The following is a 115,343-nucleotide window of genomic DNA, read 5'->3' as shown; positions in this document are numbered from 1 at the left end:
CAAGGACAATTAAATGGTGTTGTTAAAATGATGGAAGAAGAAAAACATTGTAAAGATGTGGTTACTCAATTAAGTGCATCTAAAGGTTCCATTCAACGTTTAATGGGCATTATTATTAGTGAGAATTTAATCGAATGTGTGAAATTAGCTGACGAGAACAATGAAAGTTCAGAAGAAATGATAAATGAAGCAGTAGAATTATTAGTGAAAAGTAAGTAATGGACACCATGAATATTGTGATTATGCTGCTCATTGGTGTGTTCGGTGGTTTCATCTCAGGTTTAGTTGGTATCGGCGGAGCGATTATTATATATCCGACCATTTTATTATTACCACCTTTATTTGGTGTTCCGGCATATAGTGCATATATTGCATCTGGTCTTACATCTAGCCAAGTATTTTTCAGTACTTTAAGCGGATCTTTAAAAGCAATTAAGCAACCTGAGTTTAATCTAAGTTTAGTCCTTAACATGGGTGGCGGCATGGTTGCCGGAAGTATATTAGGTGCAAGTGCTACAAATTTATTCGATGCGACATTTGTTAATCACGTTTACGTCATTGTTGCAATACTGGCATTAATATCAATGTTCATTAAAATTAAGCCCTCACCACAAAGGGCAAAATTCAATAAAAGTGTACTCATCATTCTTGGATTTATAATTGGTATCATTTCAGGAATTGTTGGTGCAGGTGGAACATTTATCATCATTCCACTATTGTTAATACTATTCAAATTACCAATCAAGACAGTCATAGCAAATAGTATCGTTATCGCATTTCTATCTTCAATTGGTGCATTTGCCATCAAACTCATGCAAGGTTACATTCCAATTGAAGATGCACTGTTTTTAATCATAGGCAGCATCATCTTTGCGCCAATAGGGATGAAAGTAGGCAATAACATACCCAATGCCGTACAAAAATGGATAATCAGCCTCTTTATTTTCATTGCGATTATACAGTTGGTATTTTAGTAATACGCATCACAATGAATTTTGAAGTTTTATGTTATCTTCTATAAAAGTGAAGTAAACGGGATAGTTTTCAAAAACTATCCCGTTATCCATGTTCAATGTTGCTAGTCAGCCCTCACTTGCAATGTTCAGAGCCTCAATGTTGCTTGTCGACCCTCACTTGCAATGTTCAGAGCCTCAATGTTGCTTGTCGACCTCCATTTGCAATGTTCAGCGTCCCAATGTTGCTTGTCGAGCTCCACTTGCAATGTTCAGCGTCCCAATGTTGCTTGTCATCCCTCACTTGCAATGTTCATTATATATGACCTATATTCATACTCTTTTTATTTCTAAAAGCTTCTATTAAACCATTTGAGATTTCTTCATGTGTTAGCCATCGATTTTCCATAGTATTAAATCCTAATTTGATAAGGTGAATATTGTGCTTATTGATGATTTCTTCATCTAAAGGATTGGCGCTACTTCCTTGGCATAAATATATGGATAGTGTTTTTGAAGTTTTGATATTCTCTAGTAAGCTATAAAAATATTTATAATAACCGCTATGGATCCAAATGATTATATTTTCGACTTCAATTTTGTTTTTATTGATGTCATCTTCTAATTTTTTAAAGTCATTTTCTTTTGAAAAGTCGAATTCTAAAAATCTAGCATTGCTATTGTTACTCAAAATATCATGGTATTTTCGTTCATCTCTGCTACATAGTATGGCTTGATTCACTTCTTTACTAATTGCTTTCGTAGCTTCTAATAACATGCCTGATCCGCCAATGATAATTGTAGTCATTATAAATTCTCCTTTTATGAAACTCTTTCTTCTCATGTTAATCTAATATAAAAAGGATTGAAATAACAATTTGATTATTCTCTTCTTCAGCTAGTCAATATTCCTTTGTATAAATTGAATACTTGTGGTAATATCATCATGGATAAAAAGACGAGATATTAATAGAAAAGAAGGTTTAAATATATTATGAAAGAAAATTTTTGGAGTGAATTACCACGTCCATTTTTTGTTTTGGCACCTATGGAAGACGTTACAGATATCGTCTTTCGTCATGTTGTCAGTGAAGCAGCGAGACCTGACGTATTTTTCACTGAATTTACAAATACAGAAAGCTTTTGCCACCCGGAAGGTATACACAGTGTTCGCGGACGCTTAACTTTTAGTGAAGATGAACAGCCAATGGTCGCACATATTTGGGGCGATAAGCCAGAGCATTTCCGTGAAATGAGTATCGGTCTTGCTGAGATGGGCTTTAAAGGTATCGATTTGAATATGGGTTGTCCTGTCGCTAACGTTGCAAAAAAAGGTAAAGGATCTGGTTTGATACTACGACCTGAAACTGCAGCTGAAATTATTCAAGCAGCTAAAGCAGGCGGTCTACCGGTCAGTGTTAAAACTCGCCTTGGTTATTATGAAATAGATGAGTGGAAAGATTGGTTAAAGCATGTCTTCGAACAAGACATTGCGAACTTATCCATCCATCTACGTACACGTAAAGAGATGAGTAACGCAGATGCACATTGGGAATTAATCGAAGCAATCAAAACGATGCGTGATGAAATCGCACCAAATACATTACTAACGATTAACGGTGATATCCCTGACAGAAAAACCGGTCTTGAACTTGCTACAAAATATGGCATTGATGGTGTGATGATCGGTAGAGGCATCTTCCATAATCCCTTTGCTTTTGAAAAAGAACCACGTGAACATACAAGTAAAGAACTGTTAGATTTATTAAGATTACATCTATCATTGGTCGATAAGTATTCTAGTACTGAAACGCGACAATTCAAAAGTTTACGCAGATTCTTCAAAATCTACGTACGCGGTATGAGAGGCGCGAGCGAACTACGTCATCAATTGATGAGCACAGAATCAACAGATGAAGTCCGTACGTTACTTGATGAATTCGAAGCACAAATGGATGAAGAAATAGAAGAATAAGATAGGCATAATAAACGCCCCCTGTTAACAATGTTAGCAGGGGGCTTTGTTTGGTTATTCATTTTTCTTTAATCTAAATACTTTTAACAAATATATTCTTATAAAAATACATAAAGATCAACAACATGCATATGGTTAATGAAATAAATAATGTTTTCACACCAAAATAATTATGAATTAAAGAAAATATCGGTAATGTTACGATGGTAGCAATTTTAGGTAGTATTCCCATAACATTACTAACACGGCCAATCACATCAGTATCAATATTTTCTTGTATGATATTTGTAGATTTGATATCAAATAATGTATTTCCTATTCCATAAATAAACATAAGAACAATTGCCATGACAATATTATTCACAAAAATTGAATATACACCAAAGGACAGGAATATAAGGGTAACACTAAGGTTCATCACATTATACTCATGTTTAAATCTCGATAAAATATAAGAAAAGCTGACTGATCCAACAAATAAACCAAACATCTCAACCGATTTAATGACACTGTATATTTCACTATTTGCCCGAAGTATTTCACTAACAAAAAATATTTGAAAAGAAGTTATAGCCGTTTGCAATACTGAAATAAAAGTATTAAACAAAACAATGCTATTTAACTTACTGTTTGATTTTATAGTTTTTATTGAACATACGATATCATCGTAGAAGTTAATTTTGTTCTGTACACTAGTTGTATAATCTTGATTGAAATATATAATCATCGTAAATATTCCGCATAATACAAATGTACTTGCATCAATGATAAACGGCCAATAATAGTCTGTTTTCACTATTATTAAACCACTTAAGTATGTTCCTATTATGGAACCTAACCAAAACACAATGCTGAATCTCTGATTAACAAAAGTATGACCTAACCTATCCGAATAATACTTAAGTACTACTCTTAAAGCTGTTCCATAAAATGAACCAAGCGCACCGTGTATAAATATTAGAAAATATAATATGCTAAAGTTGTTCAAGTTCATTATAAAGATGATTACAAGAATTGCTCGAATAAAATCTAAAACTACCATCGTTTTCTTCGCATTCAACCTATCAACTATTGATCCACCAAATAGAAGTAACAATAAGGAAGAAGTCGTCCGAACTATATATATCAAAGCTACTTGTAAGGCATCCTCTGTTTTATCATATATGTATATAGCAGAAGAAGTCATAAATATTAAGTCACCTATATATGTAAGTAGTAGACCAATCGTTAGTATATAATATTTTCTTTTCATATCTTCTCCCCAATACAGTTAATAATGTAGTTAACTACAAGGTTTTGTTCTTAGTATGTTAGTTCAATATAAAAGGAATTGAAAAACAGCTATTTATGATGACTTTGTGACTATCGATTGGTGATGTCGTTTTAAGAAATTAGTTATCCTTCCATTTACTAACTTAAGGTTTTTGAATTTCAATATAATATATTTTTATATTGAAAATTTATTAATTATTCTTTCCAAAGTTAAAATCAACTCATCATAACTGTATATATCTAAAATATTTTTATATGCATTTTTAATTAGTCTATAGTCTTGAAGTTGCTCTTGATTGAAATCTTTTGTTCTTCCTAAAATCACTATCCCCTTGGGACTTCTTACATTTATTTCGACATCTAAATTTTCTCTTTCTTTTACTGCCTTTTTTAATTTTTCACTTACATTATGGCTATCTGTGTTTATATAATGTAAATATTTTTCCACTTGCATTAGGGCACTACTCAAATCTTTAGTAGGTGGATAATTCCCTCTAGACTTTGTTGAATTTAAAATATTAACACCATTTGCTTTTTTTATCTCTATAATATCAATATTATTATTATTATCTAGCAAAATAAAATCCACTCTTTTTGCCTTATCATTGTATCTCAATATTTCATATTCGCTAAAAACCTTCATGTATTTTGGAAATATTAAAGTGATTATATCAATTATTTCATTTTGCCAATGCCTTTCTAAAGTTGATTCATTTTCTAGCAAATATTTTAGCCTTCTCAAAATCAAAGAATATTTTTCTTTCTCATAATTAGATAAAACTTTATTGAATAACAAACTATCTTCATCTATAGGAATTTTACTTATTTCATTCTTTTTCCTTATGTATTCTTCATAAACTCCTGTATAGTCCTCTTTAACCTCAAAATATTCTGATACGATTTGGTTAATTTTAAAATTGCTATATTTCGTTAATTCCGTACTTTTTGGAAAATTTTTAATTAAGTTGTCATATTCTGCTGCATTCATACAACACATTCCGTTTTTGCATTCATCACTAGATAAGTCACTATTAACTATAAAATCCTCATTTATTATATTATCGATTTTTTTTAGAATAGAGATATTTCTTTCAGCTACAAAATGTTTTTTTTCAAATTTAAAGGTATTGTGAAAATAGAATTTATATTCTAATTCAAAAATTTCAGAATCTAATAAATAATAACCATCTATTAAATCACCTATTTTAAAGCATATACATTCTTCATCATCACTTTCAATAATAGAATTTAAAGTAATACTAAAGGTATTTTTCAATTTGTATTTTTTATTTCTTTCCAATCCTCTAAATATAACATCTCCCATATCAGGGAAATTATAACTATAGTACTCTACTAATAACATATCATCTTGTTTTTTTATTTTCAGTGTTTCACTCAATGTTAGCTCTCCTTAAGATACCCTACTTTATAAATCAACTAGATCAAATAATTGAACAACATACAGTAAAATCATATAGAAATGGTATCTTTACTGATAATGTTCCAAAACTAAGTCAATCAGATAATTTTATAAATGATAAATTATCATTTTCTATCCATAGTCAAAGTAGAATAGATATTAAATACTTATTATAAGAAATCATTGCAGAATCAACTCCAACATTAGAAATTTCTATTTTCTATATAAATTCTTTTATTCCAAATCCCACTCACTTATGATAACTTTCAGCGTATCGGTTAATCCTGAGGTTCCAAAATGTTCAATTAACCTCATTACTTGTGATACGCTGCAGTGTATCATTTAAAAGTGCAATTAACTCATATTAAAGATAAAAGACCTGCTAAAAGGACATGTCTTTCGCCTAATCTCCGTGGTTAGGTGCAGCAAGGTAGTACTCTCTTATTACTTGTCCATTATAATAATAGAAAAGCAAATTTCTCACAAGTAATTGTTCAAAGATGTATTGTATACCTCATTAGAAATCCAGTTAAATATGTACCAAGCAAAGACTATAAAACTTTTACTACTTCTCTGAAATCATGTATACAGCACACGCTGTTGAAAGTATCCATTCTAATTAACGAAAGGTAACAAAAAGGCGCATTCCCAAATGAGAATGCGCTCTTAAAACTTCGCTTCATAAGAACAAAAGAACTTGAAAAATTGGTTAACTGGTTTCATTCCAAACTGGTCTATGGTCTTGCATCAGCTTCCTTTACATAATCAAATTAAGGATAGCGTTATAAAATATCTTGAATAACTTACACACTTAATTTGACAAACTCTTCTAAATAATTATTCCGGCTTAAATACAACCTTAATATTATTATCACGCTTTTTATCAAAAACTTTATAAGCTTCATCCGCTTTTTCTAGTGGGAAAGTATGCGTGATAATTTCAGTCGGATCAAATACTTCATCTTTAATCATTTCATATAATTTAGGCATTAAATGAATGACTGGTGCTTGACCAGTAGTTAAACGAACATTGCGATTAAATATTAAGTCAATCGGGAAATTATCAGCCGGAGTACCATAAATTCCTGTAAGTTGAATCGTACCAAATTTACGAACTGATTCAGCAGCAGTAATAATTGGACTAATTGTTCCTCTCTGTTGAGATTTTTTTGAAAGTTTTGGTTCTGGGCTTGATTGCGATCCATCAAATCCAACACAATCGATAACCACATCGGCACCGCCACTTGTTTGTTCTTTTAATAGCTTTCCTATTTCTTTTTCTTTATCGAAATTATAAACTTCCGCACCATTATATTTTTTGGCATGCTCTAGTCGATGTTCGACATTATCTATTGCTATAACACGAGTGGCACCTTTTATCTTTACAAATTTTTGTGCCATTAATCCAATAGGACCGCACCCTAATACAATAACAGTATCCCCTGCTTTCACACCTGCATGTTCGACACTCCAATAAGCAGTAGGCACTACATCAGATAAAAATAATACTTGTTCATCTTTTAAATCACTATCCGGCACAACAAATGAAGAAAAATCAGCATGAGGAACTCTTAAATATTCTGCTTGTCCACCCCAGAAATTTCCGTGCATCTCCCCAAAACCAAATAATGCACCGTTATCCATCTTCCAGTTGGCAGGTTCTTCATTCGATTGATCACATTGCGATTCCATTTGATTATTACAGTAGAAACAATCACCACAACCTATATTAAACGGAATGACTACACGATCACCTTTTTTTAGTTTTTTAACATCTTTACCGACTTCTTCAACAATTCCCATCGGTTCATGCCCGATAACAAAATCTTTATCCATAAACATATCGCCTTGATGATATAAATGTAAGTCCGATCCACATATACCTGAAGCGGTAATCTTAATAATTGCATCAGTTGGCTCAATTATCTTTGGATCTGGAACTTTTTTCATTTTCATTTTCTTCTTGCCTTGAAATGTCACTGCCTTCATATACAACACTCCCCTTTATATGATACTTGCATGTAATTTATACCCTTACTTAGCGTTATAAAAACCTCTTAACTTTGATGTCCCTTTAAAATAAATATCCATATAGCGGTTGAGTAATTTGTAATTCTTATTGATTTAACCTTTCTTATTTTGAAGCTGCAGCAATCGTATTAAATACTAGAGAAGACTTTCCAGCCGCCTAGCATCCTGTAAAGACAGTGAACTAATGTTTCGGTATCTCTAGTGATATATCTTTTAAATTATTCTGTTTTGCTCCAATAATCTTTATCGTTTTCATCGAATCACCTCATAATAATTTATAGTTCATATAATCTGATTATTGGGTTTTATTAACGTTTGTTTTTAGCTATACTATAGGCTCAGATTTTAATTTCTATTAGCACTTTATATCACTCTTATATTTCATTTGCATTTGAACCATTATCACTATTAATTATTTCTAAAAACTCATCCCCCCAATTGCAAATTGAAGAAACAACATTATCAAGTTTTAATCCTATTTCTGTCAATTTGTAATCTACCTTAGGTGGCACTACTGGGTACACTGTTCTTTCAATGATTTTGTCTTGTTCCAGCTCGCGAAGTTGTCTGATTAACATACGTTGATTGATGTCCGGCAATTTGTTTTGAAATTCACTTAATCTTAATCTATCATCATGTAAAAGATGATAGATGATTGCGATTTTCCACCTACCACCAATTACAGATAGCGCCAAATCTTTCGATGTATAAAATTCTTTATTATTATATTCAATTAACAATTTAAACCCTCCACTTATTTATAGTGACTAAAATGTCAGTATTGTTTTTTTATTTAAATAATACCATAATGGGAACATAAAAGATAGAGAGGGGAAATTATTATGAAATTACAATTAGCAATCGATTTATTAGATCAAATAGAGGCAGCAAAGTTAGCTCAAGAAGTAGAAGAATTTATTGATATCGTAGAAATTGGAACACCTATCGTTATAAACGAAGGGCTATCTGCCGTTGAACATATGAGTAAATCAGTTAATAACACACAAGTATTAGCAGACTTGAAAATTATGGATGCTGCTGGATATGAAGTAAGCCAAGCTATAAAGTTTGGTGCTGATATCGTAACAATCTTAGGAGTGGCTGAAGATGCTTCAATTAAAAGCGCTATTGAAGAAGCACACAAACACGGTAAAGAACTATTAGTTGATATGATTGCAGTTCAAAATTTAGAACAGCGTGCAGCTGAATTAGATAAAATGGGTGCTGATTATATCGCAGTTCACACTGGATATGATTTACAGGCTGAAGGAGTATCACCTTTAGAAAGTTTACGTACTGTGAAATCAGTGATTTCACGTTCTAAGGTAGCGGTAGCTGGAGGTATTAAACCTGATACAATCGAAACAGTAGCAGCCGAAAAACCCGACTTAATTATCGTAGGCGGCGGTATCGCAAATGCTGATGATCCAAAAGCTGCTGCTAAAAAATGTCGTGAAATCGTTGATGCACATGCTTAATCATTTTGAATTAATTTTAAATGAAATAAAGCAGACATTATCACATGTTGATGTAGCAGAATTAGAGAAATTTTCAACAGATCTTATGGATGCATCATCCATATTTGTTGCCGGTAAAGGTCGTTCTGGTCTCGTTATTAAGAGCTTCGCCATGAGATTAAATCAATTAGGCAAAAAGGCTTATGTCGTGGGTGAAACAAATACACCATCAATTCAGAAAAATGATGTCTTTGTTATAGCATCAGGTTCAGGCTCTACAGCTCATTTAAAATTGCTCGCACAAACAGCGAAAGATAATGAAGCATATGTATTATTATTATCAACAAAAGACGAATCACCAATTGCTGATATTGCAGACCTAACCATCGTATTACCTGCTGGTACAAAATACGATGCAGAAGGTTCAAAACAACCTTTAGGCAGTCTCTTTGAGCAGAGCAGTCAAATCTATTTAGACAGTGTCGTGTTAACGATTCAAGAAGCACTAAATGTTGATGAAGAAACAATGCAGAATAATCATGCGAATTTAGAGTGATAAGAATCAGAAAATAGACAAAGAGACCTCCCTATAATTATAGAGAGGTCTCTTATCATGTGTATGTAATAATAAAAACCGCATCACTTGTGGTAAGCTTCCCCTTATCAGTGATTTTGCTAAAATTTTTATATCGCTTAAAAAATAGGCAAGTTAGTATTTAAATAACTCGCCTATATGTTTGCAGAAATATCATTTAATTCAAAAATTATGTTATTTAAATTCTAAACTAATATTAAATGATAGGTTTCTGTTTACAATAGATTTATCAGCACCTTGCTTGGTCCCTCTATTTTTATGGGATGCTTTATATTCCTGAGACTCTTGCCAATGTTTATAAGCTGCTTCGTCTTGCCAAAACGTAATGATAACATGATGTTCATGTGTACTATGTGGCTTTAGAAATAATAGATTTTCAAACCCTTTAGTATTCTCTAGATGTTTATCTCTATTTAAGAACACACGCTCGAAGTCTGCCTCTAAACCAGGATTAGCATATAAATGGTTTAAAACTGCATAACCATATTGTGGCAAATCATTAATTTGTTCTAATATAGTATAGTGACATGTCACATTAAATCTATTAATAGTTATCTCATTATTATTTTTGTCTAAATAAATACGATGTATTTCATTTTTCAACAAATGAATCACTCCTTTTTATTGGATGATATGTCAAAATTGCTTAAATTTATCCATAACATAATCTCTACTATTTTTATGATTCACGATAGTCTGTGGATAATCTTTTCCAATTTCAATATGATAAATTTCTTGTAACTTGTCTTTATATTTAGTTGGATCATGAATGTATTTACTGCTCACATCATTAAATATTTCTAGCTGTGTTTTAATAAAATACCCTTGCGCATCAAAACGCTCACTTTGACGTATAGGATTAAACATTCTGAAATAAGGCACTGCATCTGTTCCAGTTGATGCTGACCACTGCCATCCATGTACATTAGATGCATTATCATAATCTATCAAATACTGTCTAAAGTACTCCTCCCCCCAAGTCCAATCAATAAATAAATTTTTCGTTAAAAATTGTGATACGACCATTCGTAAGCGATTATGCATATAGCCTGTACGATTCAGCTTCTTCATTGCAGCATCAACGATTGGGTAACCAGTTTGACCTTTTTTCCATACTTCAAAATGTGTTTTATTATACGACCATTGCATGTTTCGATATTTTTCAGAAAAAGATTTAGTTGCCGTTTCTGAATACTGTGTCATTAACACATAATAAAATTCACGGAATAGAACCTCTCTTATAAAAGCTTCAAAATTTTTTTCATCGCTCTCATAATCTTCAAGTAAATCATTTATAATTTCACGAATATCGAGTAGTCCATATGCTAAATATTTACCTAATCCACTTACAAAATCCTGCGACACATCGTCAGTCAATTTATCATAATGAGCTATGTCACCATTTAAAAAATCATCCCAAGCTTTACGCGCTAACTTTTCTATATCTTTATTATTTTCAAATTTTAAGTCACTTTGATTTGAACCCTTTTCCGCAATTTGAGACAACTGCTTAAATTGATAACTTTTTTTAGGGGTGTGTACTAAGTCCTGACGATTTGCTTTATAAAAACTAGTAAATACTTTATAAGGCTGTTGCTGTTTATTAAAAGTCTTTGTTGGCTCAAAATAATGATTCACGCGCTGTCCAATTACTGTAACTTGGTGATTTTCAAAAGCCTTTTTTACATGAGGATAGTCATATATTTCTTTGTGATAACTCATAATATCTTTTGCTACTAATACGTGAGATAACGCCAATGTTTCTGCTAATTCACCTAGCTTTTCGTATGTGACAATATAAGGTTGTAAATCATGCTTATCTAAAGCATTTACAAATCCTTTTACAACTTTATAGTAATAGTCACGTTTTACTTCTGATGCGTCAGTTAAATCTTCTAAAGGTAAGATAAAATACAATTTATTTATCTCATTTTGATGCTTCACTATATATTGAAAAAGTGGATTATCTTTCGTTCTAAAAACTCTGTTAAGTATGACTCCTAAATGCATTTTATTGCCTCCCAGCTTGTTTCATACAAATTCACTTTATAATTGTCCTTTAACTTAAGATTGTGTTTTCAATCATATACCCGTTTTAACTTTTGTATAATTCACTAAAAAATAAAATAAATTTTAATACCTTACATATTATAGGCAACTTCAGGGTATATTATTATCAGAGGTGATTAAATTATGAATAACAAACAATTACAAAATGAAATTGAAAATATATTAAATACATCAAAAATAGGTGTCCTATCTACTGCACATAACAATACACCTAATAGTAGATACATGGTATTTTATAATGATGGACACACACTTTATACTAAGACAAGCATTGAGTCTAAAAAAATTGCTGAATTTAAAGATAATCCCAAAGCTCACGTACTTATAGGTTACGATGAAACGAATAATCGTAGTTTTCTAGAAATTGATGCTAATGTTGAAATACTGAAAGATCAAGAGACTATTGATTGGATTTGGAACAAACAAGATAAGTCCTTTTTTGACTCTAAGGATGATCCAAACTTGTGTGTAATTAAAGTAATACCAAAATCCATAAAAATTATGAACGATAAAAAATTAGACGCACCACAAACCATTACGTTCGATTAGTTAAAAAGGCGAGCCTAGGACATAAATAGATGTCTCAGGCTCGTTTTCAATTTGGCAGTAGGTGACTGAATTGAAAATGCGATTATATCAAGCTTTTTTCAATCCTAGTCACCCTTGCCGGGGTGGGACTACGAAATCTATATTAGAAAATTTGATTTCTGTCCCACTCCCGTTTTTTATATACCATTATTAATATCTTCTAACATAGCATCAACTGTAATTTTAGCACTCGTCAGTACAATTGGCACTCCTGCCCCTGGATGAACACTAGCTCCAGCAAAATACAAATTTTTGTAATCTCTGCTCACATTAGGCGGTCTGTAATAGTTACTTTGCGCTAAAGTAGGCATTAAACCAAAGGCTGCTCCAAATTTAGCATTATAATCTCCTTCAAAATCCTTAGGCGTATAAATAATTTCTGTCACAACTTGCTTTTTCAAATCTTTTAACGCTTTAATCGTAGAAAGCTTATTGTAAATAATATCTTTCACTTGTATGATTGTTGACTCATCAGACCAATCCGTATCACCTGTTTTCAATTCTGAAACGGGCATCAGCACATAAATACCTGTTTGACCTTCTGGCGCTAACGACTGATCTTCCACACTAGGAGCGTATACATATATTGATGGATCTTGGGATATTTCCCCGGAAAATATTTCATTGATATTATTATCAAAATCCTTTGAAAATATAACATTATGTAACAAGATATCTTCAGATAAATCTTTATCAACCCCTATGTACATTAAAAAGGCTGAGCAAGAATAGTCCATATTATCAATTTTCTGTGTCGTATACTTCTTAGGATGATGTTCATTTTTAATTAAAGATGAAGTAGCATATGGAAAATCAGCAGTACAAATTATTTTGTCATACTTTTCTATACGTCCATTTACTTTTAGACCTTCCGCACGCTTATACCTGCTATCAATGATTATTTCTTCAACATTTGCATTTGTATAAATTTGAGTACTCAATTCTTCATTTAGTGTTTGAAGTGCTTTAACAAAGCTATACATACCACCTTTTATAAAATGAACACCAAACATCAACTCTATCATAGGTATAATTGAATACAATGAGGGACTTCGTTTAGGATCGATACCTATATATAATGTTTGAAATGCTAAGATTTTTTGAATTTTTTCATTATCAACATATTTTTCAATTAAATTATCTGCTTTATCAAAAGTTTTAAGTTTTATACCTTGATATATTGTAAAAGGATTATAAAAGTCTGTAGGCTTCCTAAACGTACGTTCTAGAAAATATTTTCGTGCTATTTCGTACCTTTCGTATATATCTGTTAAAAAGGACATAAAACCATGTGTAGAGTTAGGTTCAATACTTTCGAGCATTTCTCTTAATTGAGCAAGATCTGTAGGAACGCGAATTTGATCTGTTTCACTAAAATAAACATCATATATATGTGCTAATTGTTTAATTTCTAAGTAATCATTCATATTTTTTTTTGCATAATTAAAAACATCTCGATAAATCTCAGGCATCATTACAATAGTTGGTCCCATATCAAATGTAAAACCATCTTGCTTAATTTGATTCATCCTGCCGCCTATCTGTTGGTTTTTTTCATATAAATCTACTTGGTGACCGTTTGCTGCTAATCTTGAAGCTGCAGCTAACCCTGAAACACCGCCGCCTATAACCGCAATTTTCATAAAGGTTCACTCCTATTATATTTCTCACTGATTTCACGATAAATTTTCATTTTTTTCAATTTACTCACATATACTTTCTTATGCAAGCTATAGTTTGATTTTCTAACTTCCTCAAGTATTTCAAGATAGGCAGTCGCAGCTAGTTCGATAATGTAACGTACCTCTGTATCAAAATAATTTATACCATTTAATGCAATATCATATAAACTAACTGCCTTTAAAGCATAACTTTCCCATAGTTGAATATAATTTGACGTAATGCCTTCATGATATACAGATTGCAAATCAACTTGATATTCAACTAACTTTTCTGCACTAAGGTAAATTCTTCCATTTTGAAAATCTTCACCAACATCTCTTAAAATATTAGTTATTTGCAGTGCCTTACCTAAAGCAATCGCAGCTTCTTTAGCTTGCTCAAAACTATTTTTATTTGATGAAGCTAATATAGGAGTTAACAATTCACCGACAGTACCTGCAACACCATAGCAATAATCGTATAAATCTGAATCAGTTTGGATTACTTTTAAATCTAAATCTTCTTTCACATATTGAATAAGAGATTCAAAAGGCTTTTTAGGTATTGTATATGTATCCAAAGTGTTACTTAAAGCATTCATAATAGCTTTATCACTATGATACGCTTGAATATAATCATAATCACTATAAATCATATCTAAATCTCTAGCTATGCTGTCTAGTTGCTCAAGGTCTTTGTATTTATCAATACTGTCATCAATAATTCTACAAACTGCATAAATTGCCCAAATTGCTTTTTTCCTTTTTATATCCAAAAAATCAAAGGCATATGAAAACGTTTTCGAATGTGTTTTCATTATATTATGACAGTGGTTATAATCTCTCTCTAGTTGATTCATTTATTGGCCTCCTCAATATGTCTAGAACTGCTTGGGACTAATATAAAAAACTTAAGTTATAAATCTATTCTACGGCCTTTCCAATGTATACGTTTAAATACATTTATATCTAGCCATGATTTAAAAAATATTACGACAAAGCATGTAAAAAGCAATGGATGACATAAACTCGCAACGAGATTAAAATTTCCTGTTCTTCGAATAAATATATGAAACTGTATAGCATAAATAAAATATAAAGTAATAGCTAATAATATATATAATAAACTTAAATTAATTGAAAAAAGCACTGCTAAAATTGATTCAAGTGAACCAAATAACCATAAAAATACAAACATAAGTGTAGATGTTTTAGTTATTTGAGAGCCAAGTGCAAAGTGTTTACTCCACCCTTCTAATAGAGCTTTATATCCTTGAGGATACATTCTAAAATTGACCACACCTTGACCTTCATGCAAATTCACTGGCAAATCATATTCATGATATGCCTTACTTATTGCAAAACCTTCAATGATATGGTTTTTAGCTTTCAAATGTCCTTGTGTCAATTTATAATCTTGCTTATTTGTCACAAGGACGGGTCCAAACGTGCCTTGCTCATTATTTGCTGATTTCGTGATTGAAAATTGATTCATACCTACGATTGTCATTAAATTAAAAATCGCCGATATATTTTCATATAGCTTTTTTATCTTGTGATAAGGTTGTATTGATAACAAACCTTTACCACCTTGTAAATCATATTGATTGGCTATATTTTGAATACTATCATCACAAGTAAACTGAACATCAGCATCAACAAACATCAATAAATCATGCGTTGCATATTTGCTACCTTGCCAACAAGCATGTGACTTACCTTGCCATGTAGTATCATTTTCAACAGTATATACGCTCGCACCATAATATCTAGCAACAACTTGTGTCTCATCAGTTGAACCATCATCCATAACAATTACTTCTATTTCTTGCTCTTTACTTATACTGTTAAGTAATTTAGGTAAGTTCTCCGCTTCATTTCTAGCAGGTACAATAACACTGACGGCTGTCTGACCTCTTTCTTTTCCGGAGTTATTTATAATCGCTCGACGCGCATACATACACATTCCACTTATTAGTGATAGTATCGTCAATACTATTGCTATTATATAAAGTATCATTCAGCCTCAACTACTTTCTCCATTAATAATAGCTTCTGCTACTTGCATACCACTCAAAGTGACCATAGGCATACCAGGGCCAGGATTTACAGAACCACCTACAAAGTACAAATTTTTGAAGTACTGACTTTTTTTAGGAAACTTGAAACCTTTATTTTTCTTCTTATTAGAAACTACGCCATATATAGCTCCTTTATTAGAATTGTATGTATTTTCAATGTCATGTGGCGTCCATATATCTTCATATACAATGTGCCTTCTCAAATCTTTTAAGCCCATAGACTCTAATTTATTCAATATACGTTCTCGGAATTGCAGATATTCTGCTTCACTAAATGACTTATTCTGAATGTATGGTATGTGTGGCAATATTTTTATATTCTCGTGTCCTTCTGGCGCCTGTGTCTTATCTGTTTTATTTGTATTCACTACATAAATAGTCGGATCTTCAGGCAAAACATACTGGTGAAAAACTTGATCATAATTAACTTTAGAATTACTTGAAAAGAAAAAGTTATGATGTTGAAGCTCTGGGTAACTTTTGTCCACACCAAGATGCATGACATAACCTGAACTAGCTGGCTCAAATTTACGTTCCAATTTGTTTATTTGATTTGCATCAAAATTCAATAAATATTTATAAACAGGGATTACTTCCATATTAGATATAATGTAATCTGCATATATTTCCTCATTACTTTCTATTGTAATCCCTGTCACCTTATTTTGACTATTATAATTGATACGTTTTACAGGGGTGTTAAAATGTATGCCCACACCTAATTTTCTTGCTAATTGTTCCATCGCTTCCGCTAAATTATGAATGCCACCATCTACGTACCACAAACCTTCCTCATGTTGCATTTGAGGTAATAAACTCAATACAGCCGGAGCATCATAAGATGAGGAGCCTACATATTTTATGAAATAACCTAGCATTTCTCTTAAATATGGGTTATCCACCCTTTTATTAATGGCTTGTTGCATTGTATGAAAATAATCGAATTGCTTTAAAGCTGAAAACGTACCATGATAACGAATAATGGCAAACATCGTATCTAATCCCTTATCAAAGTAACTTTTTTCAGCAACTTGATGTATCTTTTGTGCGTAACTAAAAAACGAAGAAAGTTGCTCTATATCTTTATTTGTTAACGATTCATTATTTGTTAATATATCTTCCATGGATTCATATAAATCTAAAATTTGGCCATCTGGATAAACGTTTCTAATCTGTAAACTTAACTTACGAATACTAACATAATCTTCTAGCCTTTCATCACATCGTTGAAATAAGCGTTGAAATACTTTAGGCATGGTTAAAATTGATGGACCGAGATCAAATCCATAGTCATCTATGTCCAACCTATTTACCTTTCCACCGATATGCTTATTTTGTTCATATAAATCCACTTGATAGCCTGCTTGAGCCATACAAATTGCGCTAGCAATCCCTCCCAAGCCACCTCCTATGACAACCACTTTCTTATTTCCCATTTAATCACCTTTTCTTTTTTGTAATTTATTATAAATACGTATTAACTTAGGGCGATTATAGCGCTGAACAATCATACAAGGCACATTAGCTATAATGACATATACGAAATTAATAATTTTAACGCTTTTTGACGCTTTAAAAAACGCAATAACAGGAAATATGGATAGCAAATGAACCATCTCTGCACGTCTAGTTTCTAATATAAAACGCTGTATATCATTCATATTTTTAGATATATCGAAAGTCGCTTTACTACTGATATTAGGGTTAAGATTTTGACCGTCTGGCAAATGATCTTTCCAATATTGCACTTTAACTAATTGTTGCCATAATTGACCCTCTTGTTCAAAATTCCAACTTCGAAAATACTTATTATCTTTTTCTAAGAACTTATAACTAATACGAATACCAAGTTGAGCTATAATCATTTGAACTATAAACCAATATAGCGCAATATATATAATCTTTTTCATCAATTTAATTCTCAGATTTCTCTGTATAGCTTGGGTTATCTTTATTTAAATACCAATTACCAGCTGTTAAATAAGTAGCAAAAGCGCTCCAAAGCATATATGGAACTAGTAAAATGCCAGCAACTTTTTTTACATTGAAAAATTTCACAGTTGTTGTAACTACTGCGCCCAGTAATACAACACTCTCTATCAACGCACTAAAGCGTAATTTATATTTGAAGTATAATATCGACCATAGATAATTCAGGCTTAATTGCGTGTAATAAGCACCTTTCAAATCCTTACTAGTAGATTTATTAGTCACTAATGCATAAGCTACGCCCATCGTTGTATAAAATATTGGCCACACAATTGGAAAGACATAGCCGGGGGGTGAAAAAGGTGGTCTAACATTATTTTTATAATCTTTTCTCGCGTTTTTCACTGCAAATTTACCTATAAATTTACCACCGATAATTGGTGTTATCACTTTTATGATTGTTTTTATTGTTTCAATTACATTCATATTTATTCTCCTTTTTTAGAGTAACTTGCTTTTATCTCTAGAGGTTGCACATCTCTATTAGTCATGTTATTTTTCTATCAAAAACATTTTCAATATATAATTTAAAGTCTATTTCCATTTAAATATTAATATAGTATTTTATGTAAAAAATAGGCTGATTTTATTTAAATTTATCTTTTTTTGATATATAATATATTTAGATTGAATGTTTTATATCTTTTATCTATTCAACACATATTTAGAAAATCCTTTTCACCTCACTGATTAGTGGGGTGTTATTTTATTGAAAACTGTTTTTTTAAATTAAAACACTTTAAATAGATTTTTTATATTAAAGTCCGCTAAATAAGTAATTTTCATTTATTTAGTTTTATAAAAAGCGAGCAAGGAATTAATCCTTCAACTCGCTTTCACTTAATATGACAAGAGCTCTAGTCTCTTAATCCTATATTACCCTTTAATAACAACTTTAAACATAGTATTAGGTTAATTTTTTTTATATTTAATCAAAACGTAAGATACTATTCCGCATATAGTCCAATAAATTTTTAAAAATTGTTTTATAAAAAACCTTAAAATTTTTAAGAATGTAATATAGATTTTCATGTATATCCCCCCTTGAATATTCACTATGATTCAAAGATATTAAATCTTATCTAAATTCAATTTATTAACTTTATATTCTATTGATTTTAGATGTATATTGTATAAAGTCATAACGTATAAGTGTATTCTTGCTTGCGTTAGTTTATAAATAATCCATGGAAGTGTAGGTTCATATTCATGAATAGCTACTATACATTCATTTTTATTTAGTACTCTACGAAACTCCATTCTCGCTCTACCTTTATTTTTATTTTTTGAAAATCCTCCCCCAGTTATATAGAGAAGTTGCCTATTTACATCTGAACGGGAGTCCGACTTTTCTAATATTAATATAGGGTTCTTTATAGGAAAAAGTGAAATCATGTATCTACCGTTAATGTATTTAGTAGAGATTATTTTATTATTAAGATTATTTAACCATTCCATATAATCATTTGCTATATCTTCTATAGTCATATGAGTAGGTATTCGAAACCTTTGAACAGATTTCACATTTTTTATCGTTTTACTTTTGTTTTTCTTTTTCTTACTCGATGATTCATTTTTTAATGCTAATTTAACACTTTCTTTAAATGTAGTTTTCCCATCGGATATTCCTTCTATATAATTTTTATTATCCATTCTCATATTATGAACTAAACTGTCCATAAGAGGATACACAATTTCTTTCTTTTCACCGCTAATAAGTCTTATCCAGTATTTAGAGAGAATCAAAGGTATAATCGGCAAATTAAACATTGGCATTTTTTTATTTAAAACACTAGCCGTTTGCTTAAATAAATCCTTATATGTCAACTCATCTGGACCACCAACATCAATTGATTCATTTAGTTTAGGCCTTCTTGATACGACTTTAGTAATTGAATTTATGACATCATCAATATAGATAGGATGTGTAATATTATTTGCCCATTTAGGTAACAACAATAATGGTAATCGTTGTGTCAATTTTTTTAAAATTGGATATGAAGAGCCGTTCGATCCAACTATTAAACCTGCTCTAAGTGTACTGACTGGCACTCCATATGAACCAAGTACTTTTTCACATTCTAATCGACTCTCTAAATGTCGAGAAAGATTATCCTCTTTTGGTATTAGACCACTCATATAAATAATGTGCTTAACACCTTCTTTTTTAGCAGCTCTTCCAAAATTATCAGCTAATAAAAAATCCATATCTTCAAATTTAGCTTGTGTAAGCTTAGAATTCGGCATCATTGAATGGACTAAGTAAATAGCAATATCAATATCTTTCATAACATTTTCAACATCAATTAATGAAAATATATCTGCTTTCTTCCAAGTTACATTTTTCTCATCTACTTTATTTTCTATATTTCTTGAAATAGCAATTATTTCATTTTCAACTTTTAATTTTTTCATCAAATTACTTCCAATGTATCCAGAAGCACCTGTTAATAATATACGCGCCATAACATTCATTCCTTTCAACTTTTAAATTATAGTTCTTACTTTAAATAGTTTGGGTTATTCTTATTAAATCATTGATTTTCTACATATTTATTTTTTTCTCTTTTTCATACTATAGAGTAAATACCCTTTTTAAATATTCGCTAACAAATATTTAGGTAATAGCATTTAACCTTATAAATTAATTAAAACGATTCCATTTTTTAACTTAATGTCAGTTTCAGCCTTACTCAAACAAATAAAATTTATAATGATTCGTTAGAGCTAAGAGATTTTCACTATTACTGCACATAGTGATTGGAATAGTATCTAATTTAATCATTATTTTTTAAATTAACTTTATAATACCTGAGAAATGTTATGCTTATCATTAACTAACTTTATGCGTTTTTTCTAATTTCAAATAATCATATTATTTTATTTTTTTATAATAAATTTATTATGTATCTATTTGTGTTCAGCCATATCTTCGGATACAAGATTTTCTTGAATATATTATGGAACTCTTTTTATATTTCTTTAGTTATCTCATTTTCAAACTCTATTTAGCCACTAGAATATATTACATAGGCAAAAGTCAATATAGATGATAGTCTATGTAATGTCTAGGAGGTATATTTATGTCTTATAAAGAACTATCATCAATATTCAAAATTTTCTCTGATCCAAGTAGATTGGAAATACTAGATTTATTATCTTGTGGTGAGTTATGTGCTTGTGAGTTGTTAGAACACTTTCAATTCTCACAACCTACCCTCAGTCATCACATGAAGTCATTAATAGATAACAATTTAGTTACTACTCGAAAAAATGGTAATAAACACATGTATCAACTTAATCACGCTATTTTAGATGATATTACTCAAAATTTAAAAGTTATTAATACATCTAATCAACGTTGCCTGTGTAAAAGTATGAAATCAGGTGAATGTTAATGACAATTTTTGCTATTGCTATTTTTCTTTTAACTTTAACCTTTGTAATTTGGCAACCAAAAGGTTTAGATATTGGTATTACAGCTTTAATTGGAGCTGTCGTTGCGATTATTATAGGGGTCGTAAGTTTTTCAGATGTAATAGAAGTAACAGGCATTGTTTGGAATGCTACTTTAACCTTTGTAGCTGTTATTCTTATTTCATTAATATTAGATGAAATTGGATTTTTTGAATGGTCCGCGATACATATGGTCAAAGCGTCAAACGGTAACGGCTTAAAAATGTTTGTTTTTATTATGTTATTAGGGTCAGTTGTAGCAGCATTTTTCGCCAATGATGGTGCAGCTTTAATCTTAACGCCCATTGTATTAGCGATGGTAAGGAATCTAGGATTTAATAAAAAAATGATTTTCCCCTTTTGCACTAACCCCAGGATGTGGGAGTAAAATAAAAACACTTTCGTTGAATTCATATTAAAATGAATTTATACGGAGGTGTTTTTTCTATGAAAAGAGTGGCATATTCAGTTGAAACAAAATATAAAGTAGTAGAAATGAAACTTAAAGGATATAGCGCAAGAGAAATAATGGATGCTTTAAATATTAAAAATGAATCTCAAGTTAAAGTGTGGTGGAAATGGTATAGAAATGGGGAAACACATAGATTCAATCAACAAGTAGGTAAACAATATTCCTATGGAAAAGGAAATGAAGAATTTAGCACTGTTGAAACACTAAAAATTGAATTAAAGCGCAAAGAAGTAGAAAATGAAATTTTAAAAAAGTACAAGGAATTGGAAAGGAAGTGGTCCCAGAAGTAGTTGTTGAATTAGTAAATGAATTGAAATCTAAATATACAGTGAAAGTCATTTTAGAAGCTTTAGATATTCCAAAATCAAATTATTACAGATGGAAAAACAAAGATTTCAGTATATCTGAGGATGAACGAGAAATTATAGAACTATGTAAGAAACATCGTTTTACATATGGTTATAGAAAAATAACTGCCTTGTTAAATAGAAAAAATAATAAAAAAATTAATCACAAGAAAGTACAAAGGATTATGCAAAAACATAAATTAAATTGTAAAGTACGCGTGAAGAAATCGAAAAGACCAGGAAACCCATATTATAAGACACATAATCTATTGAATAGAAATTTCAAAGCAGAGAAACCTTTAGAAGTACTTTTAACAGATATCACTTATTTACCCTTCGGGAATACAATGTTGTATCTTTCATCTATCATGGATGCTTACAATGGTGAAATTGTGGCATATAAAATTGGTAAAAACCAAAATCAAGAATTAGTAAATGAGACATTAAAACAACTTCAATTGGAACCAGGAGCTATATTACATAGTGATCAAGGAAGTGTGTATACTTCTTATGAATACTATGCCCTATGTACAGAAAAAGGCATTACCAGAAGCATGTCCCGTAAGGGAACGCCAGCTGATAATGCCCCAATAGAATGTTTTCATGCCTCTCTAAAGTGTGAAACATTCTACTTAAACAGTGAGCTTAGAAGCTCTAATACTATTGTAATAGATATTGTCGAAAATTACATTGAAAACTATAATAAAGTTAGAATTCAACAAAAACTAGGCTACTTATCCCCTATAGAATATAGGAAATTAGCAGCCTAGAAAATAGTGTTTTTATTGAGCTCCCTTAGTAAGGGTGCAGTGCCCTCAAGCTGAAACCATGGTTTTCTTCATGCCCACCATATATTATCTAATGATTCGTTTATATTCACTGTTTGTAAATTATGTGCTGCTTTTTGGAATCCTTCTTCTACTGACATGATTGGGTCTTCATGTTCTATACTCACGACATAATCATATCCATTGATTCTCAACGCACTAATAATATCTCCCCATACTTGTGGGCTATGTCCATAACCAACTGTTCTGAATGTCCAAGCTCTTGATTGAACTGAACTATACGGTTGCATATCTGTTAATCCGTACATATTGACATTTTCTTGGTCGATATAAGTATCTTTTGCATGAAAATGATGAATCGCACCAGCTTTACCTAATATTTTAATGGCTGCTATCGGGTCAATGCCTTGCCACCATAAATGACTTGGATCTAAGTTCGCACCAATCGCATCGTTTGTCGCTTCTCTAAGTTTTAAAAGTGTATGTGGTGTATGTACTGAGAATCCAGCGTGTAGTTCAATCCCTATTTTAACGTTATGATCTTTAGCAAACTGCGCCGCTTCTTTCCAATAAGGTATTAACTTCTTCTCCCATTGCCACTCTAATATTTCTGAGTAAGCTGTTGGCCACGGTGTTACTGGCCAGTTTGGATGTTTAGCATCTTCATCTGAACCTGGTATACCTGAAAATGTATTAACAACTGGGACACCTAGAATCGAAGCTAATTTCACCGATTTAATAAATGTTTCATGTGCTTGTTTAGCATGTTCTTTATCTGGTGAAACAGGATTGTCATGACAACTGAATGCACTGATTTCTAATCCACGTTTCTTGATAGCATCCATAAATGCTTGTCTTTTACTTTCATCTTCTAACAATTCATCTACATTACAAAAATGGTTACCCGGATTCCCACCTGTACCGATTTCGACCATTTTCAATCCAGATTCTGCAACATGATCTAACATTTCTTCAAACGTTTTATCTTGAAAAAGTACTGTAAATACACCAATTTTCATATGTAACACCCCTTATTTTATTTTAACACTCGTTCCTTGTTCACTACTTTCATAAATTGCATCTATTAATGCACTCACGCGTCTAGCTTCTTCAGGTTTCACGACCAACGACTCTAGTCCTAAGCAACTGTTCACAAAGTTTAAAGTCTGACGTTCTGCAGCAATATTTTCATTATGTTCAGCATATGCTTGTTCGTTGAAAAATGTACCAAATCGAGGTTGATAAATTTCAAATGGATAAAGGTTAATGCCACCATCTACACCAGACATACTTAAGTGAATTTTATCTTCTTTAATATTCGCAGACCATGAGCATTCAAACTGCATCGTTGAACCGTCTTCAAATGTTATAAATGAAGATACATGGTCATCTACTTCAAACGTTTCATGATCAAACGTTCCCCAATCATTGATTTGATTAGGTGTCTGACTTAAACGGTTGTATGTCTTACCTAATAATTCGACTGGTTTCGCATCAGTTTGTAACCATTAAGCAAGGTCTAATAAATGGCATCCGTAATCAATTAGACTGCCTCCACCTTGAAGTTGTTTATTTGTAAACACACCCCAACCTGGCACTTTTCTCCGACGCAATGCTTGTACTCTCGTTACAAGTGCATCACCTACAACACCTTCATCAATTGCACGACGAGCTGTTATTGCGGCATCTGTAAAGCGATAATGATAGCCTATTGCGAGCACTTTACCAGATTGATTTGCCGCTTCAATCATTGCATCACATTCTTTGCGATTCATAGCCATTGGTTTCTCACAAAATACATGTACACCTGCATTTAACGCTGCAACTGTTATTTCTGCATGAAATTTATTTGGTGTACATATGACGACTGCATCTACACTTTTAAACATCTCCTCATATTCTGAAAAGACATTTGGAATTTGAAATTGTGATGATACTTTTTTAGCGAGTTCTTGATTAATATCTTGTACACCCACAATTTCAGCTAAGTGATTTAATTTTTGTAAAGCTGGTATATGTCTGTTTTGTGCGATACCGCCGACACCTATAACACCTAGTTTAAGTTTATCCATAAATATAATCTCCTATTTTATTTCTTACTAATTTCTTCTAAAGGTTGTGCATTACCATATTGATGTTTTGGTGTGCGATCATTTTTCGCCCACTTAACAGCATTTTTAATAACTTGTTGAATTTCTTCATTATAATAAGTAGGGTAACTTTCGTGTCCCGGTCTAAAATAAAAAATCTTTCCGTTTCCGCGCTTAAATGTTGCACCACTTCTAAACACTTCTCCACCTTCAAACCAACTGATAAATACTGTTTCATCTGGTGCCGGTATATCAAAGTGTTCGCCGTACATTTCTTCTTTTTCTAATTCAATATATTGCCCTAATCCATCCGTAATTGGATGAGTTGGATCAACTACCCAAAGTCGCTCTCTATCATCTGCTTCGCGCCATTTTAAATCACATGTCGTACCCATCAAACTTTTGAATATTTTAGAGAAATGTCCAGAATGTAACACGATAAGACCCATACCATCTAGTACACATGCTTTTACTTTTTCGACGATTTCATCTTTCACTTCATCATGTGCTTTATGACCCCACCATAACAAGACATCAGTCTCAGCTAATACTTCATCCGTTAATCCGTGTTCTGCTTCATCTAATGTTGCTGTTTTAACCTCATGTTCTTCGCCTAAGAATTCAGCAATAACATTGTGAATGCCATTAGGATAAACTGCTTTTATTTCTTCACTTTCTACTTCGTGTCTATATTCATTCCATACTGTTATGTTCATTAATAAAACCCCTTTTTAGTCAAAATATACTGCTTTACCAGTCTTAGCTGATTCATAAAGTGCTTCTAATATTTGTGTAATTACAATTGCTTGTTCTGGTTTCACGACAGGATCTGTATCATTAAGAATACTGTCAATCCAACTACGTGCCTCTACTTCAGCTTCATCTACTTTTTCACCTTCATAAAAGTCAACGCCTTTATTTTCAAGTTCTACTTGCGTTGTATATAAAGAACCAAAGTCTTCTCCGTGGATTCTTAACCCATCTTTCATATCGGCACCACCTTCAGTACCAGATAATGAACATTTTGCTTCATTTACTTCTAAAGAGTTTAACGCCCAACTTGATTCAAGCATGATTGTCGCACCATTTTTCATCTTAATAAAACCGAAAGCTGAGTCCTCTACTTTGAACTTTTCAGGTTCCCATGGTCCCCATGCATTAGCTGCATTTTCTTTCTTACCTAACTTATGGAAAGTTGAACCCATTACTGATTCTGGTTCGTAATTATCCATCATCCATAATGTTAAATCGAGTGCATGTGTCCCAATATCAATTAAAGGACCGCCACCTTGTTGTTCTTCGTCTAAGAAGACACCCCAAGTCGGCACTGCTCTACGACGAATAGCATGTGCTTTCCCAAAATAAATATCCCCTAAATCACCACGCTCTGTCGCTTTATGTAAATATTGACTGTCAGGTCTAAATCTATTTTGATAACCAATCGTAAGTTTCTTACCATTACCTTTAGCCGCTTCAATCATTTCTTGAGCCTCTTCTGTCGTCTTAGCCATAGGTTTTTCACACATAACATGTTTACCTGCATCTAATGACGCAACCGTTAATTCCTTATGAGAACTGTTCGGTGTACATACATGAATGACATCAATAGCATCATCCTTTAAGAGTGATTGGTAATCTTCATAAACTTTCGCATTCTCCGTACCATATTCCTTAGCTGCCACTTGTGCTTTTTCAATATCGATATCACAAAAAGCAACAATGTTCACTTCATTTATTTTTTGTAAACTCGGTAAATGCTTGCCATTCGCAATACCACCACAACCAATAATTCCTACATTCAAACTCATATGTACAACCCCTTTTATGTATTTATGCGACAGTTAATAACATTAAGCAATCGCTTACATTTTTGTTTATATAACTATGTTAAAATAAAAAACAATAAACACCAACGAATAACACTTGTAAAGACACTTATATTTTACATCTGAATATATTTTCATAACTTAAAAATATTTTCAGTATGATAAATAGAAAAACAACTAAATTATTTAAAATAAAAGGCCAAGACCAAAATCGCAGATTATAAAAATACCACCTCATTTATACCTGATTAAATCAGCGAAATGAGGTGGTACTTATTTATATTTTCACTTCAGTTGTTTGTGTGTATGAATGTTCTCCGAGGTTAATCATGGATTCTGATATATTTCGTGAGTGGTAACCAATTCTTTCAAGGATTGATATCATGTCGATATATACAAGGCTACCTTCTGGTGAACATTCTCCAGAGCTTAATCTCTTGATATGTTTTTTACGTAAGTCATGCTCTAGTACATATGAATCTTGGCTTCGTTTAACAACTTCGTCTTTTTTCAGATTGTCATAAACATCAAATACTTCAAACGTTTTTTCATATGAAATTTTTACATGATCATATAATCGTTCAATGCTTTCTTCTGCTTTTGATGAAATTTGAATATCAGCTGATTGTTTTTTCTGCAATTCTTCTAAGTATGATTCTGTTAAGGTTGATACTTTCAATATTGTTCTATTAACATCATATAAAACAGATAGCCTTTCAGCATCTTTAGCTGATAGTTTTTTCTCAGATAATTTATTTAAATATTGACGAACATTATCATACATATTATCTACTGCAAGGTGTTTATCTTTATGCTTTTTAATTGCTTTTTAATTGCTTTTTCATCAATATTTTCAACATTATTCAACATTGAAACAGTCATTTTACCGATATTTTGAATTTCATCTTGAGCTTCTTGAAGTGCGATACTAGGCGCTCGATTAATTAAATTATTATCAAGATATTTCGGTTTATATTTTTCATTTACATCTTCACTAGGAATGATTTTCGTTACAATCCAAGCTAGTGCGAAGATGAATGGTAACTGTATAAGTGTATTTGTTACATTGAATGTTCCGTGTGCAAATGCTATAACCATTTTTGGATTTAAATTCATAGCGTGTTGAATCCATTCCATTGTCATTTCGTAGAATGGTAATATTAATAGAAATACTGCTGCACCGATAACATTAAACATAACATGCGCCATCGCAACACGCTTAGCAGCGATAGAGCCAGCTAAACTTGCTAATACAGCTGTAATTGTCGTTCCAATATTGTCTCCTAATAAGATTGGTAATGCACCATGCAATGAAACTAAATCATTGGCATAGAATCCTTGTAAAATGCCAATCGTTGCACTTGAACTTTGAACGATTAACGTCACAAATGTACCTGCAAGTACACCTAATATCGGAGTAGAAGACATATCTAACATAATTTGTTTAAAGCCTTCTAAATTAGCAAGTGGTTTTACCGCACCACTCATTAATTCTAGACCATAGAATAGTGATCCAAATCCGAAGAAAATCATACCGATATTTTTAACTTTTCTTTTTTGAATGAAGAAAATTAAAAATGCACCTAATGCTAGTATTGGTAAAGCATATTCACCAATGTTAATCCCAATAATAAATGCTGTGATAGTCGTACCGATATTGGCACCCATGACAACACCTATTGCTTGTCGCATCGTCATAAATCCAGCACTTACGAGTCCAATTGTGATAACCGTTGTTCCTGAGCTACTTTGTATTAAAATTGTCACAATCATACCTGCAAGTACACCCATAATAGGATTACTTGTAAATCTATTTAATATACCTCTTAATCTATCTCCTGCTGCTGCTTGTAATCCATCTCCCATTTGTTTAATCCCGTATAGGAAGATACCTAATCCACCGATGAATGTAAAAATCATTTGTAAAGCCGAGAGTTCCATAACACACCTCTTTAAAGTTATTGTAACCATTGTGAATAATAAACTATAATTGTTAAGCTAATGTAAATTTTTAATTAACTTTTATTAAAATTATGATTATTCTTTGCTACTTAATTTTAAAAGGTTTTCATTATAGATATCTGGCAATTATTTATTAAATTGTTCTTCTATATTATGATGCATTTTAAAAATCATCATACGTTCACCTGTTCGTGAACTTAAATCTGTATGGAAACTTTTGACGTCTTGTTGTGTAATTTCAAATATCATTTGATATAAATAATCCATATCTGATTCTACTAATTTTGAACGTGTACGTTTTATACTCAGTAAACCTTCTTGCGTTTTACAAACGCTATACTCTGCAGGTGTAAGCACACCTTGTAAATCAACAATAATCATATCTCTAATAATATCTGTCTTTACAGATAGAGATCCTCTACCTAAATATTCTTTTTCCCATTGTGTAATGGCTTTACTAATTTTTGATTCACATGCTCCTTTTGTCATTTCCATATTTGTCTCTCCTTAATGCTTATTTTGCTTTATGTTAAATGTTCAGCAATAGTTTCAATATTGCTTTGATTAATGGTCATACCGTTTATTGTAATACCAGGTGGTATAAGTGGATGATTAGAAACTTGATCAATACTTTGTTTAATACTTTGGTGAATATTACTTTCACCATTTAACCATTCATGAATATTGTCACTACTAAACTCAGGCTTACAGTTATTAAACAAGTAATCGAGTGTTTTAATTTTTTCTGTATGACTTTGGATACTTTCAGGTAATGCGATAACCTGTTTATCGTCTGACTTTCTAATGATATAAATATTCTCTATATCATATTCATAAATCGCGATAATAATTGACCGCATCACATCACCATATGCATGCGAAATTTCTGCTTGATAGCTTTGTATCGACATAACATGATTAGGGTTGAAATTTAAAGATTCAACAAGTTGGCTTTCTAGATGTGAATTTAGATCAGATAGTATGAGTATATTTTTTTCATCATTCATATTATACATCCTCTCGAGTCTAGGACATAAATTGTTGTCCCGCTCATTTATTTACCATTTATGCCATTCACCATTTTCATCTATACTTGATAGCAATAACCAATCATTTTTTACTTTTGTGTTAAGCGCAGTATTTTCATTGAGCAATTTACGAATGTAATCATTCGGCGCTTGTATCACAACTAATAATCGAATCGGTGCATGATAATATTCCCCATCAGCTTTCATAACTGATTGCCAAGGTAAACCTGTCAGTAAATCACTACCATTTCCTTGCATGACACCAATGCCGCTCGTCACCGTTTGTGTGATTTTATTGCCGCTTCCGTAATAGTAAGGTGCAACAGTTGAAGCATAATATTGTAAGTTAATCCATTGAGCAACTGTCGCTGGCCCACTTAAAATCGTATTTAAAATTTCACCGTCATGATCTTTCGTCCAGTCATAATTATGCAGGAATGCACGACCATTTAATTGAGATTGCTCTGTTAATGTTCTCTTACCAATAACAAACGTTGCATTTCTAGCTAATCCCCATTCTGGTCGGATTTCACTCCAGTCACTTGCTAACTGTTCTGCTTTAGTTATGGATTGTGCATTTGAATGTTCCATGCCCGGAATATCTTCAAGTCTTAAACGATTTGCTTCTTGACTAGCTTTAGGCAAAGCTGATTTTAATTTTTCTAAAGCACGCTCAGCTTGATTCGAGAGTTCGGGTACATAAAGCCATTCTAATTGATCTGTTGTCGTGCTATGTTCAGCAGCAACAAATACTGTATCTTCCGGAATTATAATGTTATTGCTTTTGAGTCCTTCTCTAACTTCAGGCAAATTACATAAAGTCGCTAATACTTTCCCATTAAAACCACTCGCTGATCCACCACACGCGCCACAATCTAATGAAGCTGCATAAGGGTTGTTTGCACTATGACTACCATGTCCGCAAATGACAACTAATGGCGCAAAATCTTCCGTTAAATCCATTAATTTCAATGCTTCTCTTACGTAAGTAAGCTGTTCATGTTTCGTAAACCCAATAGGTAAATCACCAAACCGATTTGACGCATGATCTATAGAAAGTTTCGTTTCCGGCTTATTCATAAGATTTTTATTAAATCGATTGACCAAATCACCAGTACGTTTAGGCATAAAGCTTCTCGCAATCGTTTGTACGCTTAGCCATGAACCTGTTAATTCTGGAAGCAATAAACTTGGTAATACATTTTGTTTCATTTTTTTAAATGTATAAAATATTGACGAAATACTTTTTTTCTTTTCAACGTAATGATTGGATTGGGGAGCATCTTCATATTCATAAATCTTATGTTGCGGTTTATTCATAACTGGTAAAGCATTATGTGTATGTTGATGTCCGAGTTCACACTTTTCAATTGGTAAGCCAAAGAATCCAGCGATACCGATCGTTTCGAAAGGACCTTCCATTTCTAATTGCCTTCTAAAAGGTTCCGACCGTGTATCAATACAAAAAGCAAGCTGTGCCTCGACAAATGCTTTATCCTCTTCATGAGGGATATGAGATTGAATTTCACTTTGTAATTGCGACTCATACGTATCTTCCCAAGCTTCTAGCAATAATTTATGTTGTGTAATGCGATCAAATTGATGCGCAAATGTTACATAATCTTCTCGTTCACCTTGAGATAATGCGAACCAATTTTCCAACGTTAAGATTCCACTTTCAAACCAAGATAGCACTTGAGACATATCTTCTGCAGTATGTTGTTGCTCTTGAGCTTTCTCACTCATCAATGTCCATTCCAAAGCCAATCTTATGGCTAAATAATCTGTCAGCAAGTTTAAACGTTCGTCTTTCCAAAGCATCATACCTGCCCACCCTGGTAAAGCCAACAAGTGTATTTCAAGATATGTTTGTACTTGTACTTCTGATATACCTAGTTTGTCTAAACAGCTTTCTATTGTTTCAATAGATGTTGATGGTAGCATTTTTATTTTATGTCTCTCTGCTTTCGATAAAGCGGGATCCAAATGAGCTAACCTTTTCCAATTTTTAAAGAAACCTTTACCATCTTTATGGATTGCCCATCCTGATTGATTATCATCAAGATATAATTTACTCCACTTAATCATTTGTGCATCCAACTTATCTAAATATGCCTGTCCAGAATATTGTTCAATACGCGTACTTAAAATAATGTCAACATCTTTTTGTTTACTCAGTTCAACATTTTCTAATGACGTTCTTAATTGCTTTTGATCTTGTTCATTAAGATTTACTTTGTGAGTTCTATTAAACAAGATACTTTCAGCGTATTCTCTTAACATCACTTTATTTAATGGCGTATTATCATTCGATAGCCATGCCGATAACCGTTCTTCTATATATTCTTGTTTAATTTCTCCATTTTCGATTGCAGCAAATAATAAACTTTCGTTCGGATACAAATCGACATTCTGTACCTTTTGAAACCATCTCGCGACATCTTCAAAAGTACGATCTTCTAAACCCACCCAAGGATTTCTTGCTGCAAATATATTAATAGGAGAAAGTGGTGTTATGACACGACTCGCCTCTTTAATTGAATATGTGATGTCATTTTGTAATTCAATTGTTTGCGTCATGTTGATAACCTCCTTTAAACGTATGATTTTTCAAATAGCGTGGATGCGTTTCAATATTTTGCACATTTGATTCACCTAAATGTACAATCCATAAATATATAATCGTGACAATTTTAGATGAATGATTTCTTGCAACCCACAAGTTCAGTGCACTTCCTATTAAAAGCAATACAATCATGATAATGACTGCAAATATAGGTGTATGATTCACATTTGTAGCGTATTGATGTAACAAATCATGGAATAAATGATGTACACCAAAGTAAGATAAACCAACAATTAAAAGTGCTAATAATCCAATGATTCTACCTAACTTGCCCTCACCATATGCGACTAGTTGTGTCCATGAAACAGATAATGACCAAGCTAAAATAAGCGCACTAATGATTTGGTAACTACTTGTCGGATCCATAAGCCAAAAGATAATACCAATCATAATTGATAATAATCGACCAACTAGAACCCATATATATGACACACTTTCATTCATTCTTGAAGGCATATCAAAAGTTCTTACAGCAGAACCAGAACGTAAAAATAATGTCGCTTTAAATAATCCATGTAACATAAGATGAACGATAGCTGCTGAATAAACACCTAAAGCACATTGGATAAGCATAAAGCCCATCTGTCCAATCGTTGAACCTACTAACTGCCTTTTGTAATCCACATGTACTAAACTAATGCCTGCTCCCATCAATACAGAAATCGTTGCGATAATGATAAGTAACCCAATTATCCATTCATTTGTAAAAATCGGTGCAAATCTCGTTAAAATAACACCACCTACATTTACAATACCGGCATGCATAATCGCTGAAACAGGAGTTGGTGCCGCTACAGATTCTATTAGCCATCTATGAAATGGCCACTGAGCTGCTGGAATGATGACCGATATCACTAACATCAACTGAATAACCACACCTTGCCACGAATCAAATTGGTCAAGATGGCTTTCACTAAATATAGTAGACTGTTGCCATTCACCCGTTACATTGTATGTCAGTATAATCGCTATTACTAAAGCAATCCAACTAACGATAAAGATCATGCTAGTACTTTTCGCTAAACGTTTCGTAATGTGCCATTGTTTGTTTAAACCGATTAAACGCGTTAAACAAAATAATGTTAACCCCCATAATATCGCCATTAATCTTAAATCATTACTTAACCAACCAACTGAAGCAAATACCGTCATAAATGTAAATAATGAAAAATATTTACGATACTGTGCATCTCCATCTAAATAACGTACGGAAAACCTTTGAATAATAAGACCAATACTCAAAATAAAGAGTGCGAGCAACCATGACAATTTATCTAAATGCCAAAATCCTATATATACATTTCCGCTTGTCATACACAACCCAATTAATGAGATAAGCACTGGTATAAATGCAATTACTAAGTGAACATTAATATATGCCTTTGCCACTTTTGGCACTAAATATATGATGCTACTTATAAGCGCCAATCCAATTGAAATAAAAAATAATACTAATAAACCTATCATGTCGGTTGCTCCTTTTCTGTTAAAAGCAATAAAAAAAGCCGACAATTTAAAACAAACCTCTCGTGCAGATTTGCTTTAATTGTCGGCTTCAATCAAACTAACGCTTACCGTTATTTTAATTGCTTCCTTATTATTTATATGTAATCTTTTTGAAATTTTTATTGTGAGTCATTGCACCGTTTTTACTTTTTCAATTAGCCAATATCGATTAGCCACTTGCTAAAGTTTAGATGCTATGAATTTTTTATATACTTTAATAACATATATTTTTTTTTATCAAATGTCAATAGTTTGACTATTTAAAGTATTCTATAGTTTCATTTATTCGTATTAATGATTATTCACTGTTAAAATAAAACAATATATTAAACAAAACGAGGAGATTAACATGAATAGATCAGACTTAATAGCACCAGAAACATACAATATTGTTAATGGAATCGAAAGACATGCAGTAGATGAAACGAAAGAAGCCATTATATTTGAAGATGTCGATGGCAACGTACAAACAATTACGTATGCTAAACTCATCCAAAATTCAAATAAAGTGGGCAACATCTTTAAAGCTCAAGGTCTTCAAAAAGGCGACAAAGTCCTTATTATGATGCCACGCTCAATTGGACCGTCTACACTTAATTGGACAACTTCTTTAAAGAGAAGTATTGTTAAAATTAAGAAAGTAGGTGGTCTTTTTATGAGAAGAGAGCGTAGAGAATACAGTAATGAATTCAAACAGCAAATGGTTGATTTATATCTTAATGAAAAACCAAGATCTGAAATTATTAGAGAATATGATTTAACCCCATCTGTATTAGATAGATGGGTTCAACAAGCAAAAACCTCTGGTTCTTTTGAGCACAAAGATAATCTTACAAAAGAACAAAAGAAAATGATGGAACTAGAAAAAGAAAATAAACAGCTAAAAATGGAAAACGATATTTTAAAGCAAGCCGCGCTGATAATCGGACGAAAATAGATGTGATAAATGAGAATACTCACAAATATTCAGTATCAGCAATGTGCAAAGTCCTACAAATGCCAAGAAGTACCTACTATTACCACCAAAATAACCAACATAAAGTTAATAAAGAAAACAATGATGAGATATTAGCAGATGAAATTGAAGATATATTCATCTCTAATAGACGTTGTTACGGTACACGTAAAATAAAGATTGCTTTAACGAAACGAGGACTATATGTGTCTAGGCGTAAGATTGGTGTATTGATGAAACAAAGAAACTTAGTTTCTACTTATACAAAGATGAAATTTAAAGTAACATCAAGCAAGGTAAAGCAATCTACTACCAAGAATCATTTAAATCGTAACTTTAAAAAACATAAACAGTATAAATACATTGTTTCAGATTTAACTTATGTCCGTGTGGACAATAGATGGCATTATGTATGCTTATTTAGTGATTTATATAATCGTGAGATTATAGGCTATAGTGTAGGACAACGCAAAAACGCTGACTTAGTATTCAAAGCATTAGCAAGTATAGAAACAAATCTATTTAATATAAGCTATATCCATACAGATAGAGGACGAGAATTTGATAATCAATTAATCGATAAAGTAATTGATGTATTCAATATTAACCGTTCTTTAAGCCGTAAGGGAAATCCATATGATAACGCAGTAGCAGAAACAATATTTAAAGCAGTAAAGACAGAATTCATAAATACTACTAGATTCTATACGATAGAACAATTAGAGATTGAATTAAAATTGTATATAAATTGGTATAACAATGAAAGATTACATGCAGGATTAAATTATCAAACACCAACCTCTTATAAACTTATGAATTCTGTCTAAGTTTTTTTTGACATACCAAAGACTTTTGGAATGTCTTAATCATACTATGGCTTTAAATACTTTCTTTAAAATATTATAACTTCTCGACCTAATTAAGAGACAAGTTATTTAAATTGCTTTTACCTGTTCTAAGTTCTGATATAACATATTGTCTAATTCCTGTTACTTTATGAGTTGCATAACCAGTAATGTATCTGTCTATCAATATTTGAATTAATTCGTTCATTTTAAATTATACATAAAAAAGACTCCCTCACATATAGGAACAGGGTAAGCTACAGAGTATTTTGTTACTATACTTTTTAAACTAAAGCAAATATATTCCGCTTTTCTAAAATATTTATATAACATATAGACAACAAGATGTTGTGATCGTTTCATCTTCCATATTAGATATAATACGTTTTAGTTTTTTCAATTCATAATTAGAGTCCATGTTGTCCTCATCTTCTTTTTCGTTATCTCTTTGAGATAAATACAATAAATCATCTGAAACGTCTAATAATCGGTGGAGTTTATTAAGCTTTATTCTTATGACACTATTACCCTTTCTAATTTTAATTTTTTTATACCTATTTCCGACAAATTACTATATTTAAACTAATGAAGAATTAGTCTCTATTCTCTTTAGATTTGATTCATTATTATTAATTAATCTGATTTACACTCTTCATCTACTTACTCATATTTTTAGTTTTATTTGTGATATGCTTCTGCGTATCGGTTAATGATGCGGTTTTTAATTATATAATTTCATTTAATAAGGTAATGAACAGTTTTTTGATAAATGTTATTCTTCTAAAATTCTTTTTAATTTACACACTAAAAAATATCCTCCTTAACAATAATAAGTTATTTAAATTATTGATTAAGGAGGATATCTTTATATCTATTTATTTCTCAATCTAGAACTAGATTTTTATCGTGCTTTCAGTTCATTTCCTGTCATCCATTTATGATTTTTAATGATTTTACCATTATCTTTGGATTTGTAATCAACTACGTAAACAGTAGTCTTTTTCACGTTATCTATATTGGCTGTAGCACCTTTCATACCAGACATATGACTTGCTTCTAATTTAACAGTATCGCCCTTACTAAATCCATCTTTAGGTGCATCTTTGATCTCTTCGTTTACGACCCATTTATGATTGTTTACTTTTTCATTTCCATTTGTGGGTTTATAACTTACAACATAAGCATATGTTTTATACGCACCTTTTACAGTAGCTTCTGCACCTTTCATACCTGGCATATGCCCTGCTGTAATCGTTACTTTATCTCCTACTTTAAATTCACCCTCATTAGTCGATTTCATACCTTCAGGAACTTTACTTTCATCATTATGCTTCATATGGCTCTCACTTTTTTGGTCATTAGTGTCTTTATCTTTTTCATCATTATTGGAGCAAGCTGATAATATTAGTAATGATCCTAATATCATAAAAAATAATTTTTTAATCATAATAAAACTCCTATCTTTTATTTTAATTTTAATGTAAAGGCATTAATTGCAACGATAATCGTACTTAATGACATTAAAATAGCACCTATTGCAGGTGATAAAATCAAACCAATAAATGCTAAAACACCGGCTGCTAAAGGTACAGCAACAATATTATAACCTGCACCCCACCATAAGTTTTGCACCATTTTTCTCATAGTATTATTTGAGAGGGTCAAGAAATGGATAATATCTGATGGATTACTTTTAACGAGTATAATATCAGCTGACTCAACTGCTACATCCGTTCCTGCGCCAATTGCAATACCAATATCTGCTCTTATAAGACTTGGTGCGTCATTGATACCGTCTCCGACCATCATGACTTTATTACCGTCACTTTGATAATCTTTTATAATGCTTTCCTTATCTTCTGGCATGAGTTGTGCGTGGACATAACTAATACCTAATTCTTTTGCGACAGCGTGTGCCACTTCATTATTGTCACCTGTAAGCATGACTGGTGTAATATTTCTTGATAGTAAATCAGCTACCATTTGTTTTGAGCTTTCTTTAATTTGATCTCCTTGAGCAATCATGCCAATGACTTGTTGATCCTCAATTAAATAGCTGATTGAATTACCTTGTTGAGCTAATTTAGTAAATAAGTCATCGTCATAATTAAGTTTATGTTTATCAAGATAAGAGACATTTGTTATTTTATATGTTTTATTATCAATTAGACCTTCTAATCCGACACCTGGAATATTATTAACGTCTTGTGGATTAGTAAATGAAACATTTTTACTTTTCGCAAAATCAACAATACTTATAGCTAATGGGTGATTAGATTGACTTTCTAATGAGGCGAAAAGGCTTAATATTGTATCATTACTCAAATCATTTTTAAAGCTCTCATAATGATTCACAGAAAAGTTACCCTCAGTTAAAGTACCAGTTTTATCCATCATTACATAATCGATATGTTGAGCTATTTCTACAGACTCTCTATTTTTAATAATTAAACCATTATGTGCACCAATTGAAGTAGAACGTGCAGTGACTAAAGGTATTGCCAAGCCTAAAGCATGTGGACAAGCAATGACTAACACAGTTACAAGACGTTCTAATGCAAAATCAACATCATTTTGAATGAGCATCCAGACAATAAAAGAAATCACGCCAACACTTACAGCAAAGTAGAATAAATAACCCGCTACTTTATCAGATAACAATTCAGCACTAGATTTATCATTTTGTGCTTGATTAACAAGTCCCATAACTTGAGAAAGATATCCATCTTCTCCCACAGCTGTAACCTTGACTTGTATTGTTCCAGACCCATTAATAGAACCCCCGATGACGTTGTCATTTTGATTTTTTTGTACTTTTTTAGATTCTCCAGTGACTAGGGATTCATCTATAGATGTTTGTCCTTGAACGATAATACCATCTGTCGGAATGCTTTCTCCGGCTTTTACTTCGACGATATCATCAGTCATGATGTCTGATATTTTAACTTCTTCGCGTTGGCCATTATCCATAACTTTAATAGCACTATTAGGTAACAGTTCTGCCATTTTCTTTAAAGCATCTCCAGCATTTCCGACAGCATTCATTTCTATCCAATGTCCTAATAGCATAATTAAAATTAAGGTTGCTAATTCCCAAAAAAAGTCCATTGTATGACCAGTTGCACTACTAAAGTTATTCATATAAAAAGCATACAAGCTATAAATATAAGCTACTGAAATACCTAGGGCAACTAAGGTCATCATGCCTGGTTTTTTTGTAGCAATTTCATCTTTACCACCAGACAAGAACGGTTTACCACCATAAAAGAATAAAATTGTACTTAATATTAACACTACCCATTCAGAACCTGGAAATGTGAATTGAAAAGGTAAGTTAACACCCATCATTGGCGATAAAAGAATGATAGGTATTGCAAAAATTAATGAAACAAAAAACCTAACTTTAAAATTTCCATGATGATGTGCATGGCCACTATGATGATGTGAGGCATGGTTATCATGATGCATGTGATTGGAATGATTCATGTGATTTTGATGATTATGCTCTTCACCATTATTATTCAAATTAACCCCTCCTATTTATGAAAATATTATATTAGCTATACTTATACTATAACACATACCTCCTAGGGGTATAAATGTTTTCGATTTATCTCCATTTATGGATTTATTTATATCATTCCCAAAATGATGTCTCCACGTCCTACATTAGACCTTGTCATCGATGTTTAAAACAAGGTTTTAATTAAATGTATTATTGCAAAAAGTATTATCTATATAGATATTTGTCTATATATATAATAATCTATAATAAAGGAGGGATGACATCCATATGTCTTATAAGGAACTATCATTACAATTAAAAATTTTATCGGATCCAAGTCGATTAGAAATATTAGACTTATTATCTTGCGGTGAATTATGTGCTTGTGATTTATTAGCGTATTTTCAATTTTCACAACCTACATTAAGTCATCATATGAAAATTCTAGTAGATAATGAATTAGTATCTACACGAAAAGACGGTACTAAGCGCATGTACCGACTTAATCATAAGTCCTTAGATTCAATCAACAATGAATTAACTTATATTAGCTCTCCTACTCAACAATGTATGTGTAAAAAGATAAAGACAGGTGAATGTACATAATGACTATTCTAGCGATTATTATTTTTCTTTTAACTCTCATGTTTGTTATTTGGCAACCTAAGGGGTTAGATATTGGTATTACAGCATTGTTTGGTGCTATCATCGCTATTATTACAGGCGTTGTCAGTCTCTCGGATGTTATTGAAGATACGGGGATTGTTTGGAATGCGACGTTAACCTTTGTCGCTGTTATACTCATTTCATTAATTTTAGATGAAATTGGATTTTTCGAATGGTCTGCGATACATATGGTCAAGGCCTCAAAAGGTAATGGCTTAAAAATGTTTATTTTTATCATGCTACTTGGGGCAATTGTAGCAGCATTTTTCGCAAATGATGGTGCAGCTTTAATCTTAACACCCATTGTATTGGCGATGGTAAGAAATTTAGGGTTTAATCAAAAAGTCATTTTTCCTTTTATCATTGCAAGTGGATTCATTGCAGATACTACGTCTCTTCCACTAATTGTAAGTAATTTGGTTAATATCGTTTCTGCTGACTACTTCCATATTGGATTTATTGAATATATAAGTCGCATGATGATTCCCAATCTATTCTCTTTACTTGCAAGTATTGTTGTATTATGGCTATATTTCAGAAAATCCATACCTAAAACGTTCGATACAGAAAATCTATCAGATCCTAAAAGTGTAATTAAAGATTCTAAGTTATTTAAGCTTTCATGGATAGTATTAGCAATACTACTTGTGGGTTATCTTGTTAGTGAGTTTATTCAAATCCCTGTATCAATCATTGCTGGTATTATTGCTCTTATCTTTGTACTGTTAGCTCGCAATTCCGAAGCTGTGCATACGAAACAAGTAATTAAAGGTGCACCATGGAATATTGTCCTATTTTCAATTGGTATGTATTTAGTCGTATTCGGCTTGAAAAACGTAGGCATCACCACAATTTTAGCTGATGTATTATCCAATATTTCAAGTTATGGACTATTCAGTAGTGTTATGGGCATGGGCTTTATATCTGCTTTGTTATCATCAATTATGAATAATATGCCTACAGTTTTAATAGATGCAATTGCTATCGGACAATCAAATGTAGTTGGAACAATTAAAGAAGGTATGGTTTATGCGAATGTCATAGGTTCTGATTTAGGACCTAAAATAACACCGATTGGTTCTTTAGCAACATTATTGTGGCTACATGTCTTAACACAAAAAGGTGTGAAAATTTCGTGGGGAACATACTTTAAAACTGGAATTATCATTACTATTCCGGTCCTATTTGTAACACTCTTAGGTTTATACCTTACACTAATCATATTTTAAGAAAAGAGGCTTTAATTATGGATAAGAAAACAATTTATTTTATATGTACAGGAAACTCTTGTCGTAGCCAAATGGCTGAAGGTTGGGGAAAAGAAATATTGGGTGAAGATTGGAATGTCTATTCTGCTGGTATTGAAACACATGGTGTTAATCCTAAAGCAATAGAAGCTATGAAAGAAGTAGATATTGATATCTCAAACCATACATCAGATTTGGTTGATGGTGATATCTTAGAACAGTCAGATTTGGTCGTAACATTATGTAGTGATGCAGACGATAATTGCCCTATATTACCACCTAATGTTAAAAAAGAACACTGGGGCTTTGATGATCCAGCAGGAAAAGAATGGCCAGAATTTCAACGTGTTAGAAATGAAATTGGAAAAAGAATACAAGAATTCAAAGAAACGCTCGTTTAATGTGAGCGTTTCTTTATATTTAAGTCATACATTTTATTAATAATGATTTCATTTCTATATCTTTGATATAATAGTATGCCATTTTCCCATCCTTGTAAAAATTCAGCACGTCTCTTTTATACAGGGCTCTCAAATGATGTGATGTTGAAGCTATACTCAAACCTAATGTTATAGATAAGTCACAAACACATAATTCTTTCTCTTTAATTAGAGCTAATATAATTTTCAGCTTATTCTCATCACTTATCTTTAATAATGTATTGATAAGCCGTTGAGTTTTTTCTTCTTTTAAAAATCTTAAAGCATAATTCACTTTTTCCTCATGAACACAAATGACGTCACAAATTTTATTGTTACTCATATTAAGTCACACCTTAATTTATAATATAAATCCTAATATTGTTTGTATGGTTTTATTTTCAATAATAATAAATAAGCCCAATGCTATGTAAATAACAGCCATAATCCAACGACTGAATTTCTCAACAATTTCACCCACACCAGGAATTCTAGCTAGTTTTTGTGCTGTGAATACTAAAAAGAAAATTAAAACTAAAAATACAATTAAGGTAGTCAGTAATTCAATAATATCCAATGTTACAAAATAAGGGACAAATAAACCAATATTATCTGCACCACAACTTGCAATTGTCACTAAAGAAACAGTCCCTACTAATTTGGACAAACCTTTTTCGTTTAATTCTTTTTTTGCTCTTTTTTCACCTTCACAATCATCATAAATAGCAACTTTTATACCTAAGTAGATGGGGATCAAACCTAATAAACCTAATATCCATTTCTCTGGAACATAATTTAACACAAAAGCTAAAAATAAACTGACTAATATGAGGATCATCGATCCTAGATATTGACCTATATAAATATCCCTATATTCTTTTCTAGTCTTTGCTCTAGCAAAAAATATTAATAAAATCACTAATAAATCTACCGCAGTTGCAATATAAAGTATTGCCGCAGTTACAATACTCTGAACCATAGAGCACCTCATTCAAATATATATTTGAATGAATTGTATCATATATTGCATATCTTATGAATAATAAATATTAGAACCGAAAAGTGACACTTTAACTGATAGTAAGGGGCTATACGAGTGATTTATAGATTCTTTGAGAATACGACTTAAAGCGATTTTAATTTGTCAGTTCATTGCATTTTGTTTTTTTAACAATTTCACTAATAAAAAGAACTTTATAAAAACCTTCCTCATATTTGTCTTACAGGCCACATTATTACATTAATGTTACAATGCCACATAATAATTATATGAAAATATAAATTTTTTACTTCTTTTTACATTCATACACGCAATTTAACTTTTGATTTTCTTAGTTTAGAGACTTATCACTATAGTCAAATTACAAAGTAAATGTTTGATATAATCATAATTAAACAAATAGTGCATATGCATTGCCATGCCCCATGTTGGAAATCATTTTGATATACATTGATTTTAAGTGTAAATATAAAAATAATCGCCTGGAACAAAATGTAATGTTCCAGACGTTGCTATGATAAGTCTTATAATAGTTTCGCGAGTGCGAAAACGACAAATTGTAATGGCTCATCCACTTAAAAAGGTTGAATATAACTTTTTGTATCATTCTACCTCTCAAGTAAGGATCTACAGATAAATGGATTCTACTTGAACTTCACCTACTTGATGTTCTCGTGCTTCTATTGTTTCAAATCTAAATACATCGGTCTAGAGGGATATCTTTTGGTCGTTTTGCAAGTACAACTTGTTGATTATTCCTTCAGATATTTAGTCGTAGCGTCTGATAATGACAAATCACCATTGATGATTTGGAATTCGTGACCTTGTAATGCCTCATCAGTTAACACAGAAACAAGCACTTCTGCTACATCTTCTCTTGTAATAGACGGATTTTGTACATTTTCAAATTGCGCACTCATATTGAATTGTTGCGTTTCATGTTCGTTTGTTAAAGCGCCTGGATGTACGATGGTATATTTTAAATTTGCATGTCTTAAGTAGTCATCCGCATAATGTTTTGCAATGGTATATGGTTTCAAGTCGCCTGACGCATCAAACGCTTCTCGACGTGAGTCGTACGTTGATACCATAATAAAGTGTTGATGACCGACATGTTCGCTTGCTTTAATTGCTTTCACTGCACCGTCTAAATCTACAATGATTGTTTGATCGTCACCTGTGCTCCCGCCAGAACCGACGGAAAAAAGGATTTGATCATACGATTTAAATAATTCTATTAATTCATCAATAGATTGTTTTGCGACATCAATGTAAGTTGCATCGATACCATCTGCTTTTAAAGATTCAACTTGTTCTTCTTTTCTAACACCAGCAATAAAATCAACATCTCGTGCTTTCAGTTTACGTACTAGATGTTGACCGACGCCACCATTAGCGCCAATAATTAATGATTTCATGTGTATCGCTCCTTTATGAAATTATTGATTAGCTAAGATTTTTAAAGCATGTTCAGCAACAGCATGTCCTGATTGAGGATTTTGACCAGTCACAATACGACCATCTACGACTGCGAAATTGCTCCAGTCATCCTCTTTTTTAAAATGTGCACCGTTACTAATAAATTCGTCTTCTAATAAATATGGCATGTATTCAGTTGTACCATTTGCTTGTTCTTCACTATTTGTAAAGCCAGTCACGTCTTTATGACGAACGAGATAATCGCCATTTTCTTTAATGTCGAGTAGACCAGCCGCACCATGACATACAGAAGAGAGAACGCCTTGGTTATTGTAAATACTTAGCGCAATGTCGTTAAGTTCTTTGTTATTTCTAAAATCCCAAATCGCACCATGTCCACCTGCAAAGTAAATGGCTTGATAGTCGCTAGGATTAACTTCTTTTGGAGATAATGTTTGTCCAAATTTGTTCATATAATTATGATCCGTGTAGTATTCCCAGTCCTCAGCTCCCATCATTTCAGGGCTAAGACTGATAGGATCAAGAGGCACATATCCACCGTTCGGACTTACGAAATCAACATCATAACCTGCGTCATAGAAATCTTTCGCAAAGTGCGTAACCTCTGAGAACCACGCACCCGTAGGTCTGTCTAAATTATCGTATTTCGCAATGTTTGTTACAACAATTAAAGCTTTTTTCATTGTATTTCCTCCTCATTCATGTTTATATAGAATACAATATCAGTTAAACCTTGGTTTAAGAGAAAGGATATGCTTACATGAAACAATATTACATTGAATATGTCTCAGATTATTGCAATATACCTAAAAGCAAACTGCGTTATTACGAGAAAAAGAATATCTTGAAACACATCGATAGAGATAAAAATAACAAGCGTTTATACACAGACGATGATATCGAAATGATTAAATTTATCCAGTGCCTAAGCAATTTGAATATGCCATTAAAAGAAATCCGAAAAAACACAAACATGCTTTATCAAAACCAAATAGATGTCCCAAGTGTGTTACGCGCACACCTAGAATTCTTGAATGAACAACGGAATTTGGTCTGTAAACATATCAACTTAATTGAACAAAAATTACAAACTGCCATGACTGAGTGACGAGGGAAAAGGGAGTGTGTGAATTAAAAGAACGATGAGAAGAGTATGGAGGAATAGTTAATAAATAAGCATAAGGAAATTTTAGATTTTAAAGATGAAGTGTGTAGGTAAAGGCGATAGGTGGATAGGCAAAGCTGGAATGAATTTTTCTTCATCTACATAAGTTTCAATAAGTTCAGCATAGCCTGTCTTTTTTGCTTTTTCTACTAAGTAATAAGTCGCCATTAACATTTCTAAAAATGTTGGGAATGACGTTTCCCTTTGTTGCATATAATCTAAATAACTGGATACGGTCTGAATGCCAAATTTATAATATTTCTCTTGTGGGTCAATTTGTATCAATTCATTTGTACAATATCCTAACCAGTGATCATGATATTTCCAGTATTTTTTCTCTATAAACATTTCAAATAACATTTTGACAGTATTCAACAATTACATTCTTAGCTATCTCACAAACATTTTTTAAATATATAAAATTTTTATTTTTTCCTATATAATGTGCTTTAGCTTTATCATTTGTTACTAAAGATGATTCATTACTAAAGTTAAAGATATCTATCTGTATGCTATTCTTTACAAAGTCCTCATTTAATTCATATAAATATTTAGCGCTATCAAACAAAAATAATGGGGTGTTTGAAATTCTTTTATGCTCTTCAGCTTTACCGTTATAATACATATTCGTCAAAAATGTAAGTATGGAAATCATCAAAGAAAATCCTGATACATACTTTGCTGTTTCTGTCTTAATAAGCATGAAAATTATTAATAAGATTAAAAATATAATGACAGTGTATATAAATTTTTACATTTTCTACTCCTTATTAACTATTAATTTGTCTAAACTTTTCAAGTTCATCTTTTAAAACTTTAACTGTTTTTATTTTTTTAGTGATATCTTCTTTTGCACGTTGTGACAAATGTTCAGTTCCAAATACACGTTTATTATTTTCATTAATTGACTGATTAACTTTATCCCAATTATCTAATATATAATTTTCAAAAAGTTCCTTTTCTACATCACTTTTATAAACCAAAACACATTCTACAAATTTATCCATTGCAAATTTCTCTTCCATCGAATCACCTTTATACATAAAAAGATGAATATTATAAAGCATCGTCTCTTCAATGAAATAACGATAATAAATAGTATCATCTCTATGCATATTAAAATTTATCGCACCTGGCTCAGGTACTGGTGTTGTGTAGATACCTGAATCCAAAGAGATACACTGCCTACTATATAAAACTGTACTATGATATTTGAATTCATAATATGAATATAAAGTGTTACTATTTGTTTGGTTATACGCATAGAATGGACTTATTAAATTAAAATAATCTTCTTTTTCAGCCACTTCTTCATTTTCATATACTATATACTGTGGTGCTTCACTATAAAAATACCCAGTTGAGTTCTTCATCCATTTTTCATAATTTAGTAAATATTTTTCTAGCCTTTTTAAAGGAGATGGATATAAACCAAAATGTATTTTCCATAATATTTCAGTATCTAATGGACTAGCTGTAGCATCAATAGGGGTGTTTTTATCTTCTACTCTTGTATAAATACTACCTGCATAGACAGTTTTATTTTTATTACCTTTTTTAGCAGTTAGTGATTTTTCTAAATAGTATGGTGCATATTGTTTTGGATTTATTACAATAACGTCTATTTCTTTTTGTTCATATATAAATGTAACTATTGATATGTGTGGATATCTACCCCTAGCAAACTTTTTACCAGAAATAAAGGATATTAATTCTTCTTGAGTTTTTCGGTTTGGATCATTATTGACTCCAAGTAAATCTCCTTTATCTGATACTCCTAGAATTAAATAAGCTTCATTATTTAACAAATTGTTCGATAAACAGATGATATCATGTAGTAATTCAACTTTATTTTCATGATATTTGGCTTTAAAGTCCCAGTATTCTCCTTCCCTCTTACTGTCTATCAAACTTTTTATTTTATTGTTTAACATCTATGTCATCACCCCATTTTATTTACTAATTATAGCTTATATTTGTTAGAAAATATAAGCTATAATTAGTAAACAATACATAAAATCAATATATGGGAGTGCCTAAAACATGGAAAAAGAATTATGGCAATTCGAATTTTGGTACAATAGTTTCTCTGTCTTTATACAAAAAATTAACAATGAATTTAAACATCCTAAAATAGAATGTGTTGACTTCAATATGTTACAAGGGAAATTTGAGCCAAACAAAAAAATTTATCTATACTACAACGTAAACAATGAGCAACAAAATTTTTTACAACGAACTTTGACAACAGATAGTAGTGGTTATTTTAAAGATGAAATACCTAGTGAATTAGTATCCGAACTGGATTTAAAACATATCACTTATAGCGGCTGGACTAATATGCGTAACATTTATTCTTTGGAATGTAAGTTACATATAGAAACAGATACATCTATTGCTATAGAAGAAATACTAAATGATTATATAAATAATGCAGTTGATATAGTAAAAAATTTTGATAACGAAGATATAAAGGCACACACAACTCATTTTCCTTAATCAAAGATAATACGATTTTTAATTTCTTTTCATCACATATTTTTTGAAAAATACCAAGTAATTTTTGTGATTTTATCATCTTCTAAAAAATTCAAAGCATCATTTACTTTATCCTCATGAACACAGATCACATCACAAACAGTTGCCTTTCCCATATAAACCACACCTTAATCTAAAATATAAAACCAATTATTGTTTGGATTGTATTGTTTTCAATAATAATAAATAACCCTAAACCAATATAAATAACAGCCATTATCCAATGACTAAACTTCTCTACAATTTCGCCAACACCTGAAATATTAGCTAATTTTTGTGCTGTATATACCAAAACAAAAATCAATATTAAAAATACAAGAAGAGTAACCAATAACTCAACAATATCTAAAGTCACAAAGTAAGGAACAAAAAGCCCGATATTATCTGCACCACAACTAGCAATTGTAACCAAAACAACAATACCGACTAATTTTGATAACCCTTTTTCGTCTAATTCTTTTTTAGCTCTTTTCTCGCCTTCACAATCGTCATAAATAGCAACTTTAATACCGGTTCTGTTGCAAAGTTGAATTTATAGTATAATTTTAACAAAAAGGAGTCTTCTGTATGAACTATTTCAGATATAAACAATTTAACAAGGATGTTATCATTGTAGCCGTTGGCTACTATCTAAGATATGCATTGAGTTATCGTGATATATCTGAAATATTAAGGGAACGCGGTGTAAACGTTCATCATTCAACGGTCTACCGTTGGGTTCAAGAATATGCCCCAATTTTATATCAAATTTGGAAGAAAAAGCATAAAAAAGCTTATTACAAATGGCGTATTGATGAGATGTACATCAAAATAAAAGGAAAATGGAGCTATTTATATCGTGCCATTGATTCAGAGGGACATACATTAGATATTTGGTTGCGTAAGCAACGAGATAATCATTCAGCATATGCGTTTATCAAACGTCTCATTAAACAATTTGGTAAACCTCAAAAGGTAGTTACAGATCAGGCACCTTCAACGAAGGTAGCAATGGCTAAAGTAATTAAAGCTTTTAAACTTAAACCTGACTGTCATTGTACATCGAAATATCTGAATAACCTCATTGAGCAAGATCACCGTCATATTAAAGTAAGAAAGACAAGATATCAAAGTATCAATACGGCAAAGAATACTTTAAAAGGTATTGAATGTATTTACGCTCTATATAAAAAGAACCGCAGGTCTCTTCAGATCTACGGATTTTCCCCATGCCATGAAATTAGCATCATGCTAGCAAGTTAAGCGAACACTTACATGATATATTAGTGGTTAGCTATATTTTTTCACTTTGCAACAGAACCATTATTTTTACATAGTCACTTTATAATTTCGCTAAAAATAGCGCTAAAATCACTTTCTTATGAGCAGTTTTAAGCGCGGTTTTTATCCGTTTATTAATATTTTTCATTTATGTGACTAATAACTTTATCAGATCGATCCTTATCGCCTGCCTCCTAAAAGATAACCTGTAAAAATATTTAAATACCTGTATATAATCTTTTTACTAGATTTTAAAAAGCTTGATACAAGTATTTGGGGTTCAGTTATCTACTAACAATATAAAAAATGAGTCTGGGAAATCATATTATGTCCCAGACTCTCGAAAAATTGTATCGCTATGAAATTAATTATTAAATATGAGTCACATTTCATAGTTTTTATAAATTCAAAGCGGGTGACCAGAATCGAACTGGCAACATCAGCTTGGAAGGCTGAGGTTATACCATTTAACTACACCCGCACAAATATTTCATTCGATTTATTACCTTTAAAAACAAATGAAATATTTACTATTTAGAATTATATAGTACCAAACCATAAATTTAAAATCAATATATCTAACAGCTAACTCTATATAAAAGCGAGTAAAATCCATTTCACTATCTTTTTATATTAGTTATATTTAAACAACTCATACCAACAAGAATCTTTAAATTAAAAACTACTATTTACACCAATTTATTATTTATACACATCTTAATATACGATTTATCGTCATGATTGATTAAACCACCCCTATAATGCTGTGGTTCATTGATACCGGTTAATAAAATAATACTTTCATCACTTTTAGTTTTCTCAACAATTTTTTTGATTGCTTCCTTTCTTGAACTCGCAATCATAATATTATTTAAATCATAATATTCCGGTAAATATTTAATCATCGTTGCAATAATATGGTTTTCATTTTCAAAACCTACTTGCTCAGAAGCTAAAATAATTTGATCAATATTATTAGGAATTAAATTCATTGTATCTCTTATTTTATCTAAACCGCGTAAGCCTATACCTGTAATCATTACTGTAAGCTTTTTTCTCTTTTTTGAAGAATATTTTATAGCATCGCTAATTGATTCATTAATTGCTAATGGTGTATGTGCAAAATCTAATATAAATTCAAATTCTCTTATTTTAAATATTTCAAATCTATTATCAGGTGGTTTGATATACTTAACAACCTCTAAAATATTTTTTATATCAAAATTCAATTTATGTATTGCAAATATACTAATAGCAAGATTTATATAATTATGAATTCCATTCAATGCTATATTGATTTGATAAACATTTCCATCTATCCAAATAGATAACTTATTCTCCTCTATAGAATATTTATAATACATATCATTTTTTTGGTTATTAGAAAAATGATACCTATCATAACCTATTTTTCTGTATTCTTCACTATCATAATTGACAATACTTTTTTTACTTAGCGCATTCAGTTTTAATTTAGCTTCTAAATAATTTTCAAGTGTATGATGATACTCAAGATGTTCAGAGCTAAAATTAGTAAATATTGCTAGTTCGTTATATATAAAATTAACCCTTTTTTGGTCTAACGCAATAGATGTAGCTTCATATACAATGTAGTCATAATTTTTTTCTGCAAAGTACTTTATAATTTCAGCAAATTCAATATGCATTGGTGTAGTTGGTGTAGAATGGTTAAAATTCATTTTGTTAAATTTAGAATCATAAACGCCTAATGTACCAACAATAGCTACTCGTTTATCTAGTTTTGATAATATTTTTCCTACCATATGACTTGTAGTTGTTTTACCATTAGTACCTGTTACTGCAATAAATTTTAAGCTTTCGATATATTTATCATAAAATAAATGTACTAATTTATTTATCGCTGATGCATAGTTAGATAAATATATAACTGGAATATCACACTTCATATCATCCAAACTATTTGCTTCCATATTCGTCAATATTAATATTGGATTTTTACTTACAGCTTTTTCTGCATAAATTTTAGAGCGATTAGACGCCTTTAATATAAAAACAGAAGAAGTTTTAATATTTTGGTACATGGTTGTAATATCAGTACACTCTTTATCTATATTGATTTTATAATTATTACTACTAACTAATATTTCTTGTTCAATTTGTGATATTATATCGAATATTTTCATAATTTCTCCCTTTTAATAAATATAATACCCTTAAAATTTAAAAGAAAACTAAATTCAAATTTGAATATAGTTTTCTTTATTCTATATAAAGAGCCTATTTTTGTGCGCCTGTGTCTGGCATTTCTTTTGGCATATTCATTTCAAATTTAGATTTATTTTGCATAACGATTGCTTGACTTAAACCTTTAGCTGGCATAAACATATGCGCATATGCTTCTCTTACTTTCATTGTTGATGTTTTATAATCTCCTTTAGTGTAAGCATCAAATGAAGCTAACAACTGATTCACATGCATACCTAATCCTTCAGCTAACTCATCACTCTTTAATTGATTATCTGTAGCTTTAGATAGAAATGCGCCAAACTCTTTACTATAATTATCTAAGTTGCTTTTTGCTTCTTTTTTAGCGTCTTCGTCTTTATTTTTTGAAGCTTCTACGTAATCAACAAAATACCCAATATGCTCTGTCCACATTTTATCGAATTCCATACCGGCTTCTTTACCATACGCACCTTCTATTGCTTTTGATAAATCTTTTGTATTCATTTCTAACGCTTTTACTGATGCTTTATAATTTTGAGATCCATCATATCCATTTTGCATTGCATCAGCTGCTAAGATGGCATGTTCACTCATTAAATAATTTAAATCTGATCTTAAGTCGGCTGCTTTTGTTGTTGCACTTGTATGGTGATAATCTTCAGGAAATTGTTGTGTTATAGCATTTGATAATCCTTTACTAACCATATACATGTGATGAATGGATTCTCTTTCATATTTGTAAGCTTTGTCATAGTCCCCATTTACTGAGGCATCAAATGCGCTTACTAATTGATTCACGTGCATTTGTAAACCTTCTGATAAACCTTTCGCTTCTAATTTTTCATCTGTTGCTGATGCTAAAAATTGAGAGAAGTGCTCTCTATAATTATCTAAGTTCTTTAATGCTTCTTGTCGTGCATTTTCATCATGATCATTTGTAGCATTCACATAATCTACAAAGTATCCAATATGTTCTGCCCACATTTTCTCAAACTCTTTACCTGCTTCTTGGCCATATACATCACCGATAGCTTTAGATAAATCTTTTGTATTCATATTAAGTGATTTAACCGATGCATCAAAATCTTTAGACCCTTCTGCACCTTTTCTCATAGTATCTGTGGCTAAATACGCGTGTTCACTTAGCAACATATCTAAGTCACTTCTTAATTCAACTGCTTTACTATCTGTTTTTGTAACTGATTCATGTGACGCATCATGTGCTTGTGCAATTTGCGATACACTTGTTCCAGCTCCTAACAATGAAACCGATAATGACATGGCTAATACTTTCTGTGAAATATTCATCCAATCACTCCTTTGTTTTTTTGTTCATATGGTATACGCAATAAATAAAAAAAGAGATCACATTAATTAATGTAATCTCTAAAAATATCTAACCTTTTTCACCAGCCATAATAATATCACCTTCAGGAGCCTGATTATTTGGTGATGGTTCTAAAGTAATTGCTATTTTATCTTGCTTATCTAATTCGACATCACTTAAATCAAAGATAACTATTCCAGAATTTTTACTGGAAACAAAAGTACCTGCTCGATATGGCTTTTCTCCTTTAAGAATCCAAACTTGATATGCTTCATTGCCTTTCGTTTCTTGTAAATTTTGTGCTTGTACTACTAATTGTCTTTCTTTTTTATTTTTAGCTATAAACGCTTCGCCTTGAACTTGATCTTTTTCAGTAGATTTTAATTTTATTATTTGTGCACTGCTTTTATTGATTAAATGATGGTCTTTATTCTTACTTCCATGATCTTTTACATTAAACTGATATAAATTGCCTACTATAGATATTAATAATAATGCGGCCATACTAATGAGAGATACGTTTTTAATGATATTTCGCTTTGTATTTAAAGGTCTTTGCTGATTGTTTTCATTATATTCTTGAGCTGAAGTATCTTCATTATTTTCATCATTTAAAATATTATTCATTATTCTACTTTTCATATCTTTAGGAGGAACAATATTTTCAACATGATAAGGAAGAGATTCATTTAATATATTCAGTTCATCTAGTTCTTCTTGACAATTTTTACAAGTTTTTAAATGTTCTTCAAATTTTTGTTTTTCATCTTTACTTAATTGATCATTGAAATAATCATATAATTTTTCACATTCCATATTATTTCCTCTCTCCCTTCTTGTTTATTTTTAATTTGTGCTTTAAATGTTGAATAGATAATCTTAGCCTACTCTTTACAGTTCCTAAAGGTATTTCAAGCGTTTTCGATATTTCTTTATGATTGAAACCTTTAAAATAAAATAAATACACAATAGCTTGTTGCTTTGCGTCTAACTCATCTATAAATCCTTTAATCTGTTCAGCTTCTTCTTTAGTTATGAGTTCTGATTCAGGTACATTATCCGTCTTTATATTATCCCTTTCTTCATCATATTCATAAGACGTTGTTTTCCTCTTACGTATATAATCAATTGCTAAGTTTCGTGAAATCGTAATAAGCCATGTCGACATCTTACCTTTACTACTATCAAATTTAGCTTTTTGATTCCAAATTTTCATAAATACATCTTGAAGTACTTCTTCACTCGATTGCTTATCTTGAGTGATTTTATAAATAAAACTGTATAGCAGCGATTCGTAACGGTCATATAATGTTTCTAAGCTATCTGTATCTTTAGATACTATTTTATCGTATAATTCTATATCCGACTCTCGCATTGTTTTACCCCCCGACATTTACTATTATATGTGAGTAAATGTCCTATGCATAATTTCAACCATTCATTAATTTCGTATAAACTACTAATCTATTTGGTGTACTTCCTAGTGAAGCATTATAATCCCCTTCACAAGTAATCAAATTTAAATGTCTATTACTAGAATATCCAAATATTTTATCTACTGGTGCCTCTCTTAATTTATATAGTTTTTTATCATATACTTTAAATACTAATTTCTTATTGTTGCTATCACTAACCTCAACTTTATCACCTTTTTGAAGTTTATGAAGATTTGTAAATACACCTGGATTCACACCATCATCAACATGTCCCGCAATCACAGCATTACCAAGTTCACCAACTTTGAAACCATCTTTAAACCAACTAGGCGTATGGATATCTTTTGGTACTGCCATTTCATTCTTTTGATTAGTTCCAGTGTGATCTAATTGGTGATTTACATTTATTCTTTTAATGTTTATTTTCAAAGGTACGATACCTTTTTGATATGTTTCGAATGCCTTTGATTCTACAATTTGAACATTTTTCTCTTCGCTTGTTTTTTTATCTACATGAATCATTTGATTATGACATCCACTGAGTATTAAAACTGTCATTAATACCGTTATCATTTTACGCATAGCAATCACATCCTTTTATATATATACGTATATTTTTATGAATAAGATCACTCTATGTATCGATATCTAGACATACTTGGATTTTCTATTTATTTTTATAAGTTTATATTTTTCTAAAAAAGGTATATATACTTCATACGGTTAACATAAATAGGAGTGATATGATGGGTGGATCGGCTACACTTAACTAGACAACTTTTATAAGGAAGGTTAGTCTTAAATTAAGAAAGTAGGCGATTCTTTTTATGGAAAAAAAGAGAAGGACTTTCAGTCCTGAATTCAAACTTCAAATGGTTCAATTGTTCAAAAATGGAAAATCTCGTAAAGATATTATTCAAGAGTATACTTTAACACCATCAGCACTAGACAAATGGATTAAAGACTATGATAAAACTGGCTCATTTAAGCATCAAGATAATCTCAGTGAAGATGAAAAAGAATTAAAAAGGTTACGTAAAGAAAATAAGCAGTTAAGGATGGAAACAGATATTTTAAAGCAAGCAGCGCTGATAATGGGACGAAAATAAAAGTTATTAGGCAGAATAGCCATCAATATTCGGTATCAGCCATGTGTAAAGCCCTTAAAATATGCCGTAGTACTTATTACTATGAAGTAAATGTCGTGAGAAAAGCAGAAAAAGAAGCACAAGAACATATACTGACAGAAAGCATTATCAGTATATTTAATAAGAGTAGAAAATGTTATGGGTCTAGGAAGATTAGAGAAGTGTTAAAAACCAAAGGTTTAGTTGTTTCGAGAAGAAAAATCATTAAAATTATGAAGGTCAATGGGCTCATTTCATTATATAACAAAGCCCGATATAAACATAAAAAGCAAAATTACAATGAACAATTGATAGATAATAGGCTTAATAGAAAATTCAACAGAAAACATGTGATGGAAGTCATTGTAAGTGATTTAACTTATGTAAAAGTAGCGAATAAATGGCATTATATATGCTTATTTGTTGATCTGTTTAATCGAGAGATTATTGGCGTAAGTACTGGTAGACATAAAAATGCAGACCTTGTACTAAGGGCATTATCTAGTATTAAAGGTAATTTACATCGTGTATATATGTTTCATACAGATAGAGGAACAGAATTTGATAATGCGTGCATCGAAGATGCTTTAACAACGTTTGGTATACAGCGATCATTAAGTATAAAAGGATGTCCTTATGATAATGCGATAGCAGAATCAACGTTTAAAGCTGTCAAAACAGAATTTATATATCCGAATCGCTTCAGAACATTAGATGAACTAAATTTACAACTATCTGATTATATAAATTGGTTTAACCATCATAGAATTCATGGTTCACTGAACTATCAAACGCCAGTCAGTTATAAGTTAAGTACCACATAAAAATTGTCCAGTTTACTGTTGACATACCAATCTGAATTAAGTGGTAAAAGTGGTAAATTTAGAGACAGAACATTTATTTTTGTCATCAATCATAAAATAAAATTGAGGCATAAAAAAAGTCCCCCAATCTTTTTTCAACGATTGGGGGATAAGTGTTTCATCTATTTTGTACCGTATCAGCTTTACTTGCTTATCTTTTGTTATTTCTATGGAATCAATCAATATTTTCATTAAATGATTTTTAGCTTCTGGATCAGCTTTCTTAAGAGATGCACTAAATCTATTCATTAACATAATAAGGCGTACTTTTAAAACTTTATAGTTTATCGTTACGGGTTGATTAACTTGTTGGTTATGAGCTGCTTTTATCTTTTCTTCTATAGTTGCTAGCTGTGCATTGAGTTCCTTTTGTTTTTCACTAAGTAATGTACTATCCATTTGATCGTCCAAAAATAATTCTAAGAGTCTTTCTTGTTGTGTTTTTATTTTATGTTTTTGTCTCTTTAAAGTGTCTATATCGTCTACTGCTTCAATAGGGTTCATTTGCTTATGTTTAATATTCTCAATAACATCTTCACAAATCTTTCCCACAACTTCAGGCTGAGATAAGATGATATTAAGATGCTTATGAATAACTGCCTCGACCACCTCAGCTTTTATAGAGTTACTATGACAAGCAGCACTACCTGAGCGATTAAATAAAGAACAAATGTAATAACGCTTGATTGTACGTTCTTTTGATTTTTTCGTATTGTAATAAGTTCGTCTGCACACCATATTATTACCGCATTCCGGACACTTAATAAGTCCGCGAAGATAAAAATCTCCACCAATTGGACGCCCTGGTTTAAAGCTTTTAGATACTAATTTTTCATGTACCTGATCAAATATTTCTTCACTTATAATTGCTTCATGTTTACCTTTTACCAAAATCACTTCGTTTTCCCCACTTTTACCACTTCGTCTTTTAGCGGACAATTCTGGTAATTATTAAATCTTACGAATTGATATACCGTCAAGTTGGCAATGGGTCCGATTAAAGGATATTTCATATAATATAAAGTATGGTTATACTGCTTCAGCTCAACCCACAGGTTCTGTCAAGCTATTGAGGATTACAGATATACAAAATAGCAATGTAAATTGGACTCAAGTCCCCTATTGCTCTATTGAAGAAAAAGATGTAGAAAAATATTTATTGAAAAACAAGGATATATTAATTGCAAGAACAGGAGGTACAGTAGGCAAGAGTTATATTGTTACTAATATAAAAGAAAAATCTGTATTTGCTTCCTATTTAATTAAAATAACTTTACATCGAAAAATTTCTATAGATTTTATCAATTTTTATTTAAATTCACCTTTATATTGGAAACAACTTAATAATAACTCTCGTGGAACTGGTCAACCAAATGTTAATGCCACTAAACTTTCAAATTTAATTCTTCCTCTACCACCCTATGAAGAACAAATTAGAATAGTTGACAAAGTTAATTCATTAATTAAAAAATTTGAAGTTGAAATCCAGAATGTATAACATAAACATTCTGGATTTCTAATTTATATATGGTATTTAAAAAAACCGCATCATTTGTGATACGCTTCCCCTTATTAGTTAATTTGCTAAAATTAAAATAATTCTTATCATTAAATATTTAAACATCCTTCATTGTACTTTTATGCATCTTTAAAATCCTCTTCCTACTATTAATAAAGAACTAATTTGAAAAATTGAGCCTACATTCTTTTTTTATGATATATTCGAACTATACGTTTAAACAATATTGTCCATTATGCACATTTTAATTATACATAAACACTTTTTCGATATTTATACACATTAGGTCACACTTATAGTAGGAGTAAACATGAAACAAGAACTTAAAATTGAAAATCAATTTATACAAATATTAAGTAAAAAAGAAAATCAATGGCGTTATAGAGAAGATATTAAAACAGAGTCTGATTTATGGAATAATTTCAGATTACATTTGAATCGTATAAATCTATCTATATTAAAAGATAAACCTATCACAGATAATGAATTTAAAAATATTAAAGTAGAATTTCGTAGATTAACTGCGTCTCCATTTTTAGCTTCACAATGGTTGCGTGGTGAAAATGGCATTGCTCAAATTACTTTAGAACGAGACAGTGGTAAAAAAATAACATTAGAAGTTTTTAGTAATAAAGATATTGCTGGCGGAAATTCGTCATATGAAGTAGTTAACCAAATTGTTCCTGATACAGAACGTAAATCACGTGGAGACGTTACACTATTAATTAATGGTATACCAGTCATTCACATAGAATTAAAAAGTGAAACAGCTAAAGATGGTTTTATACAAGCTTTTCATCAAATCCAACGATATGACGAAAATGGTTTTTTTAATGGGATTTATGCTGCAATTCAATTATTCGTGGTTTCAAATAAAGTGGATACTCGCTATTTTGCTCGTCCTAGTCACAATACACCTGAAGCTTATAAACGCACAGAAAAATTCTTGTTTAATTGGCGTACAGAAGATAATGTTCCTGTACCAAATTTATTTGATTTCACGCGTTTAGTATTGCGTATTCCTAATGCTCACGAACTCATTAGTCAATTTTCTATTTTAGTAGATGACAATAAGAGTCAAAAATTTCTAATGGTGTTACGCCCATATCAAATACATGCAATACGAAAAATTCGCGAAAATGCTGCGAAGCATGAAGGTGGGTTTATTTGGCATGCAACTGGTTCAGGTAAGACTATAACAAGTTTCATTGCTACTAAATTGTTAGCTCAAAATTTAATCGGTGTAGATCGCACTGTTATGATAGTGGACAGAACTGATTTAGATGAACAAACGACAGGAGAATTTACAAAATTCGCTTCTGAATTCCATACGGGTCAAAGCATTGGAGATGCACCTAATAACACGCTTATTGTAGGTATTAAAAATCAAAGACAACTCACGAAAAGTTTACTTTCGAAAAAAAGTAATAATACTATTTTAGTTTCAACAATACAAAAACTATCAGCAGCGATGCGATCAGCTCAAGAAGAAAGTAATTTAAAAGGTATAAATCGTTTTGAAAAATTACGTGGTGAACATATTGTTTTTATCGTTGATGAAGCACATCGTGCGGTGAGTGATGAAGAAATGCGCCGTATTAAAAAGATACTTCCTAATTCAACTTGGTTTGGTTTAACGGGTACACCTATTTTTGAAGAAAATCAAAAACAAGAAAATGGGACATACGCACGAACAACAGACCAACAATATGGTCCTTTATTACATGCTTATACCACTAAAAATGCAATGGATGATAAAGCTGTTCTTGGCTTTCAAGTGGAATATCACTCATTACTAACAAATGACGAGCAAGCTGAGATTGTCTCTCGACTTAATAATAAAAATGTCCCTGAAGATTTATTGCAACAGGAAAAATTATTGAAGACGGAAATATATGAAAATGACGACCATATCCGTGCTATGTTACATAAAATCTTCAATCGTCGTAGCATAATCAAAAAGTTTAATGTCCAAAATGGTTACCCTACTATGGCAGCTATTTTGACAACCCATTCAATCAAGCAGGCAAAGCGCATTTACTATATGTTACAAGAAATGAAAGAAAACGGCACACTCTTTACAGGTCGACCATATGATGAACGCCATCAATTAATTGATTCCGAATTCCCGAGAGTAGCTATTACATTTTCTACAAATCCTGATCAACAAGATATCAATACTTCAGATGATGAGCTATCAAAAATTATGGAGGAATATAGTCAATTATTTAATAGTACGCCCTATACAGATGAAAAACTCTATAATAAAAATATTAATAAACGATTAGAACGTAAAGAAAGACAATATCAAAAGAATGGAGAGTGGCTTGATTTAGTCATTGTAGTAGATCGATTACTAACAGGCTTTGACTCTCCTACTATTCAAACACTATATATTGATCGTGAAATGAAATATCAAAAGCTTCTACAAGCTTTTTCTCGTACGAATCGTATTTATCCTGGAAAAGATTACGGTATGGTTGTAACATTCCGAAAGCCTATTTTAATGAAAGAAAATGTAGCAAAGACATTTGAGTTATTCTCAAATGAAAAGCAAAATTTCAAAGATTTAATCCCAAAAGAATATACAGAAGTACGTTCAGAATTTGACGACTTAGTAAACAACTATCAACAAGCAGAGGCTGAATTAGAAGAAAACCCTAATGATTTAAAGGCTATGATAAATCAAGTTAGAGCCTTTCAACAATTAGAAAAGAATTTTAAAGCACTCAAAAGTTACGATGATTTTGAGGAAGACGCAGAATCATTAGAACACATAACGGACGAAATACCCACATATAAAGGAAAAGTAGAAAATTTACGTGCAGCTATTAAATCACAAGTTGTTGAAGATGGTAACAAAGAAATAGAACAATTATTAGAAGACATCGAATTTTCATCAAATTTAAATGCAAGTCATGAAGATACTGTAGATAGTTTTTATATCAATCAATTATTGAAAGATATTCAAAACAATAATCCAGATGCGATAGACAAATTTGATAAAGAAATTAAACGTAAAGATCCTCAAATACAATCTATGTATAATGACTTAAGAAAAGAACTACTAGAGAAAAGCGACGATATTGACGCTGTTGACCTTAAAATTCAAAAAATACAAAGTAAAATTCATGAATTAACACAAGAAAAGTCTAGTGAGTATGGCTTGTCTTATGAGACTTTAATATCTGCTCTAAATGAATATCAAAGTGATAAAAAAGATATTCCCTATTTACCACAATTGTTAGATACAATGGAGATAACTAAAGAAGATTTTGAATATAAAACAGGCGAAAAATATCGCCGTCGTACAAAGGTAATAGAACAATTATTAACTGATTTATTTGATACTATTCAAACATGGAAAGAGGAATTATGATGGCAACAACACTTAAACAACAACTATGGGCATCTGCGGATATTTTACGCGGTAAAATGGATGCGAGTGAATATAAGAACTATTTACTTGGACTAATTTTCTATAAATATCTTTCAGATGCTGAACTACGTGAAGTATATGAACAAGAAAACGGACAAACGACTACATATCCAAATCGAGAAGTTCAATATAATATATTATCGGAATGGTATGAAGAAGATAGTAAAGATTTAAAAGAAATCATTCAATTACAAAAAGGATACTTTATTGAACCAGATAAATTATTTTATAGTTTACGTAAAAAATCAGATAGCTACGATTTAAAGTTAGCAGATTTACAGGCAGCTTTTACAACGTTGGAACAACAAGGAGAACTTTTCAGTGGTTTATTTGCGGATATTGACCTTGAGTCTACAAAATTGGGGTCTACTAGACAACAACGTAATGTAACAATTACGGAAGTCTTACGTGCCTTAGATGAAATTGATTTATTTGAACATGGTGGCGACGTCATTGGTGATGCTTATGAATATTTGATTAGTTTATTTGCGGCTAGTGCAGGTAAAAAAGCTGGAGAATTCTATACACCACAAGCAGTGTCACATATCATTTCAGAAATTACAGCCATTGGTCAAGAAGATCGAGTACCATTCCATATTTATGATCCGACAATGGGTTCAGGTTCCTTAATGTTAAATATACGCCAATTTATAAAAAACCCTAAACAAATACACTATCACGGACAAGAATTAAACACGACAACATTTAACTTAGCACGACAGAACCTAATTCTGCACGGTGTAGATAAAGACAGAATGCGTCTTAAAAATGGAGATACTTTGGATTCGGATTGGCCAACAGAAGAACCCCATCAATTTGATTCTGTTGTAATGAATCCACCCTATTCAGCTAAGTGGTCAGCATCAGACAAGTTTTTATCAGATGCTCGTTTTGAACGCTTCGGTCGATTAGCACCTAAATCAAAAGCCGATTTCGCCTTTCTTTTACATGGTTTTTACCATTTAAAAGATACAGGTACAATGGGAATTGTGTTACCTCATGGGGTCCTTTTCAGAGGTGGTGCTGAAGGCGTTATCCGTAAAACATTATTAGAATCAGGTTCGATAGATGCTGTTATAGGATTACCAGCTAATATCTTCTACGGCACAAGCATACCGACAACAGTTATTATACTTAAAAAGAACAGAAGTAATCGTGATGTATTATTTATAGATGCATCTCAAGAATTCGAGAAAAGGAAAAATCAAAACTTCTTGTTAGAAGAACATATCGAAAAAATCATTTCAGCATATAAGCAACGTCAAGATATTGAAAAATATTCATATGTAGCAAGTTTAGAAGAAATTGAAGAAAATGACTATAACCTTAATATTCCAAGATATGTCGATACTTTTGAAGAAGAAGAATCTATTGATTTAGAACAAGTTCAAATAGAACTAAATCAAATAGATAGTGAAATCGTCGATGTTGAAAAAGAAATTAATAGTTACCTGAAAGAATTAGGAGTGTTAAAACATGACTAATGATACTAAGAACGTACCTGAGTTGAGATTTCCAGGGTTTAGTGGAGAATGGGAAATAAAAGAATTGGGAGATAGAGTTAAGTTTTATTCTGGTTTAACCTATACTCCAAATGATGTGAGCAAAAATGGAACTCTAGTGTTAAGGTCATCTAATATTTTTAATAACCATATTATTAATGCTGATAACGTGTATGTTAATTCTGATAAGGCAACTTCGACATACGTAGAGTATGGAGATGTAGTAGTAGTAGTAAGAAATGGTTCAAGGAATCTTATAGGTAAACATGCTGTTGTTAAAAAAGAAGAAACTAACGCTGTAATAGGTGCTTTTATGACTGGAATTCGATACGAATTTGGCTCATTTATTAATGCATTACTTAGTACTCAAAATTTTCAAAAAGAAATACATAAAAATCTAGGTGCTACTATTAATCAAATTACAACAGGAATATTCAAAAAAATGCCTTTTTCTTTTCCTAAAAAACAAGAAGAACAAAAAATCGGTGAATTTTTCAGCAAACTCGACCGACAAATTGAATTGGAAGAACAAAAATTAGAGAAGTTAGAAGCACAGAAAAAGGGATATATGCAACAAATATTCTCGCATCAACTTATTTTTAAAGATAAAAATGGAGCAACCTACCCAGAATGGAAAACTTTAAAAATAAAAGATATAGCTGAAATATTACGTGGTTTAACGTATAAACCCGAAGATATACGTGTGGCAGGAATTAGAGTTTTAAGATCTTCTAATATAATAAAAGATAAGTTTCATACTTATAAGGACGATATATTTGTAGATAAAAGTGTTGTGAAGATTCCTTTAGTTAATAAAGGCGATATATTAATAACTGCAGCAAATGGTAGTCCAAAATTAGTTGGGAAACATGCGATAATTGAAAAATTAGATGATGAAAGTGTTGCTGGTGGATTCATGTATATTCTAAGAAGTGATAATTCAAAATTCATTCAAATATGGATGAGTACAATGGAGTATAAAAGAATCATTTCCAGAGTACAAGGTGGAAATGGATCAATAGGTAATTTATCTAGAAATGATTTAGAAAATGGTTATATTACATTACCTTGTGATGAAGAACAAAATAAAATTGGCAATTTCTTTAATAAATTCGATGAACTGATTGAAAAACAAAATCAAAAAATTGATGGATTGAAAGAACGTAAAAAAGGATTTTTACAGAAGATGTTTGTGTAGTTCTGATAACGACCTATTATGTAAACTAATCTGGAAAACCAAAATATGTCAGTCATCTATAAAAAAAACAATCATAATGCGGTTAGAGAAACGTTTCTCTAACCGCATTTATTAGTATCCTCGTTCAATTAATTTTTGTTTTTCCTTCTCAAGTTCAGGAATATCTTCTTCATCTGGTAATGCATCTATATAATCTAGTCCTAGATGATTTAATGCTGTTTCTAAATCAACATCCTCACTTTCCATGTATCTCCAAACTTTCAAACTAGTATATTCATCATAAGCCTCATTGTAATGGTAATTACCAACAATCATTTTATCACCCTTCGTCATATAATTAAGCTTATTCTAAACTAAAGGTCAATATTGGTCAACGTTTTATTCTTAATTAATTTTCCATCATCATACACTATAAATGAGTTAGTCACTGAACCTTTCTTATATATAATTTTCAGCTAATTATAATTAAAGTAAAATAAATGTATCACCTATGCATTATTAAAAAACTCTATTTGAGTACTTTACAATTTGATGAGGACTGGTAATTCGTCTTTTAAGATAACTCAAAGTATCTATCTTTAATCATTTGCAGTGAAACGATGTTGATTTGTTTTGTTTCCATATTGACCTCAATATATTTGCTATGATTTCAAACTCCATTTTTGACGTGCCTTAGGATTGAGTGGATGCATAATTTCATTCGTTTCTGGGTTGATGAGTTGTTTCACTTTCTTTTTATGCAGTTTCAACATCTCTAAAATTTCATTTACACGTGCTTCAACAACTGGCTTCTTAGCATAGGCGCCCCAAGCTAATATCACTTCGTCAGATTCTTTCACAGCTTTCATAATTTGAATCTCTGTATGCTTATCATAGGCATTTTCTAGATGTTTTAGGTTGATTGGTGTCGTTATATTAGAGTATAGATTCATAAAATTAATTGAACCAAATGCATCCATTTCTGAAACTTTGTTCATAATCAGTTGTGTTGTTAAGTCTATGTTGAGTACGCCATCATAATGTGGATACATAGTAATGATTGTGATAACTTGTTTATCTTTATCCCATGTCTTTTTAAGTAGATAGCGATGCTGTTGGTCATCACTGAAAATAGCTTCAGTTTCTAATGTGTTCTTTATTGTCTGCATGTTTGTTTCCTCCTAGTTAGTATTCATCCGGTAATAACATGACATAATAAGAAAGGTCTACATCATCTTCTCGTATGACGTAGACCTTATTGATATCGATAGCTTTTGAATAATTAGCTTTATGAATTTTGACATACTCAGGACGTTCTTGTTTGTGCTTGATATATAATTGATTATTGTGCATGTTGAACTGGAAGATATGAAAATAATCTATTTCTTCTAGTTCCTTGGACTGTTCGTTTTCACGTTGTGCTACAAGTTTCCATAACTGTTGCTGTAACGCTTCTGGTAAGTTAGAGGCAATACCTCTGGTAATATAACGTTCCATCATGATTGCTCCTTTTCTATATCTTTCATCATTGATATCACTTCGGTAATTACAGTGATACTTATTTCTGCGATATAAATCCATTTATTCATTATTATAATTCTCCTTTTCAAGTAAGTTTCTTTGATCTAGTAGTGGCATAACTGTGTTATGAAGATATAAGAAGTCCATATCGTTTTTTTCATCTATATAACCAATCGCAATGAGTTGTTTCTGATAGTAGAGGATAAAGGGGTATATATGTCTTTCATGAAGTGTGTCAGAATAGTAAGTATACGTATGAAGTATTTTGTTGGTAAGTGGACCAAGTCTGACATATTGATCTGGTAGTATATTGTCAGAGACTTCATCAATCGCTTCACATTCCCATTCTTCATTTTTGGGTAGGCTAAATAAATGTGTAATATAATGCTTGAGTTGTTTTTCTAGTGTCATAGTAATGACCTCCTGTATTATTGTTTGAATATATTTATACATATTCATGGATATAATATATATTTGATTTTTCGTTATACTCGCTATATCCTATCCAATCTGATTTAAGTGGTAAAAGTGGTAAATTTAGAGACGTAACATTTATTTTTATCATCAATCACAAAATGAAATTGAGGCATAAAAAAAGTCCCCCAATCTTTTTTCAAAGATTGAGGGATAAGTGTTTCGTCTATTTTGTACCGTATCAGTTTTACTTGCTTATCTTTTGTTATTTCTATGGAGTCAATCAACATTTTCATTAGCTGATTTTTAGCTTCTGGGTCTGCTTTCTTGAGAGATGCACTAAACCTATTCATCAACATAATAAGACGTACTTTTAAAACTTTGTAGTTCATCGTTACGGGTTGATTAACTTTTTGGTTATTTGCTGTTTTTATCTTTTCTTCTATAGTTACAAGCTGTGCATTGAGTTCCTTTTGTTTTTCACTAAGTAATGTACTATCCATTTGATCATCCAAAAATAATTCTAAGAGTCTTTCTTGTTGTGTTTTTATTTTATGCTTTTGTCTCTTTAAAGTGTCTATATCGTCTACTGCTTCAATAGGGGCCATTTGCTTATGCTTAATATTCTCAATAACATCTTCACAAATCTTTCCCACAACTTCAGGCTGAGATAAGATGATATTAAGGTGCTTATGAATAACTGCCTCGACCACCTCAGCTTTTATAGAGTTGCTATGACAAGCAGCACTTCCTGAGCGATTAAATAAAGAACAAATGTAATAACGCTTGATTGTACGTTCTTTTGATTTTTTCGTATTGTAATAAGTTCGTCTGCACACCATATTATTACCGCATTCTGGACACTTAATAAGTCCGCGAAGATAAAAGTCTCCACCAATAGGGCGTCCGGGTTTAAAGCTTTTAGATACTAATTTTTCGTGTACCTTATCAAACATTTCTTCACTTATAATTGCTTCATGTTTACCTTTCACCAAAATCACGTCATTTTCTCCACTTTTACCACTTCGTCTTTTAGCGGACCAATTTTGATAATTATTAAATCTTACAAATCCTTTATAAACTGGATTATTTAGAATGTATTTGACCCCAAATACTGAGAATGGTTTATGATTAATGGTACGATATCCTCTTTGGTTTAGTATTGTTGTAATGGCTTTAAGTCCTTTATTATGCTTCAAATATAAATTAAAAATTTCTTTCACAATATTCGCTTCATGCTCATCTATAACCAAGTCATTTTTTTGTGTCACTGGATTAAGAGATAACTTATAACCTAAAACACGTCCTGTAATGGCCTCTCCTTGCCTTGCTTTAGCATTCATTGACATCTTCACATTTGATATCAGTGTTTGTCTTTCTATAGAACCAATCAAGCCAAACATAGTCACTAATATCTCACCTGAGTATTCTGATGTATCTATATTCTCAGATATCGATTTATACCCAACACCATGTTCTTTAAAATCGTGAATAATATTAAATACATCACGCATTGACCGTGAAATACGATTGAGTTTCCAACTTAGTACCATTTCAATTTTGTTCGCTTTTACATCGTCTAATAATTGCTTCATTGCTGGACGGTCTTGAATATTTTTACCAGATATACCCGAGTCTGTGTATGTTTGATATTCATAACCTGGGAAATGTTTAAGTACTTCTTTAATCAATACTTGTTCTTGTTCATGAATCGAATAACCACGCTCAGATTGTTCTGACGTACTTACCCTAGAGTATAATGCTATTTTCTTATTCATAGTTTATGTCTCCTTTTTTATTATGTTACTCTATAGACCTTAGGTCTTCATAACATCACATTGATAATATATATTTATATTTACCTTAGTTTTTGTCACTTTTACCACTTTAAAATATGTGCACTATAGGCTCTTGCCTATAGTGCTTATTTTTCTTACTTCTCTTTAATAATCCGTTCTTCGAGGATAGGTGTCATAATTTCTACAATCGCTTCAATTTGTTGCTCATTCATTTTAAAAATCCCTCCTCATCTTGTGGCCACGTATTTTCATCCGTATATTGAAATTCACTTTCTGTTACGTTAAATTCTGGTGATTTACGCTCTAATGATTCATTTTTATCATTATTAGAATCATTATTCCAAGCTAAATCAGTCCAATATTCATAACCGTCTCTTGATATAATTTGGCTATTTAGATTATGCATTACAAGTTCCTTAATAAATTGACTACTTAAACTCATTTCCTGCTTTATAACATTATTTAATTTCGAAACTTTTACACGAGACCCTTTATTATGACTTGTAAGATTTCTTATTAGCCTAATACAGTCTTTTTGTTTATTGATACTTACTGTTTTAGATGCTATAAAGTAATAGCCAAAATTTAACCAATCATGTGTAATATTTGTAACTCGCTCATTTTCAAGCTTTTCGGTATCATTACTTAAGATTTGCTTGTAGACATACATTAGGTATAAAAATATGTCTTTCTTCTCAATCTGAAGCTTGTCATTCAATTTGGAATCAGCCTTCTGCACATAGAAATCGCAAGGTATAACTGCTATTCGACGTTCTAGTGCTTTAGCATGCTCAGCAGGAAAGTTTAGTACAGCATTCGTATTAAAGATAAGTTTTAAATCCAAAGTAACTTCGACTTGTGTCTGTCCTTTACGATCAACATGAATAGGCTCAACTGAAAGTAATTTTTTAAAATCATTAACTACTCTTTCATTAATTCTAGCTTCTCCAATTTCATCACTTGCCATTAAACGTTTACCAATCAAACTCTCTTTGTCGAATCGTCCACCTAATTCATTAAGCGTTTTTGATAGGACATCATTGCTATAAAAGAATGACTTTAATAATTTAATATATACTGATTTCCCATTGTTAGCTGTTCCATATAAAATAAGCCCTCGACGAAGTTTTGCATCCGCTGTAAGTAGCACAGACGTATGTTGGATTAGAAAACTTTTCAAATCTTCATCATGATTTGCTAAATCAAACATGTACTGATTAAAGCTTACAGGTATAGTATCACTAATAGAATCGCTTAGATCTAAATCCAAATTCAATCGTGTTTTAGGAAAAACTTCTATATTATTTTTAACTACTTTATAATCGCTTAGATCGAACATGTTCGGACCACAACCAATATATTGCTCATTCACAGAAAGATTCTCAATATCTGATGATTTTTGTAAGCCCTCAACTACATTTCTCAATACGCTTTGTGAAGGTCTAAAGTCGACTAAAAGTACTTGTACCATTTTAGATACCAAATCTTGCAATTTATCGTCACTTACTTTTTGCCAACCTTTATCGGTAAAAATAAATAGTTCAGAATCGAATCGTTTGATATGAAAAACGTTCATCATCATGTCAATTAATATTGTGTCATTCGGTTTTTTCTGAATTCTATAGTAACTATATATATTAGCTCGGTAGTCCTTATTTTTAGGAATGTTAAGGTGTAATTGATCAATAAACTCGTTATACACCATTTCTGATAATTCAACTTCTTCAAGTTCATTGTCATTGGCGATACTATTAGTTAGGAGAGCAATCAGACCTTCACGGTCGATTGCCTCCTTTGCCTCACTTAATAATTTCATTAACATTTGTAAAATATGGCTCATTTTAATATTCCCCCAAACTCATTTAATGGTGCTATGTCTTCTACGTAATAGCTTTCTCTATATTCACCTACAAGGATTAAATGTTGTTGGTCAATGTAAGGCTCATAATTGATGTGATTAACGCTATAATTACTATGTCGTTTCAGCCACTCAGATATTGATAATTGCTTATCTGTAGCAACTATCGAAATATTTCGTTTCACATGAAACGTTTGTTTTTCCAACTCAACTTCATATATGAATCGATGTTTAATTTCGCCTGAAAAATCTGTCTCAATTACAGAACGCAATGTAGCAACATATATATGACCTGCTCTTAGTGTTGTTTTTTGTGGGATTTGTAAACTTTGACCTCTGTCATTATTCATTGTCTCTACCTCCAATTTCCTCTATGGTTGCTTTAGCAAAGCTATCCTTAAATAGTCCATTTGCCGTTTGTACCATGAGATTAGCTACTGATTGAGCAACTTCCTCTGTATAACACTCAATCATAATTGCATCGTGAATAGGCAACATAATTCTAAATGACTCATTCATGCATTGCTTTATATAAACTTCTTTTAAAACATGTTTAAATACATAGCTTGCGACATTTTGTACATATTGACCCATCACTTTTTTATCATTTAAGTGACTAACATCATTTTCTATTCCATAAGGCATAATCAACTTCTTGCTTGTTATCACTTGGTTACTTAGAAGCATATAATTACTGAATTTCTTTATTAAGTTATGCCACTCTACTTCAGGTACTTCCTCACTCAATTTAAAATTGTGATAGTTACCTCCGAATAAGAATGATCCGATAAAACATACTTTTACAGCATTCCTATAATCAGAGGATAAGTTTAGACCTTTCAATAAACGCTCATATAAACCATCATCACTCTTCAAGTATGCTATTAAAGTCTTATCATCCGACATGTAAGCTGCTACCGAAGGTTCAAATGCACTGAAATCAATCATATATACACGCTTAAATTGAGACGGTATAATGCATGCCTTAATTTCACTAGGAAGCCCTTGAATATTATATGAAGCTGTCGTTATGCGATGTGTAACACCGCCAATCAGATTCAATTTAGTTTTAAGCTTGTTACCTTCCAATGAATTTGAAAGCTTTTCTAGCAATCTTTCAATTCGATAGCGATTACTTTCATTTTTTGATCTATCTATTAGCAACTTGCCAGTTCTTCTTAGTTTATCGATATCAAAGTCTATCCCAACTTGTTCTATATCATCGACTAGTGGCAACAACTCGTTGTGTAAATCATTATACTGATTTAGTAATTTTTCACTTTCATCATCAAGCTGTTGAATCTTTCTGTTGTAATTGATTAACAACCCATTTTTCATTTCATTTACTTCACTCTGATCTGAATAACCAGATATCAACCATTTCTCAGTTTTGTTAAACTCAATTTCATATGCTAGTCTTTCTAACATCTGTCATCACTCCTATTATTAATTTAATATAATAGTCGATTGGCCAATCAACACTTTAAGTATGTCACCATTCTCTTAATAAATAATGACATCAGAAATTTTTATTTTTTTTCTGATAAAAAAACCAATACACGTAATTGTGTATTGGTTAATATAGTCTATTCTTTGATTTGATTTTGCGTTTTTATGTGATACTTGTATAGGTCTTCTCTAAGTTTCATACTCGTTATTGCTTCTATAGCTTGTTCAACTAATAAATTATTCCCTTTATAAGAGTTCGCATTTATTAGTTGATTTGCAACATTTTCATCCATTAACTTATGATGTATATCATAATTATCTTTATACTTATCGAAATAAGAGTTAAGTTGCTTTATCACTTTATCTAATAGTGATAATAACGGTATGAATTCACTATCTCTTTCGATTTTATGTTCTTTAGAAAACTGATACAAAGGGTTAGCCTTAAAATAAATATCTTTTAGTTCACTTATATTGTTATTATCGGCTAGACTAGTATTGGTCAAAAATTTGGATTCATTGTACTCTGAAATTGATAAATATTCTGATAAGATATAAAAAGCTAAATCCTCTATAGATTTTATTGTTTCTCGATACAGTAAATTTACTTTTTCTTTTATATTCTTCATTTCACCAGCTGTTTTTAATTCATATTTTAATCTTTCACTATACAATAAATTTTCATAATATTCTCTACTCTTAAGTTGATTATAGTCATTACTATTTCCTTTAACTTTAGTGTCCTCATCGTATTTTAGTGACTTATCATTTTCTACTGGCTTTTCTTCAATCTCTGTTTTAATGTGTTTTTTATCTTTTATCATTTTTGTTATTTCATCGTCTTTTTTTCTATATATACTTTTTGGAATATTCAATATATTTTTAACCATGATATCATTTATAGTAGCTTCCGCTTTAGCATACTTATTAATAGCGTGATATTTATATACAAGATATTCTTCTTTATTATTTTTCGAAACAATTTTAGTTTTCTTAATATTATCGAGAAATTTAACCCTTTCATATGTCTCAATAAAACTCATTTTAGATGGTCTATTAGCTATGTCTTCATTATTTTCATCATTAGCACTAAAGAAAGCTTTTTGTATATATTTATAATACTCAGAAACAAAATCAAGATATTCAATGGAATATGTATGTGAAGCTTCATTGAAAGCTTTATATTCAATGTCATAATTAGTTTTTTCTATATCATAATCCACTAAAACTTCATCTATTTTTTGAGCCAATCTACTATACAGTAGATTGGCTTCGTAGTAGTTTACCTCATCTACTTTATTAAAAAATTTCGATAGCTGAGCTTGAAGTTTTGGTTGATTTCGATTAGTAAGTTCTTCTATATATTTATATGTATCATCATTAGTAAGATTCTTTTTTAGTTCATTATTGGGTAGTAAACTAATTTTTTCAACTTGATTATTTGTATATTTTAAGAACTCATTATTAGATAGATCATTATAGACTTTATTAATTGATTTTTCATCATTTCGCTTTTTAGGTGTATTAGGAAACGGATAATCTACAACTGATGTAACTAGAAAATCTAAGATGTCGTTTTCATACCTAGTCAAATCAAATTGAGCTTTTTCTTCACCATTACTGTTTCTAAACATATTAGGATCAAATGTATATGTATTTTTTAGTTTTAATATCCGCTGGGTCATTTCATCACGTTTATAACCATATTTCCCTTCAATGTTTTTACCTTTATAAATCGTTTTCTTTTGACTTGTTTGGCTTAATTTAAATTGGAAACTTGTTTGACTTATGTCTTGTCCAAAGTAGATATATGGAATTTCGACTTTAACATGTTTTAAGCTTAAATTTAGGTCTTTAATAACTTTATTAATTGTAATACCTTTAGACACATTCTTATTAACGATATTCTGTAACTCGATTTCACTAAATAAGAGTGAATCTATTACATTATTGTTTTTTCCTCCTTTATTTCCAGTAATTTGTTTAGAAAGCGCATCTAATCCATTTGATTCAAATTCAAGGATATAGTTATTATTTTTCTTCTTAATGTACATATGTTTTATTATAATGGGTTCGTTCTTCAAAAATTTATGTATGTTTGGATCCATAAACACTTTTCTAAAGTATTTATCGATATATATATGAATATTTTCTAAATGACTAATTTGGTATCGTTTTACTTTATCTATAAAGTCGTTACCTAAATTTTTTGACTCTAAATTTATAAAATACCTATTTGATAAACTATATAATCTATCAAACTTGTCACCAACAGCAAGTGAATAAATTGGATCAATCTTTTTTGTGATAGCTTCATGAATTTCTTCTTTTGATAAATCTATTTCTGAATAATTCAAAGCTTTATATTGTAGTAACTCATCCATTGAAAATTTATAAAGATTATAAAGTATACTCAATTCCTTTTTTAATTTTATCTTTGATTCTAAATCCAATATTAACACGCCCTTTTAGTTTAATTTTGATAGTTAATTAACCATAAATACTATGACAATTTTAAAATTACACTTCTTCTAAAGCACCTTATTTTTTAGTTTTATTTGTGATAAGCTTCCCCTCGCATTATTTTAAATGCGCGGTAGATTTGTTCCATTAAGACGACTTTCATCATTTGATGTGGGAAGGTCATTTTGCTGAAGGATAGGGCATAGTTGCTGCGTTGCAATACTTTGCTGTGTAATCCGTTTGATCCGCCAATGATGAATGTGATGTGTGAATTACCTCGTGTCATGAGTTGATCGATTTCTTTACTTAATCCTTCACTTGTTAACATCTTCCCTTGTATTTCCAGGGTAATAACGTGGCTGTCTTGTTTAATTTTCGACATGATTCGATCTGCTTCTTTTTCTTTCACGATTTCTATATCTTTCTCACTCATATTATCCGGTGCTTTTTCATCAGGAACTTCGATTAACTCTGTCTTCGTATAGGCACCGAGTCTCTTATTATATTCGTCTACGGCTTGCTTCCAGTACTTCTCTTTAAGTTTACCGACTGTTATGATTGTTATCTTCATTTTTATCCACCTTTATTCATTTAATCAAAAGTTATCCACAACTTATTAACTTATGCACAGTTTTATTTATTATTATATCAAGATTTCGTCTTTTTTGTATATTAATCGTGGATGAATTTGTTTATTTTTATACATTTAGCATTGATTTATCCACTGAAATTTATACAATGTGGACAATTATGTGGATAACTATGTATTTTATGCACATTTTGTGGACAGTAGTGGATAACTGTGGGTATATCTGTTCATAACTCTACAAGTTATCCCCAAATCTTAACATTGCATTAATAAAGGCTAATCTCAAATACTAATTTATTCGTTTTTTTCATTTCGCTTCTCTTTTGCATAACTATAATTCCCTAGATACTTCGTCACTTCACCGTTTTGAATCCAATATGTTTGTTCAAAGAATTTATCAAGGAAAAATCGATCGTGTGATACGGCTATAATTGTGCCTTCAAATTTACTTAGCGCATCTTCAAGCATTTCTTTCGATTCAATGTCTAAGTGATTCGTTGGTTCATCCAGGATTAAGACGTTAAAGTTATTAGACATAATTTGCGCCCATCTCAGCCTCATTTTTTCGCCACCGCTTAAATCCTTCACTTTCTTAAACACATCGTAACCATAAAATAAATAACCTGCTAAATGATTACGTGCTTCTCCTTCTGTTACAGATGCATATGCCCGATAGGCTTCTATAACGGTATCTGTTTCTTTATTAAAATGATGTTGAGATAAATATCCCACTTTGATGTTGGGTGCTACTATAAGTTCCCCTTCATCTGGTTCTACTTCACCTATAAACATTTTAAGGATTGTACTTTTTCCTGTTCCATTCGCGCCGATAATCGCTACTCTTTCATTTCGACGTATTTTCATATTTAGATTTTCAAACAATACTTCATCATACATCTTAGCGATATCAACGAGCGTATAGATGTCTTTTGATGATTTATCAACAGCTTTCATATCCAAAGTCATTTTTTTAGCATCTATTATTGGTTTTCTTTTAACCTCAATACGCGCAAGTGCTTTCTCCATACTTTTAGCACGACGATGCATGGACGCATTAGGCGGAACAGCTTGATTGGCCCAGATTTTTAATTGTTTTATCTGTGCTTTCATTTTTTGAATTTTTTTCTGTTGATCTTTATATTCATTGTATTCTCGTAAAATGCGTTCTACTTTCTCTTGAACAAAATAACTGTAATTTCCGTGGTATACATGTAGTTGTTGTTGATCTATTTCAATTATCTTTGATACTGTCTCATCTAAAAAGTACCGATCGTGAGAAATAATCATTATCGCACCACGATAATTTTTAATAAATTTTGTTAACCATTCAATACTATCAATGTCCAAATGATTCGTTGGCTCATCAAGTAGCAACAATTCTGGCATTTGGAGAAGCAACATCGCCAGACCTATCTTCGTTCTTTCTCCTCCTGATAATTGGGACCATTCTCTCATAGAAAGTTGATCTATTTTAAGACCATGCATGACAAAGTTAATTTGACTTTCTTTTTCATAACCGCCTAATTTTTCATATCGTTCTTGCAAATTTGCATACTGATTTAATAACTTTTCAATATTAGCAGAGTCATTTGTCATACTCTCTTCTAATTCATTCATTCTTATCTCGATTTGCTTAAGTTCAGTAAATACACTCTCCAGACAATCCATCACTATCATATTACCTGGGAAATCAGGGATTTGACTGAGTATCCCTACTTTTTTCTCTTTCGACAAACTTATATGACCATGATTCGGATGCTCTTCTCCAGTTATCAATTTAAATAAGGTTGTCTTACCTTCACCATTACGGCCAATAAGACCGATTCTATCATTTTCATTTACTTCAAATTTGATATTTTCAAACAAGACATCACCAGTAAAAGATTTCGTCACTTGTGCAACATTTAATATATTCATTTTTCAATTCTCCTCTATGTTTCTAGAGGAAAGATTTGCGTTAGTATTCCCCTAGAAGTTGAAATTTTTATAAAAGGACAGACTCCACCAATTTAAAATTTCAATCGCAAATTTTCCGCGTACAACATGAATAAAACGTAGACGCTTCGCAACTTCTAAGAACAATACCAACACCTCCGATCAATAATATTACATTTATTATAGTATAGTTATCAGTAAATTGAAATAAAACCCTATAAAATCTGGATATTGGAATGAGGTAAGGAAGTGAGGAAAGATATAGTGCGATTGACACCGAATCGCACTATATCTCATCTCCTAATCCAACATATCTTAACTCAATAAAAATAGGGACCATCGCAATGATGGTCCCTTCTTACTTTAAATATAATATATTGGTGTTGCTGTTTCTTTATCTGTATCACATAAGATGACTTCTTTTTTAGTATCAATATCATGTTCGTTAAGTACTTGCCCTACGCTCATTCGTGCAAGGTCTTTCATGTTATTGTCTTGACTTAAATGTGATAAATAGATGCGTTTCGTACTTCCTGTAATAACGTCACACATTGCGTGTGCTGCGTCTTCATTGGATACGTGACCCATATCACCTAATATACGTTGTTTCGTCTTCCAAGGGTATCTACCCATTCTCAACATATCCACATCATGATTACTTTCAAATACAAAAGCATCACTACCATGTATCATGCCTTTCATTCTATCTGACACATAACCTGTATCTGTAATCATTGTTAACTTTTTATAATCGTGATTAAAGATATAGAACTGTGGGTCGATGGCATCGTGAGACACACTAAATGACTCGATATCTATGCCTGCCAAAGTCTTTGTCTCATATGGTTCAAAGTTAAACTTCTGATCAAGCGGGATGTTCTTATCTTTAGCGTCTATCATCTGCCATGTTTTCTTATTCGCATAAATCGGCAATTTATACTTTCTTGCTAATACACCTAATCCTTTAATATGATCAATGTGTTCATGGGTTACGAGGATACCTTCTAAATCGCTAATATTGCGGTCTATTTGTTGAAATAGTCCTTCAATCTTCTTGCCTGTTAATCCCGCATCAACGAGTAAACTTCCTTTATCTGATTCTATATAAGTGGCATTTCCTGTACTGCCACTTGCGAGTACGCTCATTGCGATCACAAGTGTTCATCTCCTTTAATACTGCATCTCTTTCGTGGTTTACGATTCTTCTAACACGGTAGATTCAGGTTTAATTGCATCTATATACAAGTATTTCGTTTTTGGTTTGCCGTTTTCTTTAGTCTTAATTTTTACTTCCCAAGAAGGCACTAATACTTGTCCACTAATTTCCTTAACAACACTATAATAACCTAATCTTACAGACTCCACGGTGTCGCCTTTTTTCAAATACGTATTAAAATACAACGTTTCTAATGCCGTACGTGCAGTCGCGATTTTCTGCTTATGATTATTATCTCCGTTACCTGGTTTCAGCTTATCTAAATATGTTTGCGTAAATTTATTTGCTTTATCATTCTCTATATTAAAAGCTATTTGACCTTTATTATTGCTCAAAATTGGCAAACCATCATACATTTGTTCATAGATTACTTTATCCTTATTTGAAGCATCTTTACTATATTGATAATGGTTACCTTTATAGGATTCTTTATCAATAAACTGCTTAAAAGTGTTTTGCTTTTGCTGTTTATTGATTTCTAAATCGATGTCTTTGTTGATTTGTGTATCCTTTTCAGTTAATGAATACACACCGATTGCTGAATCCGAATTGAATGTTTTACTTCTACCTGTGATGGCTTGCATTTCTTTGTCATCATACTCTGGTAATTTAGGAATTTTTATTCCTTCTTTAGAAAAGTTAACTTCAGACTGCGCATTAGATTCTTGAACGACTGAGTTATTAATTTTATTAATATACACAACAATCAATCCAATGTTTACTAACACGAACACAATAATGAAGAGTGTCTTGGCATGTTTCCAATCCATTAAGTTAGCCCTCCATTCTCATATCTTTTCCATTCACCGTCATACTTGATATACCATTTAGGTGTAAATTCAATGGTATCCTGCAAATTATCAATTTCATCGCGTGGTAATGATAAATCATAACCAATTGCCATGTTACTAACTTTAGAGAAATCAATTTCTGCATTGGAAGCTAGTGCGAATCGTACTTCTTCTGAGGATGGAAGCTCATCTGCTTTCTTCTTAGACGGTACTGCCACACCTGTTGTGATCAACCCTCTATTATATTCATTAATCGCATCTCTTCCCCAAACCGCTTCAATCGACGCTAAATGGTTATCATTAAACACTGGATAGTTGTTCAAGAACATTTGATAGTCTACTTTACCTGTCTTTTGATCCGTATCAAACAAACGGAATTCATCGGTAAATCCAGCGTGTTCATTTATAAATTTAAATGAATTTGTAATGCCTTTAGAGATATCTTTCTGTCGATTTTCATCTTCAGATAAGTTGGAATAACGGTACGTTTGTTTATCTTCATTCACACTTGAAATACCCGTATTATTGTTATACGTAGATACTTGATTATCTTTACTACGTGCAATAACTGAATCGCCAAGTATAACGTCATTTAAATCTGATACAGAAATATGATTTGAAACATAACGGTATACACTCATATTGTCTGCTGCTTCTGGCACATATATTTGATTAATTTCACTTGTTGTCATTTCATTCGTAATAATGCCTGTATATGGTTTTAGATCTTTAGCTGTTTCTTTATTCATTTGATCAAACTCATGACTCTTCATTGATGTTTTCAATTTAATTGCCTTCTGTTTGTTCTCACTCAATAAATACACAGTTGCTTTGTCAGATGATTTTGTATCTACTAAAATTCTATTAAAATTAATTTTCGGATACGTACTCATATCCAAACCTAACACTTGATTCAAGTACATTTCACTTGGGACACTGTCAGGGAAGTCTAAAATCGTATATCGCTCTGACAAATCTGCAAGTTCTACAACTGACGCACTGCTTAAAATATCTACTTTCTCAACATCTTTGTTTAGCAGTTGATTTGTAATCTTCTTAATATCATTTGCGTTAGATGTACCTTTCACATCTGTTCCATTTCTATTAATCATTCTAAATGGCATAATTACGCTATCTATCGGTTTACTAATCTTCGGTCCGATGGCTGGTGTATCTGTATTTACATCAGATTCTAAATCTGTTAGTTCTGGTGTAAATGTCCATACACGGTACGTCATAAATATACTTATTAACACAAGTATAAACAGTATGATAGATTTAATTACTTCTCTATTACGCATCCCAATCACCAAACTCATCATCCATGACTTCACATGGTAACGTGATATAAATCGAAGTTCCTTGACCTTCTTTACTGTTGGCCCAAATTCTACCTTTATGCGCTTCAACAATTTCTTTAGAAATGGCTAATCCTAAACCTGTACCACCCATCTTACGTGCTCTTGCTTTATCAACACGGTAGAAGCGGTCAAAGATTTTATCTACTTTATTTACAGGTATACCTATACCATTATCTTTAATTTGAATGGTCATTCTGTTATACAACGTATTTTGTTTCACATGAAACTCTACACGTTTATGTGACTCTTGTGAGTACTTAATTGCATTTGTAATAACGTTATCAAACACTTGTGTCATCTTATCTGGATCAATTTCAACAAACAATCCTTTTACAGGAATATCACGTACAAATGTGACGTTCTTACCTTGTGTCATTTCATGTCTGTTAATGATTTTGTTAATGAACATTTTGAAGTCTATCAACTCCGTATTCATTTGATCGCTTGAACTGTCCATTTTAGATAATTGTAATAAATCATTTACAAGACGTATCATACGATCCGTTTCTTCTCTTGTTACATTTAAGAATGTAGGTGCCACTTGTGGATCTCTCCAAGCACCTTCCTCTAATGCTTCAATATAGCTTCTCATAGATGTTAATGGTGTACGTAATTCGTGTGAAACGTTTGCCACAAATTCGCGACGTTCGTTCTCAAGAATATGCTGTTCTGTTACATCGTGTAACACCGCAATGTAACCATTAATAAAGCCTGTGTCTTGTATAATCGTACTGAAGCTTACACGTGCGATAATGCCCTCTTCTTCATTTAAATCAATTACAAAACTATCGTTATTCTCTTGTAAATCATCTAATGAATAATCATCATCAATGTTCAATACATCTAGTATATGTTTCGCATCTACTTCTGAACGCTCTAGCCCTAACATTTTAAGTGCCATTTCGTTAATGATACGCACACGTCCACGTCTATCTGTCGCTAATACACCATCACTCATATGCGTGATAACTGAATCTAGACGACGTTTCTCACTTTCCGTATTTGCTTGTGCTTCTTGAACACGTTTTGATAAATTATTAAATGATAGCGCAAGTTCACCAATTTCATCATTCCCGTATATCTTCACGCGTTGTGTATAGTTCCCTTTAGACATTTCTAAAGTTTGGTTACGCATATCAGATATTGGTTTCGTAATTGTTCGCGCAATGAAGAAACCTAACACAATTGTAATTAATAAAGATATTGCCGTACCAATAATAAAGATTTGGTTAATGTTATTCAGCTGTTCGTATACTGAATCTATGTCTGATTCTACATAAATATCACCGACAACTTCACCATCATATTCGACGGGTTTATTTTTAACCCAAACTCTATTACTGTCTGTCGCATTATTTTTTAACACAATTTTGTCATTTGCTTTTCCAAGGGATAACGCCTTTTGAACCGAACTATCATTTACTTTTTGGTTCACAGTACTTTGGTTCGTTGCTTTCGAAGTTGCAACGATAATTTGATCTTGGTCAATATAACGAATTTCATCAATTTCTGTTCTATTGGCATAGTCATCCAAAATACTTTGAATTTCCTTTTGAAAATTTCGATTAGGATCATCAGAGTTATACGTTTTTTTAATATTGTAATTAATTTGTTTCACGTGTTGTTCAATGTTTGTTTTGAAATTACGTGTTAATTCTTTTTCAAGACTGTTTGTAAAATACAAACCAATAATTTGCATACCAATAATAATTAATAAAACATAAATAACGACAAGTTTAATGTGTAGGGATTGAAATTTCTTTAGCCAATTCATATGATCAGCCTACTCTTGTGTTTGTAGGAAATAACCCACACCTCTACGTGTAACAATATATTCTGGATGAGATGCATCGTCTTCGATTTTTTCGCGTAATCGACGGATTGTAACGTCCACTGTACGTACATCACCAAAATAGTCATAACCCCAAACTGTTTGAAGTAGGTGTTCACGTGTCATAACTTGTCCAATATGTTTCGCTAAATAATGAAACAACTCAAATTCACGATGTGTTAATTCAATGTCCGCACCTCGTTTTTTAATTGAGTATGCATCTGGATAAACAGTGATATCTTTAATCACTATTTCATTCGTCTCTTCGTCAGTTGCTTGTGTTGGTTGTGAATAATGGCGACGTAAGTTTGCTTTCACACGCGCAATTAACTCACGAGTTGAAAATGGTTTCGTAACGTAATCATCTGCACCTAATTCTAACCCAAGGACTTTATCAATTTCAGAGTCTTTCGCAGTTAGCATAATAATTGGCATTTCAAATTTCTTACGCACTTCACGACAAACTTCCATACCATCTCTACCTGGTAACATAATATCTAATAAAACAATGTCAGGTTCTTCAGCATATATCAACTCTACTGCATCATTTCCGTCGTATGCACAATAAACATCATAACCTTCTTTTTTTAAATTAAATTCAAGTATATCCGCTATTGGTTTTTCATCATCAACGACTACTATTTTTCTAGCCATACGTTTACCTCATTTCTTTATTGAAAATAAGTATCTATAAGCACACAATTGTGCATGATATCCTATACTATAATTTAACACTATTTGGCTTTTAATTCTATTGTTTGGCGTAATTATCATGCCTTACTATAAAAAGTGTATCATGATTTTGAAAATAGAAAGGCTGGGACATCTTGCTAAATGTCCCAGCCTTCGTTATTTTTTGTTTTTTATGTTGCTCAGATTAATTGTAGGGGAGTTTTTTGGTAATTGAGATGGTATTGTGGTTTTCGGCTCAGTTTTTTGCAGTACTGAGCCGGTAATCGTAATCTATTCATGAACATTAAATAACATCATAAAAATAAGAGCTTAAGACATTAATGCCTTAAGCTCTTTATGAGCGGTCCCGACGGGAATCGAACCCGCGATCTCCTGCGTGACAGGCAGGCATGTTAACCGCTACACCACGGGACCTAATATGTATAAATTTGAGATGGTGACCCCTACGGGATTCGAACCCGTGTTACCGCCGTGAAAGGGCGGTGTCTTAACCGCTTGACCAAGGGGCCTTTTTTAACACAAGATAGATTATAGCATGACTTATAACCGGAATACAAGATTTTATTTTAATTTTTTTATATAATATAAATAGACCTCAAATAAAGGGATGATGATATGGAGCAAGCGCAAGTTATTAAGAAAGGACATCGCAAACTCAGTAAAGGAGAAATTCTAAAACGACTCATTTTCATCACTGTTGGTAGTGTGCTTATGGGAATCGGCTTAGAATTATTTTTAGTACCGAATAACTTACTTGATGGTGGTATAGTCGGTATTGCGATTATCCTTAGTCATTTAACCAATTTGAAACTCGGAATATTTATTTTCTTACTTAACATTCCTTTTTTCTTCTTAGGTTATAAGCAAATCGGGAAAACATTTACAATCTCGACCATTTACGCAATTACAGTCTTATCCATTACAACTGCTTATTTACATCATTTTGAGCCTTTTATAAAAGAAACATTCTTGGTTACAATTTTTGGTGGTGCGATTATTGGTTTAGGTGTCGGTCTCGTTATCCGGTATGGTGGATCATTAGACGGATCTGAAATTAGTGCCATACTCATTAGTAGTAAAGCACCGTTTTCAGTTGGAGAAATTGTGATGTTGATTAACTTCTTCATTTTTACTGCAGCTGGATTTGTGTTTAATTGGGAATCAGCAATGTTCTCAGTTATTGCCTATTTTATCGCTGCAAAAACAATAGACGTAACCGTGCAAGGCTTTGATGAATCAAAAGCTGTATGGATTATTAGCGATACATATAGAGATATTGGCGAAGCTATCAACGATCGATTAGGTAGAGGCGTGACATACTTAAATGGTGAAGGCGCATATACAGGCGAAGATAAAAAAGTCGTATTCTGTGTGATTACGAGACTAGAAGAATCAAAACTGAAAGACATCGTAACAGAAATAGATAATTCAGCATTCTTATCTATTGGTGATGTGAGCGAAGTTAAAGGTGGACGCTTCAAAAAAAGAGAAATACATTAACAACCATTGATGCATAACAACTTATGATTTCATAATTAAGACTCCTCAAGCGAAGGAAGTCTAAAAAATGATAAGTTGTTATGCTTTTTTAGTTTTAAGTTGGGATATATCGTGCGTTTCATACCTAATCGCACGATATCTCAGCTCTAACCCTTAACTCTTCGTGCGTTTAACACCTAATCGCACGATATCTCGGCTCTATACCCCAACTCTTCGTGCGATTCACACCCAATCGCACGATATCTCAGCTCTAACCCTTAACTCTTCGTGCGTTTCATACCTAATCGCACGATATCTCAGCTCTATCTCCAAACTCTTCGTGCGTTTAACACCTAATCGCACGATATCTCAGCTCTATACCCCAACTCTTCGTGCGATTCATACCTAATCGCACGATATCTCGGCTCTATCTCCAAACTCTTCGTGCGTTTCATACCCAATCGCACGATATCTCGGCTCTAACCCTTAACTCTTCGTGCGTTTCATATCCAATCGCACGATATCTCAGCTCTAACCCCAAAGTCTTCGTGCGTTTCATACCTAATCGCACGATATCTCGGCTCTATACCCCAACTCTTCGTGCGTTTAACACCCAATCGCACGATATCTCGGCTCTAACACTAGCAATAACCAACACTACCAACATCATCCCAATATCCAAATACAAAAAGAGACTAGGACAAATACGTCCTAGCCTCTTTTCAATCTATATTATTTCCATAAATCTGTTAATAGATTTGTTTGATTTCTATCTGGACCTACTGAGAAGATTGAAATGTTTACATTACATAATTCAGAAATGCGTTCTAAATAACGACGTGCGTTATCTGGAAGTTCATCTAATGAACGACATCCTGTAATATCTTCTTCCCAACCTGGTAATTCTTCAAAGATTGGTTTACAACGTTCTAATTCATTTAAGTTTGCTGGGTATTCTGTAATTTCAACGCCATCAATTTCATAAGCTGTACAGATTTTCACTGTATCTAAGCCTGTAAGTACATCGATTGAGTTGATTGATAAATCTGTAATACCACTTACACGACGTGAGTGACGTAAAACTACTGAGTCAAACCAACCTACACGACGTGGACGTCCTGTTGTTGTTCCGTACTCTTTACCAACTTCACGGATATGATGACCGTCTTCATCGAACAATTCTGTTGGGAATGGACCGTCTCCTACACGTGATGTATAAGCTTTACATACACCAATAACTTTAGATACGTAAGTTGGACCTACGCCTCCACCAACTGTTACATTACCAGCAATTGGGTTACTTGATGTAACAAATGGATATGTACCGTGGTCAATATCTAACATAACGCCTTGAGCACCTTCGAATAATACTTTTTCGTCATTAACAAAAGCATCATCTAACAATTTAGCTGTATCAGTCACATAGTCTTTCAAACGTTGACCTGCAGCGTAATATGTTTCAAAGATTTCTTCAAAAGTGAATCCTTCTGCGTTAAACATTTTTTCAAATAATTCATTTTTATATTCAAGATTTTCTTTTAAACGTTTTTCAAAAGTTTCTTTATCTAATAAATCCGCCATACGGATACCAATACGTTGTGCTTTGTCTACATAAGCTGGACCGATACCTTTTTTCGTTGTACCAATTTTATTGTCACCGCGTTTTTCTTCTTCTAATTCATCTTGTTTTAAATGATATGGCAAGATGACTTGCGCACGGTTAGAAATTTTCAAGTTGTCTGTTGCAACACCGCGTTCGTTTAATCCGTCTAATTCTTTTAATAAAGCTACTGGATCAACTACAACACCGTTACCGATGACACTTGATTTTTCTTTATAAAAAATACCTGATGGTACTAAGTGTAATTTATACGTTTCTCCATCAAACTTGATTGTATGACCTGCGTTATTACCGCCTGAAAAACGTGCAATAACATTTGCATCCTCTGCTAAGAAATCTGTAATTTTACCTTTACCTTCGTCTCCCCATTGCGTCCCAACTACTACGATTGATGACATGTGAGCACCTCCGCTTTTTCTCATTAACCATTAAGTATTCTATCAGTCCTATTACTAAATTGCAAACTAAAAACGAACATTAATCACTTGTGTTTATTTACACTAATATTCAGACGATTATGTCTCGCAAATACCTTAACCACAGTATTTAAAAGGGTTTTAATCATAATCTTCATATTTAAAAACACAAACATAATTATAATAAAGTCGCTTTTCACAAAACAAAACACGTACATTTATATAGTTAACTATAAAAAGGTACGTGTTTTGCCTTAAAAACTTTTTTATCCGAATTCCATACCAGCATGCTGATAATCGATGTCTGTAAATTTATTATATTGTTTCATGAAATGAAGTTTAACGGTACCAGTTGGGCCGTTACGTTGTTTTGCTATGATAATTTCAATTTCACCATTTTCATCTTGCGCACCGGCATCCGTTGATTCACCATCTTCGTCTTCGCCACCACGATCATAGTAATCATCTCGATATAAGAACGCTACAATATCCGCATCTTGCTCGATCGAACCAGATTCACGGATATCACTCATCATTGGTCGCTTATCTTGTCTTTGTTCAACACCACGTGATAACTGACTCAGTGCAATAACCGGACATTCAAGCTCTCTTGCGATGGCTTTCAACATTCTAGAAATTTCTGATACTTCTTGTTGTCTATTATCCGAACTACGAGATCCACTACCTTGTATCAATTGAAGATAGTCTATTACGATCATATCTAAACCGTGTTCTTGTTTTAGTCTTCTACATTTTGCACGTATATCTGTAATACGTATTCCTGGTGTATCGTCTATAAATATCTTCGTACGAGAGAGTTTACCTACTGCAACCGTAAACCTACTCCAATCTTCTTCTGTCATCGACCCTGTACGTAATCGGTTTGAATCAACATTGCCTGTACTACAAATCATACGTGTAGCTAATTGGTCTGCACCCATCTCAAGCGAGAAGATGCCGACTGAATATAAATCTTGATGTGTCGCTACTTGTTGGGCAATATTTAATGCGAAGGCAGTCTTACCTACCGAAGGACGTGCCGCAATAATGATTAAATCATTACGATTAAATCCCGCTGTCATTTGGTCTAAATCTCTATATCCTGTTGGTATACCAGGTGTTTGCCCACTATTTTGGTCTAATTGTTCAGCGTTATCAAATACGATACTTAAGACATCTTTAATATCTTTGAAGCCTTCCGTACCTCGTGATGCTGATATTTCCAATATTCGTTTCTCTGCATCACCTAATAACGATTCTAAATCGAGTTCTGGATTATACCCATCTTCAGCGATACTATCTGCTACATGAATCAATTGTCGCTTCACTGCATGTTTAAATACAATATCTATGTAGAAGTGAATGTTTCTAGTAGTCGGTACGTTATTCGCTAATTCAGCTAAATAAACCGGTCCACCCGCTTCTTCTAATAAAGATTCAGCTGATAACTCATCCATCAATGTAACCGAATCAATTTCCTTGTTCTGTTCATTCAACATCAACATTGCTCTAAATATATGTTGATGGCTAGCGCGATAGAAAGCTTCAGGGATTAATGTCTCCCCTGTTGAGTTAATCAGTTCAGGATCAATTAAGATTGCACCGATAACAGATTGTTCAGCCTCAATACTATGTGGCATTTGTCTCGCGTTCATCATATTATCCATACCATCCATACTGATTACTCCTTTCCGTGTTTAATATTTTTTATTATAACGCATAAAAATAGGGAGCGGGACAGAAATCTAATTTATATAAAAAAGATTTCGTGGTCCCGCCCCGGCAAAGATGACTAGAGTTGAAAAAAGCTTGATACAAGTGCAATTTCAACTCAGTCATCTACTGCCAAGATGTTAAAAATGACTGAGACATTACATTATATCCCAGCCACTTTTAATGAATCACTTAAGCTTCAACAACATGTACTTTAAGTGTACCTGAAACTTTATTATGAAGTTTAATTGGAACATTTGTATAACCTAAACTATGAATACCATTCGGTAAGTCCATTTTACGTTTATCAACTTTAATTTGGTGCTGTTTCTCTAGTGCTTGTGTAATTTGCTTCGTACTTACTGAACCAAATAATTTACCACCTTCACCAGTTTTAGCTGAAATTTTAACTTCTAATTCTTTTAATTTTTCTGCTAAAGCTTTTGCATCATCTATTTCTTGTTGTTTTAATTCTTCTTGTCGTTTGTTTTGTTGTTGTAATTGTTTTAAATTACCTGGTGTTGCTTCAACAGCGTAATTATTTTTGATTAAGTAGTTTTGACCGTAACCGATTGGCACGTCTTTTACTTCGCCTTTTTTACCTTTACCTTTAACATCTTGTGTGAAAATAACTTTCATTATTCTTCCACTCCTTTTTCATCTGATTCAACAACCTTGATTAATTCTTCGATTGCTTTTTCTACGGATGTATTTTTAATTTGTGTAGCAGCATTTGATAAGTGTCCGCCACCACCTAATGCTTCCATTGTTAATTGTACATTGACTTCTCCTAATGAACGCGCGGAAATGCCAATCGCGTCTTCTGAACGTCGCGCCACTACATATGACGCCTCAACGCCTTCTAAGCCAAGCAATTCGTCTGCTGCTTGGGCAACAGTGACCGGATGATAAACTTCGCGATCTTCTCCATGTGCGATAGCAACACCACCGTGGAACAGTTTAACCGTCTTAATTAAATCTGAACGTTTAATATACGTATCTATGTCATCTTTTAAGAAATGTTGGCAAAGAATCGTATCTGCACCATGACTTCTTAAAAAGCTGGCCGCATCAAATGTTCTCGAGCCTGTTCTTAACGTGAAATTACGTGTATCAACAATAATACCCGCAAGCATGATTGTTGATTCTATTCTTGTTAATCGATGTTCTGTCGGTTGATATTCTAGTAATTCTGTAACTAACTCTGCAGTTGAACTTGCATAAGGTTCCATGTAAACAAGTAATGGGCTTGAAATAATACTTTCTCCTCGTCTATGGTGGTCAATGACAACCTTTCTATTCGCCTTATTCAATAAGTTCTCATCAATAACAAGCTCTGGTTTATGTGTATCTACAACTACGAGTGTCGTACGTGGTGTCATTTCATGCCATGCTTCTTCTGATGAAATAAATCTTTCTTTAAGATCTGGTTTCTCATCTATCTCTGACATCACACGCTCTAATGTACTATCGATATCTGAATCATTGAGAACAATGTAAGATTCTAAATTATTCATTTTAGCGATACGTGATACACCAATCGCTGCACCAATCGCATCCATATCCGGTGATTTATGCCCCATAATGATGACTTTATCACCTTCAATTAAGATATCTCTAAGCGCATGAGAGATGACACGAGCACGTACTCTTGTACGTTTCTCCATTGGGTCCGTCTTACCACCATAGAATCTAACATTACCGTTACTGTTCTTAATGGCTACTTGGTCTCCCCCACGACCGAGCGCTAAGTCTAAACTGGATTGTGATAGCTCACCTAATTCAATTAAGTTCTCACTACCTTCACCAATACCGATACTCAATGTTAATTGGTTTCCAATATCATGTGTTTTATCACGTAAATCATCTAATAAATTAAATTTCAATGTTTCTATATCATCTAATATACGCTTATTTAAAAGTGCGATAAACTGATCTGAACTATATCGTTTAATGAATAATTCATAACGTGTTGACCAATCGTCTATAACTGTTGTGATGACACTATTAATCTCTGAACGTTGAGAATCATTCATATTCTGCGTAATTTCATCATAATTATCTAAGAAAATTGTCGCAATGATTGGTTTCTCGTTCTCGTATAATCCATATACACGTGATGATTCAGTAATATCAAAGAAATAGATAGAATTTTCATTTTCTGTATATGTGACTTTATATTTATATGCGTCTTCATCTACTTCAACTTCTGCTGTATTTTCTAATCTTTTTAAAATATTAGGAAATATTTCATTGATTGGTTCATCTAGTACTTCACGTTCTAGACGTTTACTCATGAAGTTATTAATCCATTCGATGCGATTTTTCTTATCAAGTAAGATAACACCAATTGGCAAATCACTGACTGCACTCGTTTTACTCTTTGTAATTCTTCCGGCTAAACTCCCGATGTATAAATCTAATTTAGCGAAACTGCTTCTAATAAAAAATATACTTCCAGCTATTAGTATGATCGTAACAACCGTCGAAATAATCGCCCAATATATTGAGTTAAAAAAACTAAAAACTAATAGCACTAAAGCTAATATCATCACAATTATGTAAGGTAATATTAGGGCTTTTTTAACTGATTGACGGTTCATAAACTCACCTCAATTTACTTTTTTATGCGTTGTTTTAAATTAAACCAAATATCCATCAAGCCAAACAAGTAAGCATACTTATTAAAGATAAAGGCAAAAACAAAAATTAATATTCCAACAACGACAGGTAATTTTTTAACTTTGACATATAAATGGAATAACGATAATGCTTGGATAAATATAACCCATTCTAACACAAATTGTAAGTTAATGACTATGCCATATGCCACTACATTCTCTTCCTTTACGAAGAAACCTGCAAGTATAGCAAGGACAAAAATTGTTGCCACACTACGATTGATTTGCCACATAAATAATGGTCTAAATACTGGTGTCACTACTTTAAACTTTCTCAATATCGGAAATGTTACAAGTAGATTAACCAACACAAATAGTAAGATACTTATTACGATAAATCCTGGAACGATAACTTGCATAAAATTAACTACTTGTTGTAATGCCGCTTCATATTCAGGCATTACCATGCCACTCATTTGTATTTGTGAAGAAACACCATCTTGTAATTGACTGAATAATTTAGTTGTTGTTTGTAAATGGCCTGTAACTTGCAAAATGAGCACACTACAAATTGTTAAAATACTCATAAATGTTGTTACTAAGTATAATGTACGTTCTTTTGATGTACGTTCAATCAATAATTGACCTACAAATACACTCATAAATATAATCAGTGTCATTGTTGTTAATAAATAAACATTCCCTAATAACACTGTTGCACATAACGTTATCACTACTGCTACGAAAAACGATGGTTTCGAACGGTACCATAGTATTGTTCCCGGTATTGTAATGAAAGGTAATATAATGATTGCTAAGGTTGGTACAACATGCATAATGCCAACACTTAACACTAATAATAATGTTGCTATTACTGTCGCTCTTATATCGACTTTAAAAGACAAATTTTTCACTTCCCAATCTATTTTAAACATCTTTCTCTATTTTACAGATATTTATCCTTTAAAACAATATAGGTGCCTTCTTTATGCGTTAACGCGCTTTAAATTTATGTAACTTTAAGAAATGATAAACATTTGGTGCCCAATCTCCAAAGTTCAACAAGAAACCGTCATGTCCAACATTATCTGGTACATAGAAATGACGATGATATTTAAAGAATCGTCCTAAAGCTCTTACTTGATCATCTGGATATAATAAGTCATCTGCAAATCCTAAAGTTAATACTTTCGTTTCAAGATTATTCAATCGCGTTTCAACATCATCTCTTCCTTTAAATATATCATGACTATCTAAGACATCTAATAATGTTAAATAACAATCCTTATTAAAGACATCTTTAAATTTGTTGCCTTGATATTTTTGATAACTGACAACTTCATCTGCTGTAAACCTTGATTCATAATCTTTACTCGAACGATATGTTAAGAAACCGAGCTGTCTAGCGATACTCAAACCGTCCTGCCCATTCATATGTATCACTTGTCTCGCAATTTCGTTAAACGCTCTGCTATACGAAGACGTCTTCTCTGTTGCTGCTAAGATGACCGCCTTTTTTACTGTGAGAGAACCGTCATATAACATTTCCAACGTTTGCATACCACCTAAAGAGCCGCCAATCAGAACGTCTATTTTTTCATACCCCATATGTTGTAATGCTAATATATTCGCTCTAGATACATCTCTCATTGTGAGTTTTTCAGGGAAATTAGGCGTGTTGAGTTTCGAACTAGACCCATACGGACTCCCTATCACATTAAAAGTAATAAATTGATAATCATTGATAGATAAATAGCCTCCATCAATAATTTCTCTCCACCACCCTGGCGAATCATCATCACCGTATGTTAAGTGATTACCAGTTAATGCATGACAAACGACAACAAGGGGCTGCCCTTTGTAACCTACATACTCATATTGAAGTTTCAAGTTGTCTATTACTTCCCCTGAATCTGTTTCAAATCGACCTAATTCAATTACATCTGTCTCTCGAGAAATCATCACTTTAGAACCCCCTCTGTATTTAAATAGAAAAACTTCTTACTCGTAAAGAAGTAAGAAGTTCTCATCATCCTTATTATGCGAGTAAACTCGTTGGTAGTAGCACCGTATCTAAAATGACCGGTTGCTGAAGTGTCGTAGGGCCAAATCCCTCAACTTCTCTGAATAAGCTTTGCTATATAATTTATATTAAGAATACTAGAAAATTAAAGCACTTTCAATACGTATACAAATGAAAGTCACATCAATAAACGAACCATTGCCATCACGATCATACCTGCTATCACCGAAATCGTTAAACTCTTTGTCACAAGCGCGATAATAATGGTTGGAATAGCAACAACTATACTTTCGACATTGAATGTATAACCAAATCCTTCTCCTTTGTTTAACATCCCTTCAACGATAAGTGCTGTAAACAAGCATATAGGCACAAACTGTAGCCATTTAATCACACCGTTAGGCAAATCTAATTTAGCTAATAATATAAACGGTGCTACTCTAATCACCCATGTAATAGCAAAACATCCTATGATAATAATGATTAAATACATTGAAATACTCATTTATCAAACACCACCCCAATGATAGAAGCGACAATTGTAGATAATAATATCGAAATATATGTGGGCATAAAAATTGTAAACAACAACATGCAAATCACTGTTAGTACTATTAAATACAAATAATACATCACTTTATCTTTCCGAATTAATTCAAATTGCGCAATTAATAAAAATATAAACATCGCTGATAAAGCATAATCTAAACCAAACATTTCTGGATTTGGAATCATATTACCGATCCAAGCTCCTATCAAAGAAACAATAATCCACATTAAATATGCAGATATGTTGAGCCCATGCATCCACATAGGATCCAATTTCTTATCTTTCGCATATTTTGTTACCGCCACACCAAATGATTCATCAGTGACTAATGACCCAATACCTATATTCGATATAAGGGAATTATTTTTAAATGGTGGAAAGAGCGTTAAGCTCTGTAAAAACATACGAGAATTCACAAAGAATATCGTTAAAAATATAGCTGATATCGGAGAATGAATAGCTACAAGTGCACATATAATAAATTGAGCAGCTCCAGCATATACAAAAATCGATAACAAAGTGATTTCTAATATAGATAAACCAGATGACATACCAACAATACCAAAAGCTAAAGCAACACTAAAATAACCTAGCATTGTAGGTAAACAATCTTTCACACCTAGTAAGAACATAGAGCCTCCTACAGTTGTATCACGCTTCAAAACAACGCCCCCAATTCAACAAATGAACACACGAAGTAAGTCTAACGTTTGTCTAACCTCAGTCTGACGTTGGTGTAATTTCATTTTATTATGTATGCCTTTCATCATACCAATCGGACTTTACTTTATCAATATCAAGCATCAACATCATAGCGCTTCCTCAAATAAAAAACTGTCGACAAAGACTGAGTCTTTATCGACAGTTTAACGTGTCTAAGTTATTTCTCAAACACCTTTATTTATATTTAATGATTATTCACCTAAACCAAATTCAGCACTTGCTTCGAATTTCACATCTCTACCGATCATTACGCCACCAGTTTCTAATGCTTGGTTAAATGATACGCCATATTTATCACGATCAATTTTACCTGATACTACAAATCCTGTTACTGTTTCACCGTTTAAAGGATTTTTACTTACTCCATTGAAATCTACATCAAATGTTTCTTCGTGTGTTGTACCAGCAATTGAAAGATCACCAGTAATTGAATCTTCACTTATAGATTTAGTTTCAAAAGTAATGTTTGGATTTTCATCTGTACTGAAGAAATCTGCTGATTTCAAATGTGCATCTCTATCTGCATTTTTAGTATTGATTGAATCTGCTTTTATAGTTACTTTAGCTTTTAATGATGAAAAATCATTAATGTCCCCTGATACTTCTACATCATAATCTTCAAATGTACCTTTAACGCGAGATACCATTAAATGCTTTACTGTAAATTCTAAACTACTATGTGCTTTGTCAAAATTGAAATTTGTCATGTGTCAAAACTCCCTTTATTTAATTTGTATACTTAGTATATCAGATATAAAAAGTATATTCAAGCTTTAAATACAAAAAAAGAGCAACCAATATATGATTACCCTTTTTATAGTATTTAACACATTTATAGTTCTATTACTTTTTTACCGCCCATGAATGGTACTAACGCTTCTGGAACAGTAATTGTACCGTCTTCGTTTTGATAGTTTTCTACGATAGCCGCAAATGTACGACCTACTGCTAATCCACTTCCGTTTAAAGTATGCACATATTCAGGTTTGGCATCTTTATCGCGTTTAAATCTAATATTAGCTCTGCGTGCTTGGAAGTCAGTCATATTTGAACAAGAACTAATTTCTTTGTAATCATTGTAGCTTGGTAACCATACTTCAATATCGTATGTTTTAGTACTTCCAAAACCGATATCACCTGTACAAAGATTCACTGTTCGATATGGTAACTCTAATGCTTGTAGTATATTCTCAGCATGACCAGTCATTTCTTCTAATGCTTTAAATGAATCTTCTGGACGTTCATATCTCACCATTTCAACTTTATTGAATTGATGTAAACGAATTAAACCTCTTGTATCTCTTCCTGCTGATCCCGCTTCACTTCTAAAACAAGCTGATTGTCCTGTGAATTTGATTGGGAATTGTTCATTTTGTAATACTTCATTACGGTAGAAGTTCGTTAATGGTACTTCTGCTGTTGGAATTGTATATAGTCCTTCTTTTTCTACTTTGAATAAATCTTCTTCAAATTTTGGTAATTGGCTTGTACCAAACATTGAATCTGCATTTACAAGTTGAGGTACCATCATTTCTGTATAACCATGTTGCATTGTATGCATCGTTACCATAAAATTCATCAATGCTCTTTCAAGTTGAGCACCTTGCCCAGTTAAGAATACAAAGCGCGCACCTGATACTTTCGCTGCTCTTTCAAAGTCAGCCATATTAAGACTCTCAACTAAGTCCCAATGTGCTTTAGATTCAAAATCGAATGTTCTTGGTGTTCCCCATTTACGTACTTCAATATTGTCGTCTTCGTCTTTACCTACTGGTGTTTCATCACTGATTAAATTTGGAATTCTTACTAATTTATAAGTTACATCTTCATTTAATTGATTAAGCGTTTGATCAATTTCTTTAATTTGATCTCCAACTTGACGCATTTCTAAAATAACATCATCAGCATTCTCTTTATTACGTTTCTTCTGTGCAATTTCCCCACTTACTTTATTACGGCGTGATTTGAGTTCTTCCGTTTGAGCAATAAGTTCACGTCTTTTCTTATCAATCTCTAAAATTTCATCGATGACTTTAGGGTCATCTCCTCTTTTCGCTACTTTGTCTTTCACAAGTTCAGGTTCAGTCCTAATTAATCTGATATCTAACATATCGTTTTCCTCCCTCTCATTCCATCATTGTTTAAGAAAAAAAGCACCACGTTCCTTGTTCTGCACAAGGGACGTGGTGCTTACGCGTTGCCACCCTATTTAACAGTCTTGAAGACTGCACTTTAAGTCATATAACGGTTTAAACCGATTGTTTTTCTTAAAAGGATAGATTCATTTAAGTTTCATGACTTGTTTTCACCAACCACAAGCTCTCTTCACAATCCCACTTAAACTACTTGTTCCTAAACAATATGGATATTAATTTAACATAAATATATCAAATAGATATCTTATTTTCAAGCTTTACTTATGTCACATTTAATAATCCTGTATTCTGATACACTTTTTTTCCATTAATAATGACAACTTCAGCATGATTCACACCATAATGATAAGGTAAATATTCATGATTCGGAATATCCCATACGACAATGTCTGCTTGATCTCCAGCTTCGATTGTACCTGCTTCAACATCGATTGCTTTTGCTGCATTGACTGTTACGGCATTCCATATTTCATTTGGCGTAAGCTTTAATTTAAGTGCTGCAATACTCATCACAAGTTGTAGGTTATCTGTTACGCAGCTACCTGGATTAAAGTCGGTTGCAATCGCAATCGCACCATTGTTAGCAATCATACCTCTTGCATCTGCATATTGGTCTTTGCCTAAATAGAATGTCGTTCCAGGTAATAATACTGCAACCGTATCACTATTACTTAACGCTTGTTTGTCCGCTTCACTTGATGCTACTAAATGATCTGCTGAAATTGCGCCTTCTTCAATTGCTAATCCTAAACCACCTAATGGATCAATTTCATCAGCATGTATTTTCACTTTTAATCCTTTTTCTTTCGCTGCTTGCATATAACGACGTGACTCTTCAATCGTAAACACACCCGTTTCACAGAATATATCTGCAAAGTCTGCCTTATCTTTAACATCATCTAATAAATCAATCATTTCTTGTAAAAATGTTGCGTTATCTTTTGCTTCTTTCGGTACCGCATGTGGTCCTAAAAATGTATGTTTCATTCTCATTGGCATATCTTGATCTAATTGATGTGCCACATTCAATTGCTTTAATTCTGTTTCTTTATCTAAACCGTATCCACTTTTCGCTTCAACTGTTGTTGTACCAAATTGAATCATTCTAACCATTTCTTTTTTAGACTTCTCGTAAAGTTCAGCTTCTGTTGATTGACGTGTTGATGCTACTGTACTTAAGATGCCTCCACCTTGTTTCAATATATCTAAGTAACTCACGCCTTGTTGTTTTAGTGCCATCTCATGTTCTCTTGAACCACCAAACACTAAATGCGTATGTGCATCTACTAAACCAGGTGATACCACTTTGTTTGAAGCATCAATGATTTCCTTTGCTTCGTAAGCTTCAGAATATTCACCTGAATAAACCACTTTACCATCTTTAACGACAACTGTTCCGTTATTTACGATTTTTAATTCATCTAATGCTTCCCCTTTTAGTGGTCCTTCTGTCTTCTTTGGTAAAATTAATGCGCCTATGTTTTGAATTATGATATCATTCATTGATTTCCTTCTCCTTTAACATTGGAATATCTACATTTTTATCTTTAGCTGTTTGAATAGCAATGTCATATCCTGCATCAGCATGTCTCACTACACCCATTCCCGGATCTGAAGTAAGTACTCTTCCAAGTCGTCTATCTGCACGTTCGCTTCCATCTGCAACAACGACCATACCAGCATGTAATGAATAACCCATACCTACACCACCACCATGATGGACGGATATCCATGAACCACCTGCTGCAGTATTCACTAAAGCATTCAATATTGCCCAGTCTCCAACTGCATCTGAACCGTCTTTCATAGATTCTGTTTCTCTATTTGGAGATGCTACTGATCCAGAATCTAAATGATCACGACCGATAACGATTGGTGCTGATATTTCTCCATTTCTAACAAGTTCATTTAGAGCAAGACCCATCTTCGCACGTTCTCCATAACCTAACCATGCAATACGTGAAGGCAAACCTTGAAACGCGATTTTTTCAGTTGCCATATCTAACCAACGCATCAGCTTTTCATCTTCTGGGAATAATTCTCTCATCAGTCTATCTGCTCTCTCGATATCTTTAGGATCACCACTTAATGCCGCAAATCTGAAAGGTCCTTTTCCTTCACAGAACAGTGGTCGAATATATGCTGGCACGAATCCTGGGAAGTTAAATGCATTCGTTAAACCTTCATCAAAAGCCACTTGTCTAATATTATTACCATAATCAAAAGCGACTGAACCCTTTTCTTGGAATGCTAACATCGCTTCAACGTGTTTTTTCATAGATGCCGATGATAACTCAACATATTTCTTAGGATCACTTTCTCTTAATTGATCTGCTTCTTCTAAAGAATATCCTTCAGGCACATAGCCATTTAAAGGATCATGCGCAGACGTTTGGTCTGTAACGATGTCTATTTTAAATCCACGTCTCAAGATTTCATGATGAACTTCAGCAGCATTTCCTACTAGACCTATTGCTAAAGGTTTTCCTTCATTTCTAGCATTTTCAGCTTTTTCCAACGCTTCATCTAATGAATCTGTCATAATGTCACAATAACGTGTTTCAATTCTCTTCTCTATTCTTGAAGGATCCACATCTACGCCAATGACAACACCTTCATTCATCGTAACAGCAAGTGGTTGTGCACCGCCCATTCCACCTAATCCTGCCGTAAGTGTAATCGTTCCTTTCAATGAACCATTGAAATGTTGATTCGCCAATTCAGCAAATGTTTCATAAGTCCCTTGAACAATACCTTGAGATCCTATATAAATCCAGCTACCGGCCGTCATCTGACCATACATCATTAAGCCTTTCTTATCTAATTCATGGAAGTGTTCCCAATTTGCCCACTTTGGAACAAGAACTGAATTTGATAATAGTACACGTGGCGCTTCTTCATGTGTCTTAAATACCGCTACCGGTTTCCCTGATTGAACTAACATCGTTTCATCGCTTTCTAATCTTCTTAACGTTTCAACAATAGCATCAAAGCTCTCCCAGTTACGTGCTGCTTTACCAATCCCACCGTATACAACTAATTTATCTGGGTGTTCTGCAACTTCTGGATCTAAATTGTTATAAAGCATACGTAGAACCGCTTCTTGTTCCCAACCTTTACATTCAATTTCTAAACCTTTTTTAGCTTTTATTTGTCTAGACATATGTCATTTCCCCTTTTTTAAAATATTAATAAACTAAATGGTATTGCGATTAATAAAGTTAGTGAAACGCGAATAAACCATATTGCGATTAATTTCCAAATTGGAATTTTAATATCTGTTGCCAAAATACAAGGTACCAACGCTGAAAAGAATATAATCGCTGAGATACTTGTAATAGCTGTAACAAACTTCACTTCAATAGATGCTTTCACAACAAGAAGTGATGGTAAGAACATTTCGATAATAGAAATCGTAGAAGCTTTCGCTAATAGTGGTTTATCATCGATAGGAAACAGATAAATAAATGGATAAAATATATAACTCAACCAATCTATAATAGGTGTGAAATTGGCTAGCACTAAGCCTAAAAATCCTATAGATAAAATGGAAGGTAATATCGCCATCGTCATCTCTAGACCGTCTTTTAAATTGGTCATGATATTTTGAAATAAAGTTAACGATTGATGCGATTGACGTTTTGCTTCTTTATAAGCAGCTTTAAAATAATTCCCTTCAACTTTCACTTCTTTCTGGCCTTCTTGATTATTGTAATAAGCTTCTGATTCATTCGAAATAGGCGGTAAATGTGCTGAAATTGCGGTAACAATAAACGTAATTACCAACGTACTCCAGAAGAATAAATTCCACATATCCATTAAATCTAAAGTCCCTGCTACAATAACCATAAATGTTGCTGATACCGTTGAGAATCCAGTTGCGATAATCACCGCTTCTTTCTTGTTATACATACCATCTTTATAGACACGATTTGTAATGAGCAATCCTAAAGAATAACTTCCTACAAATGACGCAACTGCATCGACAGCAGACTTCCCTGGCGTCTTGAATATTGGTCGCATGATAGGTTGCATGAGTACGCCAATAAATTCAAGAAGACCATATCCGACTAAGAATGATAATGCGATGGCACCAACAGGTATCAGCACACTGAGTGGTAACATCAATTTATCAAATAGAAACGGTCCATAATCAGGATGAAAGAGTAAAGACGGTCCTATTTTAAAGACATACATACAGCCAATCACTGCACCGAGGACTTTGAACAATACTAATATAAAGTCCATAATTGATTTTCGAAAATCCATGCGAACGACCGGTAATATTGCCCCTATTAAAATGATAATAAGTGCATAATAAGCCATAAAATCTCCAATCAAAGCACGTACACCTAAATGTATATGATCCACTAAAATCGTATTGTTTTCTCCAATTTTAATTGGTACAAAGAATAACAATACCCCTAATAAACTAAACACATAAAATCTCCACATATCCTTGCCTTTGTTCTCTAATTGCATATGATTCATCAAAACACCCCTTTGTTTGATTACTAATTATCTTAAGTATTCACAAACCTTTTCTATATCATGATGAAATACGCGATCTTCGGTGATAGATGGTACGATATTTCTGAGTTCATTATATTTTTCTCTTGTTTTAGGAGATAATTTCTCCACCCCTTTGATTTCAACTGCTTGTAATGCAATAATGCATTCTATCGATATGACTCTTCTTACATTTTGAATAATTTGATATGCATGACGTGCCCCGATTGTTCCCATTGATACGTGATCTTCTTGGTTGGCTGATGATGGGATAGAGTCTACGCTTGCTGGATGTGCTAATGTTTTATTCTCAGATACAAGTGAAGCGGCTGCATATTGCATAATCATCGCACCACTTTGTAAACCTGGTTCCGGACTTAAGAATGCAGGTAATCCACCATTAAGTTGCGGATTAACAAGTCTTTCTAATCTTCTTTCAGATACATTTGCTAATTCTGCGACACCAATTTTCAAGAAATCTACTGCGAAAGCGATTGGTTGTCCATGGAAATTCCCCCCTGAAATAACCAATGTTTCATCATCTTTATCAAAAATAAGTGGATTATCATTCGCTGCATTCATTTCTAGTTCTAATTTTTCTTTGACGTAATTAAGCACTTGGAAGCTTGCCCCATGTATTTGTGGAATACATCTTAATGTATACGCATCTTGTACGCGTATTTCACCTTGTCGTGTCGTTAATTGAGATCCGGATAACCAATTGCGCATTCTTTCCGCTACATCCACTTGTTCAACAAAATTTCTAGCGATATGAACATGTTCGTCATATGCATCCACAATGCCATTCAATGCTTGATGTGTTAATGATGCAATCCATTCTGAATGATAAGCGATATTTTCCGCTTCGATATATGCGATTACCCCTTGTGATGTCATCGCTTGTGTACCATTGATAAGCGCTAATCCTTCTTTCGCTTGTAGTGCATGTGGTTCTAATCCAATTTCGTGCAACACTACTTTCGCATTGCGTCTTTCACCTTTAAAATGCACATCACCTTCACCGATTAATGCCAATGCTAAATGAGACAGCGGCGCTAAATCTCCAGACGCACCAAGTGATCCTTGTTCTGGTATGACAGGGATGATTCTATTGTTTATAAATGCTACCAGTAACTCAACAAGTGATACTGTTACACCTGAATGTCCCTTTAACATAGTATTTAACCTTAAGATCATCATTACGAGTGAGACTTCATCAGGAAATGGTTTACCAATTCCACATGAATGGGAACGTATTAAATTAACTTGTAAGTCGTTATATTTTTCTTTCTCTATTAATACATCACTAAACAATCCAAACCCAGTAGTTATACCGTAAATTGTCTCTTTATTTTTAATAATCTTTTCTACTGTTTCTCTACTTTTTCTAACATTCACTAATGCTTCCTCAGAAATTTCTATTTGATCATTATCATTTAAAAATTCCTTAATATCTTGAATTGTTAAGTCTTTCCCATTTAGTATTAAAGCCATCAAAACACTCCTTTTTTGGACACAAAAAAATACAACAAATAAAGATTTGCTGCACCTTCTAATATCTAATAACTAATAGGCGTTTCTATGTCTTATATATGATTTATTCCTAATCCAATTGTTTCATGTTCTTTTCCTTTGATAGGTGCACCAATCGTACCGTACAAACTAACTGCAATCCATTCGCCTTCTTCAATATCTTTATAAGGACGACCACGTACGATTGCAAATTTTAATCCTACTGTTCTCATGACTTCACCGATAGATAATTCACCTCTTGTAATACCATTAACCGCTTCTAAGATAGCATGATATAAAGCATGCGTTTCTCTATAATGATTTTCAGAAATGATTCCTTCTCTTCTTGCTGCTGTTTCAACAGACGCAATAATTTTATTTAATGACATTGTACCAATCTTACCAACTAAAAATTGCATGTCTTTACATTGTGGCATCAATTGTTGTGCAGTTGTCTCTGTTGTGAGCGTCAATAAAGTAGCATATTTGCCGATTGAAATTTGTTCAGTCATATTAAAGCTCCTATCTCGTCTAATAACTAATGTCTATATTCTCATTCAGTATACGCTTTCAAAATTCCTCTGACAATACTTTTCAGAATATTCGTAACGTAGTGATTGATTAATACATTAGCTTAATAAAGGAAATGGTTTGTAATCTTTTTAAAAATAGACTGTTCATTTCGTAATTAAAGTGGCATAATAAATCGTACAATTAATTGAAGGTGGGTTAACATGAAGACAATTTCATCTGTCACAATTCCAAAGAGAGAGCAACAATCTCACAAAGGGGATTATGGTAGGATATTATTAATCGGTGGTAATGCCAATTTAGGTGGTGCTATCATACTTGCAGCAAGAGCATGTGTATTTAGTGGGAGTGGTCTTATTACAGTCTCAACACATTCATCTAATTTCGCTGCCTTGCACTCACGTTGTCCCGAAGCGATGGTTTCAGACATTACAGATTTGAAAAAACTTTCTAAACTAATAGAACAATCCGATTGTATATTAATCGGACCAGGACTTGGTTTAGACTTTAAAGGAAACAATACATTAACATTCCTATTCCAGAACATCCAATCTCATCAGACATTAATTATTGATGGAGATGCGATTACAATATTAAGCAAATTAAAACACACTTTACCTGACTGTGAAATCATCTTCACCCCTCATCAAAAAGAATGGGAAAGATTAAGTAACATTCCAATAGAAGAACAAACATATGAAAAAAATAAAGCAGCCGTAGAATCATTAAATGCAACTGTGGTTCTAAAGAAACACGGCACTGAATTATTCTTTAAAGATAATGTATACAAACTATCCATCGGGACACCTGCAATGGCAACTGGTGGAATGGGAGATACACTTGCAGGCATGATTACAAGTTTTGTAGGCCAATTTGATCAAGAAGAAGCGGTCATTAACGCGACTTATATACACAGTTACATTGGAGAAAAATTATCTAAAGACATGTATATCGTACCGCCATCCAAACTGATTGATGAAATACCATACGCAATGAAATCATTTGAAGCATAAATAAAAAGAATCTCAGACATTGATTAATGTCTGAGATTCTTTTTATTTTATTCTTTTTATTCGTTATCGTCTTTATCTTGTTGTTCAATATCTTCATTTACGCGTTCCATGAAGTCTTCTCTTAAGTCTTCTTTTTCCGCATTCGCATCTTCTTCAATTGCTGTTGCATCAGTTGTTTCTGTTCCTTCTAATGCACCTTCGATTGGAGTTTCTGCTATTTCTTCATCATCTGGCTCTACTTTAGCAACAGTTGCTACATGTTGATCTTCACCTAAGCGAATTAATTTAACACCTTGAGCGCTACGGCCATTTTGAGAAATATCTGCTACATGTAATCTTATGATTACACCTGAATTTGTAACGATCATTAAGTCTTCGTCACCTGTCACAGTTGTAATACAAACAAGGCTACCATTTTTCTCTGTTAATGTTGCCGTCTTAATACCTTTACCACCACGATTAGAAATACGATATTGGTCTGCTGAAGTTCGTTTACCAAATCCATTCTCAGTTACAATAAGAATTTCATCTTCTTGATCTTCATCCGTAATATCTAAACCAATTACTTCATCTTCATCTCTTAATGAAATACCTCTTACACCCGCAGCAGTTCTACCTAATGGACGTAATTGTGTTTCATCAAAGCGTATAAGTGATGCGTGTTTTGTACCTATAATGATTTCTTTCGAACCATCCGTCAGTCTAACCGCTATCAGTTCATCGCCTTCTTTAAAGTTAATGGCAATCTTACCGTTTTTGTTTATGCGTGAGAAGTTAGATAGTTTAGAACGTTTCACTGTACCGTGCTTAGTCGCAAATACGAGGTAATGTTCTTCACTTGATAAGTCTTTCACAGCAATCATTGTACTGATGCTTTCATCCTTATCTATCTCTAAAGCATTCACAATTGGTAATCCTTTAGACTGTCTAGACATTTCAGGAATTTCATAACCTTTAAGTTTATATACGCGACCTTTATTCGTAAAGAATAAAATATGGTCATGCGTACTTAATGTTACTAATTGGCTTACGAAATCATCTTCAATTGTATTCATACCTTGAACACCACGACCGCCTCTATTTTGAGAGCGATATGTAGAAACTGGTAATCGTTTAATATAGTTATTATGGCTTAATGAAATCACAATTTGTTCTTCAGGAATCAAATCTTCATCTTCAATTTGATCAAGTCCTGCTGCAGTGATTTCAGTTCGACGTTTGTCACCAAATTTATCTCTAATTTCAGTGATTTCTTCTCTAATGATTTCTAATAATTTCTCTTCATCATTTAAGATTTCTTTTAGTTCTTCAATTAGTTTAAGTAAGTCTTGATACTCACTTTCAATTTTGCCACGTTCTAATCCTGTTAAACGACGTAAACGCATATCTAATATCGCTTGTGCTTGTCGCTCAGATAATTTAAAACGATTTTGTAAACCTTCCATCGCTTCTGAATCACTTTGTGACTCACGAATCAATTTAATGATTTCATCTATATGATCTAACGCAATTCTTAAACCTTCTAAAATGTGCGCTCTATCTTGTGCTTTTTTCAAGTTATATTTCGTACGTCTAGTTACGACTTCTTTTTGGTGTTCTAAATAATGATATAGTACTGCGCGTAATCCTAATAATTTAGGCTTACCGTCTACTAATGCAATCATGTTCACACCAAATGATGTTTGTAACGGTGTTTGTTTATATAAGTTATTCAAGATAACATTAGCGTTTGCATCTTTTCTAACTTCTATTACAATTCGTACACCGACTTTCAGACTTGTTTCATCTCTTAAATCAGTAATACCTTCTATTTTCTTATCACGTGCAAGTTCAGCAATTTTTTCAATTAATCTCGCTTTATTCACTTGATAAGGAATTTCCGTTACGACGATTCTCTCTTTGCCGCTCTTCATAACTTCAATTTCTGAACGTGCTCTCATTAAGATTGAACCACGACCAGTTTCATAAGCACGTCTAATACCGCTTCTACCCATAATTAATCCAGCAGTTGGGAAGTCTGGTCCTTGTACAATATCCATTAACTCATTTGTTGTGATTTCAGGATCACGGCTTAAAGCCAAGACACCATCTATCACTTCGTTTAAGTTATGAGGTGGAATATTTGTCGCCATACCAACGGCAATACCTGACGTACCATTCACTAGTAAATTAGGAAATCTAGCAGGTAAGACTGCCGGTTCTCTTTCATTACCATCATAGTTGTCTTGAAAATCGATAGTATCTTTATTAATATCTCTCAACAACTCAGTAGTAATCTTAGCCATACGTGCTTCTGTATAACGCATTGCAGCCGCACCGTCACCATCCATAGAACCAAAGTTACCTTGGCCATCTACTAATGGATATCTATAACTAAAGTCTTGTGCCATACGTACCATTGCTTCATAAATTGATGAGTCACCGTGTGGGTGATATTTACCCATTACGTCACCAACGATACGTGCAGATTTTTTATACGGTTTGTCTGAAGTCATTCCTTGATCATTCATACCGTATAAAATACGTCTATGAACAGGTTTCAAACCATCTCTAACATCCGGTAATGCACGAGAGACAATAACACTCATTGCATAATCTAAAAATGACTCTTTCATTTCTTTACTGATGTTACGTTCACTCACTCTTGATTGTGGTGTTTCAGCCATTAATCATATCCTCCTTAAATCGTAAATGATGCTTTATATATCTAACGTTGCGTATTCGGCATTTTCTTCAATAAATTGACGACGAAACTCAACTACGTCTCCCATAAGCATTTCGAACGTTTCGTCAGCTTCTATCGCATCAGTCAGTGTTACTTGAAGCATTGCGCGATTTTCAGGGTTCATTGTTGTTTCCCACAATTGATCAGCATTCATCTCTCCAAGACCTTTGTAACGTGCTATAGATAATTTAGGTGTAGCGCTTAGTTCTTCTTTTAATTTATCTAATTCTCTATCGTTGAATACGTAATATTTCTTCTTACCTTGTTCAACTTTATATAAAGGCGGTTGTGCAATATAAACATATCCCGCTTCAATCAACGGTCTCATAAATCTATAGAAGAATGTTAATAGGAGCGTTCGAATATGCGCACCATCAACATCGGCATCTGTCATGATAACTAGTTTATGATAACGTGCTTTACTAATATCAAATTCTCCACCAATACCAGTCCCTAAACCAGTAATCATTGCGCGAATTTCGTTATTACCTAATATTCTATCTAGACGTGCTTTCTCAACGTTTAAGATTTTACCACGTAGCGGTAAGATTGCTTGTGTTCTTGAGTCACGACCTAGTTTAGCTGAACCACCCGCAGAGTCACCCTCTACGATATATAATTCACATTCGTCAGGTTTTTTACTTGAACAATCTGCAAGTTTACCAGGTAAACTTGAAACTTCTAATGCAGATTTACGTCTTGTTACTTCTCTCGCTTTTTTAGCAGCAAGTCTTGCTCTAGATGCCATAACACCTTTATCTACAACAATTCTTGCAACGTTTGGATTCTCTAATAAGAATCGTTCAAATAGTTCTGAGAATAATTTATCAACAATTTGACGTACTTCAGAATTACCAAGTTTTGTTTTCGTTTGTCCTTCAAACTGAGGATCACCATGTTTCACAGAAACTACAGCAGTCATACCTTCACGAACATCTTCACCTGAAAGCTTTTCTTCACTTTCTTTAAGTAATTTGTTCTTTATGCCATAGCTGTTGATTACACGTGTTAATGCACGTTTAAATCCATCCTCATGCGTACCACCTTCATAAGTATGAATGTTATTCGCATAAGTAAGTAATGTTGTACCAAATCCACTGTTATGTTGAAGTGAAATTTCAACTTCGACATCGTCTTTAGAATCATGAATATAAATCGGCTCATCATATAATACTTCTTTAGATTTATTAAGCATTTCAACGTAAGATTTAATACCGCCTTCGTAGTGGTATGAATCTTCTTGAATATTTTCGTCATCTCTTTCATCTCTCAATGAAATTTGAATGCCTTTGTTTAGGAATGCTAATTCACGTACACGTTTCTGCAATGTTTCATAATCATATACAGTCGTTTCCGTGAATATTTCACTATCCGCTTTAAAACGAATTGTCGTACCTGTATGTTCTGTTTCACCAACAACTTTCAAATCGAAAGCTGGTACACCTCTTTTATATGCTTGATGATATATTTCATTATTACGATGAACATAAACTTCTAGTTGAGAAGAAAGAGCGTTTACGACAGAAGAACCAACACCGTGTAAGCCACCAGATACTTTATATCCGCCACCGCCGAATTTACCACCTGCGTGTAATACGGTTAAGATAACTTCTACAGCAGGACGTCCCATTTTCTCTTGAATATCAACTGGAATACCTCTACCGTTATCTGTTACTTTGATCCAATTATCTTTCTCAATAACAAGTTCTACATGGTCTGCATATCCAGCTAATGCTTCGTCGATACTATTATCTACGATTTCCCATACTAAATGGTGTAAACCTCTTGCGGCTGTAGAACCTATATACATACCAGGGCGTTTACGGACTGCCTCTAAACCTTCTAATACTTGTATCTGATCTGCACCATAACTTGAAGCGTTATTTTGTTCTGACACGTATTTCCACCTTCACTTTCATCTACTCAATAATATTGCCTTTAGATACATTAAATACCTTGGCATCTTTCATAATTTCATGTTCAATTCCATCTACAGATGTTGTAGTAACAAAAGTTTGAACCTTCTCTTGAATTGTACTCAACAAATGGGTTTGTCTCTTATCATCAAGTTCACTTAATACATCGTCTAACAGCAATATTGGATATTCACCTACAACTTGATTGATTAATTCGATTTCGGCAAGTTTAATAGATAATGCTGTTGTACGCTGTTGTCCTTGAGAACCATAAGTTTGTACATTCATATCATTTACATGGAAACTGATATCGTCACGGTGTGGACCAAATCTAGCACTTCCACGTTCAATTTCTTTGTCCATTGAAGTATTTAAAAATTCATAAAATGCATCTTTCAACTCCGTTACATCTTGGTATGTTTCAGCAAGTTTAATATTAGGTTCATATTGCACTGTTAAAGTTTCATTTTGACTTGTAATACCTTGATGAATAACTTCTGCGATTTTTTCTAATTCGCTAATAAATTGTGCACGTTTTAATGTCACATTTGCTGCCGCTTCTGAAAATTGTTCGTTAAATACTTCTAACATTGTTCGATCTTTCATCTTCCCAATTTGTAATTGCTTGAGATAATGATTCTTCTGTTTAAGTAATCTTTGATAATTAGATAAATGATTTAAATAGACCGCAGACATCTGACCGAGTTCCATATCAATAAAACGTCGTCTGATTTGCGGGCTTCCCTTTACAATATTCAAATCTTCTGGTGCGAACAACACCACATTTAAATGACCGATATATTGTGTTAATCGGCTTTGTTCTAAATGATTTACTTTCGCCTTTTTGCCCTTTTTTGTAATGATTAACGAAATAGGCATAGTTCCATGACGATAGTTAAGTACACCTTCTATTTTACCATACTCTTCACCAAACTGTATGAGTTCTTTATCATTTGAGGTTCTATGGCTCTTAGCTAAAGCTAGTGTATAAATAGATTCCAGTAAATTCGTCTTACCTTGGGCATTTTCGCCAATTAATATATTTACATTTGAATTGAATTGAAGTGTACACTTTTCATAATTTCGATAATGATTTAAAGTAAGTTGCTTTAATATCATAACTTATTCACTTTGATGGTTAATTCGAAATTGTCCTTCAAAAGGCACTTCAATTATGTCACCATCATGTAATTTTTTGCCACGGCGTGTTTCACGTTCACCGTTGATCAATACTTCTTCATCTTGGAGGAACCATTTAGCCTGACCACCCGTTCCGATGACGCCTTCATTTTTTAGGAATTGACCTAAAGTTATATCGTCTTCAACTGAGATATCTTTTACCACTATCTTCACTCCAATCTTAATTAGTCATCTCTATATTATACCTTTTTTTCCATAAAAAATCATGTTTTTGAATGCTTTTCTTGCACGTTATTTAATTAAATAAAAATAAGAGATTGGGACATAATGTAATGTCTCAATCTCTTTTAGTATCTTGGCAGTAGATGACTGAGTTGAAAATACGCTTGTATCAAGCTTTCTTCAACTCTAGTCATCCTTGCCGGAGCGGGAATACGAAATCTTTTTATATAAATTAGATTTCTGTCCCGCTCCCACCTCAATTTGAATTTTAAATATGCTTTTCTTTCTTAACAAAGATTAAAATTAAACTTATTAATAAAAATGCTAATCCTGCTAAGAATGGTATCGTTACAAAGCCAAATACATTGATATATTCAGAAGTACATGGCACACCTTGCGTACACGGCTTAATTTCAGCAAAACCAGGTACTTTCTGTTCTAAATAATGCCACGTTGATATACATAGTCCTATTAAAGATAACGGCAATGCGATCTTTTTCACATTATAGTCATTCTGAAACGAACCGATTCCTAAAATTAATACGAGTGGATACATGCATATTCTCTGGAACCAACATAGTGTACACGGTACAAATTCGCGTATTTCACTAAAATACAAGCTACCAAGCATTGCAACTAAAGCAATTACCCAGGAAATAAATAGTGCATATTGCTGTTTCAAATATATCACCTATTTTAAGTTATTTTTCTTTCTTTTTTACTGCTTGATCGATTGCTTTAGTTACTTTATCAAAGTCCATTGGATCAGCAAGTACTTTGCCATCTATAACAATAGTTGGTGTCATAGTGACATCATATTTTTTCACTAAATCCGAATCATTTTTCATTTGTTTATATGATTCTGAATTTCTATCTTTGACTAACTTCATGATTTCATCTTTTTTAGCTTTATCAATATCTAAGTTGTCTACTGCTTTTTGAACTACTTTTAGCGTTAACCATTCGTCATCACTTTGTTCATTGTGATCATCTGGTTGTGCTTCAAATAATGCTCTGTGATAATTCCAATACGCATCTGGTGCAACTTTATAAACAGCATGTGCTGATGCACCGCCTAGTTCAGAACCGTCTCCATGGAATGGTGCATTCACAAATCGATATTCTACTTTGTCTTTATTTATATAATCTTTCTCAAGTTGATCCATATAATTTGTTTCAAAAGCTTTACAAGATGGGCATTTGAAATCTCCAAATTCTACGATTTGAACTTTTGCTTTGTCTTTTTTATGCGTTGGATTCTTTGCTGTATCTTTAGACAAGTCCATTGCTTTAACAGTTCGATCAAATAAACTATCTTCTTTGTTGCTGCTACCGTTCCCACCAAATACAACAAGTAATACGATACCAACAACAATTACAAGTATTGTTATCATAAGAAACATGATATTCCCGTTACTATTCTTATTTGCCATATAAAATCCCTCAATCTCCTTAGTTATTAATATAAATTTTATAATAACCTTTCAGTAAATTCTATACTGTTCTACAAAAATTCATTAAGGTTTTGTGACAGATTCTGGGCATTTACGCTTTAATATTTATGACTTTGTTATATTTAATGCATTTTTGAAATTCTTTACAATGCCTTTTTCATAAGTGAGCACACTGCCACGATATGTTCTTGCTGCAATAATCAGTAAGATAACACTTGTTAGTACGGATATCACAATACCTAATATTAAGTGCCACTCTGGTGTCGTTTCAGATAACGTTCTCAATAACATGACCATTGGAGACAGTAACGGAATGAAGCTTGTGATTTTAACAAGTAATGTATCTGGATTAGACATGCTGAATAATGCAATATAAAACGACGCTAAAGCTATAAAATTAACTGGCATCATTGATTGAGCGAGATCTTCTATACGGCTCGTCAGCGCCCCTAGAATAGCCGCTAATGAAATATAGGATATAACAGCCAAAATTAAGAATATCGTTCCATATATGATGATTTTTGTCGTCTCAGGGCCATATTGTACACCAGCTGCTTCAAACAATCCTTTCAAATCAAAAGCAAAGATACTAATCACAATCGCAAGTGCTATAAAGAAAAGCTGTGTAAATGCTACTGCTATCACAGCAAGAATTTTCGCAGTGACGTGTATAGATGGTTTCACACTTGTAACAATCATTTCAATGACACGTGTTGTCTTCTCAGTCGCAATTTCAGAACCGATTTGGTTAACGTAGTTCATCACAATAAAGACTGATAAGCAAATAATGATATATACAACAGCTGTATTTAACGATTGTACCTTTGGATTTATTTTATTGGATTGCTGATTGTCTGATTTTATTTCTTGAGTATCAACTTTACTTGGCGTGTTTAATGTTTTTAAATCTTCTTGTGATAGTTTAAGTTTTTGAGCCGTCAATGACGATTGCATTTGACTTAACGTCGTTTGTAAAGTTAATTTCTCTTTTTCACTTACTTTTCCTTTTTCATAAATCGTACCTGAAACTTTTTCTGCGTTAACATTCACTTGAACCAAACGTTTATACTTTTCGCTTTCAACGCCCTTTTTACCTTCTTTAAGCGATACTTTCTTCACTTTCTTGATATCATCACTTTGCTTATATTGCTTTTCTAACGTTTTATAAACCATTTCGTTATCTGTCTGTATGGCAACAGTCTTACTGTCGTTATCAAATAGTTCTATAATTTTATCAACGTTGCTTAATCCAAATATAAAAATCATAAATATTGCAGTCATTATGATAAATGACTTACTTTTTACCTTTTGCAAATAAGTTAAATTAAATGTCGTTGTAAATTTATTCATTTTGTTCACCTACTTTAGCAATAAAGATATCGTTGAGAGATGGCTCAGCAACATGGAATCGTTTTAAATATCCAAGTTTAATTACATTTTGATAAATAGCTTCTGCGTACGTTTCATCTGAGATTGTTAGTTTTACACCTTTTTTAGTTGATTCGAATTGTTCGACACCTTCGAAATCTTTTAAGAATGTAAAGTCATATTCTCCCTCGATGAAGATATCTTTTTTACCGAAATCGTCTTTAACTTTGTCAATAGAACCTGAAACAATCGATTTCCCTTTATTCATGATGCATATATAGTCACACAGTTCTTCTACATGTTCCATTCGGTGAGAACTAAAGATAATCGTTGTACCACTTTCTTTTAAGTCTTTAACTGCAGATTTTAGTAATTCTACGTTTACTGGATCTAGACCACTAAACGGTTCATCCAGAATTAACAAGTCTGGCTTATGAATGATTGATGCAATTAATTGAACTTTTTGTTGATTCCCTTTCGACAGTGCTTCAATCTTTTTTTCTTTATTTTGAAATGCATCAAATCGCTTTAACCAATAATCTAACTCTCTGTCGATGTCTTTTTTATTCATGCCTTTAAGCTTTGCTGAATAATGGACTTGTTCCCATACTTTTAATTTCGGATGCAAACCTCTTTCTTCTGGTAAATATCCGACTGTATTTGTCATTGAATAATCAATCGGTCTGTCGTTGAAAGTAACAACACCAGATGTTTTTGGCAATAATCCTAATATCATACGAAACGTCGTTGTCTTCCCCGCACCATTACCACCAAGGAATCCATACATTGTGCCAGCTGGTACTTCTAAATTAACCTCATGTACAGCTGTAAAGTCTTTAAATTTTTTGGATACATCTTTAATTAATAACGTCATTCAAACTATTCCTCCCCTTCTGATTGCATTAAAGCAAAATCAATATTTTCATCTTCTTCAAAAATAAACATTTCATCAATCGATACTCCGAATACTTGAGAAAGCTTATGTGCCAACACTAACGTTGGATTAAATTTGTTACGTTCAATCGAATTGATTGTTTGTCTTGATACATTCACTAATCTCGATAATTCACTTTGCGTTATTTTTTTCTGAGTACGATATTCATAAACTTTGTTTTTCAATATAACCACTTCCTGTCAAGTTAACTTTACATTATCTAAAACACGATTACATGTCAAGCAAACTTGACACGATGAACATAAAAAAAGCGAAACAGCTCACTGTTTCGCTTAAGTCTATTAATAAGTTCTGATTGGCAAGATAAGTTGTATAACTGTTTCATCGCCTTTAGGTTTGAGAATAAATGGTCTCATTGTACCGAAGAATTCAATTTGTACTTCATCATGGTCGATGGCTTTTAATGCATCCATCATGTATTTAGAGTTGAATGATATTTTTAATGATTCACCTTCAACATGATCTGTAGATACATCTTCTTTAACAGTACCAATTTCTGGAGAAGTTGAAGATAATTCTAATTTATCGACATCTGTTGATAATTTAATAACGTTATTTCCACCTTCACGTGCTAATAATGATGCACGATCAATTGCGTGGTAGTATTCACTATTATTTAAAGTTAACTTCGTTTCATAATTTTCTGGGAATAATCTCGTAGTATCTGGGTAATTCCCTTCTAATAATCTTGAAATAAAGTTAATATGACCAACTTTGAATAACACTTGGTTACTTGCGAAGAAAATATTGATATCTTCTTCAGAATCAGAAACGATTTTATTTAATTCAGAAAGTGCTTTACCAGGAATGATAACATTTTTATCTTCGATGGATTCATCTTCTAATTTTAATTTTCTTAAAGCAAGTCTATGTGAATCTGTTGCAGTACAGATTAATTCATTATTTTGGATTAACCAGTTTACACCTGTTAATACAGGACGTGTTTCTGAGGTGGACACTGCAAAGTTCGTTTGTGCGATAATGTTCTTTAATACTTTGATTGGTAATTTAATCGCATCGTCTTCAGAGACTTGAGGTAATAATGGATATTGATCTGGATCTAATCCACTAACATTAAATTCTGAATGTCCAGATGTAATTAATGTTTTAAATTGGTCGTTTGTTGATATGTTTACTGTTTTACCAGGTAATTTTTTAACAATATCTACAAAGAAACGTCCTGGAAGTACGACAGAACCTTTTTCTTCTATATCTACAATTTTTTCACCATCAATATTTTCATTGATTGTAATTTCGATTGAGATTTCAGAGTCTGATCCTGTGAGGATAATACCTTTATCTGTTGCATCGATTTTGATTCCTGTGAGTATTGGTAATGTTGTTCTTGGTGAAATAGCTTTTAATGTATCATTCAGTTGATTAAGAAAGTAATCTCTTTGAATAGTAAATTTCATAACTTATAAAACTCCTTCCAGTCGTTATATATTAATTATATATCTTTTAAAATCATAGTAATAGTCATAGGGGCTGTGGATTGGTGGATAAGCCCTTTGAAATCGCGTCACAAAAGTTATTCACATGTTAATAATTTGTGTATGGATGTGCACAACTTATCCACATTATCCACGGATTTGTTTTTCAAGTTGTTCTAAATCATTTTTAAGTTCAGGATTATTTTCTAGATCTTTTTTAATTTTTTCATGAGCATGAATAACAGTTGTATGATCACGACCACCAAATTCTTCACCAATCTTTGGTAAAGAGAAATCCGTTAATTCACGAGATAAGTACATAGCTATTTGTCTTGGATAAGCGATGGATTTGGTACGCTTTTTAGCTGCAAAGTCTTCAATGCGAACGTTATACATCTTACCAACTACTTGTTGTATGTCTTGAATAGTGATTTTAGTAGATCTCGGTGTAGAAATAATATCTTTAAGTGCTTCAGCAACTAAGTCTGTATTGATAGGTTTGTTGCGTAGTTTTGAATAGGCTAAGACTCTTGTTAAAGCACCTTCTAATTCACGAATATTAGATTGAATTGAGTTTGCGATATATGTGAGTGCTTCTACAGGCAAATCAAGGTTTTCTTCTTCGATTTTCTTCTGTAAAATAGCCATTCTTGTTTCAAAATCTGGTGGCGTAATATCTACAATTAAGCCCCATTCAAAGCGTGTTCTTAAACGATCTTCTAATGTAGGTATCTCTTTAGGTGGACGATCACTTGAGATAACAATTTGCTTTTTATTTTGATGTAAATCATTAAACGTATGGAAGAACTCTTCTTGCGTTTGTTCTTTCTTTTGAATGAATTGGATATCATCTATAAGTAGAACATCAATGTTACGATACTTGTCTCTAAAGCTCTCGGTATCGTTTTTTCTAATAGATTTGATAAATTCATTGGTAAATTTCTCACTTGATGTATATAGTACATTTGCGTTTGGATTCTGTTCCAAGACGTAATGACCAATTGCATGCATAAGGTGTGTCTTACCTAAACCAACACCACCATATATAAATAATGGATTATACGCATTCGCTGGTTCTTCAGCAACAGCTAATGAAGCTGCGTGTGGGAACTGATTGCCTGGACCAATAACAAATGTATCAAATGTGTTGTTACTATTAAGTTGACTATTTGGTATTTCTTCGTGTTCATCGATTTCTTTAGTTTGCTTTGCAGGTACTGAGAAATCTTCACTTTCTAGATCTTCTTCTGATATAAATTTAACTTGAACTTTATCGCCAATCACTTCATAAATAAAATTAATGACATGTTCATGATATTTATTAGTTAACCACTCAGCAACAAAAGGACTTTGTGCAACTACAATTGCACGATTACTATCTATTTGATGTAAATACGTCCCTTTAAACCAAGTATTATAACCAGCAGAAGCGATTTGTTCTTCAGCAATAGATAATACTTGCTCCCAAATTTCTTCTTTTGAATTCATAAAGGTCCTCTTTCTAATATAAAT

At 32.4% G+C, this 115,343-nt stretch carries 98 protein-coding genes, 3 tRNA genes, 9 pseudogenes, 1 riboswitch and 1 other annotated feature (1 of these 112 running past the window's edge); of the genes and pseudogenes, 25 read left to right on the top strand and 85 right to left on the bottom strand.

Annotated elements, in window-relative coordinates:
• Nucleotides 1-219: the 3' portion of a persulfide-sensing transcriptional repressor CstR gene (gene cstR, locus P3U32_RS00555; RefSeq protein ID WP_323703656.1), read on the top strand. Its footprint begins 42 nt before the window's first position; 219 of the gene's 261 nt are visible here — the last part of the coding sequence; its start codon lies beyond the left edge, outside the window; it ends in the stop codon at nt 217-219.
• Nucleotides 219-974 (top strand): sulfite exporter TauE/SafE family protein, encoded by a 756-nt coding sequence (locus P3U32_RS00550; RefSeq protein ID WP_323703655.1) that lies wholly within the window; start codon nt 219-221, stop codon nt 972-974. Before cstR ends, P3U32_RS00550 begins: the two co-directional genes overlap by 1 nt.
• A 295-nt stretch (nt 975-1,269) precedes the next feature.
• Here the strand turns inward: P3U32_RS00550 and P3U32_RS00545 are convergent, their stop codons facing one another.
• Nucleotides 1,270-1,761 carry a Rossmann-fold NAD(P)-binding domain-containing protein gene (locus P3U32_RS00545; RefSeq protein ID WP_323703654.1) on the bottom strand — a complete coding sequence of 164 codons (492 nt, stop codon included), beginning with the start codon at nt 1,759-1,761 and terminating at the stop codon, nt 1,270-1,272.
• Between the two features lie 186 nt (nt 1,762-1,947).
• Here P3U32_RS00545 and P3U32_RS00540 point away from each other — a divergent pair, with 186 nt between their 5' ends.
• Nucleotides 1,948-2,928 carry a tRNA dihydrouridine synthase gene (locus tag P3U32_RS00540; RefSeq protein ID WP_323703653.1) on the top strand — a complete coding sequence of 327 codons (981 nt, stop codon included), beginning with the start codon at nt 1,948-1,950 and terminating at the stop codon, nt 2,926-2,928.
• A gap of 73 nt (nt 2,929-3,001) precedes the next feature.
• On the opposite strand, the gene P3U32_RS00535 is transcribed toward P3U32_RS00540, so the two are convergent.
• The gene (locus P3U32_RS00535) at nt 3,002-4,180 is read right to left on the bottom strand and encodes an MFS transporter (RefSeq protein WP_323703652.1); all 1,179 of its coding nucleotides are present in this window, start codon (nt 4,178-4,180) and stop codon (nt 3,002-3,004) included.
• Nucleotides 4,181-4,375: 195 nt separating this feature from the next.
• Entirely contained in the window at nt 4,376-5,599 is a 1,224-nt protein-coding gene (locus P3U32_RS00530; RefSeq protein ID WP_323703651.1) for a Shedu immune nuclease family protein, read from the bottom strand.
• Between the two features lie 489 nt (nt 5,600-6,088).
• Between P3U32_RS00530 and P3U32_RS00525 the strand changes: the two are divergent.
• Nucleotides 6,089-6,422, top strand: a pseudogene (locus P3U32_RS00525) (transposase); the annotation flags it as partial.
• A 35-nt stretch (nt 6,423-6,457) separates the two neighbouring features.
• Here P3U32_RS00525 and P3U32_RS00520 read toward each other — a convergent pair.
• Nucleotides 6,458-7,609, bottom strand: a complete 1,152-nt coding sequence (locus P3U32_RS00520) for an alcohol dehydrogenase catalytic domain-containing protein (protein ID WP_323703650.1) — start codon at nt 7,607-7,609, stop codon at nt 6,458-6,460.
• Nucleotides 7,610-8,025: 416 nt separating this feature from the next.
• Nucleotides 8,026-8,391 (bottom strand): winged helix-turn-helix transcriptional regulator, encoded by a 366-nt coding sequence (locus tag P3U32_RS00515; RefSeq protein WP_069820772.1) that lies wholly within the window; start codon nt 8,389-8,391, stop codon nt 8,026-8,028.
• Nucleotides 8,392-8,493: 102 nt separating this feature from the next.
• Between P3U32_RS00515 and hxlA the strand changes: the two genes are divergently transcribed.
• Complete coding sequence (gene hxlA, locus P3U32_RS00510; RefSeq protein WP_069820771.1) at nt 8,494-9,129, top strand: 3-hexulose-6-phosphate synthase; 636 nt, start codon at nt 8,494-8,496, stop codon at nt 9,127-9,129.
• On the top strand, nt 9,116-9,664 hold the full coding sequence (gene hxlB / locus P3U32_RS00505; RefSeq protein ID WP_069820770.1) for a 6-phospho-3-hexuloisomerase: 549 nt from the start codon (nt 9,116-9,118) through the stop codon (nt 9,662-9,664). Before hxlA ends, hxlB begins: the two co-directional genes overlap by 14 nt.
• Before the next feature lie 213 nt (nt 9,665-9,877).
• Here hxlB and P3U32_RS00500 read toward each other — a convergent pair whose 3' ends face one another.
• Both P3U32_RS00500 and P3U32_RS00495 read right to left on the bottom strand, forming a co-directional pair.
• On the bottom strand, nt 9,878-10,318 hold the full coding sequence (locus P3U32_RS00500) for an antibiotic biosynthesis monooxygenase family protein (protein WP_323703649.1): 441 nt from the start codon (nt 10,316-10,318) through the stop codon (nt 9,878-9,880).
• 21 nt (nt 10,319-10,339) lie between these two features.
• Nucleotides 10,340-11,713, bottom strand: coding sequence for a cryptochrome/photolyase family protein (locus P3U32_RS00495; protein ID WP_075100238.1), 1,374 nt, complete (start codon nt 11,711-11,713; stop codon nt 10,340-10,342).
• Between the two features lie 183 nt (nt 11,714-11,896).
• Here P3U32_RS00495 and P3U32_RS00490 point away from each other — a divergent pair, with 183 nt between their 5' ends.
• Nucleotides 11,897-12,322, top strand: a complete 426-nt coding sequence (locus P3U32_RS00490) for a pyridoxamine 5'-phosphate oxidase family protein (protein WP_041080228.1) — start codon at nt 11,897-11,899, stop codon at nt 12,320-12,322.
• Nucleotides 12,323-12,498: 176 nt separating this feature from the next.
• Here the strand turns inward: P3U32_RS00490 and P3U32_RS00485 are convergent, their stop codons facing one another.
• The 7 genes from P3U32_RS00485 to P3U32_RS00455 form a co-directional block, all read right to left on the bottom strand.
• The gene (locus P3U32_RS00485) at nt 12,499-14,004 is read right to left on the bottom strand and encodes a phytoene desaturase family protein (protein ID WP_323703648.1); all 1,506 of its coding nucleotides are present in this window, start codon (nt 14,002-14,004) and stop codon (nt 12,499-12,501) included.
• Nucleotides 14,001-14,882 (bottom strand): phytoene/squalene synthase family protein, encoded by an 882-nt coding sequence (locus P3U32_RS00480; protein WP_323703647.1) that lies wholly within the window; start codon nt 14,880-14,882, stop codon nt 14,001-14,003. Before P3U32_RS00480 ends, P3U32_RS00485 begins: the two co-directional genes overlap by 4 nt.
• Before the next feature lie 56 nt (nt 14,883-14,938).
• Complete coding sequence (locus P3U32_RS00475) at nt 14,939-15,982, bottom strand: glycosyltransferase family 2 protein (RefSeq protein ID WP_323703646.1); 1,044 nt, start codon at nt 15,980-15,982, stop codon at nt 14,939-14,941.
• Between the two features lie 66 nt (nt 15,983-16,048).
• Complete coding sequence (locus tag P3U32_RS00470) at nt 16,049-17,539, bottom strand: phytoene desaturase family protein (protein WP_323703645.1); 1,491 nt, start codon at nt 17,537-17,539, stop codon at nt 16,049-16,051.
• A complete protein-coding gene (locus tag P3U32_RS00465) occupies nt 17,540-18,013 on the bottom strand; it encodes a glycosyl-4,4'-diaponeurosporenoate acyltransferase CrtO family protein (protein ID WP_323703644.1) in 474 nt (157 codons plus the stop codon).
• Nucleotides 18,014-18,017: 4 nt separating this feature from the next.
• Nucleotides 18,018-18,518 carry a TspO/MBR family protein gene (locus P3U32_RS00460; protein ID WP_025907145.1) on the bottom strand — a complete coding sequence of 167 codons (501 nt, stop codon included), beginning with the start codon at nt 18,516-18,518 and terminating at the stop codon, nt 18,018-18,020.
• Between the two features lie 645 nt (nt 18,519-19,163).
• Nucleotides 19,164-20,558 carry an NAD(P)H-binding protein gene (locus tag P3U32_RS00455; protein WP_058611747.1) on the bottom strand — a complete coding sequence of 465 codons (1,395 nt, stop codon included), beginning with the start codon at nt 20,556-20,558 and terminating at the stop codon, nt 19,164-19,166.
• Between the two features lie 617 nt (nt 20,559-21,175).
• On the opposite strand from P3U32_RS00455, the gene P3U32_RS00450 reads away from it, so the two are divergent.
• From P3U32_RS00450 to P3U32_RS00440, 3 genes and pseudogenes are all read left to right on the top strand, one after another.
• Nucleotides 21,176-21,490 (top strand): ArsR/SmtB family transcription factor, encoded by a 315-nt coding sequence (locus P3U32_RS00450; RefSeq protein WP_058611746.1) that lies wholly within the window; start codon nt 21,176-21,178, stop codon nt 21,488-21,490.
• A pseudogene (locus tag P3U32_RS00445) lies at nt 21,490-21,909 on the top strand (ArsB/NhaD family transporter); the annotation flags it as partial. The gene P3U32_RS00450 and the pseudogene P3U32_RS00445, both read left to right, overlap by 1 nt.
• 86 nt (nt 21,910-21,995) lie before the next feature.
• Nucleotides 21,996-23,137, top strand: a protein-coding gene (locus tag P3U32_RS00440; RefSeq protein WP_323702460.1) for an IS3 family transposase whose coding sequence is annotated in 2 segments (ribosomal slippage) — nt 21,996-22,266 and nt 22,266-23,137 — 1,143 coding nt in all. Because the reading frame shifts where the segments join, the coding sequence is not laid out codon by codon here.
• 68 nt (nt 23,138-23,205) lie between these two features.
• On the opposite strand, the gene P3U32_RS00435 is transcribed toward P3U32_RS00440, so the two are convergent.
• The 9 genes and pseudogenes from P3U32_RS00435 to P3U32_RS00395 form a co-directional block, all read right to left on the bottom strand.
• Entirely contained in the window at nt 23,206-24,174 is a 969-nt protein-coding gene (locus tag P3U32_RS00435) for a sugar phosphate isomerase/epimerase family protein (RefSeq protein ID WP_048540507.1), read from the bottom strand.
• A 12-nt stretch (nt 24,175-24,186) separates the two neighbouring features.
• Nucleotides 24,187-25,227: pseudogene (locus tag P3U32_RS00430) on the bottom strand (Gfo/Idh/MocA family protein).
• A gap of 17 nt (nt 25,228-25,244) precedes the next feature.
• Nucleotides 25,245-25,961: a ThuA domain-containing protein gene (locus tag P3U32_RS00425; RefSeq protein ID WP_323703643.1), complete on the bottom strand. Its 717-nt coding sequence runs from the start codon at nt 25,959-25,961 to the stop codon at nt 25,245-25,247.
• Nucleotides 25,962-25,976: 15 nt separating this feature from the next.
• Nucleotides 25,977-27,053 (bottom strand): Gfo/Idh/MocA family protein, encoded by a 1,077-nt coding sequence (locus P3U32_RS00420; protein WP_323703642.1) that lies wholly within the window; start codon nt 27,051-27,053, stop codon nt 25,977-25,979.
• A 295-nt stretch (nt 27,054-27,348) separates the two neighbouring features.
• Nucleotides 27,349-29,012 (bottom strand): annotated as a pseudogene (locus P3U32_RS00415) (Na/Pi cotransporter family protein).
• A gap of 147 nt (nt 29,013-29,159) precedes the next feature.
• On the bottom strand, nt 29,160-29,528 hold the full coding sequence (locus P3U32_RS00410; protein WP_263314500.1) for a Na-translocating system protein MpsC family protein: 369 nt from the start codon (nt 29,526-29,528) through the stop codon (nt 29,160-29,162).
• 29 nt (nt 29,529-29,557) lie between these two features.
• Nucleotides 29,558-30,040, bottom strand: a complete 483-nt coding sequence (locus P3U32_RS00405; RefSeq protein ID WP_323703641.1) for a carbonic anhydrase — start codon at nt 30,038-30,040, stop codon at nt 29,558-29,560.
• Nucleotides 30,041-30,091: 51 nt separating this feature from the next.
• On the bottom strand, nt 30,092-32,641 hold the full coding sequence (locus P3U32_RS00400) for a DUF2309 domain-containing protein (protein WP_323703640.1): 2,550 nt from the start codon (nt 32,639-32,641) through the stop codon (nt 30,092-30,094).
• Entirely contained in the window at nt 32,625-34,154 is a 1,530-nt protein-coding gene (locus tag P3U32_RS00395; RefSeq protein ID WP_323703639.1) for an NADH dehydrogenase subunit 5, read from the bottom strand. Before P3U32_RS00395 ends, P3U32_RS00400 begins: the two co-directional genes overlap by 17 nt.
• 388 nt (nt 34,155-34,542) lie before the next feature.
• Here P3U32_RS00395 and P3U32_RS00390 point away from each other — a divergent pair.
• Nucleotides 34,543-34,761, top strand: a pseudogene (locus P3U32_RS00390) (acyl--CoA ligase); the annotation flags it as partial.
• Between the two features lie 87 nt (nt 34,762-34,848).
• A protein-coding gene (locus P3U32_RS00385; RefSeq protein ID WP_323704821.1) for an IS3 family transposase occupies nt 34,849-35,975 on the top strand; the annotation gives its coding sequence in 2 pieces (ribosomal slippage) (nt 34,849-35,095 and nt 35,095-35,975; 1,128 coding nt in all).
• A 919-nt stretch (nt 35,976-36,894) separates the two neighbouring features.
• Here the strand turns inward: P3U32_RS00385 and P3U32_RS00375 are convergent.
• Together P3U32_RS00375 and P3U32_RS00370 are read right to left on the bottom strand one after the other, a co-directional pair.
• A complete protein-coding gene (locus P3U32_RS00375; protein WP_037537668.1) occupies nt 36,895-37,440 on the bottom strand; it encodes a YdhK family protein in 546 nt (181 codons plus the stop codon).
• A gap of 17 nt (nt 37,441-37,457) precedes the next feature.
• Complete coding sequence (locus P3U32_RS00370; protein ID WP_323703637.1) at nt 37,458-39,518, bottom strand: heavy metal translocating P-type ATPase; 2,061 nt, start codon at nt 39,516-39,518, stop codon at nt 37,458-37,460.
• 268 nt (nt 39,519-39,786) lie between these two features.
• On the opposite strand from P3U32_RS00370, the gene P3U32_RS00365 reads away from it, so the two are divergent.
• Genes P3U32_RS00365 through arsC form a run of 3 tightly spaced genes read left to right on the top strand, consistent with a single transcriptional unit; the run spans nt 39,787 to nt 41,812 of the window.
• Complete coding sequence (locus P3U32_RS00365; RefSeq protein ID WP_011274435.1) at nt 39,787-40,104, top strand: ArsR/SmtB family transcription factor; 318 nt, start codon at nt 39,787-39,789, stop codon at nt 40,102-40,104.
• On the top strand, nt 40,104-41,393 hold the full coding sequence (arsB, locus tag P3U32_RS00360; RefSeq protein WP_323703636.1) for an arsenite efflux transporter membrane subunit ArsB: 1,290 nt from the start codon (nt 40,104-40,106) through the stop codon (nt 41,391-41,393). Before P3U32_RS00365 ends, arsB begins: the two co-directional genes overlap by 1 nt.
• A 17-nt stretch (nt 41,394-41,410) precedes the next feature.
• The gene (gene arsC / locus P3U32_RS00355; RefSeq protein ID WP_025907457.1) at nt 41,411-41,812 is read left to right on the top strand and encodes an arsenate reductase (thioredoxin); all 402 of its coding nucleotides are present in this window, start codon (nt 41,411-41,413) and stop codon (nt 41,810-41,812) included.
• Nucleotides 41,813-41,831: 19 nt separating this feature from the next.
• On the opposite strand, the gene P3U32_RS00350 is transcribed toward arsC, so the two are convergent.
• The 4 genes from P3U32_RS00350 to P3U32_RS00335 form a co-directional block, all read right to left on the bottom strand.
• A complete protein-coding gene (locus P3U32_RS00350; RefSeq protein ID WP_025907459.1) occupies nt 41,832-42,173 on the bottom strand; it encodes an ArsR/SmtB family transcription factor in 342 nt (113 codons plus the stop codon).
• Nucleotides 42,174-42,191: 18 nt separating this feature from the next.
• Complete coding sequence (locus P3U32_RS00345; protein WP_323703635.1) at nt 42,192-42,809, bottom strand: CadD family cadmium resistance transporter; 618 nt, start codon at nt 42,807-42,809, stop codon at nt 42,192-42,194.
• Nucleotides 42,810-43,582: 773 nt separating this feature from the next.
• Nucleotides 43,583-44,248, bottom strand: a complete 666-nt coding sequence (locus P3U32_RS00340) for an SDR family oxidoreductase (protein ID WP_243523460.1) — start codon at nt 44,246-44,248, stop codon at nt 43,583-43,585.
• Nucleotides 44,249-44,269: 21 nt separating this feature from the next.
• On the bottom strand, nt 44,270-44,953 hold the full coding sequence (locus P3U32_RS00335) for a type 1 glutamine amidotransferase domain-containing protein (protein WP_164961686.1): 684 nt from the start codon (nt 44,951-44,953) through the stop codon (nt 44,270-44,272).
• A gap of 77 nt (nt 44,954-45,030) precedes the next feature.
• Between P3U32_RS00335 and P3U32_RS00330 the strand changes: the two genes are divergently transcribed.
• The gene (locus tag P3U32_RS00330; RefSeq protein WP_243523471.1) at nt 45,031-45,378 is read left to right on the top strand and encodes a MerR family transcriptional regulator; all 348 of its coding nucleotides are present in this window, start codon (nt 45,031-45,033) and stop codon (nt 45,376-45,378) included.
• A 129-nt stretch (nt 45,379-45,507) separates the two neighbouring features.
• Here P3U32_RS00330 and P3U32_RS00325 read toward each other — a convergent pair.
• From P3U32_RS00325 to P3U32_RS00315, 3 genes and pseudogenes are all read right to left on the bottom strand, one after another.
• Nucleotides 45,508-45,810, bottom strand: a pseudogene (locus P3U32_RS00325) (poly(glycerol-phosphate) alpha-glucosyltransferase); the annotation flags it as partial.
• A complete protein-coding gene (locus tag P3U32_RS00320) occupies nt 45,785-46,090 on the bottom strand; it encodes a hypothetical protein (protein WP_233664233.1) in 306 nt (101 codons plus the stop codon). The gene P3U32_RS00320 and the pseudogene P3U32_RS00325, both read right to left, overlap by 26 nt.
• 115 nt (nt 46,091-46,205) lie before the next feature.
• Nucleotides 46,206-47,369 carry an AlbA family DNA-binding domain-containing protein gene (locus P3U32_RS00315; protein WP_323703634.1) on the bottom strand — a complete coding sequence of 388 codons (1,164 nt, stop codon included), beginning with the start codon at nt 47,367-47,369 and terminating at the stop codon, nt 46,206-46,208.
• A 109-nt stretch (nt 47,370-47,478) separates the two neighbouring features.
• On the opposite strand from P3U32_RS00315, the gene P3U32_RS00310 reads away from it, so the two are divergent.
• The gene (locus P3U32_RS00310; protein ID WP_323704899.1) at nt 47,479-47,934 is read left to right on the top strand and encodes a hypothetical protein; all 456 of its coding nucleotides are present in this window, start codon (nt 47,479-47,481) and stop codon (nt 47,932-47,934) included.
• Here the strand turns inward: P3U32_RS00310 and P3U32_RS00305 are convergent.
• Together P3U32_RS00305 and P3U32_RS00300 are read right to left on the bottom strand one after the other, a co-directional pair.
• A pseudogene (locus P3U32_RS00305) lies at nt 47,912-48,089 on the bottom strand (transcriptional regulator); the annotation flags it as partial. The gene P3U32_RS00310 and the pseudogene P3U32_RS00305 overlap by 23 nt on opposite strands.
• Nucleotides 48,090-48,106: 17 nt before the next feature.
• Nucleotides 48,107-48,484, bottom strand: a pseudogene (locus P3U32_RS00300) (cadmium resistance transporter); the annotation flags it as partial.
• Nucleotides 48,485-48,540: 56 nt separating this feature from the next.
• Here P3U32_RS00300 and P3U32_RS00295 point away from each other — a divergent pair.
• A complete protein-coding gene (locus tag P3U32_RS00295; protein WP_323703633.1) occupies nt 48,541-49,215 on the top strand; it encodes an IS6 family transposase in 675 nt (224 codons plus the stop codon).
• A 428-nt stretch (nt 49,216-49,643) separates the two neighbouring features.
• On the opposite strand, the gene P3U32_RS00290 is transcribed toward P3U32_RS00295, so the two are convergent.
• From P3U32_RS00290 to P3U32_RS00265, 6 genes are all read right to left on the bottom strand, one after another.
• Nucleotides 49,644-49,714 (bottom strand) — tRNA-Gly (locus P3U32_RS00290).
• Nucleotides 49,715-49,922: 208 nt separating this feature from the next.
• A complete protein-coding gene (locus tag P3U32_RS00285; protein ID WP_323703632.1) occupies nt 49,923-51,398 on the bottom strand; it encodes a Mur ligase family protein in 1,476 nt (491 codons plus the stop codon).
• A gap of 94 nt (nt 51,399-51,492) precedes the next feature.
• Nucleotides 51,493-52,749 carry a copper amine oxidase gene (locus tag P3U32_RS00280; RefSeq protein ID WP_323703630.1) on the bottom strand — a complete coding sequence of 419 codons (1,257 nt, stop codon included), beginning with the start codon at nt 52,747-52,749 and terminating at the stop codon, nt 51,493-51,495.
• Between the two features lie 88 nt (nt 52,750-52,837).
• Entirely contained in the window at nt 52,838-53,584 is a 747-nt protein-coding gene (locus P3U32_RS00275) for an anti-sigma factor (RefSeq protein WP_323703629.1), read from the bottom strand.
• Between the two features lies 1 nt (nt 53,585).
• A complete protein-coding gene (locus P3U32_RS00270) occupies nt 53,586-54,143 on the bottom strand; it encodes an RNA polymerase sigma factor (RefSeq protein ID WP_323703627.1) in 558 nt (185 codons plus the stop codon).
• Nucleotides 54,144-54,198: 55 nt separating this feature from the next.
• Complete coding sequence (locus tag P3U32_RS00265) at nt 54,199-54,786, bottom strand: class F sortase (RefSeq protein ID WP_323703626.1); 588 nt, start codon at nt 54,784-54,786, stop codon at nt 54,199-54,201.
• Nucleotides 54,787-55,031: 245 nt separating this feature from the next.
• Here P3U32_RS00265 and P3U32_RS00260 point away from each other — a divergent pair.
• Nucleotides 55,032-56,155 (top strand): IS3 family transposase gene (locus P3U32_RS00260; protein ID WP_323703624.1). Its coding sequence is split into 2 segments (ribosomal slippage): nt 55,032-55,311 and nt 55,311-56,155, totalling 1,125 coding nucleotides; the frame shifts between segments, so codons are not numbered across the junction.
• Nucleotides 56,156-56,191: 36 nt separating this feature from the next.
• Here P3U32_RS00260 and P3U32_RS00255 read toward each other — a convergent pair.
• A pseudogene (locus P3U32_RS00255) lies at nt 56,192-57,237 on the bottom strand (recombinase zinc beta ribbon domain-containing protein); the annotation flags it as partial.
• Here P3U32_RS00255 and P3U32_RS00250 point away from each other — a divergent pair.
• The 4 genes from P3U32_RS00250 (at nt 57,150) to P3U32_RS00235 (ending at nt 63,852) form a co-directional block, all read left to right on the top strand.
• The gene (locus P3U32_RS00250; protein ID WP_323704820.1) at nt 57,150-57,692 is read left to right on the top strand and encodes a restriction endonuclease subunit S; all 543 of its coding nucleotides are present in this window, start codon (nt 57,150-57,152) and stop codon (nt 57,690-57,692) included. The pseudogene P3U32_RS00255 and the gene P3U32_RS00250 overlap by 88 nt on opposite strands.
• Before the next feature lie 331 nt (nt 57,693-58,023).
• Nucleotides 58,024-61,092, top strand: coding sequence for a type I restriction endonuclease subunit R (locus P3U32_RS00245; protein WP_323703623.1), 3,069 nt, complete (start codon nt 58,024-58,026; stop codon nt 61,090-61,092).
• On the top strand, nt 61,092-62,636 hold the full coding sequence (locus tag P3U32_RS00240) for a type I restriction-modification system subunit M (RefSeq protein WP_323703622.1): 1,545 nt from the start codon (nt 61,092-61,094) through the stop codon (nt 62,634-62,636). The genes P3U32_RS00245 and P3U32_RS00240 overlap by 1 nt, the downstream gene beginning before the upstream one ends.
• Nucleotides 62,629-63,852 (top strand): restriction endonuclease subunit S, encoded by a 1,224-nt coding sequence (locus tag P3U32_RS00235; protein WP_323703620.1) that lies wholly within the window; start codon nt 62,629-62,631, stop codon nt 63,850-63,852. The genes P3U32_RS00240 and P3U32_RS00235 overlap by 8 nt, the downstream gene beginning before the upstream one ends.
• Nucleotides 63,853-63,963: 111 nt before the next feature.
• Here the strand turns inward: P3U32_RS00235 and P3U32_RS00230 are convergent, their stop codons facing one another.
• The 18 genes from P3U32_RS00230 to P3U32_RS00145 all read right to left on the bottom strand — a co-directional run bounded on the left by P3U32_RS00230 (nt 63,964) and on the right by P3U32_RS00145 (nt 82,260).
• Nucleotides 63,964-64,167 carry a hypothetical protein gene (locus tag P3U32_RS00230; protein WP_323703619.1) on the bottom strand — a complete coding sequence of 68 codons (204 nt, stop codon included), beginning with the start codon at nt 64,165-64,167 and terminating at the stop codon, nt 63,964-63,966.
• Between the two features lie 326 nt (nt 64,168-64,493).
• A complete protein-coding gene (locus P3U32_RS00225; RefSeq protein ID WP_323703618.1) occupies nt 64,494-65,000 on the bottom strand; it encodes a DUF1643 domain-containing protein in 507 nt (168 codons plus the stop codon).
• 16 nt (nt 65,001-65,016) lie between these two features.
• On the bottom strand, nt 65,017-65,328 hold the full coding sequence (locus tag P3U32_RS00220; protein WP_323704819.1) for a DUF960 family protein: 312 nt from the start codon (nt 65,326-65,328) through the stop codon (nt 65,017-65,019).
• An 84-nt stretch (nt 65,329-65,412) separates the two neighbouring features.
• Nucleotides 65,413-65,763, bottom strand: coding sequence for an SAUGI family uracil-DNA glycosylase inhibitor (locus P3U32_RS00215; RefSeq protein ID WP_323703617.1), 351 nt, complete (start codon nt 65,761-65,763; stop codon nt 65,413-65,415).
• Nucleotides 65,764-65,867: 104 nt separating this feature from the next.
• Complete coding sequence (ccrC, locus tag P3U32_RS00210) at nt 65,868-67,544, bottom strand: cassette chromosome recombinase CcrC (protein WP_323703616.1); 1,677 nt, start codon at nt 67,542-67,544, stop codon at nt 65,868-65,870.
• 229 nt (nt 67,545-67,773) lie between these two features.
• Nucleotides 67,774-69,405: a DUF5906 domain-containing protein gene (locus tag P3U32_RS00205; RefSeq protein WP_323703614.1), complete on the bottom strand. Its 1,632-nt coding sequence runs from the start codon at nt 69,403-69,405 to the stop codon at nt 67,774-67,776.
• Complete coding sequence (locus P3U32_RS00200) at nt 69,402-69,773, bottom strand: hypothetical protein (RefSeq protein WP_323703612.1); 372 nt, start codon at nt 69,771-69,773, stop codon at nt 69,402-69,404. The genes P3U32_RS00205 and P3U32_RS00200 overlap by 4 nt, the downstream gene beginning before the upstream one ends.
• Nucleotides 69,766-70,851: a DNA polymerase family A protein gene (locus P3U32_RS00195; protein WP_323703610.1), complete on the bottom strand. Its 1,086-nt coding sequence runs from the start codon at nt 70,849-70,851 to the stop codon at nt 69,766-69,768. The genes P3U32_RS00200 and P3U32_RS00195 overlap by 8 nt, the downstream gene beginning before the upstream one ends.
• 158 nt (nt 70,852-71,009) lie before the next feature.
• Nucleotides 71,010-73,325, bottom strand: a complete 2,316-nt coding sequence (locus tag P3U32_RS00190) for an HAD family hydrolase (RefSeq protein ID WP_323703609.1) — start codon at nt 73,323-73,325, stop codon at nt 71,010-71,012.
• A 101-nt stretch (nt 73,326-73,426) separates the two neighbouring features.
• Nucleotides 73,427-73,906, bottom strand: a complete 480-nt coding sequence (gene rlmH / locus P3U32_RS00185) for a 23S rRNA (pseudouridine(1915)-N(3))-methyltransferase RlmH (RefSeq protein WP_323703607.1) — start codon at nt 73,904-73,906, stop codon at nt 73,427-73,429.
• A gap of 312 nt (nt 73,907-74,218) precedes the next feature.
• Complete coding sequence (abc-f, locus tag P3U32_RS00180) at nt 74,219-75,841, bottom strand: ribosomal protection-like ABC-F family protein (RefSeq protein WP_323703605.1); 1,623 nt, start codon at nt 75,839-75,841, stop codon at nt 74,219-74,221.
• Between the two features lie 381 nt (nt 75,842-76,222).
• Entirely contained in the window at nt 76,223-77,005 is a 783-nt protein-coding gene (locus P3U32_RS00175; RefSeq protein WP_323704817.1) for an MBL fold metallo-hydrolase, read from the bottom strand.
• 48 nt (nt 77,006-77,053) lie between these two features.
• Nucleotides 77,054-77,845 carry a two-component system regulatory protein YycI gene (locus tag P3U32_RS00170; protein ID WP_323703603.1) on the bottom strand — a complete coding sequence of 264 codons (792 nt, stop codon included), beginning with the start codon at nt 77,843-77,845 and terminating at the stop codon, nt 77,054-77,056.
• Nucleotides 77,845-79,167 (bottom strand): YycH family regulatory protein, encoded by a 1,323-nt coding sequence (locus P3U32_RS00165; protein WP_323703602.1) that lies wholly within the window; start codon nt 79,165-79,167, stop codon nt 77,845-77,847. Before P3U32_RS00165 ends, P3U32_RS00170 begins: the two co-directional genes overlap by 1 nt.
• Entirely contained in the window at nt 79,160-81,001 is a 1,842-nt protein-coding gene (gene walK / locus P3U32_RS00160; protein ID WP_323703601.1) for a cell wall metabolism sensor histidine kinase WalK, read from the bottom strand. Before walK ends, P3U32_RS00165 begins: the two co-directional genes overlap by 8 nt.
• 9 nt (nt 81,002-81,010) lie before the next feature.
• Nucleotides 81,011-81,712, bottom strand: a complete 702-nt coding sequence (gene yycF / locus P3U32_RS00155; protein ID WP_323703600.1) for a response regulator YycF — start codon at nt 81,710-81,712, stop codon at nt 81,011-81,013.
• A gap of 380 nt (nt 81,713-82,092) precedes the next feature.
• Nucleotides 82,093-82,165: transfer RNA gene (locus P3U32_RS00150), tRNA-Asp, on the bottom strand.
• Between the two features lie 20 nt (nt 82,166-82,185).
• Nucleotides 82,186-82,260: transfer RNA gene (locus P3U32_RS00145), tRNA-Glu, on the bottom strand.
• A gap of 106 nt (nt 82,261-82,366) precedes the next feature.
• Here P3U32_RS00145 and P3U32_RS00140 point away from each other — a divergent pair.
• Entirely contained in the window at nt 82,367-83,251 is an 885-nt protein-coding gene (locus P3U32_RS00140) for a YitT family protein (RefSeq protein WP_323703599.1), read from the top strand.
• A gap of 711 nt (nt 83,252-83,962) precedes the next feature.
• Here P3U32_RS00140 and P3U32_RS00135 read toward each other — a convergent pair.
• The 15 genes from P3U32_RS00135 to hutP all read right to left on the bottom strand — a co-directional run bounded on the left by P3U32_RS00135 (nt 83,963) and on the right by hutP (nt 101,586).
• On the bottom strand, nt 83,963-85,249 hold the full coding sequence (locus P3U32_RS00135; RefSeq protein WP_323703598.1) for an adenylosuccinate synthase: 1,287 nt from the start codon (nt 85,247-85,249) through the stop codon (nt 83,963-83,965).
• A 284-nt stretch (nt 85,250-85,533) separates the two neighbouring features.
• Nucleotides 85,534-86,934 (bottom strand): replicative DNA helicase, encoded by a 1,401-nt coding sequence (dnaB, locus tag P3U32_RS00130; protein WP_323704815.1) that lies wholly within the window; start codon nt 86,932-86,934, stop codon nt 85,534-85,536.
• Nucleotides 86,935-87,172: 238 nt separating this feature from the next.
• Nucleotides 87,173-87,619: a 50S ribosomal protein L9 gene (rplI, locus tag P3U32_RS00125; protein WP_323703597.1), complete on the bottom strand. Its 447-nt coding sequence runs from the start codon at nt 87,617-87,619 to the stop codon at nt 87,173-87,175.
• Nucleotides 87,619-89,583, bottom strand: a complete 1,965-nt coding sequence (locus P3U32_RS00120) for a DHH family phosphoesterase (protein WP_323703595.1) — start codon at nt 89,581-89,583, stop codon at nt 87,619-87,621. The genes rplI and P3U32_RS00120 overlap by 1 nt, the downstream gene beginning before the upstream one ends.
• Before the next feature lie 14 nt (nt 89,584-89,597).
• Nucleotides 89,598-90,515 carry a DUF2232 domain-containing protein gene (locus P3U32_RS00115; RefSeq protein ID WP_323704814.1) on the bottom strand — a complete coding sequence of 306 codons (918 nt, stop codon included), beginning with the start codon at nt 90,513-90,515 and terminating at the stop codon, nt 89,598-89,600.
• A gap of 79 nt (nt 90,516-90,594) precedes the next feature.
• A complete protein-coding gene (gene metX, locus P3U32_RS00110) occupies nt 90,595-91,563 on the bottom strand; it encodes a homoserine O-acetyltransferase MetX (protein WP_323704813.1) in 969 nt (322 codons plus the stop codon).
• A 70-nt stretch (nt 91,564-91,633) separates the two neighbouring features.
• Nucleotides 91,634-91,735, bottom strand: a riboswitch (SAM riboswitch).
• Between the two features lie 67 nt (nt 91,736-91,802).
• The gene (locus tag P3U32_RS00105) at nt 91,803-92,129 is read right to left on the bottom strand and encodes an AzlD domain-containing protein (RefSeq protein WP_323703594.1); all 327 of its coding nucleotides are present in this window, start codon (nt 92,127-92,129) and stop codon (nt 91,803-91,805) included.
• Nucleotides 92,126-92,806: an AzlC family ABC transporter permease gene (locus P3U32_RS00100; protein ID WP_323704812.1), complete on the bottom strand. Its 681-nt coding sequence runs from the start codon at nt 92,804-92,806 to the stop codon at nt 92,126-92,128. Before P3U32_RS00100 ends, P3U32_RS00105 begins: the two co-directional genes overlap by 4 nt.
• 282 nt (nt 92,807-93,088) lie before the next feature.
• On the bottom strand, nt 93,089-93,604 hold the full coding sequence (locus P3U32_RS00095; RefSeq protein ID WP_323703593.1) for a YceI family protein: 516 nt from the start codon (nt 93,602-93,604) through the stop codon (nt 93,089-93,091).
• A gap of 125 nt (nt 93,605-93,729) precedes the next feature.
• Nucleotides 93,730-95,007 carry a serine--tRNA ligase gene (serS, locus tag P3U32_RS00090; RefSeq protein WP_323703592.1) on the bottom strand — a complete coding sequence of 426 codons (1,278 nt, stop codon included), beginning with the start codon at nt 95,005-95,007 and terminating at the stop codon, nt 93,730-93,732.
• Nucleotides 95,008-95,071: 64 nt separating this feature from the next.
• Nucleotides 95,072-95,266: a binding site (T-box leader), on the bottom strand.
• A 48-nt stretch (nt 95,267-95,314) separates the two neighbouring features.
• Nucleotides 95,315-96,556: an imidazolonepropionase gene (hutI, locus tag P3U32_RS00085; RefSeq protein WP_323703591.1), complete on the bottom strand. Its 1,242-nt coding sequence runs from the start codon at nt 96,554-96,556 to the stop codon at nt 95,315-95,317.
• Complete coding sequence (gene hutU / locus P3U32_RS00080; protein WP_323703590.1) at nt 96,549-98,216, bottom strand: urocanate hydratase; 1,668 nt, start codon at nt 98,214-98,216, stop codon at nt 96,549-96,551. The genes hutI and hutU overlap by 8 nt, the downstream gene beginning before the upstream one ends.
• 17 nt (nt 98,217-98,233) lie before the next feature.
• Entirely contained in the window at nt 98,234-99,544 is a 1,311-nt protein-coding gene (locus tag P3U32_RS00075; RefSeq protein ID WP_323703589.1) for a YjiH family protein, read from the bottom strand.
• Nucleotides 99,545-99,571: 27 nt separating this feature from the next.
• Complete coding sequence (gene hutH, locus P3U32_RS00070; RefSeq protein WP_323703588.1) at nt 99,572-101,056, bottom strand: histidine ammonia-lyase; 1,485 nt, start codon at nt 101,054-101,056, stop codon at nt 99,572-99,574.
• Between the two features lie 92 nt (nt 101,057-101,148).
• Complete coding sequence (gene hutP, locus P3U32_RS00065; protein ID WP_323703587.1) at nt 101,149-101,586, bottom strand: histidine utilization transcription antiterminator HutP; 438 nt, start codon at nt 101,584-101,586, stop codon at nt 101,149-101,151.
• A gap of 222 nt (nt 101,587-101,808) precedes the next feature.
• Here hutP and P3U32_RS00060 point away from each other — a divergent pair, with 222 nt between their 5' ends.
• Nucleotides 101,809-102,618 (top strand): NAD(P)H-hydrate dehydratase, encoded by an 810-nt coding sequence (locus P3U32_RS00060; RefSeq protein ID WP_323703586.1) that lies wholly within the window; start codon nt 101,809-101,811, stop codon nt 102,616-102,618.
• Nucleotides 102,619-102,674: 56 nt separating this feature from the next.
• On the opposite strand, the gene gyrA is transcribed toward P3U32_RS00060, so the two are convergent.
• The 11 genes from gyrA to dnaA form a co-directional block, all read right to left on the bottom strand.
• Complete coding sequence (gene gyrA / locus P3U32_RS00055) at nt 102,675-105,284, bottom strand: DNA gyrase subunit A (RefSeq protein WP_323703585.1); 2,610 nt, start codon at nt 105,282-105,284, stop codon at nt 102,675-102,677.
• Nucleotides 105,285-105,317: 33 nt separating this feature from the next.
• Nucleotides 105,318-107,240, bottom strand: coding sequence for a DNA topoisomerase (ATP-hydrolyzing) subunit B (gene gyrB, locus P3U32_RS00050; RefSeq protein ID WP_323703584.1), 1,923 nt, complete (start codon nt 107,238-107,240; stop codon nt 105,318-105,320).
• A 22-nt stretch (nt 107,241-107,262) separates the two neighbouring features.
• Nucleotides 107,263-108,378 (bottom strand): DNA replication/repair protein RecF, encoded by a 1,116-nt coding sequence (gene recF, locus P3U32_RS00045; RefSeq protein WP_323703583.1) that lies wholly within the window; start codon nt 108,376-108,378, stop codon nt 107,263-107,265.
• Between the two features lie 3 nt (nt 108,379-108,381).
• Nucleotides 108,382-108,612 carry a S4 domain-containing protein YaaA gene (gene yaaA, locus P3U32_RS00040; protein WP_323703582.1) on the bottom strand — a complete coding sequence of 77 codons (231 nt, stop codon included), beginning with the start codon at nt 108,610-108,612 and terminating at the stop codon, nt 108,382-108,384.
• 277 nt (nt 108,613-108,889) lie between these two features.
• The gene (locus P3U32_RS00035; protein ID WP_323703580.1) at nt 108,890-109,303 is read right to left on the bottom strand and encodes a disulfide oxidoreductase; all 414 of its coding nucleotides are present in this window, start codon (nt 109,301-109,303) and stop codon (nt 108,890-108,892) included.
• 19 nt (nt 109,304-109,322) lie between these two features.
• Nucleotides 109,323-110,054 carry a DsbA family protein gene (locus P3U32_RS00030; RefSeq protein ID WP_323703578.1) on the bottom strand — a complete coding sequence of 244 codons (732 nt, stop codon included), beginning with the start codon at nt 110,052-110,054 and terminating at the stop codon, nt 109,323-109,325.
• Nucleotides 110,055-110,180: 126 nt separating this feature from the next.
• A complete protein-coding gene (locus P3U32_RS00025) occupies nt 110,181-111,425 on the bottom strand; it encodes an ABC transporter permease (protein WP_323703576.1) in 1,245 nt (414 codons plus the stop codon).
• Nucleotides 111,418-112,317 carry an ABC transporter ATP-binding protein gene (locus P3U32_RS00020; protein ID WP_323703574.1) on the bottom strand — a complete coding sequence of 300 codons (900 nt, stop codon included), beginning with the start codon at nt 112,315-112,317 and terminating at the stop codon, nt 111,418-111,420. Before P3U32_RS00020 ends, P3U32_RS00025 begins: the two co-directional genes overlap by 8 nt.
• Nucleotides 112,318-112,322: 5 nt before the next feature.
• Nucleotides 112,323-112,571: a helix-turn-helix transcriptional regulator gene (locus P3U32_RS00015; RefSeq protein WP_416361229.1), complete on the bottom strand. Its 249-nt coding sequence runs from the start codon at nt 112,569-112,571 to the stop codon at nt 112,323-112,325.
• Nucleotides 112,572-112,679: 108 nt separating this feature from the next.
• A complete protein-coding gene (gene dnaN, locus P3U32_RS00010) occupies nt 112,680-113,813 on the bottom strand; it encodes a DNA polymerase III subunit beta (RefSeq protein ID WP_323703571.1) in 1,134 nt (377 codons plus the stop codon).
• 165 nt (nt 113,814-113,978) lie between these two features.
• Entirely contained in the window at nt 113,979-115,319 is a 1,341-nt protein-coding gene (gene dnaA / locus P3U32_RS00005; protein ID WP_323703570.1) for a chromosomal replication initiator protein DnaA, read from the bottom strand.
• Nucleotides 115,320-115,343 lie beyond the last annotated feature (24 nt).

Source organism: Mammaliicoccus sp. Dog046 (assembly GCF_034039665.1).
Lineage (GTDB): Bacteria > Bacillota > Bacilli > Staphylococcales > Staphylococcaceae > Mammaliicoccus.
This window is presented reverse-complemented; position numbering and strand designations above follow the sequence as displayed.

Bases quoted from the DNA above. Each gene is read 5' to 3' on its own strand.
- P3U32_RS00550 (WP_323703655.1), top strand. From the start codon at position 219: ATGGACACCATGAATATTGTGATTATGCTGCTCATTGGTGTGTTCGGT.
- P3U32_RS00545 (WP_323703654.1), bottom strand. From the start codon at position 1,761: ATGACTACAATTATCATTGGCGGATCAGGCATGTTATTAGAAGCTACG.
- P3U32_RS00540 (WP_323703653.1), top strand. From the start codon at position 1,948: ATGAAAGAAAATTTTTGGAGTGAATTACCACGTCCATTTTTTGTTTTG.
- P3U32_RS00535 (WP_323703652.1), bottom strand. From the start codon at position 4,180: ATGAAAAGAAAATATTATATACTAACGATTGGTCTACTACTTACATAT.
- P3U32_RS00520 (WP_323703650.1), bottom strand. From the start codon at position 7,609: ATGAAGGCAGTGACATTTCAAGGCAAGAAGAAAATGAAAATGAAAAAA.
- hxlA (WP_069820771.1), top strand. From the start codon at position 8,494: ATGAAATTACAATTAGCAATCGATTTATTAGATCAAATAGAGGCAGCA.
- hxlB (WP_069820770.1), top strand. From the start codon at position 9,116: ATGCACATGCTTAATCATTTTGAATTAATTTTAAATGAAATAAAGCAG.
- P3U32_RS00495 (WP_075100238.1), bottom strand. From the start codon at position 11,713: ATGCATTTAGGAGTCATACTTAACAGAGTTTTTAGAACGAAAGATAAT.
- P3U32_RS00490 (WP_041080228.1), top strand. From the start codon at position 11,897: ATGAATAACAAACAATTACAAAATGAAATTGAAAATATATTAAATACA.
- P3U32_RS00485 (WP_323703648.1), bottom strand. From the start codon at position 14,004: ATGAAAATTGCGGTTATAGGCGGCGGTGTTTCAGGGTTAGCTGCAGCT.
- P3U32_RS00480 (WP_323703647.1), bottom strand. From the start codon at position 14,882: ATGAATCAACTAGAGAGAGATTATAACCACTGTCATAATATAATGAAA.
- P3U32_RS00475 (WP_323703646.1), bottom strand. From the start codon at position 15,982: ATGTATGCGCGTCGAGCGATTATAAATAACTCCGGAAAAGAAAGAGGT.
- P3U32_RS00470 (WP_323703645.1), bottom strand. From the start codon at position 17,539: ATGGGAAATAAGAAAGTGGTTGTCATAGGAGGTGGCTTGGGAGGGATT.
- P3U32_RS00465 (WP_323703644.1), bottom strand. From the start codon at position 18,013: ATGAAAAAGATTATATATATTGCGCTATATTGGTTTATAGTTCAAATG.
- P3U32_RS00460 (WP_025907145.1), bottom strand. From the start codon at position 18,518: ATGAATGTAATTGAAACAATAAAAACAATCATAAAAGTGATAACACCA.
- P3U32_RS00455 (WP_058611747.1), bottom strand. From the start codon at position 20,558: ATGGCGCGTATATTATTAACAGGTGCTTCTGGATACATTGGAAGTAAT.
- P3U32_RS00450 (WP_058611746.1), top strand. From the start codon at position 21,176: ATGTCTTATAAAGAACTATCATCAATATTCAAAATTTTCTCTGATCCA.
- P3U32_RS00435 (WP_048540507.1), bottom strand. From the start codon at position 24,174: ATGAAAATTGGTGTATTTACAGTACTTTTTCAAGATAAAACGTTTGAA.
- P3U32_RS00425 (WP_323703643.1), bottom strand. From the start codon at position 25,961: ATGAACATAACAGTATGGAATGAATATAGACACGAAGTAGAAAGTGAA.
- P3U32_RS00420 (WP_323703642.1), bottom strand. From the start codon at position 27,053: ATGAGTTTGAATGTAGGAATTATTGGTTGTGGTGGTATTGCGAATGGC.
- P3U32_RS00410 (WP_263314500.1), bottom strand. From the start codon at position 29,528: ATGGAAATGACAAAAGGAGCATGTGAATCAAAAATTAGTAAAGCCATT.
- P3U32_RS00405 (WP_323703641.1), bottom strand. From the start codon at position 30,040: ATGAATGATGAAAAAAATATACTCATACTATCTGATCTAAATTCACAT.
- P3U32_RS00400 (WP_323703640.1), bottom strand. From the start codon at position 32,641: ATGACGCAAACAATTGAATTACAAAATGACATCACATATTCAATTAAA.
- P3U32_RS00395 (WP_323703639.1), bottom strand. From the start codon at position 34,154: ATGATAGGTTTATTAGTATTATTTTTTATTTCAATTGGATTGGCGCTT.
- P3U32_RS00375 (WP_037537668.1), bottom strand. From the start codon at position 37,440: ATGATTAAAAAATTATTTTTTATGATATTAGGATCATTACTAATATTA.
- P3U32_RS00365 (WP_011274435.1), top strand. From the start codon at position 39,787: ATGTCTTATAAGGAACTATCATTACAATTAAAAATTTTATCGGATCCA.
- arsB (WP_323703636.1), top strand. From the start codon at position 40,104: ATGACTATTCTAGCGATTATTATTTTTCTTTTAACTCTCATGTTTGTT.
- arsC (WP_025907457.1), top strand. From the start codon at position 41,411: ATGGATAAGAAAACAATTTATTTTATATGTACAGGAAACTCTTGTCGT.
- P3U32_RS00350 (WP_025907459.1), bottom strand. From the start codon at position 42,173: ATGAGTAACAATAAAATTTGTGACGTCATTTGTGTTCATGAGGAAAAA.
- P3U32_RS00345 (WP_323703635.1), bottom strand. From the start codon at position 42,809: ATGGTTCAGAGTATTGTAACTGCGGCAATACTTTATATTGCAACTGCG.
- P3U32_RS00340 (WP_243523460.1), bottom strand. From the start codon at position 44,248: ATGAAATCATTAATTATTGGCGCTAATGGTGGCGTCGGTCAACATCTA.
- P3U32_RS00335 (WP_164961686.1), bottom strand. From the start codon at position 44,953: ATGAAAAAAGCTTTAATTGTTGTAACAAACATTGCGAAATACGATAAT.
- P3U32_RS00330 (WP_243523471.1), top strand. From the start codon at position 45,031: ATGAAACAATATTACATTGAATATGTCTCAGATTATTGCAATATACCT.
- P3U32_RS00320 (WP_233664233.1), bottom strand. From the start codon at position 46,090: ATGATTTCCATACTTACATTTTTGACGAATATGTATTATAACGGTAAA.
- P3U32_RS00315 (WP_323703634.1), bottom strand. From the start codon at position 47,369: ATGTTAAACAATAAAATAAAAAGTTTGATAGACAGTAAGAGGGAAGGA.
- P3U32_RS00310 (WP_323704899.1), top strand. From the start codon at position 47,479: ATGGAAAAAGAATTATGGCAATTCGAATTTTGGTACAATAGTTTCTCT.
- P3U32_RS00295 (WP_323703633.1), top strand. From the start codon at position 48,541: ATGAACTATTTCAGATATAAACAATTTAACAAGGATGTTATCATTGTA.
- P3U32_RS00285 (WP_323703632.1), bottom strand. From the start codon at position 51,398: ATGAAAATATTCGATATAATATCACAAATTGAACAAGAAATATTAGTT.
- P3U32_RS00280 (WP_323703630.1), bottom strand. From the start codon at position 52,749: ATGAATATTTCACAGAAAGTATTAGCCATGTCATTATCGGTTTCATTG.
- P3U32_RS00275 (WP_323703629.1), bottom strand. From the start codon at position 53,584: ATGGAATGTGAAAAATTATATGATTATTTCAATGATCAATTAAGTAAA.
- P3U32_RS00270 (WP_323703627.1), bottom strand. From the start codon at position 54,143: ATGCGAGAGTCGGATATAGAATTATACGATAAAATAGTATCTAAAGAT.
- P3U32_RS00265 (WP_323703626.1), bottom strand. From the start codon at position 54,786: ATGCGTAAAATGATAACGGTATTAATGACAGTTTTAATACTCAGTGGA.
- P3U32_RS00245 (WP_323703623.1), top strand. From the start codon at position 58,024: ATGAAACAAGAACTTAAAATTGAAAATCAATTTATACAAATATTAAGT.
- P3U32_RS00240 (WP_323703622.1), top strand. From the start codon at position 61,092: ATGGCAACAACACTTAAACAACAACTATGGGCATCTGCGGATATTTTA.
- P3U32_RS00235 (WP_323703620.1), top strand. From the start codon at position 62,629: ATGACTAATGATACTAAGAACGTACCTGAGTTGAGATTTCCAGGGTTT.
- P3U32_RS00230 (WP_323703619.1), bottom strand. From the start codon at position 64,167: ATGATTGTTGGTAATTACCATTACAATGAGGCTTATGATGAATATACT.
- P3U32_RS00225 (WP_323703618.1), bottom strand. From the start codon at position 65,000: ATGCAGACAATAAAGAACACATTAGAAACTGAAGCTATTTTCAGTGAT.
- P3U32_RS00220 (WP_323704819.1), bottom strand. From the start codon at position 65,328: ATGGAACGTTATATTACCAGAGGTATTGCCTCTAACTTACCAGAAGCG.
- P3U32_RS00215 (WP_323703617.1), bottom strand. From the start codon at position 65,763: ATGACACTAGAAAAACAACTCAAGCATTATATTACACATTTATTTAGC.
- ccrC (WP_323703616.1), bottom strand. From the start codon at position 67,544: ATGAATAAGAAAATAGCATTATACTCTAGGGTAAGTACGTCAGAACAA.
- P3U32_RS00205 (WP_323703614.1), bottom strand. From the start codon at position 69,405: ATGAGCCATATTTTACAAATGTTAATGAAATTATTAAGTGAGGCAAAG.
- P3U32_RS00200 (WP_323703612.1), bottom strand. From the start codon at position 69,773: ATGAATAATGACAGAGGTCAAAGTTTACAAATCCCACAAAAAACAACA.
- P3U32_RS00195 (WP_323703610.1), bottom strand. From the start codon at position 70,851: ATGTTAGAAAGACTAGCATATGAAATTGAGTTTAACAAAACTGAGAAA.
- rlmH (WP_323703607.1), bottom strand. From the start codon at position 73,906: ATGAAGATAACAATCATAACAGTCGGTAAACTTAAAGAGAAGTACTGG.
- abc-f (WP_323703605.1), bottom strand. From the start codon at position 75,841: ATGAATATATTAAATGTTGCACAAGTGACGAAATCTTTTACTGGTGAT.
- P3U32_RS00175 (WP_323704817.1), bottom strand. From the start codon at position 77,005: ATGAGCGTACTCGCAAGTGGCAGTACAGGAAATGCCACTTATATAGAA.
- P3U32_RS00170 (WP_323703603.1), bottom strand. From the start codon at position 77,845: ATGGATTGGAAACATGCCAAGACACTCTTCATTATTGTGTTCGTGTTA.
- P3U32_RS00165 (WP_323703602.1), bottom strand. From the start codon at position 79,167: ATGCGTAATAGAGAAGTAATTAAATCTATCATACTGTTTATACTTGTG.
- walK (WP_323703601.1), bottom strand. From the start codon at position 81,001: ATGAATTGGCTAAAGAAATTTCAATCCCTACACATTAAACTTGTCGTT.
- yycF (WP_323703600.1), bottom strand. From the start codon at position 81,712: ATGGCTAGAAAAATAGTAGTCGTTGATGATGAAAAACCAATAGCGGAT.
- P3U32_RS00140 (WP_323703599.1), top strand. From the start codon at position 82,367: ATGGAGCAAGCGCAAGTTATTAAGAAAGGACATCGCAAACTCAGTAAA.
- P3U32_RS00135 (WP_323703598.1), bottom strand. From the start codon at position 85,249: ATGTCATCAATCGTAGTAGTTGGGACGCAATGGGGAGACGAAGGTAAA.
- dnaB (WP_323704815.1), bottom strand. From the start codon at position 86,934: ATGGATAATATGATGAACGCGAGACAAATGCCACATAGTATTGAGGCT.
- rplI (WP_323703597.1), bottom strand. From the start codon at position 87,619: ATGAAAGTTATTTTCACACAAGATGTTAAAGGTAAAGGTAAAAAAGGC.
- P3U32_RS00120 (WP_323703595.1), bottom strand. From the start codon at position 89,583: ATGAACCGTCAATCAGTTAAAAAAGCCCTAATATTACCTTACATAATT.
- metX (WP_323704813.1), bottom strand. From the start codon at position 91,563: ATGATTTCTCGAGAGACAGATGTAATTGAATTAGGTCGATTTGAAACA.
- P3U32_RS00105 (WP_323703594.1), bottom strand. From the start codon at position 92,129: ATGAGTATTTCAATGTATTTAATCATTATTATCATAGGATGTTTTGCT.
- P3U32_RS00100 (WP_323704812.1), bottom strand. From the start codon at position 92,806: ATGTTCTTACTAGGTGTGAAAGATTGTTTACCTACAATGCTAGGTTAT.
- P3U32_RS00095 (WP_323703593.1), bottom strand. From the start codon at position 93,604: ATGACAAATTTCAATTTTGACAAAGCACATAGTAGTTTAGAATTTACA.
- serS (WP_323703592.1), bottom strand. From the start codon at position 95,007: ATGTTAGATATCAGATTAATTAGGACTGAACCTGAACTTGTGAAAGAC.
- hutI (WP_323703591.1), bottom strand. From the start codon at position 96,556: ATGAATGATATCATAATTCAAAACATAGGCGCATTAATTTTACCAAAG.
- hutU (WP_323703590.1), bottom strand. From the start codon at position 98,216: ATGTCTAGACAAATAAAAGCTAAAAAAGGTTTAGAAATTGAATGTAAA.
- P3U32_RS00075 (WP_323703589.1), bottom strand. From the start codon at position 99,544: ATGAATCATATGCAATTAGAGAACAAAGGCAAGGATATGTGGAGATTT.
- hutH (WP_323703588.1), bottom strand. From the start codon at position 101,056: ATGGCTTTAATACTAAATGGGAAAGACTTAACAATTCAAGATATTAAG.
- hutP (WP_323703587.1), bottom strand. From the start codon at position 101,586: ATGACTGAACAAATTTCAATCGGCAAATATGCTACTTTATTGACGCTC.
- P3U32_RS00060 (WP_323703586.1), top strand. From the start codon at position 101,809: ATGAAGACAATTTCATCTGTCACAATTCCAAAGAGAGAGCAACAATCT.
- gyrA (WP_323703585.1), bottom strand. From the start codon at position 105,284: ATGGCTGAAACACCACAATCAAGAGTGAGTGAACGTAACATCAGTAAA.
- recF (WP_323703583.1), bottom strand. From the start codon at position 108,378: ATGATATTAAAGCAACTTACTTTAAATCATTATCGAAATTATGAAAAG.
- P3U32_RS00030 (WP_323703578.1), bottom strand. From the start codon at position 110,054: ATGGCAAATAAGAATAGTAACGGGAATATCATGTTTCTTATGATAACA.
- P3U32_RS00025 (WP_323703576.1), bottom strand. From the start codon at position 111,425: ATGAATAAATTTACAACGACATTTAATTTAACTTATTTGCAAAAGGTA.
- P3U32_RS00020 (WP_323703574.1), bottom strand. From the start codon at position 112,317: ATGACGTTATTAATTAAAGATGTATCCAAAAAATTTAAAGACTTTACA.
- dnaN (WP_323703571.1), bottom strand. From the start codon at position 113,813: ATGAAATTTACTATTCAAAGAGATTACTTTCTTAATCAACTGAATGAT.
- dnaA (WP_323703570.1), bottom strand. From the start codon at position 115,319: ATGAATTCAAAAGAAGAAATTTGGGAGCAAGTATTATCTATTGCTGAA.